Source organism: Chryseobacterium koreense CCUG 49689, assembly GCF_001045435.1.
In the GTDB taxonomy this organism is placed as follows: domain Bacteria; phylum Bacteroidota; class Bacteroidia; order Flavobacteriales; family Weeksellaceae; genus Kaistella; species Kaistella koreensis.
The window spans coordinates 1-115,343 of record NZ_LFNG01000010.1; the positions used below are offsets into that span (position 1 = coordinate 1).

The window sequence follows — 115,343 nt, forward strand, 5'->3', positions numbered from 1 at the left end:
TTCGGAGCGGACGACTCCTTTTCGTCGGGCAGTTCGCACGAGCTGTGCAGCATCAGCGATGGCTGGCGTGTCGGCATCAACGGCAGGAGCCCTTTCGCGGCGAGCGACAAGGTTCCGCTGGGAAGCAGGCACTACGTTTCGGGCAGCTACACCATCGCGCTGGACCACGCCGAGGGCATCTTCGCCGGCGGACAGGACATCTACCTGAAAGATAACCAGACCGGCGCGGTGACGAACCTCAGCGAGGGCGGCTACAGCTTCACGGCCAATGCGGGAGAGACCTCCTCGGGAAGGTTTGAAATCATCTACGAGCCGCAGACGGTGCTGGCAACCGGCGGCGGCGCCAAGGAAACCCTGCTGGTATATAGAGACGGGACCGATTTCGTGGTGAAGGCGCAAAGCCAAGAAATCACCGGCCTGGAAGTGTATGACGGAACCGGAAGGTTGATTCTGAAAACCGCGCCAAACGCCACCAAGGCCACCATCGATTCATCGGTAATGGTAAACGGGGTCTATATGCTGAAGATCGACCAGCGTGGAAAAGTCACGACCAGGAAAGTGATCAAATAAATGGTTGACACCATATCCAGTAAAGACCCGGAAATTTTTCACCGGGTCTTTTTTTTCTGTGCAGAACATTATTCCATTAATAACATTAGGAATCCGTGTGTTCGTAACCTTATTTCCTTATTTTGATATGCGGCAATGTGCCATAACATAAGGGAATACCGCCCCAATTCGGAGGCGTTTTTCCGAACTTTGCATATTTTGCCTCCTTCCGGATGCGCCCACCATCAAAACCGCCCAAATTCCCCAATCATTTAGAATTTCATTTTAGAAAACGAAAGTCCGTCCGGCTTACCGCTGATTTTTAGAAAATCTTGAAATGCTGCCATGTCAAAGAAGGTTAAAGCGTTGACTAAAAATAGTCCATTAGAGGATATAGGATTTATATAGTAAGATATAGTATGGATATAGTATGCGAAATGGTCAAAATCGAACTGTTTTATTAAGACCAAACCCAAGTGAACCGCCTGATCATTGAAAATCAGGGAAACCATGTAAAGAATTAGTTGAAAGGGAAAACAAACCGGAAAAATGGAGGACTGACCACATGCAAATTACGCAAAACAGTAGTACATCTTGCCTCACAGCTGAAACCGGAAGCAGGATGTATTGAACCCGGATAACGGGAGAGGGATTTTCCGGGCCTGGTCAAATGGGGAACCCCAAACTCCCGCAAACCATTTTCGGCGTTTTTTAGTAATGCCGATTTTCAGTTTTAATCGGTCATTGGATTTTTCAAAATACGCCTTCATTGCAAATGTCCTTTAGCACAGGTTTGATCAGTTTTTTTTTTTTTTTGGTCTCCTTATCGGTAAAGGACAACTCGAATTTCATTCCTCGATTCGCATTAGCATTTTAAGCACAATAAATACTGATTTTTTCTAACAGGTAATTAGGGTTAAAAGTCATGATCCTTTAGCAATTCCTGTACTTCCACTGGGATGTATTCCTTACCCATTCAAAAACGCCAATCTATTTTAAGGTCCCAGGTACGCCACGAAGGTTTGTTGAGCGCTTTTTTATCGGAAATCATCAAGAAGAATTCTTTTTTCACAGCAGGTTTTGCCGATCTATGCAGTGAGAGAAGCTAATATTTTTCATCAATGCGATATGTTCGGCACAAAAAATTTTTTGATTTTTGGAAAAGGTGTTTTCACCCTTTTTGCAATATCGGTAGAAATATTTAACGTGATATGCTGATAATTGGCGTAAATTTGTCTTGATACAAATGAAATAAAGTTATTTTAATTTTAAATAAAATAGCTTATGAAGAAAAATATACATCAGGCTCCCCATGAATTTGCGGGATCAACAGAGGGTGAAATGGAATCTTCCATCTTCCTGTACAAAATTCAATCCGGTAATTTTAAGTTTCCTAATCAATACCAAAGTGGGGATATGAATCCACTTTGATATTCCTTATCGTTGTGGTGGAGATTTTCCACCAATAATTAGCTATCACGAATATTCTTCTAAAAACACAAAATAATGAAAAAAATGCTGCTTTTTATATCGATTTTGATCGGTATCAGTTGTTTCGCGACAGTTCCCGTTTATACCATTGCCAAATTTACTTCCAGCGGTTCTGGGAATTGGGAAAATCCTGCGAGCTGGATGGTGAGTTACGATGCCGGTTTACCGCAGGTGGCCACCGAAATTCCCGGTGCGTCCGGTCACAGTGGTGTTTCTGTGGAAATACAGTGTGGGCATACGGTCGAGATTAAATCTGCCCTCAATAAGGAAACAAAATTTTTCACCATTGAAAACTTAACGGTGAAAGGAGTTTTGAATTTGACCAACCAGGGGAATCTGCCGATTACGGAATTTAGATCGGCAGGAAATTTTTTGCTGTTAATTGATGGGGGTGCAGTATTTATTGCAGATAAATTGACCTTGAAGCTGCCCACCAATACCATTATTTCAATTGTTGAGAGTGCAGGCGGCAGTTCCTGCCGAGGAACATATAATCTTGGGTTCAATGGAAATTGCCAGGGAAACGGAAATACCACCTTATTAATAGGTGATATTGTGTATAAGTGTAAAGATTTTAACACGATCAACTCCAATGGTGGTACTGCCATCGGTGCACTGGGAGGTGCGGTTCCGCCCATTGTGTGTTATTATGACAATGAAACAGTACCTGAAATTGTTGTGAGCTACATGAATTACCAAGGAGGGTTCGCCAATGTGAAATATAATTTGCAATTAACGAGCAAACCTCCTTTCAGCAATGTAACGCTAGGCACTGGTGATGTGAAATTTTCGTCACAGCAACAGACGATTTATTTAACCCAGATTCTGGACCAGCCTGGCGATTATATTTTCACCCTGAAAGTAACGGTGATCAATGATCCTTCAAAAACCAATACGGGCTTTGTCACCATCAAAAAAGGGGACGAAAGTGTATTTTCGGCCGGTTCATGGGATATGGATAAAGGAGTGCCCAGCTTATTCAACGGACTCTCAGCGATCATCAATGACAACTATAATACCAGTGTTTATGGTTCCATTGATGCATGCGCCTGTACGGTGAATGCCGGAAAAACCCTTACCGTGGCTCCGGGTACTCATATGAAATTGCTGGGTCGATTAGACAACAACAATGGTGGAACGGTGATCGTGAAAGACAGTGCAAACCTCATTCAGGTTTATGAAAAAGTAATCAATATCGGAAATGTAACGGTAGAGAAGGAATTTACTTTCTCCGATGGAAGACAGCAATTCAACTTGGTTTCCTCGCCGGTGATCGGGGGTAATCTGAAAAGCATATATCCCGGAAACCCGCTTGCGGCTTATCACAATGAAGCCACGGATTTTTTCTATACCTCAAGTGGGGTAAATATCCAGGGAAGGGGATTGGCGCTAAAAGAACCTTTTGCTTCTGCAGTGCCTGCCGGAACAGTAGCTGCTTCATTTGTGGGAGTGCCTTTTAACGGGACTTTAAATTTTCCTATATCGTACAGCAATGCACAGCGCGGTTATAATTTAATAGGTAATCCGTACCCTTCCAACATAGATCTGGTCGCATTCTACAAAACCAATTTTGATATGATCAGTTCCACCTTCAGTTTTTGGGATAACAGAGGAAATACCCTTTTTGAACAACAGGGTTCCAATTACAACGGTGAACACTATGCCCTTTACAATGCCAGTAACGGGACTTCCACAGCGGCTCATACGCAGGGATATCCTTCAAGGCTGCCATCACGATATGTAAGGCCTGCACAGGGATTTATGGTAAAAGCTTTGGGCACGGGCACCGTGATATTTCGTAATGAATCCATGCGGGTGGATAATCCTGCCACTCCTCAATACTTCGGAAAAGGCGGAAAAATTGTAAATGGCGCCATGGATCGCTATTGGCTTGGATTAACGACTCCTTCGGGCGTGCAATATTCGGCGGCGGTGGTTTATTATCAGGGCGGTTCACTGCAGGTAGGTCAGGACGATTCCAAAGCGGCTGACTCTTCCGAGAATGTTTACACGATGGCCGGAGTGGAAAAAATCGCCATCCATGGACGTCCGTTATTTGACAGTAAGGATGTTCTTCCATTGGGGTACGGCGCATCTGCTGCCGGACACTATACCCTCTCACTGCAGGATTCTGAAGGGGTTTTTGCCAGCGGACAAAACATCTATCTCAACGATAAGCAAACCGGAATTCAGACCAACCTTTCACAGGGTAGCTATATTTTTTCAAGCACACCAGGAGAATTTACCAACCGTTTCGATATTGTATATGTTCCAAAAACGATATTTGCAACCCATGCCGTCCAGCAGAGTGATGTGATGGTGTACCGCGAAGGAAATTATTTTGTGGTACAGGCTCCGGAACAAAAAATAACCGAGTTGGAATTGTATGATGGTGTGGGAAGAATGGTCTTCAGGACTGTGCCCAACGGTATGAAGGCTACGATCGATGCCTCATTAATGGTCGACGGAGTCTATTTTTTAAAAATCGTCCAGGGTGGTACGGTAACCACCAGGAAGGTGGTGAAATAAACTGGTAATTTATGAACATAAGCGGAGGTTGTCTGAAAAAGGCGGCCTCTTTTTTTGGGGAGATCCAGGAGGCGAGAGAAGAAAATGGGCAAAAAAAATGGGTTTTTCGGGTTTATTTTTCTGATCATCATCATCCATAAAGGCCTTTTTTAAAATTTTTTTACAAATTACAAATAGATAACTTTTTATATGTAAAAATTTATGGTGAAATATTTTTTAATATAATTATATTATTTTTATTAAAAATTTATTTATTGCGTAATATTTTTTTTATTTTAATAAAATATCCTGTAGTGACCTTTTTTATTAAATACAGAAAATATTTGCACAGTATTTGTGGATGGGTTACTTTTGCATCCGAAAAAAAAAATTCCGAAACACAAATGGAAAAAAATATTTTCTGCCATAGGCCCTATATGCGGCTGTGTTTAAGCTGCATGCCGTCCGCACAAATTCCTTCTCTCTTTACCTTATCACCATTTTCCTTCATGCGGCTGGCTAAACTGCAGCATGATTTTCATGTTTTTTACGGACTGAAACGGCTTTAAGATTCTTTTTGATAAAAATACTTTCCCTAACAGATGATAGGGAAGGTAAGTAATGGTATGACCACTGCAAAACCCACATTATTTCTTTTAAAAAATACATATATGAAAAGTAATTACACTGGACTTAAGAAGTACTGCCTTCTGCTGCTTGTTTTGTTTTCTTCTTTTGGCTTCGGGAAAAACATCTGGAAAGGTTCTTCCAGCACAGATTGGAACAATGCGTCCCATTGGTCTTTAAAGCGAGTGCCATTAAGTACAGATGCTGTTGAGGTACCTGTTCTTTCTGGAAAGTCCGCTTTCTATCCCACTATAGTTGGAGCTAACCGCTTTTTTGTTTTTGGCGGAAAGAAACAGAAAATTGTAGCGGGAAAGGTAGTATCGCCCATTTTTGCTGGCTCAACGGTTTCAGTGCCTTTCACGACTGCTGGAACTTTCGACAATGGAAATGTTTTTACTGCACCATTATCTGATTCCGCAGGAAGTTTTGCTTCGCCAACCAATATAGGTTCGTTGACTCAGACCACCGCAGGAACAATTTCAGGCACTATTCCCGCAGGAACTTCATCTGGAACGGGATACAGAATTCGGGTAGTGAGCAATGCTCCTAGCATTGTGGGAAGTGATAATGGGGCTAATCTAACCATCAATAATACTCCGGCACCGACAGGACAGACCTCGCAGAACTTTTGCTCAAATCCAATTCCGACCGTAAACAATCTGTCTGCCACCGGAACTGCTGTCAAATGGTATGCAGCCTCTACAGGCGGTAAGGCTTTAGGGACATCAACAGCTTTGACAAACGGTACAAAATATTATGCCTCCCAAACACTGAATGGATTCGAAAGTATCTCAAGATTGGAGGTAACTGCCTATATTACCAATACAATTTCAAACGTAACCGCATCAGATGCCTGTGAACTTACCAAACAGTCTATCGTAACAGTTACAGGACTGGCTGCAAACTTACCGGTTGGTGAGTACCAGGTGAAATACAAAATATACAATTCCAATCCGGAACTGTCTGCAATAATGACCGTAAACACTGCGGGAACTGGGGTCTTCACTGCAGATGTATCTAAGGTTGGATATGAAGCAACTGCAACTTTAAATGTGACACAAATAGCAAACATTGATGGAAGTTGCCCATTGGCCATGTCTATTCAATCAAATTCATTTCGAGTAGTGGGTGTACGCAAGCCATCGGTTCAGGCTGGGTATTATCAGTGTGACAGAAAATGGGTTGCGCAATGGACACCCGTAAACTACGCAAATGGTTACGTTTTAGAAGTCTCTACTTCCGGGGATTTTAGTCAGAATGTTACAAGCTACACCATTACTGGTCAAGGATCACAAAATTATACCATCAATAACTTAGCTTTTGGCGGGACCTATTATTACCGGGTGCGTGCAGAAAGCAATTTGTGTGGCTTTAGTCCTTATTCAGACACCATTAAATTTGTCATAGTAGGCAACAATTCCAGTACTCCAGGAAAAATTAATGGATCATCAGTTATTTGCCCGAACATCCCCTATCAATTCAGCGTAGCTGGAAGTTATCCAACTTCGGGAGAGTGGTCTGTTTTTAATGAGACAGGTTCCGCCACCATCACTCCAACCGGTATTGTGACAGGAAAAAATTCGGGAACGGTTAAAATAGTCTTTACGACCTATAACGGTACATGTGGAACTTCGACATCATTCCCATTAACTATTTCTGCGGGTGGTGCTGCTGTAAGTCCAGCATCCGCTACTCCAACAGTTTGTAATAATGCGCTTATTATCCCTATTACACATGACACTACCGGTGCAACTGGAATTGGTGCCGCTACAGGTTTGCCGGCAGGTGTTTCCGCATCTTGGGCGGGCAACAAAATTACGATTTCGGGAACTCCAACCGAGTCCGGAACCTTCAATTACAGTATTCCTTTAACCGGAGGTTGTGGTACCGTATATGCGACGGGAACGATTACGGTAACGTCTCCTAGCAGCGCAGGATCGCCTAGCGCGTCTCCGAAAGTATGTGCCAATACCGAAATGCCAACGGTTTCCATTGCAACGACCGGTGCAACCGGAATTGGTGCCGCTACAGGTTTGCCGGCAGGGGTTTCCGCGTCATGGGCAGGTAACACGATCACGATTTCGGGGACTCCGACCGAGTCTGGAACGTTTAATTACAGCATTCCTTTAACCGGAGGTTGTGGTAACGTGAGCGCTAAGGGAACTATATATGTAAACCTTACTTCCGTATTTGATGGCGCAAATTGGTCTAACGGTATTCCTTCTGATAATGGATTGGCAGCGGAAATTGCTTCCGATTACAGTACATCAAACGGAAGTTTCACCGCCTGTTCATGCACAGTCAACCCAGGAAAAACTTTAACCATTTCACCGAATACTTTTGTTAAAATTGAAAATGGGATTGTAAATAACGGAACCATTATCGTGGAAAGCGATGGTAACCTGATCCAGGTGAATGACAATGCGGTGAACCAGGGCAATATAGTGGTGAAAAGGGCGTTTAATTTTTCGACGGAAAGAAAGCAGTACAATTACGTTTCATCCCCGGTTGCAGGCGGTAATCTAAGAGATATTTATCCCGGATTACCACAGGCTGTTTACCACTCGGAAGCGACCAATATGTTTTATACCTCAAGCGGAGCCAATATTCAGGGACGTGCGCTTGCGATAAAAGAACCTTCTACCGGAGTGGTTTCTGATCCGACGGTGACTGCCAGTTTTGTGGGCGTACCGTTCAACGGAATCCTCAAATATCCACTTTCCTACACTACCACAAATCCCGCGGTAAGTCACGGTTATAACCTGGTGGGGAATCCCTATCCTTCCAACCTGGATATTGAAGCGCTTTATGACGACAACGACGTCAAGATAGACCCTACGTTTTCTTTCTGGGACAACAGGGGGAATACCGTATTTGTCCAGCAGGGATCAGCCTATAACGGGGTCAGTTATGCGAAATATAATGCGGTGAGCGGTACCGGAGTTGGAGCAGGAACGTCAACCGCCTATAGCCCAACACGCACCCCTAATCAGTTTGTGAAAGTGGGGGCCGGATTTATGGTCCGTGCAAAAAGTACTGCCAACGGGGCGACTTTGGATTTCAAAAATGCCTACCGTTCGGATAACAATACAGGTCCCGGATTTTTTGGAAAGAGCAGCGACAAAGACCGCTACTGGGTGAAAATCAATACTCCTGGCGGAATAGAACTGATGACGGCAGTGGTCTATTTTCCAAATGGCAATAATGGTTTTTCCCTGGATGACAGCGTAACTTCCAACAGTTCCGATGATATTTACACCTTCGCGGCCCAAACCGCAGTGGCTATTAACGGCCGGGCGCCATTTTCGCAGTCAGACCGTGTAATGGTGGGGGTGAACTCTTTTACATCCGGAAATTATACCATTTCACTGGGTGATCAGGAAGGAGTTTTTGCAAGCGGTCAAAATGTTTACCTGAAAGACCACCTCACCGGCATCGTCACCAATCTGAGTGAGGGCAGCTATACCTTTTCCATCACTGCAGGTCAGAGCACGGGCAGGTTTGAGTTGATGTATGAACCGGGAGCGGTCTTGGCAGCTGAAGGCGCTGTCAAAGATGAACTGATGGTGTACAAAGACGGACAGGACTTTGTGGTGGCAGCAAAAGCCAGTAAGATCACAGGTCTGGAAGTGTATGACCTTCTGGGAAGGATGATTTATAAGGATGCCCCTCAGAAAACCAAGGCAACCATTGATTCCTCAGTGATGACCACAGGAGTCTATATTTTTAGAATTGACCAGGGTGGTAAGGTTACCACCAGGAAGGTAATCAAGTAACAGTGCACAATCAAAGGGCGTCTCCATGATTTTTGCCGGAATAGGACAGGCAAAGATTTTGGGGGCGCTTTTTCTTTGACTTTTTACAGTGAATCTGGAGTGATTTGTATCTGCCGGTACCGTTCAAAGTCCTGTTTTTTTTACCAAATTGATAAGTATCCCGGCCTTTTTCAGATATTTATTTCGGATATCACAATCTTGCTTAAGGCTTTATTAATTCGAGCGTGCGTTTGAGCAAACCGTTTTTATTCCCTGAATTTCATGGGTTGCTAAAAATTATTTAACAATAAATAATTTTCTAAACCGTTTGTTTTAACATATATTTGTAAAAATTTTTTTTTGAATGAAAAGAATGCTTTTATTAATTTGCTTAGTTTTCGGGCTGAGTGCTTTTGCACAATTGGATGCCGACAATCCCTTTAAGCAATCAGAAAACGGCTCCACCGGTGTAGCCGGGAAAGCGGGGACAGGCAACGAAAATGAATATACCGGACCGGAAACTGCAAATAACGAGGGGAATCCGGGAGGTCCACAGCCGATTGATGATTATGTTCCGCTTCTTGTTTTGGCTGGCGTTGGAATCATTGCCTATGTTTCTTATAACAAGCGTTTAAAAGCGACTCATTTAAAATAAATCAGCTTTTCTTTAGATGTACGAACAGTTTACCAAACCGATACTGGATTACAGCATTGCATTAGTAATGTTTCTTTTGCTTAGCCCGGTGATCCTGCTGGTTAGTATTTTGTTGGCAATAAGTCATAGAGGCAACCCTTTTTTCCTGCAGGAAAGACCTGGAAAAGACGGCAAAATATTTCAGATCATCAAGTTCAAAACCATGCGGGATCTGACTGATGTCAACGGCAAACAGCTCTCTGATTATGAAAGACTGACCCTTATGGGAAAGATAGTAAGAAAAACATCACTGGATGAAATACCGCAGTTGCTCAATGTGCTGAAGGGTGAAATGAGCCTGGTAGGACCCAGACCACTGCTGCCGGAATATTGGACGCTGTACAGCGAAGAGCAGCGCAGAAGACATGATGTGAAACCCGGCATTACCGGATGGGCACAGATCAATGGCCGGAATGCCCTTTCCTGGGAAGAAAAATTCCGGTATGACCTGGAATATGTGGATAAAATTTCACCCCGAATGGATGCGAAAATTGTGTTGGTGACTTTGGAAAAAGTAGTGAAAAGACATGGAGTAAACGCCAATAATTATATGACGATGGAAGCGTTTAAAGGAAATGTAGCATGATACTATATGGAGCAAGAGGTCAGGCAAAAGTAATCTATGACCTCATCTTATCAAACAATCATCTGTTGGAATATTTGGTAGATGACCATCCGCCTGAAGATTTCCCTCACCATCTTCCGGTGTATCAACCCACCAGAGAGCTGCTCCAGAATCAGGATGTGATTATTGCCATTGGCGATAATAAGATCAGGGAAAGAATCTACCGTCAGATCAGCGGACTTTGCCGTTTCAAGACCCTGCGACACCACAGTGCCTATGTATCGAGGTTCACGGAACTGGGCGAAGGAACGGTCATCATGCCGATGGTGTGCATCAATGCGGAAGTGAAGATTGGGAAACACTGCATCATCAATACGGCATCGGTGATTGAACATGAATGTGTTATTGAAGATTTTGTTCATATTTCTCCAAAAGCATCGCTTGCGGGGAATATTTTGGTCAAAAAAGGGGCACACGTAGGTTTGGGAGCGAATATTATCCAAGGTGTCACGATCGGGGAACATGCAGTGATAGGAGCAGGTGCAGTGGTCCTGGGTGATGTGCCGGATCATGCAGTAGTAGTGGGTAATCCCGCAAAAATTATTAGAATTAATGATGCTGAACAACGATAAAAAAATCTGGCTTTCGTCCCCGCATATGGGTGGATCGGAGTTAAAATACATTCAGCAGGCGTTTGACGAAAACTGGATCGCACCCCTGGGACCCAATGTCCATGGATTTGAACAGGATCTGGAGGATTTTTTACAGTCAGACTGTCATGTGGCCGTACTGAGTTCCGGTACTGCAGCGCTTCATCTCGCACTGATTATGATGGGCGTGGAGAAAGGCGATTATGTGGTCTGCCAGTCCCTTACCTTCTCGGCATCCGCCAATCCCATTATCTACACGGGGGCTATCCCGCTTTTTGTGGACAGTGAAAGAGAGACCTGGAATCTTTGTCCTGTTGCTGTGGAAGAAGCTATTGAATTTGGAATCTCCCAAGGTAAAAAACCCAAAGCCATCATCGCAGTTTCGCTCTATGGGATGCCTTATAAAGTGGAAGAGATCAGAGCAATTTCCAAAAAATACGATATTCCCATCATTGAAGACAGCGCCGAATCGTTGGGAAGTGCATACAAGGATCAGAAATGCGGAACTTTCGGAGATATGGCAGTGATCAGTTTTAACGGAAATAAAATCATCACCACCTCCGGTGGAGGCGCCCTCATCACAAAAGATATAGCATTTAAGAAGAAGGCGGTATTTCTTTCCACGCAGGCAAAAGATGATGCCCCACATTACGAACATACCCATATTGGCTACAACTACCGCATGAGCAATGTGTGTGCAGGAATCGGCAGAGGACAGATGGAAGTCTTGGAAGACCGCATTGCAAAAAGGAGGGCAAACCACCGGTTTTACGTGGATATTTTCAGTGAACTGCCGGAAATCGAAGTACATACCGAACCCCATTCCGATTACTTTTCAAACCACTGGCTCACTGCTATTTGCTTAAAACCCAATTCAAAAGTGAGCACCGAAACAATCCGTATGAATTTTTTGGAACAGAATATCGAAACAAGACCCATCTGGAAACCCATGCATCTACAACCCGTTTTCAGAGATTTGCCCTACTTCGGGGGCAAAGTGGCGCAGGAGTTATTTGAGCAAGGGCTTTGTCTTCCTTCCGGATCCAATTTGACTGAAGAAGACCGTGCCGAAATCGGAAAGGTAATTCACAAACTTTTCCAGATTTCATAAATTATTGAACTTCGTTGTTAATAATTTGTATTTTTGTCATCCTTCGAAATTCACAAAGCGCATGATTAAATTTTATTACCTGGCAGATCTGAACCTAAAAATTAAACTGAAATGAGTCTCCGCAGAAGTATCAGAAAAAAAATGTATGGCGGCGATAATTTCATGAATATATCAGACATCCGCTACCTTCCGAGATGGGTCATTCTGTTGATCGACATCTTGTTTGTCTGTGCAGCAATCACTTTTGGCAAATACCTCATTGAAAAGCTCAGTTTTGGGACTGAAAAGATTTTCTATGACGATACACAGATGTACCTGATTATTGCTTCAGTGAGTGTTTTTTTTATGTTTGTTTTCAAAACCTATGCGGGAATCATCAGACATTCCACATTCATTGACCTTTTCAAGCTTTTCCTTTCCACGTTTTGCACCACTGTGGTTTTGGGCGCAGTCAGCTTTTCTTACTATCTGCTCACCGGGAAAAGGATGATTTACATGTCCATACCGTTTTTGGCCATTTTCTTTGCCACCTCATTTATGATGCTTTTCCTTTTCCGGCTTTTTGTGAAAGAATTTTTTCAGATTGTGAGGGAATTCCGAAGGAGCACATTGAGGAAAAGGATTTTGGTACTTGGAATTGATGAGCAGTCTGTTGCGGTGGCCCGTGCCATAGTGGAGAATCCGACACTGCCATATCATGTGGTGGGATTTCTCACGCAGCGCCATGACTCCCGGCGTGCCAATTTGCTTGGTAAACCTATTTACAGCAAAGAAAAAATCGAGAATAATACCAAGGAAGATCTGATCATAGATGGCGTCTTGTTGGTTAAAGAAATCATGACCAAAGAGGAAATGAACTCCTGGGTCAATTTGTTTCTGGAAAAGGATCTTCAGGTTTTTAAAGCGCCCTTACTCCAAAAAGTCCGCAGTGCTGACATGGGGGGCAGTATTCAGAATCTGCAGATCGAGGACCTGCTGAACCGCAAACCGATCCGGATTGAAAATGAAGAGGTGAGAAAACGCCATTACGGCAAGAATATTCTGATCACTGGGGGAGCAGGCTCTATCGGGAGCGAAATCATGAGACAGGTGGCACAGTTTTCACCCACTTTGATCGTGGTTGTGGACCAGGCGGAAACTCCGCTGTATGAAGTGGAACTGGAAATGAGAAACAAATTTCCCGGAATTCCGTTCAAATTTATTCTGGGCGACATCAGCAACAAACACGCCATTGAACCCATCTTTAAAAAATACGAGTTCTCCATGGTATACCACGCTGCTGCCTACAAGCACGTGCCTCTCATTGAGGAAAATCCGCGTGAAGCAGTATTGGTGAACATTTTGGGGACCAAGATTCTGGCGACCCTTTCCAGCAAATACGGAGTCAACCGGTTTGTGATGATCTCTACCGACAAGGCGGTGAACCCTACCAATGTGATGGGCGCATCTAAGCGGGTCGCAGAACTTTTCGTGCAAGCATTACAAAATACAGAGGGCAACACAACAAAATTCATAACTACACGTTTTGGAAATGTGCTGGGTTCAAACGGTTCGGTCATTCCCCATTTCAAAAAGCAAATTGAGGCGGGAGGACCAATCACCATTACACATCCGGACATCGTTAGGTACTTCATGACGATTCCCGAGGCATGCGATTTGGTGCTGCAGGCAGGAACCATGGGAAATGGAGGTGAGATTTTCGTTTTTGACATGGGAGAGCCGGTGAAGATTCAGGATTTAGCAACCAGAATGATCAAGCTTTCGGGGCTGGAACCCCATAGCGATATCAAAATCATTTATACAGGTCTTCGACCGGGTGAAAAACTCTATGAAGAGCTCCTGAGTGATGACGCCAAGACAATGCCTACGCCGAATGAGAAGATCATGGTCTCCAAAGACCCGATCATGGATTTTGAAGAAATAGACCATTATACGAGAGGGATCACCAGAGCCTCCCTAAGGAGGGAAAAAATCGAGGTGGTGCAGCTTTTGAAAAACATCGTCCCTGAATTTAAAAGCAATAATTCCATCTATGAAGTTTTGGACTAGAAGGGTAGAATTGTATATTTGCAAGAATTATTTTTTAAAGGTAAAAAATGAATAAAAACTTACTATTAATCGCAGTTTGCTCACTCTTTTTATTGGCTGCCTGCAAAACGAAGGAGAAAGCAAGCAATCTGAATTACATGCAGAATGCGGAGCAAATTGCCACAGAAGTTTCCACTCAAAACCAAGTTTCTACGATTCAGGTGGGTGACCAGTTGGTCATTCTGGTTACTGCAAAAGATATGAATGTAGTGAAACCATTTAACCAAAATTTTTCTTCTGGTGATCAGGCTAATTATTCTGTCGGTAATAACAATACCCCTCAACAAGGAATAACCCAAGTTTCTGGGCCAACCTATATAGTGGACGCATCTGGCGATATTGACTTTCCGGTTTTAGGTAAATTGAATACTACAGGAAAGACCCTCTCGGTATTCAAAGAAGAATTGAGCGATCAATTGAAAAGCTACATTATTAATCCCACGGTGAGCGTGCGTCTTACCAATTATAAAGTAACCGTTCTAGGTGAAGTGAACAAGCCCGGCCAATATATTATTCCTGATGGAAAGGCTACTTTGCTCAATGCGCTCGGATTGGCTGGTGATTTGACAATGTATGGAAAAAGAGATGATATTCTTTTGGTCAGAAATGTCAATGGAGAAACGACTAAGGCCAGAATTAATTTGCTTGACGCTAATTTTTTCAACTCTCCTTACTATGAATTGAAGCAAAACGATGTGATTTATATTTCATCCAATCAAACCAAAGAAAAGACTGCAAAACTTGACCCAAATACAAGTACCTATATTGCGATTGCAGGAACGGTTATCGGTTTAGCCGGTATTTTTATTACGATTTTCAAAAAATAAGCGACTATATAAATGGATAAGAGTTTCTCGAAAAAAGAAGACAACAGGAATGATGTTGATATCAATGAAATAATAAAGCCTTATTTGAAAAAATGGTGGTGGTTCATTCTAAGTGTTTTGCTTTGTGTTGCTTATGGTTATTACATCCTTAAGAAATCTCCGGAGATCTATAATGTGCAATCCACTATTTTGATCAAAGATGCCAGAAAGGCACCGTCCGTAGAAATGGGCGCACTATCTCAGCTAGGTGGATTCGGGAATTCTGGCGCGAATAGCGTTGAAAATGAAATTGAAATCCTGAAGTCAAAAAAATTAATGGCGGATGTGGTAGACGAGCTTGGATTGCAAGCAAACCTCGTAGAGAAAGTGGGGCTGCGGAAATATATTCTGTACGGAAATAGTTCGCCAGTAGTAATAAAGGTCATCAACGAAAAAATCGCCCCAAGAACCTTCAAAGGCCCGATCAATGTGAAAATTTCTGGTGATAAACTGGAGTTTACAGGAGAAGGTCTTACAAATCCTATCAGCTCAACTTTCGGCAAGACAATAAGCTTACCTTATGCAAACTTGATCTTTTTGAAGAACCCGGAGTTTGACCCACCCAAAGACAGGGAAATCGGCGAGTTGGAAATAGAGTATATGTCAAAATCTGATGCCATCAATACATTTCAATTTGGCACCAATGTAAGTTTGGTGGATAAAGACGGAACCGTGGTGGCCTTATCAATGAACTACCCCAATGTAGCAAAAGCGAAGGACATTATCAATAAATTAGTAGAAGTTTATAATAGCGATGCTATCACAGATAAAAACGCCGAATCCAAGAAAACACGAGATTTTATTGAAGAAAGAGTGGGAATCATTGCAAATGAGCTTGGCGCGGTGGAAGATCAAAAAGAGCAATTCAAAAAAGCAAATAAGATTACTGATATTCCAACTGAGGCACAGGTAAGCATTACTGGTTCCGAGCAAACAAGAGCCAGGTTGCTGGAAACAGAAACTCAAATTGCTTTGACAGAAGATTTGCTTAATTATGTGAACAAATTGGCAAATAACCAAACTATGCCTGTTTCTGTGGGATTAGGAAATCCTCTTGCAGCGGCCAGCATAAATGGTTATAACGAACTTGTACTTCAAAGAAATCGATTGCTTGAAAGTGCTACTCCACAAAACCCGGTTGTCAGCGATCTCAATAAACAGATTCAAGTGATGCGGGCTTCAGTGGCAGATGCAATCCAAAAGCAGCGCGTCTCTCTTCAAGCTATCGCAAATCAAATTGAAGGACAGCAAGATGTTTTTACCACTCGGGTGAGCAAAATTCCGGCGCAGGAAAAATTATTTCGAAGTATTGAGAGACAGCAGCAAATCAAAGAAAGCTTATATCTTTTATTATTGCAAAAAAGGGAAGAGGCTGCCATCTCATTGGCGATCACCTCACCGAAAGCTAGAATTATTGATTATGCGTTTTCATCACCCACTCCGGTTGCCCCAAAAAAATCGCTTATTATGGGGGTAGCATTTTTGATTGGACTTATGATCCCTATGGGCTTGGTTTATATCAAAGAATTATTTAATAATAAAGTTAGATCTAAAGATGACCTGCAAAAATATACCCATGCCCCAATCTTAGGAGAAATTCCCTCATTGCAAAGAGGAGCAAATGAAGTGGTGGAATTGAATGATCTGTCGCCAATGGCTGAAGCTTTTAGAATTCTCAACACCAATATAGCTTATATGTTGCCGAAAAAGAACGGAGGAAGAGTGATTTTCGTGACTTCTACCACAAAAGGTGAAGGGAAAACTTTCGTTTCGGTAAACCTTGCTTTGACAATGGCCACCAGTAAAATAAAAGTCATTATTATTGGTGCTGATATTAGAAATCCACAGCTTCAAAGATTCAATCCAGCCCGAAAAGGTATTGCCGGTCTTTCTGAATACCTGCATGATGAAAGTTCCAAAGTAGAGCAATACATTCATCCTTCCATCTTTAACCCACATCTTGATGTGCTTTATTCGGGAAGTATCCCACCCAATCCAACAGAATTGCTATCCAACGGAAGGTACGAGTTGCTCATTAATACACTAAGGGAAAAATATGACTATATTGTGGTGGATACAGCTCCTTTGATGTTAGTTACCGATACGTTCCTCACTTCAGAGTTAGCGGATGCAACCGTGTATGTGGTAAGGTCTGGCTACACTGAAAATTCTTTAATCGAGTTTGCAAACCACCAAATGGAAGAAGAGAAGATCAATAACGCTGGCTTTGTTTTGAATGATGTGGGAAAAGAAGATTTTGGTTATGGCAATAAATACGGGTATGGTTATGCAGCAGATGACCGTAACTTTTTCCAGAAAATGCGTGACAAATTTTTATTTAGGGCATAAATCCGAGGGAGAAAATTGAAGTAGTAAACGAAGAATGCTTTTTGTGTAGGAGGGTCAGTGATGGCTTTAGACATAGAGAAAACCACCTTGATATGTCCGGACAAAAAGCATTCCAATCGGGAAAGGTACAGGCTTGTATTATTTTTCAAATACTTGCAGATTATGGTGAGAAATAGGTGTTGAGGATGTATTATGATTTAACCGAAGCTAATTTTGAGAAAAAAAGCGAGCATATTATTTCTTTTGAAAGCGCTCAAAATACCTGTTTATATAATAAATCTATCCTTAACCGCGAAGTATTTCGGGGTTTCTATTGAACGGGATGCATGGATTTTGGCTTTTAGTGCTATGATATTGATTGACACTGCGTTATGGGGGCCAATCAATGAAACCTTTCGTGCAAAATTTATCTTCATCAAGGAAAAAGAGGGTGAACAAATTGCACTGCGGAAAACAAGGTCAATGCTTTTCTTCGTCATTGTTTTTTCATTACTGATTTCTGCTGTCATTATGAAATTTCCACAGCTTCTTTCTGTGGTGATTGCCCCAAAATATTCAGGAAATGAACTGTCAGTTCTCAATGAAATTATCGTTTATTCCACCAGTGTTTTGCTGGTAAACCAATTGATGCAAATCGGAATCAGTGTGCTCAATGCTTATGATTCATTCTATATTCCAGAAATTTCAGGTTTTATCAGTTCGCTACTCACCTTGGTGCTGATTGTTTGGCTGGCTCCAATTATCGGTATCTACGCGCTGTTAATTGGTTATCTGGTTGGATCTATCATTTTGATTTTGTTTTTAGTGCTGCATTTAAGAAAACGAGGAGTTGCCATTTTTGCTGATTTCTTTAATTTCAGATTCAAAGATTTTGGGGAGTTTTTTCTTTTTTCTTTACCAATGTTTGCCCCTTTATTTCTATACCAGATCAATACATTTATCGAAAAGGCCCTTTCATCGACTTTAGGTGTTGGGCTCGTCTCTGTTTTGGACTATGGGAGAAAGATACCAGAGTTGCTTCTTACTGTTTTTGTGAGTATAATTACCGCGCTGCTTTTGCCTGTGCTTTCCAGGCACTACATCCGTGGTGAGATGGAGAAATTCCAGATCTCTTTTACCCAGATTTTTAATATAGGAATTTTATTCATGACCTTGCTAATGGGAATGATGTTTGTGGGGGGTGAGGTGATCATTCGTTTTTTGTATGATAAAGGGCAAATTTCTGATCAAATGCTTGCACAGATACTGAATTTGTCGCAGTTTTATGTCATATCTTTATTGGGTTCTTTCGTTCAGATTATTTTCGGAATCTCCCTGATCGCCACTGATCAAAACAAGTTAATGGGAATTGTTGTCGCAGGAGGTCAAGTCTTGATGATTGTGGTGAATTTTGTTTTTTTGAACCATCTGAAGATCTACGTGTTTCCCGCTTCGCTTTTTGTCATCAATTTGATCATCGGGATAGTGATTTATAGCCTAATAAAATTTGATAAGATATTGATTGGGAAATCATTCCTGAAATACTCCTTATTTTTTCTGCTTAATGTGGTGGTGGCATACTTTATCGGAAGCAAGATGTTTTTTTTAGAAAATAAATTGCTTAATGCAATTTTGCTATATTTAATCTTTATTACGGTTTTGATCGGGGAATTATTTATATTTAAAATCGAAGAAAGAAAAGTTCTCGTTCAAGGGATGTCAATTATAAAAAAAATTAAAAACCAGAAAATTAAACGATTTTAAATATGGAAAACACTTTCGAAATTTTCAGTAAGAATTATGTGGATAAACCGGATGTTTACTATGGTAACACACGGCCCGAAGTGGAGGAGCTTATTCCCGTCCACTGTAAAACTTTTCTCGATGTAGGCTGTAGCGATGGCTCATTTGGGGCATATTTGAAATCAAAGCGACAAGATGCGGTGGTTTGGGGAATTGAACCGCATGAGCGATTTGCAAAAAAAGCGGAATCTGTTCTTGACAGGTCAATTAACAGTTTCTACACTGCGGAATTGCAGGAAATCCAGAATAAGACCTTCGACTGCATTTCGTTCAATGATGTGCTGGAGCACCTTTTTGATCCTAAACAAGCATTGGAGATATCTAAAAATTTTCTCTCCGACGAGGGCGTTGTGGTTGCATCCATCCCTAGTGTTTTGTTTTTCCATGTTTTTTTTGAACAGATTATCCTGAAAAAGGAATGGAAATATACCGACGGAGGAACTTTGGATGAAACCCATGTGCGGTTTTTCACCAGGAAAAGTATCCAAAGATTGTTTGAAGAAACAGGTTATGAAATCATTAAACTGGTTGGTATCAACAAAACACGCAGTAAGAAATTCCTGCTGCTGAATCTGGCCACATTCGGTTATTTTAATGACTGGAAATTCATGCAGTTTGCAGTGGTGGCAAAAAAGAAAAAATAGATGGAAGTTTCAATTATTATCGTTAATTACAAAACTCCACAGCTCGCAAAGAATTGTATTGATTCCATAAAGAAGTACACCAGTGGAATTGATTATGAGATTATTTTGGTAGATAATAATTCGGGAGATGGCTCTGAAGAAATTTTAAGGAAAATCGAAGAGATCAACTATCTCCAGTCGCCTGAAAATGTAGGTTTTGGCAGAGCAAATAATTTGGGACTGAAATCAGCCGCCGGCGAGTGGATATTGTTCCTGAATTCGGATACATTGCTCTTGGAGAATTCTGTAAAAAAAATGTTGGATTTTTTTAAACAAAACGAAGACAAGTTGGCAATTGGGAGTTTAGGAGTAACGCTCATTAACCATAATAACGAAATGATCCATTCCGCAGGAGACTTGCCAACTGTAGTAAATTTGCTAAGTTCGTACGTACAAAATTTTTTTAGAAAAGATTTTCACAGGAGAAAAAACGGAAAAGAAGTGTCTAAATATCGGTCGGAAATAGCTGAAGTTGGTTATGTGACCGGAGCTGATTTAATGGTGCGCAAAGAGGTCTTTGAGTCCATTGAAAATTTTGATCCAGATTTTTTCATGTATTACGAAGATGCTTTGGTCGGTCAACGATTAAGGCAAATTGGCAAAAAGAATTATATCTGCAATTGCTCGCAAATTGTACATCTTGAAGGTGAAAGCTTTAAGACGCCAAATCTTCTGAAAAGGATTATGGTTGAAAAAAGTATGTTTATTTATGTAAAGAAGACCTCCGGAAAATTGAGTTATTTTCTCTTTAGAATTATTTTTATGTTGATCAATTTCCCCGTTTTGATCTTGAAATTTAGGAGAACAGGTTCATGGCGATATTTGAAGCATTTGATTAGTTTTTGAAGAAATCTGTTTTAGTTGTATACGTTGAAAAATGAAATTTAAATTAGGAAGAAAATCATATCTGGCACTGACTATAGGTGGTTGGTTCCTATTTATAGGATTCGCGATTTTTAAGATTGACGAAGTGAAAACCCGTCCCATTATTTCGGAATTAATCGTCAGTGCATTTCTGGTTCAGTTATCCGTGATGAACTTCATCTGGAATTGGTATAAGAGGCAGCGGCCAACTTTGCTGGATTGGTTTAGGCTATCCACGTTCTTGGCGGTGGTTTATTCCTATTTTAAATTAATTGACAAGTTTGATGGCAAGATTGACTGGGTATATGGAAGCCAATATTTCGACAGATTTTACATTTTGCCTTCACTATTGGTGGTTTTGTGCGGTTTGTCAACTCTATTTATTTCCGAAAACCTCCTCCGATATATCATAAAAAAGCGAGAAAGTATTAGAAATTTTTCCAATACATCATACGAAATTAGGAGCAAAGCAGTTTTTTACCCGATCGTATTTATCGTTCTTGGGATTCAGGCTTACTTATTAATTAGCGGAAAGGTCGGCTATGGTGCAAAAGCAGAAGATGCTACCGGAGCTTTTTCATTTGTACAGCAGATATTCTTGAGTTTGTCAACGTTCATTTTCTCTGCATTGGCAATTTTTAAATATTCCCTGAATGAAAAAAGTCGAACGCTGAACTTTACTTTTTATTTCTATTTTGCATGTCAGATTTTGCTTGGTTTGCTGTCAGGAATGAAAGGAAATGTCATTTATACATTCGTCATCGTACTTATTCCTTTTCTCTTTAGCGGACGAATTGTTCCCAAAAAGTATATTATCATGGCGGTTATTCCCGCGCTTCTACTTTATCCTTTGATGGATAATTACCGGGACACCTTGAGGGATTTTCCGAAGCTGTCCAAAGAAAAATCATTTGGATTGGCACTGGGAAAAACTTTTGGGACGGAGCTTACAAGTAATATTTCTGCCGGCGGAGATAAATACACCAGCAGAATGGAAATGTTTCCCGCATTGCTGACCTCCGTTGAACTGGAGCCGCAATGGAAGGAATATAAAGATATGACAAGATATATCTACATTCCAGTATCTTTTTTCCCTAGGGTCATCATCCCTGGAAAACCCATAGCAGATACTGGAGAGAAGTTAAATTATATGATTTCAGGATTAACGGGAAGCTCTCAAACGCCAACAACTTTTGGATGGGCTTATCTGGAAGGCGGGTACACGTATGTGGTGCTCTCTTTTCTTATTTTCGCTATCTTCATCTGCTTTCTTGAATTCAAAATTGGTGCAGATAGCCTTTTAGGACTATTAATATATATTAGCTTGATTGTTACGTTGTTTGTCGTGGAACATGATATTTATTTTATACTAAGCAAAATTTTGCAGAACCTGGTCGTTTATTATTTTTTTTATAAATTGCTCTTCCGCGAAAAGCAAAAAGTGAAAACCTAAAATTATGAAATCAATACTCCTATTGTTCATTGCCATACCTTTTTTAGGACTAGCGCAAAATTCAGATGTAATAAGCGTCGCAGATCGAAACTCAAAAGAGTCTGTCAGTTTTCGAAGGATTAGCACTTCTGATGAGGGCAAAAAGATTGATGATCAGCAGGTGGACGATGTAATTTACAAAAAAATTAACGGCAATTTTTATAAGCGGGTTATTCCACAAAACATTGTTGACGTGACTTGGTTCGGCAATACTTCAGACGCCATTCAAAAAGCAGTAGATTTTGCTTCAGTTAATCTTGGGCCATGGAAAAGGGCAAAATATTCAATTTACCTTCCCGAAGGAACTTATGTCATTGATAAACCCATTAAAATCACAAATGTAGAAGGAATACATATCTATGGTGGAGGAATTGGCACTTTGTTGGAAATCAAAGAAAATACAAAGATCTCGTCGATTTTTGAGTTAAATGGTACAGCATATGGGGTTTACGAAAATTTCTATTTCGGTGGCGCACCAGGTTCTTCCTGTGATAATTTTATCTACATGTATTGGGGAGATAAAAAAAGCGACGTGCAACCGGTAGGTTATCCCAAAAGAAGTTCAACGCAAAATTCCTTTACCAACATTCGGAATATTTCCGGCAAATTTAAAGATGCAGTTCGCATTGATGGACATAATCAGAACGATATGTCTATGTGGTACAACTGCTCTTTTAACGGTAACTGGACTCCTAAAGAAAAGGATTTTTTTCAGTCAGCATTTAATATTGGAGATGGAACAGCTGGAAACAACCTGATTCACAATTTTCAAAATTCCTATATTGTGGGGGTAAAGAACGCGTTTATTTTTGGTGGAGTAGGCGGCTCGATTACAGGAGGTGGCGCATCAAATGTAGATACATATATTGTTCGAAATAATCCCAACGAAACATTGCTCGTTTCCGGGGTCAGGCTGGAAGGAACTAGCAGGATTTACAGAAATGAGGGGTATCTCAATGGAATTCATGAATATCCAGACAATGTGACCTTCCAAAACCTATGGTATTCTGCGTCTGGTTCCCCGCATGACTATTTCGATTCAGCGGCAGACGGAATATTGATTTTTCATGGAGGCGGTACTTTAAACATCATGGGAAGTACCTTTACCTATTTTCCTAAAGATAAGAAAATTCGGATTAAGCTTTCTGGTGCCATGAACAATAATTTTCATAATGCCATAAATATTATCGGAAGCAATATTCCTGAGAAATTTGAAAATCTCTTTATTGTAGATTCATGGGCACATGCATCTGCGAACGTAATCGGTAGCAATGAGACAGCAGAAGGTGGAATGAAGATGGGAAACCATGTACACCAGTGGATGAAGGACTTTAATTATAAATCTACATCTCTGCCAAACAAGTAATGATTATTCTCCTTTTTGCTTTACTGGCATTATCGTTCCTTGCAGAAGCATTTAACTTTAAGTACAAAAATTGGTGCACCGCACTGATGCTTATTTTACTCATTGCAGCTGAGGCGATTAAAAACCATAGTGGAATTGATTACACAAACGGCTACAATCATTATTACGCCGCAATGCAGGGCAATACCCAAAGCACTTATGAGTATTTGTATAGGTTATTGGTGAATTTTTTCTCCTCACTTAAACTGCCTTATCACGGATTCCTACTCATTTATTTTTCGGTGGTTTATTTGCTGTATTATTTTGCGCTGTCCAAATTCACGGAATACAGAAATACGGCATTGATATTTTTGTATTGCATCACCATTGGATTGATGGGCAGCAATCGGCAAATTCTGGCACTTGCGATCGGGATTTTCGCCTCAGCCTATTTTCTTCCGCGGCAAAAAATCAATTTCGCTCTATGTATTCTGGTGGCCATTTTCATTCATCAGTCTGCATTTTTTCTCTTACCATTTATATTATGGAACAAGCGAGTCGGAATCAGAATTTATTGTTATTTCTTAGTTTTTGCAGTTTTCATGCAAATTTTCCATCTCAGCAAACCACTGCTCAATTTTCTGATGCTCAATTTTGCCCCCAATATCACCACTCAGAAAGCGATCATCTACGATGCAATGCCGAGCAGCGAATTTTCAGCTGTTGGGTTTTCTCTGGGGGTGGTCAGAAGGTTGATTCCGCTCATCTTGATGCTGGTTTTTGAAAAAGAATTGAGGTCAAATCTAAAGTTTGATTTCGTGTTCAATGTGCTTTTTTTGTCGCTGTTCACCTACATTCTGATGTATCAGGACTTGGAGTACATCGCCTCCCGGATTGGTGTCTATTATCTCGTGTTTGAGGCAGTGCTGTATTCCTGGTTTGTTCCGATCATCGTGCGCCACCAAAAGAAATACCTATGGATTGCTCTCTATTTATTTTTTTGCGGTTTTCTCATTTATAAAAACACCCATTATTTCCCTGAACTTTTCTTTCCATTTAGAACACTTTATTTTACTTTTTAATGAAGATTCACTATTTTTTCAGACAGTTTCATGCACATCAAATCAGTATCGAAAAAGTTTTCGATACTATTTCGCAGCAGATGAAAACAGAGGGAATAGAGGTCCGGAAAATAACAAATCCGTACCCATTTACAATTTTCGGACTCATCAATGCGCTCCTTTTTTTTAGGAAAAATCAAGCCGATATCAATCATATCACTGGTGATATTCATTGGTCAGTGTTGGGTCTTGATGCTAAAAAAACCATACTGACTATCCACGATTTGGTTGGATTGTGCGATTTGACCGGTATAAGAAAGAAAATTTATTATTTCCTATGGTTTTATTTCCCTGTCAAAAAAGCAAGGTATATCACCGTGGTTTCTGAAAAAACCAAAAATGAAATTATTGGATTGCTTCCGGGTGCCGCGAAGAAGATCACGGTGATTCCCAATCCGCTGACCACCGAAGTAGCCCCTTTAATTCTTGATAAAGAGAACCTTAAGCCACATGTATTGGTTGTGGGAACTAGGGCAAACAAGAATGTTGACAGAATTATTGAGGCGATCGCCAACCTAGATATTTTATTAACCATTGTGGGCGAACTTACAGAAAATCAAAAGAACGAACTGGAGAGAAGAAACATAAGATTCAACCAACGATTTCAAATTTCTGATCAAGAGCTGAATGAATGTTATGACCAAGCGGACATTTTGTGCTTCCCATCGCTATATGAAGGATTTGGATTGCCAATCCTTGAAGCTCAAGCACGCAATTGCGCAGTAATCACCTCCAATATTTCCCCAATGAAGGAAATTGCGTCTGATTCTGCAATTTTAGTAAATCCGGAATCTTCCGCACAAATCAAGGAAGCTGTTGAAAAAATTGTGAAAAATCCAGAACTGAAAAAAAAATTGATTTTGCAGGGCAGAGAGAACGTTAAAAAATACAGTTTGGAAAATATCACTAAACAATATATCCAATTATACCATAAAATTGTGAAAGAAAATGATATTAATTGACGCCCTTTACATCAATGGTGGCGGCGGAAAAGTGCTGCTAGATAATCTAGTTTCTGAGTTGGAAAGTCGGGATGTGGAGGTACTGATTCTTATTGACAAAAGAATTGAGAACAACCCATTTTATGCCGGGTTGAAAAATAGAGTGATCTTCATGGAGGCGGGTTTGAGAAATAGAAAAGAATTTTATAAAGCCAATGAAAGTAAATTTAATGCTGTTCTTTGTTTCGGCAATTTGCCGCCTTCACGGAGGTTGAGTGCTAAAGTTTATACTTATTTTCATCAGCCGCTCTATTTGAAAATACCGGAAAATTTTTCACTCAAAAATAAATTCCTATATAATTTAAAAGTTTTCATATTAAGGCGTTTGATGAAGAATACAGATTTCTGGCTTGTTCAGTCTGATTTGATCAAGAGCCAGTTTCAAAAGAAATATAAAGTTTCTAATGTGAAGGTGTTGCCATTTTATCCACCATTAAAAAATGAGGGGGAAACCATGAGAATTGAAAACACATATCTCTACGTAAGCAATGCAACACCTCACAAAAACCATAAATATCTGATCGATGCATTCTGCCAATTTTTCGACCAAAAACAAACAGGAACGCTGATCTTGACGGTTTCTGAAGATTATCCTGAAACCATGCAGCTCATTGACCAGAAAATCGCACAGGGATATCCCATCGAAAATATTGGTTTTGTCAATAGAGATCAACTGGCAAAAGTTTATGCAGGTGCTGAATTTTTGATCTTTCCTTCCTTGACAGAAAGCTTCGGCTTGGGTTTAGTAGAAGCAATAGACCTTGGCTGTAAGGTGATCGCGGCCGATCTTCCTTATACCTATGCAGTTTGTGAACCAAGCTTAACCTTTAATCCGCACCAAGTGCAATCCATCGTTGATGCATTATCATTATCTTTGCAAAAAGACGTAAAACCTTCCGTAAACAAGGTCCCAAATCAAATAGATGAATTAATAGCGTTATTACAATAGTATGCAAATAAAAGATAAAACCCTCCTCATCACCGGTGGAACCGGATCTTTCGGTACTGCGGTGCTCAACCGTTTCTTACATACAGACCATTTCAGGGAAATCCGAATCTTTTCCCGGGACGAAAAGAAACAGGATGACATGAGAAACCTCTACAAAAACGATAAAATAAAATACTATATCGGCGATGTGAGGGATTACTACGGCGTGGAACCCGCTACAAGAGGAGTGGACTACATTTTTCACGCAGCAGCCTTAAAACAAGTTCCATCATGTGAATTTTTTCCAATGCAGGCCGTGAAAACCAATGTGGAGGGGACCTCAAACGTGATCCGCGCAGCAGGAGCCAACAAAGTGAAAAAAGTGATTTGCCTCAGCACAGATAAAGCCGCTTATCCTATCAACGCCATGGGAATCTCTAAAGCAATGATGGAAAAAGTAGCGGTGGCAGAATCCCGAAACCTGACTGATACCGTGGTTTGTTTAACTCGTTACGGAAACGTTATGGCATCCCGCGGTTCTGTAATTCCTTTGTTTTTAAATCAAATTCAAAAAGGAGAACCGATTACCATCACCGATCCTCAGATGTCCCGATTCTTTATGTCTTTGGAAGACGCGGTAGATTTGGTTTTATTTGCATTTGAAAACGGTAATCCGGGGGATTTATTCGTGAACAAAGCTCCTGCGGGAAGTATCGGTGATTTGGCGCAGGCTTTAATTGAGCTGACCGGCAAAGAAGTTCCCATCAAAATTATCGGAACACGCCATGGTGAAAAATTATATGAAACACTCTGTACAAGGGAAGAAATGCTGAATGCTGAAGATATGGGGGAATTCTACAGAATTCCGGCAGATAACCGTGATTTGAACTATGCCAAATATTTTTCAGAAGGAACCGAGGATATCTCCAAAGTGGAAGATTATCACTCACACAACACCCATCAGCAGGGAGTGGAAGGATTGAAAAAACTGATTTCCAAACTGCCTTTGATCAGAAAAGAAATTTTCGGGGAAGACGTGCAGCAATATCCTTACTAATAAAGACGATCATAAAAAGTGTCGGTATGTTGTTGAAAGGAAGTTTCCACCAAGACGAAAGAGGCGTCATCACTTTTAATAATGATTTTGATGCTGCGGAAATCAAAAGGATTTATACGATGGAAAACCGTTCACCAGATTTCGTCCGCGGTTGGCAAGGACATAAAATTGAGCAGCGGTGGTTTGCATGTGTTGCCGGTGAATTTGAGATTTCTGTGATTGAGATCGATGATTTTGAAAATCCTTCAAAAGATTTAATGATCTCGAAATATATTTTGCAAGATAAAGCACTAACTTTCCTGCATGCTCCTGCGGGTTGCGTCACCGCAATTCAGGCAAAGAAAGAAGGCAGCAAACTTTTGGTTTTAGCGGACTATGGTTTGGGAGAAATTCAGGATGAATACCGTTTTCCATTGGATTACTTTAAAAATAACTTATGATAAAAATAGGAATTACCGGGCAGAATGGATTTGTTGGCTCAAGTTTGTATAACACCTTGGGTTTGTATCCAGATGAATTTCAAAGAATTGATTTCCATAAAGAGTTTTTTGAAAATTCCGGTCAATTGGATGATTTCGTAAGGCAGTGCGATGTGATTGTACACCTGGCCGCGATGAACCGTCATCCGGATCCGGAAGTGATTTATGAAAACAATATTGGTCTGGTTAAAAAATTAACCGAATCATTGGAAAGAACCGCTTCAACAGCACATGTTCTTTTTTCATCTTCTTCGCAAGAAGAACGGGACAACCTTTATGGAAAGTCCAAAAAAGAAGGTCGGGAATTCTTGGCATACTGGGCAAAAAACAATGGCGGAAAATTTACCGGAATGATTATTCCCAATGTTTTCGGACCTTTCGGACAACCCAATTATAATTCCTTCATTGCTACTTTTTGCCATAAACTGACTCACGGAGAAAATCCCGTGATCGATAACGATGGCGAAGTGAAACTGATTTATGTCGGAGATTTGGTTCAGGAAATGATCGGGCAAATCAGATCTGGTGAAACCAACGAAGAGTATTCGGTTCCCCACAGAACTACCATAAAAGTGTCGGAAGTCCTTTCAAAACTGGAGAACTTCAAAAAACGCTATTTCGATGGGGGAGAAATTCCCGAACTGAAAACTGATTTTGATTATCAGCTGTTCAATACTTTCAGATGTTATTTCGATTTAAAAAATCATTATCCGGTTAAATTCACCCAGCATACCGATCCACGTGGAGCTTTTGTGGAAGTGATCCGTTTGGGAATTGGCGGGCAATGTTCTTTCTCGACCACCGTTCCGGGAATTACCCGGGGAAATCATTTCCATACCAGAAAAATTGAAAGATTTGCAGTAATTAAAGGAAAAGCTTTGATTCAGCTCAGAAAAATAGGTACCGATGAAGTTCTTGATTTTTATCTGGACGGAGCCGAACCGGCTTATGTGGATATGCCGATTTGGTACACCCACAATATCAAAAATATAGGCGAAGATGATCTGTACACCATTTTTTGGATCAATGAGCCATATAATCCTGAAGATGCAGATACTTATTTTGTAGAAGTTTAAATCTTAGAGAAAAAAATGAAAAAACTTAAAGTGATGACGGTCGTCGGAACCCGTCCGGAAATTATCCGACTGGCCAGAGTTCTTACCGCGCTCGATCATTCCGAAGCCGTGGAACATGTCATCGTTCACACCGGCCAAAATTACGATTACGAACTCAACCAAATATTTTTTGAGGATTTAGGACTCAGAAAACCAGATTATTTTCTGGAAGCTGCCGGAAAAACCGCCACAGAAACAGTCGGAAATATTTTAATTAAAATCGATCCGCTTTTGAAAGAATTAAAACCGGATGCATTTTTGGTTTTAGGCGATACCAATTCCTGCCTTTGCGCAATTCCTGCCAAGAAAAGACAAATTCCGATTTTCCACATGGAGGCCGGAAACCGCTGCTTCGATCAAAGAGTTCCGGAAGAGACCAACCGTAAAATCGTAGATCACACCGCAGATATCAATTTGACTTACAGCGATATCGCCAGAGAATATCTTTTAAGGGAAGGACTTCCGGCTGACAGAATCATCAAAACCGGTTCGCCGATGTTTGAAGTATTGAACCATTATCTTCCGGAAATTGAAAAATCCGATGTCCTTGCAAGATTGAATCTAGAAGAAGGAAAATATTTCGTGATCAGTTCACATCGTGAAGAAAACATCAATTCCGATAAAAATTTCATTGGTTTGATGGAAAGTTTAAATACGATTGCCGAAAAATATGGATACCCGATCATCGTTTCCACGCATCCGCGAACACGCAATATGATCGACAAAAAGCAAATCCAGATGCGGCCTGAAATCCAGTTTCTGAAACCGCTTGGGTTTTTGGATTACAACGCGCTTCAAATGAGGAGCTTCGCAGTTCTTTCAGATTCCGGAACGATTTCAGAGGAGTCATCGATCCTCAACTTCAGAGCCTTGAATATTCGGGAAGCCCACGAAAGACCCGAAGCCATGGAAGAAGCAAGCGTGATGATGGCGGGACTTTCACCCGAAAGAATCTTGCAGGGACTTGCACAGCTTCAGCAACAAAAAACCGGAGCTGAAAGAAACTACAGAAGAGTTTCTGATTATTCCATGCCGAATGTTTCGGAAAAAGTAGTGCGGATCATTTTGAGTTATACGGATTATGTGAACCGGGTGGTTTGGAGTAAAAATTAATGAGCAATAATTTTTTCTATATCGCCCAGTTTTTTACGCCGGAACCTTACTTAAAAGATATCAAATTTATCAAAAAAATTAAGGACAAAGGTTGGAATCCTATCGTCATCACCGGTTTTCCCAATTATCCGAAAGGTAAAATCTATGACGGATATCAAAACCGGCTTTTTTCCGAAGAAACGATGGATGGCATTAAAGTGATTCGGGTTTTCACTTATGCAGATCATAGTTTGAGCAGCATCAAGAGGACTTTGAATTATTTAGTGTTTGGAATTTTCGCTGCATTCGCAATTCTAAAATATGGGCGAAGAGACAGCTTTTATTATATTTTGCAGTCTTCACCTTTTGTGGTTTTTTGTGCTTGGATGGTGAAATTATTCAAGCCAAACTCCAAAACGCTATTGGATATTCAGGACGTTTTTCCTGAAAACATAAGGATTTCCGGATTCATCAAGTCGAAAAGGATCATCAGTATCCTGGATTTTTTGCTGGATCGGTTTTATTACAGCGCATTTGATCTGTTTGTCACGGTTTCAGAGAGTTTTAGAAAAATCGTCGCCCTTAAGAATATTTCGCTCGACCGAATACTGACCCTTTATAATTGGTCAATGGTGGAAAAAGCTCCAAATCAGCAAAAAGAAGAGTACCAATTTCAAACCGATGGTTTTAATATTGTCTATGCCGGAAATATTGGCGTGCATCAAGGGTTGTCAAAATTAGCAGCCGGAATCAGCTCTATTGTACAGAAAAGACCCAATGTCTTCTTTCATTTTTTTGGCGATGGGACTGATTTTGAAAAATTGAAAGCTGCGACGGCTGGAAACTCAAATGTGATTTTGCATGGCCGGGTTTCCAGTACAGAAATTTGCAAATACTTGGACGGTGCGGATGTTTTGTTTTTGCACCTCATCAAAGATCCCATTTATGAATGCATTATTCCGTCAAAACTCCAGACCTATATTGAAGTTGGAAAACCAATTTTGGCGGGCATTGAAGGGGAACCGAGAGCTTTCATCACCGATCACCAAATAGGTGAAGCATTTAACTCGGAAGACCAGGAGGATTTCCAAAAAGCCGTACTCAGAATAATTGGCTATTCACAGGAGGAAATTGTAGAAATTTGCAAAAGAAGTTTAATTTTGTATCAGAATCAGTTTTCACGCCAAGCGGGTGCTGACCGAGTTGATCAATTCATCAGAAAGCATAGGTAATGAACGTTCGTGTGGCCACTAAAAAAGATATCGATTCCATCGTTGAAGTGCACATGGAAAGGTTCTCCTCTTTTTTTCTGACGAGTTTGGGGAAACCGTTTTTAAAGGCCTTTTACAAGGCATTTCTAAAGAATCCGGCACTATTGCTGGTATTGGAAGATGAAGGCATCGTTAAAGGTTTCGCGGCGGGAAGCAGAGACAGCCGTTCATTCTTCCGGAAACTTTTGAAAAATAATTTATTGGGGTTCGCGCTGGCCGGAATAAAAATATTGTTCACCAATCCGGCAGCTTTGAAAAGAATGGCGTCAAATGCAGGTAAATCTGAAAAAAATAATCATATTTTTGCAGAGTTGCTGAGTATAGCCACCTTAAGAAATAAAAAAGGGTACGGTAAGATCCTTTTGGATGAATTCGAAAAAGAAATCGAAAAAGAAAACAGGGAGAATTTGCCGATTTCATTGACAACCGATTTTGATGAGAATGAAAAGACGGTCCAGTTTTATAGAGATTGCGGATATGAAGTCAATGAAATTTTCGAAAGTTACCATGGCAGAAAAATGTACAGATTTATAAAACGCAAATAATATAAAAATTATGAAAATCCCTTTCTCACCTCCTTACATTGACGATGATGTGATCACCGAAGTGGTGGATACGCTCCAATCTGGATGGATCACAACCGGCCCGAAAGTAAAGGCGCTGGAAGAGGAAGTATGCGAACTGACCGGTGTTTCCAATGCATTGTGCGTCAACTCGTGGACTTCCGGAGCGATCCTGATCATGAAGTGGTTCGGAATCAAGGAAGGGGATGAGGTGATTATTCCGGCATATACCTACAGCGCAACCGCTTTGGCAGTTCTTCACTGTGGCGGTACTCCCGTGATGGTAGATGTGAAAGAAGACTTCACCATAGATCCGGAAAAAATAAGGGCCGCAATCACCGATCGAACGAAAGTGATCATGCCAGTAGATATTGCGGGACTTCCTTGCGATTACGACCCAATCAATGAAATTGTCCATTCGGAAGAGATCAAGAAATTATTTAAACCAACTTCTGAAAACCAGAAAAAACTGGGAAGGATTTTGGTGCTTTCAGATGCGGCACACTCCATCGGTGCAACTTATAATGGAAAGCCAACAGGAGTTTTGACCGATATTACCATTTTCTCTTTCCACGCCGTAAAAAACATCACTTCTGCGGAAGGAGGAGCGATTTGCATCAATCTTCCTGCCCCTTTTGACAATGCGGAAGAATATAAAACGATGCGTCTTTGGACATTAAACGGACAAACTAAGGATGCTTTCACCAAATCCCAAGGTGGAGGAAGCAGCTGGAAATACGATATTGTCTTCCAAGGCCTAAAGGTAAATATGCCCGATGTTTGTGCGGCAATTGCTTTAGCCCAAATTAGAAATTATAATACGGAATTGCTTCCTGAAAGAAAAAGGGTTGCCGAACGATATCACGAATTTTTTAGCTCAAAAAAATGGGCCCAATTGCCTGTAATAGAAGATGCTAAAAGAAAAGCCTGTGACCATCTTTATGCACTGAGAATCAATGGAATTACCGAAGAGCAAAGAGATGCGATGATGGTTTCTATAGCGGATGATGAAGTGTCTGTGAACGTGCATTTTATCCCAATGCCTATGTTGACCCTGTTTAAAGACTTAGGGTATAAGATTGCAGATTATCCGGTGGCGTATGATAATTTTTCCCGGGAAATTTCCCTGCCGATCTATCCGCAACTATCTGACGAGGAAATTGATTTCATCTGTCAAAGCATTGAGAAAGCTTATGAGAAAATTTTGGTAAATGAAGCGGCTGTTTGATATTGTTTTTTCTTTTTTTGGTATCCTGCTTCTGTCGCCGGTTTTCCTCGTTATTTCCATCTTGATCTTACTGGACAGCAAAGGAGGGGTTCTGTACAAACAGGAACGTACCGGAAAAGGAGATAGGATTTTCAAGGTCTTGAAATTCCGGACTATGCGGCCAGATTCTTTTGCCAAAGGAGCACTCACCGTTGGGAGTCGGGATCCCAGAATTACCAACGTTGGATATTACTTAAGGAAATATAAGCTTGATGAACTTCCACAACTTTTCAACGTTTTTATCGGTGAAATGTCTTTTGTAGGTCCAAGACCCGAAGTAAAGAAGTATACAGATTTGTACAATGAAGAGCAGAAAAAAGTTTTGACCGTAGTTCCCGGTATCACAGATTATGCATCCATCAAATTTAGGAACGAGAATGATTTGCTCTCAGCAAGTGATAATCCGGAAAAATTATACATCGAAGAAATCATGCCGGAAAAACTGAACTTAAACCTGAAATATATTGCCGATAATAATGTATTTAAAGACATCAAGATTATTTTCGATACTTTTTATACGATAATCAATCACTGATCATGAAAATTAAACCCACCCCCCTCAAAGACTGCTACGTTATAGAACCTGCAATTGTTGCTGATGAACGTGGTTATTTTTACGAAAAGTTCAACGAAAAAAAATTTGAAGAACTCACAGGATTAAACGGACATTTCGTGCAGGATAATATTTCAAAATCCTCCTATGGGGTATTGCGTGGAATACATTTGCAGAAAGGGGAACATGCCCAAGCAAAACTGGTTTCCTGTTTGGAGGGAAGAGTTTTCGATGTCGCAGTAGATTTACGGGAAGATTCGCCAACTTTCGGACAGTGGTTCGGAATAGAATTATCAGATGAGAATAAGCTACAATTATATGTTCCAAGAGGATTTGGTCATGGCTTTTCGGTCTTGTCCGAATCTGCAATTTTCGCTTACAAATGTGACAATTATTACAATAATGGGTCTGAAGGAGGGATTTTATGGAAAGATATAGAGTTAAACATCGATTGGAAGCTGCCTGCAGAAGCAATTATACTTTCTGAAAAAGACAAAAACCTCCCGAAATTCAGCGAAAGAAACTTTTAATGCTATTTTCACTAAACCACTTCGTCACTTCAATATTCAACCACTCAAAATGAACTCAATCATCATAACCGGCGGCGCCGGATTCATCGGTTCGCACGTCGTTCGCGAATTTGTGAAGAACCTTCCGCAAACCAAAATTATCAATTTAGATGCGTTGACTTACGCCGGAAATCTTGAAAACTTGAAAGACATCGAAAACGAGCCAAATTACGTTTTCGAGAAAGCAGATATCACAAAACCGGAAGAGCTCAGAAAGGTCTTTGAAAAATACAACCCTGATGCCATTATCCATTTAGCGGCAGAATCTCATGTGGACCGAAGCATCACCGATCCCAATGCATTTATCAATACCAATGTAAACGGAACCGCCAATTTGTTGAATTTGGCAAAAGAATTCTGGACTTTGAATCCCGATCATCAGCATGGGAATTTCCCAGATGAAAAAAGAAAAAATCTTTTCTACCATGTTTCTACCGACGAAGTTTACGGAGCTTTGGGCGAAACTGGATTCTTTACCGAGGAAACTTCTTATGACCCGAAATCCCCGTATTCTGCCAGCAAAGCCGCTTCCGATCATTTGGTGAGGGCCTATGGAAATACTTACGGAATGCCTTTCATTATTTCAAACTGCTCTAATAACTACGGACCGAATCATTTTCCGGAGAAACTGATTCCGCTTTGCATCCACAATATTCTGAACGAAAAACCGCTCCCAATCTATGGCGATGGGAAATATACGAGGGACTGGCTCTACGTCATCGACCACGCAAAGGCAATTTTCCAGATCTTCCATGAAGCGAAAACGGGAGAAACCTACAACATCGGCGGCTGGAACGAATGGCAGAACATCAACTTGGTGAAAGAACTCATCAAACAGGTAGATGAAAAAACCGGAAAACCAGCAGGATATTCAGAAAAACTGATCACTTTTGTAAAAGACAGACCGGGACACGACAAACGCTACGCCATCGACGCCACAAAATTGGCAAACGATTTAGGCTGGAAACCTTCAGTCACTTTTGAGGAAGGTTTAAGTAAAACAATCGACTGGTTTTTGGAAAACAAGGATTGGCTGGACCATGTTACTTCGGGTGCTTATAAAAAATATTATGCTTCGCAATATACGGATGACTCGAATTAAATCGAATTTCACTAATTGATGGAAGAGAAAATTTTATATAAAGAAGAAAGTTACAAGATTATTGGAATTTGTATGAATGTTCATTCCACGATGGGAAATGGGTTTTTGGAAGCGGTTTACTGTGAGGTTTTAGAAAAAGAATTTATTAAAAATGGTATTCCGCATCAAAGAGAAGTTAAATTAGATTTGTTTTTCAACGGAGAGAAATTAGATAAAAAGTACAAAGCAGATTTTGTCTGTTTTGATAACATTATATTGGAAGTAAAATCAGTGTCATTTTTGCATGAAAACTTTACAAAGCAGACGTTAAATTATCTGAAAGCTACCAACAAAAAATTAGGATTGCTCATTAATTTTGGTGAAAAATCTCTAAAATATAAACGCATAATTAATTTGTAACCAGAACGAAAATTCGAGTAATTCGCATTAATTCGTGTAATTTGTTTTAAAATGAAAGGAATTATTTTAGCCGGAGGCTCCGGAACCAGACTTTACCCATTAACCATCGCGGTAAGTAAACAGCTCATGCCGGTTTATGATAAGCCCATGATTTATTATCCACTTTCCACGCTTCTTTTGGCTGGAATTAAAGAAATTTTGATCATTACCACGCCGCACGATCAGGAAGCGTTCCGGAAACTTTTGGGAGACGGTTCGCAAATTGGCTGCAGATTCGAATATAAAGTGCAGCCAAGTCCGGATGGATTGGCGCAAGCTTTTATTTTGGGAGAAGAATTCATCGGTGATGATTCGGTGGCTTTGGTTCTGGGTGACAATATTTTTTATGGAACCGGACTTGCAAAATTGCTGGAAAGTAAAACCAGTGTGGAAGGAGGATGCGTTTTTGCCTATTCCGTAACTGATCCGGAACGATATGGAGTGGTGGAATTCGATGAAAACAACAAAGCAATTTCTATTGAGGAAAAACCGGAGCATCCGAAATCAAATTACGCGGTTCCCGGACTTTATTTCTATGATAATTCCGTAGTGGAAATAGCGAAAAATCTTAAACCTTCGCCAAGAGGAGAACTGGAGATTACCGATGTCAATAGAATTTATTTGGAAAATGGAAAGTTGGAAGTTGGCGTCATGTCCCGCGGAACAGCTTGGCTCGACACCGGAACTTTCGATTCTTTACACGAAGCCTCGGAATTTGTGAAAGTTCTGGAAAAAAGACAGGGCTTCAAAATTTCTTGCATCGAAGAAATTGCCTTTAAAAAAGGATTCATCAACAAAGAACAATTACTGAAATCCGCTGAAAAATACGGGAAATCCGGTTACGGCGAATACCTGAAATCAATAATCTAAACATTTCTTCTCCAATCAAAAGACTTCAATCAAAATAGGAAGTCTTTTTTTATTCTTAAATTTGCACCCTTAAAAAATATGGGTTATTTGTCTTAACCTCAACCTCAACCTCAACCTTAACCTCAACCTCAACATGCGCACAAAATCCACCGGAAGAAAAAAAATAAACATCGTCACTTTGGGATGCTCCAAAAATGTAGTCGATTCAGAAGTATTGATGGGACAATTGAAAGCCAACGGCAAAGAAGTCGTGCACGAAGAACGTGGCGACGTAGTGGTGATCAATACCTGCGGATTTATCGACAACGCAAAACAGGAGAGTATTGATACGATTCTGGATTTTGTGGAAGCAAAAAATCGTGGCGAAGTGGAAAAAGTCTTCGTCACCGGATGTCTATCCGAAAGATATAAACCAGATTTGGAAAGGGAAATCCCAGATGTGGACCAATATTTCGGAACACGGGATTTGCCGCTTTTATTGAAGCAGCTCGGTGCCGATTACAAACACGAGTTGGTGGGAGAAAGATTGACAACGACTCCGCGACATTATGCCTATTTGAAAATCTCGGAAGGTTGTGACCGGCCTTGTTCTTTTTGCGCAATTCCTTTAATGAGGGGAAAGAACATTTCGGTTCCCATTGAAAATCTTGTGATTGAAGCCCAGAAATTGGCGAAAACAGGAGTGAAAGAACTGATTCTGATCGCTCAAGATTTGACTTATTACGGACTGGATCTCTACAAAAAGAGAGCACTTGCCGATTTGCTGAGGGAGTTGGTGAAAGTGGACGGAATCGAATGGATCCGATTGCATTATGCTTTCCCGACCGGTTTCCCGGAAGATGTCCTGGAAATCATTAAGAACGAAAAGAAAGTCTGCAACTACATTGATATTCCATTGCAGCACATCAATTCTGATATCTTAAAGGCGATGAAACGTGGGACTTCGCATGAAAAAACCAATGCGCTTCTCAATAAGTTTCGGGAAAAAGTTCCGGACATGGCGATCAGAACAACTCTGATCTGTGGTTTTCCGGGCGAATCTGAAGAGGATTTCCGGGAAATGAAGGACTGGGTCCGCGAGCAGAGATTTGACAGATTGGGCTGTTTCACCTATTCCCATGAAGAAAACACCACCGCCTATGAATTGCAAGACGATGTTCCGCAAGAAGTAAAGGAAAGAAGGGTAGAGGAAATCATGGAATTGCAGTCGCAGATTTCCTGGGAGAAAAACCAAGAAAAGATCGGCAAGGTTTTCCGCTGCATCTTCGACCGAAAAGAGGGGAACTATTTTGTCGGCAGAACAGAATTTGATTCGCCGGATGTGGATAACACCGTTTTGGTTTCTGCTGAAAACACCTATGTTTCTGTGGGAGATTTCGCTGATGTGAGAATTACTTCTGCTGAAGAATTTGATTTGTACGGAGAATTGGTTTAGCAAATTTTCAAAATTCGGCTTTATTTTTATTGAAATTCTATTTCTAAACACCATAAAAACCTTCAAGATTTTTGAAGGTTTTATTATTTGGTTATGTTTTGATATTCAGCGAATTAAGTTTGATTATAGAGCGATACTATGCAATATTTAGTTAAAATCATTAACGTTTACAACTGGTTTTTAACACTTTTTAACAAGCCTTGTGAATTCCCATGAATAAAGGAACGAGAATGATTGTTAACAAAATTTTAAGAATTCGTTAAGAGACTTTAACTGATGAACTGTTGCAGGTTTTAATTTCAGGATAAATTTGCAGAGTCAAAACCAATAAAATAATTCAAAATGGTGAAAAGAGTAACTCTCGTAATCATAATGATGATTTCAACACTTGGTTTATTCTCTTTCAAGAATAATGCCACAGATGCCAAAAAAACAAGTTTTGCATCGTACTACCACGATAAGTTTAATGGTAGAAAAACAGCAAGCGGAGAGATTTTCAGTAACTCGAAACTTACCGCGGCCCACCGAACGCTTCCATTTGGTACTGAGATCAAAGTGACCAACTTGAGAAACGGAAAAAGTGTAATAGTAGAAATAAATGACCGAGGTCCTTTCCATTCTTCCAGAGCACTAGACCTTTCGAAAGCAGCGTTCAATTCAATTGGAAACCACGTCCGTGGAGTAATGCCGGTTGAGTATGAAATTGTCGAAATCGATTAACTTTTACGAACTTAAATGACAAAGCCGATTCTTTTGAGTCGGCTTTTTTATTATTGGTTGGTTTTTACTTTCTTAGGAACCAAACTCTTTTTTCCATTCCTCGGCGGCATTGCACAAATCGTTGTAGAATTCTTCGCCGTATTTGCGGATTAGTGGTGTTTTCAGGAATTTATAGACCGGAACTTCCAATTCTTTTCCCAGGGCACAAGCATCGCTGCAAATGGACCATTCGTGGTAATTCAATGCAGTGAATGTGGAGTATTCATTGACCCTGATCGGGTAGAGATGGCAGGAAATAGGTTTTTGCCAATCCACTGCGCCGTCTTCGTATGCTTTTTCAATACCGCATTTGGTAATTCCTTTTTCATCGAAAACTACATAGGCGCACTCATTTCCGTTAACCATGGGAGTCACATAATCACCATCGAGCGGATCAGTCGTCCATGTTCCCTGTTCTTCAATGGCTTTCACGCCTTCTGGTCTAAGATAAGGTTTCACTTTATCGAAAATCTGATCGAGGATTTCAGTTTCCGATTTGTCCAAAGGAGCACCCACGTCACCTTCCACGCAACACGCTCCTTTGCATTTGCTGAGGTTGCACACGAACTCTTCTGAAAAAATATCTTCTGAAATTAATTTATTATCAAGTTGAATCATCGTCTTTTAAAATTTAAAGTTAGAAATAATTGTTGAGCTTAAAAATCACCAGAATAAAAATAATTACCCAAAGTCCCAATTCACGCATCCAGTATTTTGGCAAGAATCTCAACATGCGGCTTAAAATAATGGAAGCTGGAAGTGCCAATAAAAGCAGGTATTCATAGTGGTACCCCATGTATAAAACAATCGTGGTCAGTTGTGCCACAGCGAAGACCAAAAGAAATGAGTATTTGAACCTGCTGACCGGGCTTTTCAGATTAAAATGGTTGAAATGGTCCACCACTGCATAGATAATCATCAAAGCAATGGGTGAAAGCCAAATAAGCTTAGAGAAATCTTTGGTCGGTTTGAAGCCGCTGAAAGGAAAATAGGCCGGGTTCCACGAGTTTAACCCCATAAAATAGGCGACTGAAAAGTAGGAGCTTGCAATAAGGAGCATCCCAAAAACCAGTCTGAAAAAATGCAGTCCGATCCGGTCCGAAGTTCCGATAATATGCAAAATCACAAAAATTACCATCGGCCAGGTTGTCGGAAGGAAAATGAAATTGATCGCTAGGAATGCACCCACCAATAAATAAGCATTTTTGCGGACAGCCATTTCGGTGTTCGTCAAAAGCAAAAGAATAATCGAGTTGGTAAAAAGTGCCACAGAAATCCCAATATCCAGATCTCCCGGATAAAACGAGAAAACAAAAGCTGTATATAGAAAAAGTGGGAGATGGCTTTGGTGATTCAGCGCAATCGCATTAAAACAAAAATATCCCAATGCAATCCCCGCAAAAGTAATCACGGCGGAAATAAAATATAATGTATTGAAGTTCAGTATATTGAAGCTGATTACAATCAAAAGTAGGATGCCAATGTAAACAGGAACCGAAAAAATATTGCTTTCCTTTGAAAGTAATCGGAACATTTTTTATAAATTTGTGCAAAGTTAATTTAAAAAACGAAAATAATGACGTCGATCTGGCTATTATTGAGCGACCTGTTTAAATGGTCTTTTGGGTTTTTCGATTTTGCGGGGAACATTTTAAACTGGATTCTGTTCATCGCAGCCTGCGTGCTGTTTGTTTACTGGTGTTATGTTTTGGTGTCCACGCTGGGTGGCGACAAAGACAAAACCTATTATTCGCCAACGGAGGGGAAGCACCCGTATTACGACCCAAAAATTATGAAAAAAGGAGAATAAATAATTGATACCTATATTTATTATAAAAATCCCGAAACGGCTGAAGTTTCGGGATTTTGTATGTTTTTATTTAATGGCTTTTCTAAGCTTAATTTAGTCAATCTTCCTGTCTGAAATTTCTTTTTTTTCCTTTCCAAAAACTTACCGGTCGGCAGAAAGGGTTAGTAAAATAAGGCAGATTTCTGAAGCTTAATCTGCAAACTGTGCTAGAAAATCGGAATTACCAGTACCGGAATTGGGGATCTTTTGGTCAATTCCTTGGTCAGACTTCCCACGAAAACATCATACATATTGCTTCTTCCGTGCGAACCCATCACGATGTAACCGGCATTTTTCGTCTTGGCGTATTCCAGGATAATGTCGCTTGCCACTCCCTGTTTCAGGATGTGTTCGCAATCCACACCATGTGCGATGATTTTTTGTTCCGTGCTGTTCAAACGAAGAAGTTCTTCCTTGATTTCGTTTTGTTCCACTTCCGGAAAATACTGGAAACCCATATCACCGATTGCAAAACCGATATCGGCTGGAGCCACGTGAATCAGGCAGATTTTCCCATTGGTTTCCTTGGCAAATTTCAAAGCACCTTCAACTAGTTTGTCTGTGGCGTCTGAAAAATCTATTGGCAAAATAATATTGAGCATGACCTTAATTTTTGTTGTTTAAAGTTACAAATATTTTGGGATATGAGGAAATATTTGCAGATTACTGAATCCTTAAATCCAAAACTTTTTGGTCCTCCAAATAAGCTTCCAAGATGTCGTTTTCTGAAATTTTTCCCACGCCTTTCGGAGTTCCGGTGAAAATCAAGTCGCCTGTTCTCAAGGTAAAATACTGTGAAACGAAAGCTATGATATTTTCCGGTCGAAAGAGCATCAACGAGGTGTTTCCCTCCTGGACTTTCTCTTTATTTTTAATTAAGGAGAAGTTGAGGTTTTGCAGGTCAAAATCTTCTTTTTTGAAGAATTCTGAAATCACGGCGGAGCCATCGAACCCTTTTGCCAGTTCCCACGGAAGTCCCTTTTCTTTCAACTTCGACTGCAAATCTCTAGCGGTGAAATCAATTCCCAAACCGATTTCGTCAAAGTGTTTTCCGGCATTTTCTTCCCGGATGTATTTTCCGCCTTTTGAAATCTTTAAGACTACCTCCAATTCGTAGTGGATGTCGTCAGAAAATTCAGGAATATAAAAATCGGAACCCTTCTTCAAAACTGCGGTGTCTGGTTTCATGAAGATCACGGGATTATCAGGAACTTCGTTTCCGAGTTCTTTGGCGTGTTCGGCGTAGTTGCGGCCGATGCAGATGATTTTCATTTTTCTTTAATGTAATAATTTGTCAATGTAACAATATGGCAATTTGTTGAAATGTTGCGGAAGCAAATTAAAATCTGCGACTATTTGGACCAGTTGCAACTACGTTAGAATTTGCTTCTCAGTTGAATTCCCGTCAAAACCTTCTTGGTATAAAGCGGAAATTCCGCAGCCTGAATCCAGCCGTAATATCCCAAATCTTTTTGGAAGACCTCTTTTACCCTTTGTCCCTTGTATTTTCCAAAAGTGAAGGTTTCCATGCCATCTGCATCAAAACCAATGAAGCCTGCCAAATCCGCGAATTTATTCTGGTGCGAAATCTCACTCAATCCTGCGATTTCATTTGGTAGATCTTCATAATGAGCTACTTGTGCGTCCAAAACTTCAAAGGTAGCCATCACGTCTGCTTCTGCGGAATGGGCGTTCTCCAAATCTTTTCCGCAATAAAAGCGATAGGCTGCACTGAGGTTTCTAGGTTCCATTTTGTGGAAAATCGTCTGTGCATCGACCAGTTTGAATTTAGTCAAATCAAAATCAATTCCCGCACGCAAAAGTTCTTCCGCCAAAAGTGGGACGTCAAAACGGTTGGAATTGAATCCGCCTAAATCCGTTCCGGAAATCAACTCCATGATTTTCGGTGCTATTTCCTTGAACTTCGGTGCATCTTTCACATCCTCGTCATAGATTCCGTGGATGGCGCTCGCTTCCTGGGGAATAGGCATTTCGGGATTCACGAGCCAGGTTTTGCTTTCACGCGACGCATCTGGATTTACTTTTAAGATGCAGATTTCCACGATCCGGTCTTTGCCCACATTGATCCCGGTAGTTTCCAAATCGAAGATGCAGAGCGGTTTATATAGTTTTAGATTCATAATCAGATTTAAAGTTGCTGGAACGAGCGATTGTGCTGTGCGAATTTTGCTAAATCAATTGTTTCTGAAAAATCAGCGATATTAAAATATAATACATGATGGCCAGCGGGATTCCAGCGATTCCAAAGAAGCTCAAAAGCAGTACGATGCCGATTACCAAAGCAATTTTCGGATGGTTGTCTTCCAATTTCATGGACTTGAACTTCATGGAGATCATCTTTATCGGGGAAATGAGTAACCAAGATAAAAGGATGGTGAGAATGAGTAAAAATCCGGGACTTTCAAACAAAATGGAAAAACTTTTATGCTCTAAATATGCATAATACAATCCAAACATTAAAATGGTATTCGAAGGGGTATTCAGTCCTTTAAAATAGTATTTCTGTTCTTCGTCTAAATTAAAAATCGCCAACCTCAGACAGGAAAAAAGAGTGATGAACAATCCCAGATATTTAAGTTCAAAAGGCAGGTTGATCCCTAAAAGTTCGCTTCCGAAAGGTTCGAGCGCCTTAAACATGGCGATTCCTGGAAGCAGACCGAAACTTACCATATCGGCAAGGGAATCCAGCTGCACGCCAAGTTCGGAATTGGATTTCATCGCTCGTGCTACAAATCCGTCAAAAAAGTCCAAGATGAGGGAAAGGATGATGCAAATCGCGGTCACTTGATAATCACCGTGAATCAAGTGGATGACACCAATACTTCCCGAAAAAAGATTCGCCAGGGTAAAGGCGTTTGCCAAATTGTTCTTCATGAAGTTCATGAAGGCAAAAGTAGTGATTTTTTAATTGCTATCGGTTTTCAGAAGTGGGCATTCAGCGATGAACGAGGTGGTAAATCAGCAATTATTCAAACAATTGTAACCTGCGCTAAATGCATCAATACGAACGAAATGTGAAAATAATGTAAATTTGCAAAATTATTTTTTGAAAAAATATTAATGAAGGATATCAGATTACAGGAAATTGCCACACTCGCTTACCGGATTTTTTTGGCGTTCTTTTTTTACCAGATTGTGCGTTTTTTATTTTGGTTCTTTAATAAGGATTTGATAAAAATCGATTCGGTTTCAGATTATTTCAGTTTGGCATATCACGGAACGGCATTTGATTCCACCGGAATTCTTTATGTAAATGCATTATTTATTTTGCTAAGTTTGGTGCCGATTGTCATCAACACGAAAAAATATTACCAAAAGTTTCTCTTCTGGGTGTATTTCGTGATGAACGGAATCGCATACGGGATGAATTTTGGCGATTTTGTGTATTACAAATTTTCGCAGGCTCGGCTGACCACCGCTGCGCTGCATGTCGCAAAGCATGAGAATAATTTAGGAAAAGTCTTTATCACTTCTGTTTTTGAGCATCCTTTCGTGATTTTTTGGTTCTTGGTTTTAATGTTTTTTTGGGCTTACCTTTATAAAAAAGTGAAGATCAACGAGATGAAACCCAAAAACAAGTGGATTTATTTCAGTTCTTCCATCGTTACTTTATGCATTACCGCAATTTTGGTGGTGGGTGGTATTCGTGGTGATTTCAAACATTCAACACGTCCGATCAATCTGGTGGATGCCAACAAATTTGTGAAAAATCCTACACAGGCCAATGTGGTTTTGAATAGTACATTCTCTTTTTTCAGAACCATTGACACCAATAATTTCGAGGAAGTTCATTTTGTGGATGAGCAATTTATCCATGAAAACATTCATCCATACAAAATTTATCTAAGGGAAAATGTAGAGCCGAAACCAAATATTGTGATTTTCATTCTTGAAAGTTTCGCAAAAGAATATTCCGGTGCTTTCAATAAAAACACCAAAATTAAGGACTTCGTTTCCTATACTCCGTTTTTCGACAGTTTGGCGACCAAAAGTCTGATCGCGACCAACGCTTTTGCCAACGGAAGACAGTCGATTCACGGCATGAGTTCTGTTTTGGCGGGAATACCAAGTTTGACGGATGCCTTTACTGGTTCGCCTTATGCAAACCAGAAAATTCAGTCCATTGTTTCTGTGACCAACGAACTGGGTTACGACACTTCTTTTTTTCATGGCGCGCCGAATGGCTCGATGGGATTTTTAGGATTTGGAAATATTTTGGGATTCCAACACTATTACGGAAAAACAGAATATAATAATGACGCAGATTTCGACGGGATGTGGGGAATTTGGGACGAGCCTTTTTTCCAGTTTTTTGCCAAAACTTTAGACCGGAAAAAGTCACCCTTCATGGCGACGATGTTCTCTGTCTCCTCTCACCATCCCTTTAAAGTGCCTGAAAAATACAAAGGAAAATTCAAGAAAGGACCACTCGAAATCCACGAACCGGTTGGTTATACGGATTATTCATTGAAGAAATTCTTCGAAACAGCTGAGAAAATGCCGTGGTACAGCAATACGATTTTCGTTTTTGTGGCGGACCACACGAATCAAATAGCCTATCCCGAATACGAAAAAGCGATGAATCGTTTCGCGGTTCCAATTATGTTTTTTTCGCCAAACCCGAAATACAACCTGCATGGCGAAATCACCGAACCTGCACAGCAAATGGATATTTATCCCACATTGGCAGATTTAATCGGATACAACAAACCCATCCGGAGTTGGGGCAGAAGTTTGGTTTCAGCAGACAAAAATTACATGGTGGTGAATTCGGATTCCATTCAGAATCAGTTTATCATCGGGAATTATATTTATCGTTTTGATGGCAAAGAGGTGACTGGGGTTTTCGATATTGCCGACAAAAATCTGGAGAAAAATATTTTAGGAAAAATAAAAAGTCCTGAAATTGAAAAGGGAATTCTGCTCTGCAAAGCTTGGTATCAGGATTATATGAATCGGGTAATCAACAGGAAATTGGATTAAATTAATGATATTTTTAATCTAATGCTTAATTCTCATAAAATTCCGCAACTTATTGATAAGTTATGATGCGAATAACGAAAAATTTGCCGTTTAACTTTTTTTATTTACTTTTATCCAATCAAAGAATTAAAATAATTTTAAAATGAAAAAAATAATTTTCGCTTTTGTTGCCTTGTTTTTTGCAACATTATCTTATGCACAAATTGAAGGGAAATGGAAAACCATAGACGATGAAACCGGACAGGCAAAATCAATCGTGGAAATCCAGAAAAGAGCCAATGGTCAGTATTATGGAAAAGTGGTGCAGCTGCTCATCAAACCGGCTGATCCAAACTGTTCTGGTTGCAAAGACGACAGAAAAGGAAAGCCTGTACTGGGAATGGAAGTTATCCGTGACCTGAAAAAAGATGGCAACGAATTCAGCGGCGGAACAATCACCGATCCTAAAACAGGTAAAACCTACAAATGCATCATCAAAAGAGAGGGCGATAAACTGGACGTTAGAGGCTATATTGGTTTCGCTCTTATCGGCAGAAGCCAGACTTGGCACAAAGTGGATTAATATTTTAATGAAAATATGACAAAAAGCAACTCGAAAGGGTTGCTTTTTTGTGGGGTCAAACTTAAATAATCCCGAAAAAAGCCGTACTTTTGTACTTTAATTTTTCAAAAGATTATGGCAGAACATACTTTTCGCGAAGTGATTGCACAGGCAATGAGCGAGGAAATGCGTAAAGACGGATCAATTTATCTAATAGGTGAGGAAGTTGCAGAATACAACGGCGCCTACAAAGCCTCCAAAGGAATGCTCGATGAGTTTGGTCCAAAAAGGGTCATCGATACTCCAATTGCAGAACTTGGTTTTTCCGGAATCGCGGTGGGTTCCGCAATGAATGGTAACAGACCCATTGTGGAATTCATGACTTTCAACTTTTCATTGGTGGGAATCGACCAGATCATCAACAATGCTGCGAAAATCCGGCAAATGAGCGGCGGTCAGTGGAATTGCCCGATCGTTTTCCGTGGTCCAACTGCTTCTGCAGGCCAGCTGGGAGCAACGCACTCGCAAGCTTTGGAATCTTGGTACGCCAACTGTCCGGGATTGAAAGTAGTGGTTCCATCAAATCCTTATGATGCAAAAGGATTGCTGAAAACTGCTATTCAAGATAATGATCCTGTAATTTTCATGGAGTCTGAGCAGATGTATGGCGACAAAATGGAAATCCCTGAGGAAGAATATTATATCCCAATCGGAAAGGCCGACATTAAGAAAGAAGGAAAAGATGTGACTTTGGTTTCTTTCGGAAAAATCATGAAACTGGCGATTCAGGCAGCAGAAGATCTAGAGAAAGAAGGAATCTCCGTAGAAGTGATTGACTTAAGAACCGTTCGTCCTTTGGATTACGACATGATTTTGAACTCCGTGAAAAAAACAAACCGTTTGGTGATTTTGGAAGAAGCGTGGCCGTTTGCAAGTGTGGCTTCGGAAATTACCTACATGGTTCAGCAAAAAGCGTTTGATTACCTGGATGCGCCGATTAAGAGAATTACCACTCCTGATGCGCCAGCACCTTATTCCGCGGCACTTTTTGCGGAATGGTTCCCAAAACTTGAAAAAGTAAAAGAGGAAATTAAAAAAGCCATGTACATCAAAGCATAAATCGAAAACTCCTGAAAAGGAGTTTTTTTGTTTCCCACATGAAATTTTCCGGATCTAAAAATCACCCACAATTATTTTTTAGTCTAAATTTGCACCTTTAAACAAACTGTCAATGACTGAAGTTGTAGAAGGTGGTCATCATTTTGATACCAAGAAACTCACTGCAATAGGTGTGTTGGTTTCTCTTGGAGTTGTGTTCGGGGATATTGGAACATCGCCACTCTACGTGATGAAGGCGATTGTGAACGCATTCAAAGGCGGGACAGCAATGCCTTTCGACGAATATATCGAAGGAGCACTCTCTTGCATCATCTGGACTTTGACCATGCAAACCACTATCAAGTACGTGATTATCGCTTTAAGGGCCGATAACAAAGGGGAAGGTGGAATCCTTTCGCTTTACTCCCTAGTAAAAAGGCTGAAACGGAGATGGCTTTACTTAATTGCGATTCTTGGTGCGGCCACCTTGGTTGCGGACAGTGTGATCACGCCTTCTCTTACCGTGATGTCCGCGGTGGAAGGACTTAAGATTTTCAGTCCCAAGACTCCGGTGGTGGCGATTACTTTGGTGATTTTAGCGATTATCTTCATTGTTCAACAATTCGGAACATCCTCTATCGGGAAGTTTTTCGGACCGGTGATGGTGGTCTGGTTTATGGTTATCGGTGGTTTTGGAGCGATGCATATCTTTGACCATGTAGAGATTTTCAAGGCCTTCAATCCTTATTATGCTTACAACCTAATTATCCATTCGCCAAGTGCGATAGTGATTATGGGTGCAGTTTTTCTTTGCGTGACGGGAGCTGAAGCGCTGTATTCAGATTTGGGTCACTGCGGAAAGAAAAACATCCGCGTGAGTTGGATTTATGTCAAGGTAATGTTGATTCTCAATTATTTGGGACAGGGAGCGTGGCTCTTGGATAATCCAAACAAAGTGGCGGAAGGAATCAACCCAATTTTTGGAATTATGCCGGAATGGGCAATTTTACCGGGAGTAATTCTGGCCACCGCGGCTGCAATTATTGCCAGTCAATCTGTGATTACAGGTGCTTTCACCATGTTTTCTGAAGCCATGTCGGTTACTTTCTGGCCGAACCAGCAAATCGATTATCCATCCGGAATCAAAGGTCAAATGTATATTCCCAGAATCAACTGGGGATTGATGTTGATGTGCTTTATGGTGGTGATTTTCTTTAAAAAATCAGAGGCAATGGAAGCCGCATATGGTTTGACGATTACCATAACGATGTTAATGACCACAATTTTGTTGTTTTATTGGTTGGGAAGAATCAAGCGGTTCAAATACTTTGCGGTCCTCTTCATCATGATTCATTTTTCCATCGAACTGGGATTTTTCTATGCCAATGTGCAGAAAATTTTCGATGGAGGTTGGCTGACTTTGGTTCTCGGCGGATTTATCGCAGTCTGCATGTACGCTTGGTACAACGGCAGATTGATTAAGGCCAAGTTCATCAAGTTTGCAAAACTTGACGATTATGTTTCCATCATCAAGGAATTGAAACTGGATGAGACCATTCCAAAATATGCGACGAATCTTGCGTTTTTGAGCCGCGCCAAGAAAGAAAACGAAATAGAAACCAAGATCATCTATTCCATCTTGCGGAAACAGCCAAAAAGGGCGGATCACTATTTCATCCTAAACATCATCAACCAAGAAGATCCATATACCTTTAAATATAATATTGACGAAATTATGCCCGGAACAATTTATCGGGTGAATTTCCTATTAGGTTTTAAGGTGGACCGGCGAATCAACGATTATTTCGACCAGGTTTTGCAAGATATGATGGAAGAAGGCACTATTCCGTCCAGAAGTCCGCATCCGTCTTTGAGGGCGCACAATGTTCCGCCGGACCTCAAATATGTCATTATTGACAATACTTACATCAACGATACTTTGCTGACGGTGAAGGAAAAAATCACCCTCAATATTTATAATTTCGTGAAGTATATCGGAAGTGACGATTTCAAGGCGTGGGGAGTTTCGCCGCATAACGTGGTGGTGGAATCTGCACCGCTTCTGGACCAAAAACTGGTTACCAAAAAAATCCAGCAGGTGGAGTTCAAGCCTTATCAAAACTAAATTTTCATTGGTTGCAATCAGAGGTAGCCTCCACAGTTTCAGGTTTTGCCAAACTTCATACCACATAAGGGAATGCCGCCGGAATTCCTGATTCAGACTTTTTTGATAAATTTGCCTATATTTAACCTCATGGATCCTAAACAAAAAGAACTTAATCTCACTACGATTAAGGAAGTTTTAAGACAGTATCTTCACGATAAAAATTTCAGGAATACCCCCGAAAGATATACCATTTTGGAGGAAATCTACAATATGGACCACCACTTCAATGTGGATGATCTCTACCTTTTGATGATGCAGAAGAAATACCACGTTTCTAAAGCGACGATTTATAATACTATTGAAATTTTCTTGGACGCCGGCTTGATCAGAAAACACCAGTTCGGTGAAAAAACACTGACTTCCTCCTCCTACGAAAAATCATATTTTGACAAACAACATGACCATTTGGTGATTTACAAAAAGGATTCAGACAAAGAAATCCAGGAAATCATCGAGTTTTGTGATCCCAGAATCCAGGGAATCAAAGATGCGATTGAGGATGCCTTTGGCGTAAATATTGATTCCCACTCACTTTATTTCTACGGAACCAAAAAGGATTAATGAAGAATTTTTTCGCCTTATTTCTGTTTATCGGTTTTCATGTTTTTGCGCAGATTACCACGCAGCCGAAAGATGTTCTGGTAAAAGATCCGTATTTTACTCCTACTCAGAATCAGCCACAAGGTGAAAAAGTGCGGCTCATTCACTCGGATTTTTTCCAAAAAACTGCAGAAAAATACAATGGAAACCCGTTCTTTTCGGGGAATGTGCAGTTTGAGCACCAAGGTTCACTGCTTTCTGCAGATGAAGTGATTTTTTATGAGGAACAAAACTTCGTGAAAGCTATCGGAAACGTAAAGCTTCAAAATGCAGACGGCTCCGTAATCACTTCCGGTGAAATGGAATACGACGGAAATACCCAAAAGGGAATTGCACGAAAAAATGTGGTTTTGACCGATCCAACCCAAACCATAAAAACGGAAACCATGTATTACGACAGGGTTTCAAATAAGGCTTACTTCAATACCGGTGGTACAATTTCAGATGCAACCAATACCATGTACACCAAATCGGCGACCTATGATTTGGGCACGAAAATGATCGATTTCACCGGCAATGTGAAAATCAATAACCCGGAATATACCGTGGAAGGAAACAACATTAAACAAAATCAAAATACCAATACCGCAGATTTTTTTGGACCTACCACGATTACCAACAAAAAAAATCCCTCCATTTTGGTTTATACCGAAAGGGGTTCCTACAATATGAATTCCAAGGAAGTTTATTTAAAGAAAAATTCCAGGATTCACTACAACGGAAAAATACTCACTGGTGATGACATGTATTTCAATCAGATCACCGGTTTTGGTAAAGCGAAAGGAAACGTGACACTTCGTGACCCGAAAGAACAGCGCTATATGAAAGGCGGTTACGGCGAAATTTATGAAAAGAAAGACTCCGCAATGATGACCGAAAAACCTTACGCCGTAAAAATTCTGGAAAAGGACTCCATGTATTTTTCGGCTGAAAAACTCATTAGTTATCGCAAAATTGATGACAAAGATCCACTAAAGAAAAAGAGTTTTCTGCGCGCCTACCGAAAAGCCAGAATGTTCAAATCTAATATCCAGGTTCGCGCAGATTCTTTGAGCTTTAATGAAACTGATGGAATTATGCATCTTTTCGGCAGTCCAATTGCTTGGAGTGGCGAAAAACAAGTGACCGGAGATAAAATTGAAGCCTATTTTGACACCGAAAAAGAATTCATCGATTCATTGAAAGTGATTGGAAACGCTTTTGCGATAAGTAAAGCTGATTCGCTGAATTTGAAAGATGAGTTCAACCAGGTCAAAGGAAAACTGATGACCGTTTATTACGACAAAAACGAAATCAAACTCGCGAAAGTCATCGGAAATGCGCAAGCCATTACCTATGCCGATGATCAAAATGAGAAAACGAAAGAAGTGGAAAGAATTGGGGTCGCTTTATCCACCTGCGGAACAATTGAAGCGGAGTTTGAAGACCGGAAAGTACAGATTATTTCTTGCAATATCGGTGCGAATACAGACGTTTTTCCGATGAGCAAGATTTCCCGCGAAAAAAGATTTTTCCCCGATTTCAACTGGAATACCAAAGACCGGCTCCGGAAATGGCAAGACATCTTCATGGATACCCCGGAATATGAAGAAATAAAATACGAGTCCGACGACAAACTCTACGACGCCGCCCAGAAAGCAATCAACGACGCGAAAGCAAAGGAAGAGGCGAAGAAACCGAAACGGATTCGGAAATAGGGACAGATTGCCCCATTAAGATTGATAGTAATAATTTGGAGCAACAACTGCTGTAATTTTTGTGATTATTACTCCCTGATGATTTTTTTTGTGAAACCTCAAACCTCAAACCTCAAACAATGTTAAAGTCAGATTTCTTCAAATACCAAGCTCAAACCACCCAATTCGCAGCCGGATTTGAGGTGGAAAAAGCAGAAGGAAGTTATATCTACGGAACCGATGGCAGGAAATACCTCGACTTTGTGGCGGGAGTTTCTGCCAATACTTTGGGACATTCTCACCCCAAAATTGTGGAAGCCATCAAAACGCAGGCTGAAAAATACTTGCACGTGATGGTTTATGGCGAGTATGCACAGGAAATGCCTGTGAAACTCTGTAAACTTTTGGCAGCCGCAACTCCTGATCCTTTGGAGGTCACTTATTTGGTGAACTCCGGTGCAGAAGCAATCGACGGCGCTTTGAAACTGGCAAAAAGGTTTACCGGCAGAGAGGAAATTATTTCTTTCAAAAATTCTTATCACGGAAATACGCACGGCGCTTTGTCGGTTTCCGGAAATGAATACCACAAACGGGAATTTCGGCCACTTTTGCCTTTGGTGGATTTTATTGAATTTAACGACGAAAACGATTTGGCTAAAATCACCGAAAAAACAGCTTGTGTTCTGATGGAAACCATACAGGGAGCAGCAGGATTTCTGGTTCCGAATGAGGATTATCTGGAAAAATTAAAAAATCGGTGTGAACAAGTGGGAGCTTTATTGATTTTAGATGAAATTCAGCCGGGTTTTGGAAGGACTGGAAAATTATTCGCATTTGAACATTTCGGAATCGTTCCCGATATCTTGGTGATGGGAAAAGGAATGGGAGGCGGAGTTCCTGTGGGAGCGTTTATGAGTTCCAAAAAAATGATGGATTCCCTTTCACATTCGCCGAAACTTGGACATATCACTACTTTTGGCGGAAATCCTTTGATTGCTGCTGCAAGTTATGCCACTTTGAAAGAAGTTTTGGAAAGCGGCTTGATGAACGAAGTTGATGAAAAAGAAAAACTGTTCCGCGAACTTTTGGTTCACCCGAAAATTCAGAACATTAACGGAAGAGGTTTGATGTTGGCCGTGAATCTCGGAAGTCCGGAATTTACTTTAAATGTTGCGAAACGCTGCATGGAAAAAGGACTGATTGTTTTTTGGCAACTGTATCGAAATGAATACCTCCGAATTTCACCGCCATTAAATTTATCTTTAGACGAAATCAGGGAGGGCTGCGCTATTATTTTGGAAGTGCTAAACGAAAGTGAAATATGAAAAAAGTATTCTACCTGAAAACCTGCGACACTTGTCAAAAAATCCTGAAGCAATTTGATTTAAAGGATTGGCAACTTCGGGAAATCAAAACTGAACCGATCACGAAAGAAGAACTTGAAGGAATGTTTAAAATTTCGAAAACCTACGAAGCACTTTTCAGCCGGCGATCCACCCAGATCAAATCCCGAGGAATTGATGTGAAAACCTTGCAGGAAAAAGATTTTAGGGAACTGCTTCTGGATCATTATACTTTTTTGAAAAGGCCGGTTTTCTTGACTGATCAGGAGATTTTTATCGGCAATGACAAAAAGAATGTTGAAGCATTGAAGAATTTTTTCGGAATTTCGGAATGAGACTGCTTTCGGTTTTTCTATTTTTTTTATCTTTAAATATTTGGGCTCAAACGGTTTACAAAACACCGTCTGGTGCCAAATACCATTTGGAGCAATGCAGAATGGTGAAAAATGTTTCCACCGCAATCTCCGTAAATCAGGCGGCAGAACAGGGTTTGACGCCGTGCAAAATATGCAGACCACCTTATTCCGGTACTTTGGGATTGGTCAGCAAGCCAAAGAAAGTTCCGGGAACGTCTTCTGGAACGCAATGTCTGGGAATTACACAAAAGGGAACACGATGCAAAAGAAACACTAAGATAGGGAACAGTTACTGCTTTCAACATCTTCCCTAATAATTGAAAAACGTTAAAGCAATCTCCCGGTAAGGAAAAGTCCGGCAACGGTGAAATAGATGATCAATCCGGTCACATCCACCAAAGTGGCAACAAACGGCGCGGAAGATGTAGCGGGATCGAGTTTCATTCTTTTTAAGATGAACGGAATCATGGAGCCGGTTAAAGTTCCCCACAAAACAATTGCGACCAGGGAAACGCCCACGCTCAATCCGATGAATACCCAATGGTCGCCATAATGGAAGAATCCGGCTTTTTGCCAAAGCATGATCCTGAAAAAACCGATGAGGCCTAAGATTCCGCCGAGACAAAGTCCAGAGATAATCTCTTTTCGCATGACATACCACCAGTCTTTCAGGGTGATTTCCTGTAGCGCCATTGCACGAATGATCAACGTGGCCGCCTGGGAACCGGAGTTTCCGCCGCTTGAAATAATTAGCGGTACGAAAAGTGCTAGTACCACTGCTTTTTCAATTTCATGTTCGAAATAGCCCATCGCGGAAGCGGTCAACATTTCGGAAATAAAAAGGATAATGAGCCAGGTTGCTCTTTTTCGGATCATCTCCGTCCAAGAAGTTTGGGTATATGGTAAATCGAGTGCTTCCAAACCCCCGAATTTCTGGATGTCTTCGGTGTTTTGCTCTTCGATTTGGTCGATGATGTCGTCCACGGTTACAATGCCTACCAAAACCCCGTTTTCTGTAACGATGGGCAAAGCGGCACGGTCATATTTCTCAAAGTAAGGTACCGCATCTTCTTTGGAAGTAGTGGTGGTAATCGCCACAAAATGGTTGTCGGTAATCTCGGAAACCAGCGTGTCTTCTTCTGCCAAAAGCAGTGAACCTATGGCAATGTCGTCTATCAAGCGGTTTCTTTCATCCACCACATAAAGATGGTTCATGGTTTCCACCTTTTTCCCAACTCTTTTTATTTGCTCGAAACATCTTTTCACCGTCCATTCCTTTCGGATTTGAATGTAGTATGGCGTCATCAGACGGGCAATGGAATCTTCGCGGTAACCCAGAAGTTTCAGTGCGATTCTTCTTTCCTGTGGATTCAGGTGGTTGATGGAATATTTGATCAGTTCATCGGGGAAATCTTCGAACAGCGCGGTTCGGTCATCCGGAGTCATGGCGTTCAGGATTTCAGAAACCTCTTCACTGCCGATACTTCGGATGGTTTCTTCCTGGAAATCTGGATCCAGATGAGAAAAAACTTCGGCTTTATATTGTTTCGGAACTTTCAGGAATGCCAAAAGCCTTTCGTCAGCGTGGAGTTCGCTGAGTGTTTCGGCAATATCGGCGGGATTAAAAATGAGTTCCTGGCTTTCCACAATTCCATTTTTTCAGAATTGCAAAATTAAGCCAAAAACTTAAATTTTCCGCATAAATCGATATAAGATTGAATGTAAAGTTTAGTTAATTTTCAACGGGAGCTTGCCAGTCTTTTTTTGCGGTACGCAAGTTTTTGCCAAGCTTTTTCATGGCTCCCACCGTTCCGATTTTGATGAAGTTTTCTGCGGAACCGAGCAGTCTCGCGTTCTTTTTGTAGGTGTCGTAATCGGTTTCGCTGATGAAATTGCCATCGGCATCGTAAATCTTGAGGCTCACCACGACTTGGTTGGAAAAAACGTATTTTCCCAATCCGACCTTGAAATATTTCACTTTTGGAATGACTGCAAACTGTGCATTATTGTTTTCGCAAAACTCTTTGATCAACTTTGAATCTGCAGAGTCAAATGGAAGGTAGGAATCCACGCGCAGCATTTTGTAATTTCGGAAATGGGCGATCCTGTCTGAAACCGCGGAATAAAAAGCCGAGTAGGTTGGTTCCATGATTTCTTCGATTTCCGGGAAAACTTCGGGATTGAAATAGAGGATTTTTTGGATTTTTAGGTCACGGGAAGATTCGGCGGTTTGAGTTTTCCCCGATGCACAACTTTTCAAGGCGATAATAGCGGCTAATGAAAAGGCCAGAAAATAGATTTTTTTCATTGCAAATGTTGGTGCAAAATTAAAGCCAATTAACGAATTCACAAAGAAAATTTTAAGAAATATTTAACATTTTTTTTGGGGGATGTGTCGCGCATTCAAAAAATGGACTTTGCGCTCTGAAGATATTTCACAGAATAGCATTGTTTATCCACCTTTGTGATTATTAAAAAAAGTTAATTAAGGGAAATTAGGATAAAATTTTGTAATTTTGCATTGCAGTATATACTGTGTATTAATCAAGAAGAAAGAATTTATGCCGAACCAAAAGATTTTATATGTCACCACCGAAATGTTTCCGTATCAGGAAGACAGCAACATGGCGACAACGGTAAGTAAGATGGCGCTAAGAATGCATCAGGAGGGAAATGACGTGCGGGTTTTTATGCCGAGATTTGGTCAAATAAGCGAAAGGAAGTTTCAGCTGCACGAAGTGATTCGGCTCTCTGGAATGAACATTATCATCAATGATCTTGATCAGCCACTAATCATAAAAGTGGCATCACTTCCCGGCGAGCGGCTTCAGGTTTATTTCATTGATAATGAGGAGTATTTTAAAAGGAAACAGTACTACGTAGATGAACATGGAGTACCTTTCGATGATAATGACGAACGTGCCATTTTCTTTGCAAGGGGAGTGATAGAGACGATTAAGAAGCTGAACTGGGTTCCGGATGTGATTCACCTCAATGGTTGGATGGCATCGTTTATTCCGATTTACCTTAAAACATTTTATAAGACCGATTCCTACTTCAATGATTCGAAAATAGTGCTTTCCGTATATAACGAACCAGACGAGGCTTTGCCCGAAACTACGGAGGAGATCATGAAGTTTGACAATATTACTTCTCTTAAAGCGTTTAAGAAACCAAGTTTCCAGAGTTTTGTGATCGAAAGCATGGATTTGGTAGATTTGGTGCTTAAAGGTGACGAATTCCTGCAAGAGGATCTTGACAAGGCCTTCGCTAAGACCAAAACGAAGAAATCTGAGTATTTGGACGCTGATACTATCGATAAATTATACTAAAATCAACCTCACTTTAATGATAAGAAATCTTAAGAATTTATTCAATATTACTGCAAGTCTGGTAATAGGGAGTTTAATTTTGTGGAATTGTGAACCAGATGCAGACAAACTCGGTTCGCAATTTTTTCAGAATGGTGCAGAAGGAGTCCAAACTTCCTATTCGGTAATCGCATACACCATCAATCACAACGATACTATAAGGACAGATGCCATCAGATTGCAGCGTGCTTCCATCGGTGCTTTTACAGAGCCGCAGTTTGGTCTTCAGAAAGCTGCTTTTGTGACGCAGGCGCGTTTGTCGCAATATGCACCCGATTTCGGAACTAATCCTGTGTTGGATTCTGCAGTACTGGTCATCAAACCGGATTTTGCTTCAGATTCTGTAACCACCACCAGCAAAGAAGACTATATTTATCCGGATGGTGCAGTGCCTGCAAAGCTGGAACAGAATACCTATCCTATCACTAAGTATGGAAAAACTAAAATTAATGGCAAGACCGTCTTTCATTTAAAGGTGCACCGTGTAACGGATTACCTGGGAGGAAATAGTGACAAAGTTTTTTCCAACAGAAATGCTGCCACCAGTACCCTTTTGGGATCAACTACGTTCGATGGCGATATTTCCTCTGTGAAAATCACCAAAGATTCAGATAAAAGTACCATCTTCGAAAGAGGAGCAGGAATTGCAGTGAAATTAGACAGCACCTTTTTTCAAGACAATATTATCAAGAAAGGGAATGCCCCAGAACTGGCAGACGCAGCATCTTTCATCAGGTATTTCCGCGGAATGAAAATTTCTGTTGATGAAAATGATGGATATCTTTTCAAAATAGATCCAAACGCACTCGAACTTACCTTGTATTACAAAAAAGATAAGGATGGAAGCAGCACTCCGCCTACCCGCGAGAGTGATACTTTCACCTTTGATTTGGGTACCAGCAATGCCCATTTTAGCGAGATCATCAATAATAAAGTGGGAAGCGCCTTGGAGACCTATCCTGCAGTAGACACCATTGTGGGGTCACCACGGGTTTATGCGCAAGGTATGGGTGGACCAGGAATTGGACTTAAGATTCCACAAGAAACTATCGCGGGCATTAAAGAGCTTTATAAGAATGAAAAAGTAGGAATTATTTCCGCGAAAATTAGAATTTATACCGATCCGGCGGTTTGGAATAACAATTTTCAAAAACCTGATTATTTTACTGTAAATCTTAGAAAGATCAATACTGATCATACTTTTACCGACTTACTTACGTTTTTAGAAGATATGAATACCTTGGCATACAGTGCGAATTACAGCCTTGTGAAAGGGTTTAACCTGGATCAGGAACAGGCTTATTATGATATAGGCATTACCCAGACTTTAAAAAATATTATTGAAAAAGAAGAAAAATCAAGACATTATGCACTAAATGTAGGAAAATATAACCTGGATGCAAATGGTCAATTGATTGGATGGCAATATAAGGATTATGCCCAATATTTTAACACGAGATCGCATACCCCGTATCGTGCTGTATTTATTGGAACTGACGCTCAAAATCCGAAAGGGGTGCAGTTATTGGTCAGCTACGGAAAAAAATAAATAAGATAACTTTTTATTATAAATAAATATGTGTGGAATTGTAGGATACACCGGTTTTCAGGATGCTTATGAAATAGTCATCAACGGACTGCGCAGATTGGAATATAGAGGATATGACAGTGCGGGAATCGTGCTGGAAAATAAAGATAAGAAATTCGAAGTCGTCAAAACTAAAGGAAAAGTAGATGATTTGGTGGCAATTTCCAAAAAACTGGAAGGTACCGCTACTGTGGGGATGGGGCATACCAGATGGGCAACACACGGGGTCCCGAGTGACAGGAACTCCCACCCGCATATTTCAAACAATGGAAAAATTGCGCTTGTTCACAATGGAATTATCGAAAATTACGATACCATTAAGACAATGCTGATTGAAAAAGGATTTACTTTTCATTCGGAAACGGATACCGAAGTATTGGTGAATTTGATTCAATATTTTATGGATACCGATCCGGAGCTGGACTTCCCAACTGCAATCAGGCTCGCTCTAAATGAGGTTTATGGCGCTTATGCCATCACCGTGATGCACGAAGATTATCCGGGTGTATTGGTCGTAGCAAGATTAGGGTCACCTCTTGCGATCGGTTTGGGAAATCAGGAGTATTTTATCGCTTCAGATGCCTCACCATTTGTGGAATTTACCAAGGAGGCAGTCTATCTGGAAGAAGGACATATGGCGACCATCTCCCTCAAAAAAGGGATTGATATCCGCACCATTAAGGGAAATGAGAAAATCACCCCTCAAATTCAGGAATTAAAACTCAGCCTTGAACAAATTGAAAAAGGAGGTTACGAACATTTTATGCTTAAAGAAATCTTCGAACAGCCTAAATCTATTCATGATACCCTGCGTGGAAGATTACTGGTAAATGAAGGCATCATCAAAATGGCAGGAATCTGGGATCACCTGGAAAGAATCAACCAGGCTCAGAAAATCACCATTATCGCTTGTGGTACTTCGTGGCACGCTGGGTTGATCGGGGAATACCTGATTGAAGAATTTGCCAGAATCCCGGTGGAAGTAGAATACGCTTCTGAGTTCAGGTACCGAAATCCAATCATCACAGATAAGGATATCGTAATCGCGATTTCCCAATCCGGTGAAACTGCAGATACTATGGCGGCGATTAAGATGGCCAAAGAAAAAGGTGCGTTTATTTACGGGATTTGCAATGTGGTGGATTCCTCGATTGCGAGAATTACAGATGCAGGATCCTATACCCATGCCGGTCCGGAAATTGGGGTTGCCTCTACAAAAGCATTTACTTCCCAGCTTACCATACTTTCATTGATTGCATTAAAATTAGGTAAGCATAACGGAAATCTCAGCAATCAGGAATTTATGAGGTTGATTACCGAACTCGATGCACTTCCGAAAAAAGTGGAAGAAGTTTTGGAAAGCACCCACGAAATCACCAAGGAGATTGCAAAGCATTTTGTAGATGCACAAAACTTCCTGTATTTAGGCCGTGGTTATAATTTCCCGGCTGCATTGGAGGGTGCCTTGAAATTGAAAGAGATTTCATACATTCACGCAGAAGGTTATCCTGCTGCTGAAATGAAACACGGTCCGATTGCACTGATCGATGAAAATATGCCGATCGTGATCATTGCGCCTCGACAGGGACATTATGACAAGATTGTAAGCAATGTACAGGAAATCAAGGCGAGAAAAGGAAAAATTATCGCTGTAGTGAACAGCGGTGACACGCAGGTGGCCTCTATGGCTGATTATGTGATTGAATTCCCTGAAACTTCGGAATGTTTTTCACCAATCCTCGCATCAGTGCCACTTCAGCTTCTTGCATATTATGTAGCGGTATATCGTGGAGCGAACGTAGATCAGCCACGAAACCTCGCAAAATCGGTTACTGTGGAATAAAAAACGAATCAGAATAAAATAATCTAAACTTTTTTGCGTTTTCCAAAAAAAATCGCAATTGTTTTTTTAAAAAATTATATATTTACCGCTTAATTTTTAAATGTAGCATGAAAAGAATATTTCTTGTAGTATTATCAGCGTCTGTAATTATTTCCTGTTCCAAGCGTGGAAGTGCCTCCACAGGGAAACCTGGGATAAAGGGAGAGTTGGTTCCTAGAACTAAAGCAAAATCCTTTACCGCAGAAAGACCTTATGGCATGGTTGCAATTCCTGCCGGATCCTATGTTATGGGTATGGCAGATCAGGATTTCACCAACAATCCGGAAAAGGCAAACTTGAAGACCGTTACTGTTTCTTCATTCTTCATGGATGAAACAGAAATCACCAATGCGGAGTATAGGGTTTTCATTAATTATGTTCGTGATTCCATTGCGCGTTCGCTTTTGGCTGAAGCTGCAGGAGAAGGTGGTTCTACCGGAAATGGCACTACAATAGGTGATTATGCATATGCATCTAAAAAAGCCGGAGATCAAAAGAATGCCTACCAGGAATTCATGGAGTCGCAAGGTGGTAGAGACGGTTACGATGCTTCCAAGAAATTGGACTGGTCTGTTCCTTTGCGTTGGAAAACCTCTGATTATCCTGATGTTCAGTACGCAGAAGTATTGGAATCCATGTACCTTCCGGCCAATGAGAGAATCAACAACGAAAGGATTTTGGACACCAGAAAGTTAATGTATGCATACCAGTGGGAGAATATTGAGTCTGCGGTGAAGGACAAATCAAGAGGATCCAAATACCTAAAGAAAGAAAGTATAGCGGTTTATCCTGATACCACAGTTTGGATCAAGGATTTCAATTATGCTTACAACGAACCGCTTTATGATGGCTATTTCTGGCATAGTGCTTACAAAAATTACCCGATTGTTGGAGTCACTTGGGATCAGGCGAGAGCGTACTGTAACTTTAAGTCTAAATTGAAGTCAGACTACAACGAATCACTTAAAAAGAAGAAACAAAAAGCGATGGCATTTCGTCTTCCAACTGAAGCGGAATGGGAATATGCGGCAAGAGGCGGGAAAGCAAACGCTACTTATCCGTGGGGTGGACCATATTTGCAGGATGATAGAGGATGCTATTTGGCCAATTTCAAACCAAAACGAGGTAACTATATTGAGGACGAGAAAAAAGGGACCTATACCTATACCGCACCAGTGAAACAGTTCCCGAAAAACGGTTTCGGACTTTTTGATATGGCGGGGAACGCAGCAGAATGGACAGAATCGCCTTATAATAATTCTACCTATCAGTTTGCGTCAACCTTGAATCCTTACCTTTCCAACCAGGCCTATAGGGAACCGAGAAAAACAGTTCGTGGAGGATCTTGGAAAGACGTAGGTTACCTTTTGATGACCGGAGCCAGAGATTTTGAATACAAGGATTCTGCAAGAAGCTACATTGGATTCAGAACTGTTCAGGATATCCCGGAAAACACAGCTAAATACAGGAGAAGAACAAAATAATATTAGAAAAAAAACAACAACAAAAATTAACTATTAAAAAATTCAACGAACATGTTTAAGACAAAAGAAGCAATCTACAATTTCGTGTACTCAATCGGTGCGGCAATCGTAATTATCGGTGCATTATTCAAAATGACTCACTGGCATTTAGGACCTTTATCCGGAAACGTAATGCTTGCAGCAGGTTTGATCACAGAGGCTATCATCTTTACCATTTTCGCATTTGACGCGCCGAAAACTGAGGAGTCTTATGCATGGGAAAACGTTTATCCGGAACTATTGGATAAAGATGCAAAACCAAATCCAAAACATTCTACTTTAGGACTCCAATCCGCAGAAGCGAAAGAACTGGAGGTTTCTCTCTCAGATAAGTTAGACAAAATGCTTGCTGAAGCTAAATTGGATGTGAACCTTTTCGAAAGACTAAGAACCGGAATTGATAAGTTTTCAAGCTCTGTGGACCAAATTAATCAGACCGTAGATATTTCTGCATCTACCAATAAATACACCGACCAGCTTGAACTTGCAGCGAGTCACCTTGAGAGTATGAACGCACTTTATGCACTGCAATTGGAGCACGGTAAAACTCAAAATGAATACAGCAAAAAATATGTGGAAGATATCCAAAAATCTATCACACATTCACAGCAATTCAACGAAGAACTTACAGGATTAACTTCTAACCTCAATAATCTTAACAGAGTTTACGGCGGAATGCTTAGCGCAATGAAATCATAGTTTTCTAACCATTTTAATTAATTATTATTAACAAAATTTACTAAAAAGAAATGGCACAAGGAAAACAGACCCCTCGTCAGAAGATGATTAACCTGATGTATTTGGTCTTCATCGCTATGCTTGCGATGCAGATTGACCAGGAAATCATCCGTTCATACAGAGATACTACGGATTCACTTGAGGAAACCAGAACACTTACTCAAACGAACAACGATATTTTTGAAAGAACTTTACAAGAAAAACAAAAATTAACGCCGGACACCTTTACTAAACCATTGCAGGATTATGAAGGGCTAAAAGCTAAAGCTGAAGATTTAGTGAGCTTCATTGACGGAATCAAAGCGAAATTGAGCAAAGAATCTGATTACGATAAAAATCTGGATATTGCGGAAAGCTTTCCGTCTTTGAATAACACGGAACCTTCTACCGTAAATTTCTTCGCTGAAGGAGATGAAACAAAACCTTCAAAAACAGCTAAAGATTTAATAGCGAAAATTGAAGCTTTCAAAACTTACATCAATCAAACTTTTGGTGCCAATAAGGACATGAAAGAGGTTGTTGACAGAACGAACAAGCAGATGATCACTGAATTTGCAAAAAAACAAAACGGGAAAAGTTGGCTTCAGTATAAATTTTACAATCAACCTTTAATCGCGGCATTGTCAAACCTTGAGGTAATTCAGTCCTCTGTGAGAGGTATTCAGGGAGATGCAATATCCAGAATGCTTCAGGAAAAAATTGATGCCAACATCAAGTTTGATAAATATGAAGCAATTGTCTCTGCGCCATCTACTGTAATTCTGGGTGAACCTGCTCAGGCAAAGGTGGCAATCGGAAACTATTCAAGCTCAGTTCCCGGACTTTCTATGCCAGGTTTGACCATTCAGAATGGACAGGGAGTAACCAATTTAAATACTAGCGCAATAGGTGATCACAAATTTGCAGGAACCATCTCTTTCACGGATGTGAATGGAAAAGTATGGTCTTTACCTTACGACCATACCTATAAAGTAATCGCAGGAGCTCAGGAGTTGAAAGCCCAGAAAGGAGCAATCCTGACTGCAGACAAAATGAACGTGCTTTACAGAGGATTGCCAAACCCGGTTTCCGGATCAATTCTTGGAGCTGACATGTCCGGAATTTCACTTTCGGCTGTTGGAGCTACGGTAAGTGGAAGTGGAGGAAAATGGACGGTAACTCCTGGAAGTGGAAATACAGTGAAATTAACGATTTCTGGTAAGGATCCAAAAGGAACAGTTATTTCTCAGCCATTTGAGTTTAGAATTAAGAACGTTCCACCACCGGTAGGACAAATCCAGGGTCAAACTGTGGTTTCTATGCCAGCAAGTTCCATCCCGAACCAACACGTTTCTGTAGCAATGCCGGATTTCGATTTCCCTGTCAGCTTCACCGTAAACAGCTTTATGTTTAAGGTTCAAGGCAAAGCAGGTATGATGATCACCGGAAACTCAATGAGCAATACCGCTGCATTAACCAAAAATCTAAGAAATGGCGATATCGCATACATTTACAACATTCAGGCAACAGCTACCGGTCTTGGCGGACAAACATTAAAGCAAATTCCGCCTGTTGTAATAAATGTACAATAATTTCGTTATTGATTTTAAAATATCATTAGTATAATCATTCAAAATGAAAAAACTCATATTAGTAATTCTTGCGTTAGGATTTGTTTCTGTAGGGGCACAAACGAAGAAGAAACCCGTCAAGAAGAAAGCTAAAGCAAAAACCACCAAAGTTGCCGCGAAACCGGCGCAGGAGGCCGCTCCAGTTGTGGATACTTCGGTTGCAGACACTTCCGCAGGAGCTGTGGTGTATGATGATACACCAATTAATTCAATGTCCATCCTTAATGCGAAATCTCCGGAATCTTTCAGGAAATATCGTGAAATGGGAATGATCAAAAGAGGGGACTCCATGGTTTCCACCAAGGTAACTCCGTTGAAATATGGTTTCATTGAAGATCATGACATCCTGAAAAGTATGGTGGTTTGGGAAATTATTGATATGAATGACAAGATCAACCAGCCGTACTACCATAATGAGGATGGAATCGTTTCCCAAAACAAATCACTTTACCAGGTTCTTTTTGATGCCATTAACTCTGGGAAGATCAAAGAGGTTTACGATGATGAACTTTTCACCACGCGTCTTACTCCGGAAGCGATCCAATCTAGAATCAAAAACGTGGTGATGAGCAACGCGGGTATCGACAGATTGAATGAGACCGGAAAATTGACAGAGGAAGAGAAGAAGGAATTTACCAACGTTTACGAAACCAAAACTGAAAATGTAAAAGTTTTGAAAATCAAGGGAATGTGGTACATCGACAAGAGAGACAGCCAAATGAAATACCGTTTGCTCGGAATCGCGGCAATGGGTCAGGATCCTTCCACGATGGGACAATTCGGTCCAGACGGACAGCCACTTGCTTCGAAAGACGAATTGATCGATTTATTCTGGGTATATTATCCGGATGCCAGAGAAGTTTTGGCCAACTCAATCGCTTTCAACAGCAAGAACCTGTCATCTGATATTTCCTTTGATGACTTGCTTAATGCTAGAAGATTTTCCACCGTCATCTATAAATCAGATAACGGTTTAGGAAACGGAGTCATCAAGGATTATATTCCGAAAGATGCTGATGAGCAATTAGAGGAAAGTGAAAGAATCAAAGCACAGATTCTTCAAATGGAAAATGATATGTGGAATTACTAATGAAATTTTACGCGAAATAAAGAAAACCTGAGTAAATTTGCTCAGGTTTTTTCATTATGGAAAATGTAGATTATATTATTGTTGGGGACGGATATGCAGCGTTGTTTTTCGCACACCAGCTTCACAAACATCAAAAGAGTTTTAGGATTTTTTCAGAAGGCAGGAAAAGTGCTTCCCAAGTTTCTGCGGGAATCATCAATCCGGTTGTGCTAAAGAAATTCACCACATTTTGGAAAGCGCAGGAACAAATTGATTTTCTGCGAAATACGCTCTCTGAAATAGAACGCTACACAGGGTCAAATTATTTTGTGAATGAAAACGTGCACCGGATTTTCCACGATGAAAGGGAGCGAGAACTTTGGTTAAAGAAATCTGAAAATGAGGACTTAAGGCTGTTTCTTTCGCAGGAGTTCGAATCCGTAGAAGGAGTGAAAAATCCTTTTCAAACCGGAGTAGTGATGCAGTCCGGAAGGCTGAACGTAAAAAGTTTTTTTGATAATTTATTGAGCTATTTTAAGAAGCAGGGAAATTTAATTCAGGAAAAATTCAATCATTCCAGTTTGAAAAATGAAAGCTACAATGATTTTACATTTCAAAATATTGTTTTCTGTGAAGGAATGGGCGTCCTGGAAAACCCATTTTTCTCCTTTATTCCGATTCAGCCCAATAAGGGACATCATTTGACAGTCAAATTGTCGAAGCCGCTTTCCCAAAAGTTTACTTTAAAGAAAAAGCATTTCCTATTCCCTTTAGAAAACGGAAGCTATTACTATGGCGGAACTTATGACCGCGAACAACACCACCATAAAATTGACGAGTCCGCAAAAGAACAGCTGATCCGTGGACTTTCGGAGTTCTATCCCGATGATTTTGAGATCGAGCAGATAGAGTTCGGTTTTCGACCGACTGTGAAAGATCGACGCCCGATTATTGGCAATCATCCGAGTTTTCCAAATTACTATGTCTTTAATGGTTTGGGCGCACGCGGAATTTTAAATGGATGTTTTTTTTCGAAAGAGCTCTTCGAACACATCGAAAATGGCAAGTCCCTAGATCCGGAAGTTGATTTGAAAAGATTTCTCTGATGTTTTTGAAATTCCAAATTTTTAAGCTATTTTTGCAATCTTCAATTTAGAGAGGTGTCCGAGTGGTTGAAGGAGCCAGCCTGGAAAGTTGGTATACGGGTAACTGTATCGAGGGTTCGAATCCCTTCCTCTCTGCAAAAAATCTTCGGTTGATGCTGAAGATTTTTTTTGTTTATTCATGATCTGATCACCAGATATTGGGAATTGAGGAAGATTACAATCGATCATTATTGAAAACATCTTCAAATAACCGCTATCTTTACTAAAAATTTCACCGTGTCCCATTTAATTCACTCCAAAGAAATCCCGGTTTCAGATGAGCATTTAGACCAAATCCATCATGTAAACAATGTGCAGTACGTTCACTGGGTAGAAGAAATTGCAGTTGAACACTGGGAATTATTGAAAAACAAAACCAAATTCGCAAAGGATTACTGGGTTTTGGTGGATCACCACATATAGTACAAAAAACAGGTTTTCAAAGGCGAAACGCTGCAGGTGAAAACTTATCCCGAAAAGCCGGAAGGAATTCGCCAGCCCAGAAAAGTGGAATTTTACCGAAATGGTGAACTGGTGGTAGATTCCAGAACATTATGGGTATTATTTGACGGCCAAACCCACCGAATAAAACGCATAGAAAGCGAGTGGCTAAACTTCTAAATCTCGAACTTCTCCGTAATCTCGCCACACAAATCCCTCACAAGCAACTCAGGAAATGATTCCTTATATTTGGGGTTGTCCAACAGGTGCATCGCTTTGGTGATCGCGCTTTCCGCAGTAATGTCGTGTCCGCTGATGGCACCAATTTCCCGGAAAATATTGGAATTCGAATATTTCCCAAAACTAATTCCACCTGAAATACATTGCGACACCACCACGATTTCCGTTCCACGCTTGCGAAGAAGTTCTAATGTTTTTCTGGTCTTTTCTGTGCTGAAAATGGTTCCCGAACCAAAAACCTGCAGAATCAGAACCTTCATATCTGGGATTTCTGCGATATGTTCCAGATGCATTCCTGGAAAAATACGCCAAAACAAAACATTCTGGGAAACGTGGTCATCCACCTCAAATTTCGCCCCCGACTTTGGCCGGTGCAAAAAATCCTTCTCAATATTCAAATGAACTCCAGATTGCCCCAAAACCGGATAATTTGGCGAACGGTACGCATCAAAAAACTCTGCAGAATACTTCAGGGTCCGGTTTCCGCGAAGCAGTTTGTATTCAAAATAAATGGCCACTTCCTGAATCACCGCCTCATCATTTTCATACAAACTGGCATAGTACAGACTCGTCAGCAGATTTTCCTTCGCATCGGTACGCAAATCCCCGATCGGAAGCTGCGATCCCGTCAAGATGACGGGCTTCCGCAGATTTTTCAACATGAAACTCAATGCAGAAGCGGTGTAAGACATGGTGTCCGTTCCATGCAGAATCAGAAACCCATCATAATGATCATAATTTTCCCCGATATGGTTTGCGATGATCTTCCACTCATTCGGTCCCATATCTGATGAATCCAGCGGATTCTTGAAAGGATAAACCGAAACCTCGCACTCGATCAGCTTCATTTCCGGAATCTTACTAAAAATATTTTCGAAATCAAACGCTTGCAGACTTCCGGTTTCGTAATTCTTTTCCATCCCGATGGTTCCGCCGGTATAGATGACTAGCACTTTTCGTTTCATAAACCCAAATTTAAACCTTTTAAAAGAATTGTAAAAATGATTTTTATTTGGGCGCCTTTATCCGTCTTCCGCTCCCACTTTTTTGCGTGGCCGAAAGCCACACAAAAAGAGTTCCGCTCAAGCCGGGGCGCAGATCGGGAATTCTTTTGGGATCGGTTCATCAAAATCAAAAATTACGCTATTTTTGAAAAATGAAAGACCACGAAACCTTCCAATACCTGAAACAATTCCTCACTGCCGAAAGATTACAGAAAATAGAACATTTCGCCCAGGAAAGCTCGGATTTTGTGCTGCCGGTGATGGAAGATGTTTACCAGTTCCGAAACGCCGCTGCAATCGTGCGTTCCGTAGAAGCTTGCGGTTTTCACAAGATTATCGCGATGGAGAGCCAAAACGTTTTCAATCCGAATTTAAGGGTGACCAAAGGTGCCGAAACCTGGGTGGAAATAGAAAAAATTCCACATCACGTGGATAATCTGAAAGAAATCAGAAATCGCGGCTACAAAATGGTGGCGGTTTCTCCCGAAAAAAATGCCAAATTGCTCCCCGAATATCAAATTACAGAACCGGTGGCATTGGTTTTCGGAACAGAATTGGAGGGAGTGACCCAGGAAATCCTGGATTTTGCAGACGAGACCTTGGCAATTCCGATGTATGGTTTTACCAAAAGTTTCAATGTTTCGGTTGCTGCGGCAATCTGCGTTTATGAACTCAAGCAAAAGCTCCTGAAGTCGAATATCGACTACAAACTTTCCGAAGAAAAACTCCTGAAGCTGAAAATCAGATGGGCGGTGAACTCCATCAGAAGTGGCGAGGAAATCTTAAAAAAATACCTGCAGGAAAACTGACGGGTTTCCGGAAAATTTTTTGAAAAATAGGTTGGGAATCCAAAAATAAGACTCTGAAAAAACGATTCAGATGGAATGCCGGTTGATCGGAAGGCTGCTTTTCTGTACAAATGGGTGAAACTGATTAAAGCCAAAATCAAAATGCGGATAATGCCTAGAAATAGCTACAGCAAATAATCACAACTTTTTCTCCATAAACTCTTTCAAAATTGGTAGCGCACTTACCTCAATCTCTTTTGCGGAAGTCAAAATAGTCACTGTTTGATGTGGTTCAGTTTCCTTTAAAAATGCTGTGAAATCGGGATTCTCTTTCAATTCTGCACCATATTTCTTGCTGAATTCCTTAAAGTCAATTTCGTTGCCGTGATAGGATTTCCGCAAATCGGTGGAAGGTGAAATTTCCTTTGCCCACAAATCGATATGTGCATCTTCCTTCCGAATTCCTCTTGGCCAAAGCCGGTCTGCCAAAACGCGGAAACCATCGGATTGTTCGGGAACTTCGTAGGTTCTTTTCATTAATATTTTCATCGGGTTTAATTTTTACTAAAGTTATTAAAAAATCGAGATCCATGAAATTGGAAATTAGAAATGCCTTTTCAATTGATATCGGGTCGTAACTAGCCCTAATTGGAGCGGCATCCTTTTTTGGTGGCTGAGGTTACGAAGCCACCAAAAAAGATACAGCGGAAAGCAGGTTCCCGGCTCCAAATTGCGGATTTGGAATTTACTCATTCTTACCATAAATCAATGCTTTAGGAACGCGTTAACCGTATATTTGCACTATAAAGTAGATTTTTAATCTAATCAATGAGAAATGAAAACAATTTTGCATAAAGCAGCGACGAGGGGATTTGCTGACCACGGCTGGCTGAAATCCCACCACACTTTCAGTTTTGCCAACTATTATAATCCGGAAAGGATGAATTTCGGGGTGCTTCGGGTGCTGAATGATGATATGGTGGAATCCGGAATGGGTTTCGGAACGCATCCGCACCGAGACATGGAAATTATTTCGATCCCGCTGGAAGGCGATCTGGAACATAAAGATTCTATGGGAACCACCGCCGTGATCAGGAAGGGCGAAATACAGGTGATGAGTGCGGGAACCGGCGTGATGCACAGTGAATACAATAAAAATTCCGACGAAAAAGTGAAATTTCTGCAGATTTGGGTGATTCCTAATAAGATGAATGTGACGCCTAGATACGACCAAATCAGCATTAAGGAAAATGCGAAGCCCAACGACTTTCAACAAATATTGTCGCCAAACGAGGATGACGAAGGAGTGTGGATTCATCAGGATGCGTGGTTTAATTTGGCGAATTTCGACCAGGGTGTTTCCAAAGAATACCGAATTCATAAAAAAGGAAACGGCGTGTATGTCTTCGTTTTGAAAGGCGGCGCAAAAATTGGGAACCAAATCCTGGAAACCAGAGACGGTTTCGGAATTTGGGAGACAGACTCCTTCATACTGGAAGCAACCGAGGATGCTGAAATCCTGTTGATGGAAGTTCCCATGGAAATGTAAATAATTAGTAAATTTGCTGCCTTTGTCAATCCCGGATTTTTGTGGGTTGACAAAGTTTTACGCCACTTTCAACATCTCTTAAATTACTTATTAAATGAAGATTATTGCCTTTGCCGGAAGTAATTCCGATGTTTCTATCAACAGACAACTTGTAACTTTTGCATCAGGTTTTTTTAGTGGTCACCTGATTGAAATTCTGGATTTGAACGATTACGAAATGCCTATTTATAAGAACGAAAGAGAAATCGAGAACGGAATTCCCCAACTTGCGCACGATTTTGCTGCCAAAATAGATTCTTCGGATTTGATTTTATTGTCATTGGCTGAAAATAATGGTGCTTATTCTGCCGCTTTTAAAAATGTTTTCGACTGGGTTTCCCGAATCAGTGGGCGAAAAGTTTTTGCTGAAAAACCGATGTTTTTGATGGCGACATCGCCTGGAAAAAGAGGCGGATCAAGCGTCTTGGAAATCGCCTCAAAGCGTTTTCCATTTGATGGTGCCAAGGTTTTGGAAACGTTTTCACTTCCTTCCTTCAATGAGAATTTTGATTCCGAACAGGGAATTGTCCATGAGGAAAAATTGCAGGAAATGGAGGAGAAAATAGAGCAGATCAAAGCATTTTTCAAGAAATAAAACCGGATTGCATTTCAGTCCGGTTTTTATGCGCTTACTTTTTTTTCAAGTTTCATTTCAAAGCAGCGGCAATTTTCTTGATGCCGAAAAATACCGGAACCATCACCAAACCGCCTGCAATTCCCAGAAGTGCCTGTTTCAGCATCGATGGGAAATTGGGCAATAGTTCATGTATAAACGCTATATTATGGTCGAAAATTCCGCCTGCCACCAAAATCAGGGCAATCGTTCCAATGATTCCCAACGCTTTGATCACCATTGGCAAAGCCTTTATCAAAAGTTTACCAAGCGATGCGATAATCCCCCTGTTTTTTGATTTCCGAATCAGTCCATAACCGGCATCATCCATTCTTACAATCATCGCCACGATTCCGTAAACACCCACTGTTGCAATCACCGCAACAATAGAAACGGTGATGATTTGAATCCCTAAACTTTTATTTAAAACGGAACCTAAGGCAATGATTACAATTTCAATCGATAGAATAAAATCGGTCATGATTGCGGATTTTATTTTTGATTTTTCTTCGTCTTCGTCTGCTGTTCCTGATTTTTCAATTTTTGGGAGGTCTTTTGGTGTGGATTCTTCATCCTTTTTTTTATGGAAAAAGTATTCGATGATTTTTTCTGTGCCTTCATACGCAAGGTAAAGTCCACCAAAAACCAAAATCACTTTGATCGCTGGTGGATAAAGCCATTGAAGCAAAAAAGCGATCGGTAGAATAATCAATTTGTTGATAAAGGAACCTTTCATAATCGCCATCAAAACGGGAATTTCCCGGGAAGATAAAAAACCGGTAGCTTTCTCTGCATTTACGGCAAGATCGTCGCCCAAAATTCCCGCCGTTTGTTTGGTCGCCACTTTGGAAGTAACGGCGATATCGTCCATCAACGCTGCAATATCATCAAGTACAGCAAAAAATCCTGAAGCCATAATTTGTTTTTATCTGGGCAAAAATAATTATTTGGAATGACAAAATCTTTCTATTTTGTTGAAAAGGATTTCCTAGACTCATTAAAAAATCTTAATTTCGCACAACCGAATTTTAAGAAAAATGAAAGCGCAGAAATCATTTTCGAAAAAAGAGATATTCCAAAATTTTGGAAACGGAATCTGCGCCACCAAAAAATAATTGTGAGCCGACGTCTTTAAGATGGTCGGCTTTTTTATTTAAAAGTCTGAAGTATCTGAAACCTGAAACCTTAAGCAAAATGAACACCTACAAATCCGCCGGAGTTGACAAAGAAGAAGGCTATAAAACCGTAGAAAAAATTAAAACTGCCGTTGCAGAAACCCACAATAAAAATGTACTGAACAACCTTGGAAGTTTTGGTGCATTTTATGAAATCGGAGGGTACAAGAATCCGGTTTTGGTTTCCGGAACAGATGGGGTGGGAACCAAACTGAAAGTCGCGTTAGATTCAAAAAAATATGATTCTATCGGGATTGACTGCTTTGCCATGTGTGCGAACGATATCGTTTGTCATGGTGCAAAACCGTTGTTTTTCCTGGATTATTTGGCTTGTGGAAAACTGGATTCAGAGATTGCCGCAGAAGTCGTGATGGGAATGGTGAAAGCCTGCAAAGACAACGAGTGTGCGCTCATCGGTGGTGAAACTGCAGAAATGCCGGGAATGTATAATCCCGGAGATTATGATGTTGCGGGATTTTGCGTGGGAATCGTGGAAAAAGAGCAAATCATTGACGGTTCCAAAATCAGGAAAGGAGACAAAATCATCGCATTGCCGAGTTCCGGTTTTCACAGCAACGGATTTTCTTTGGTAAGGAAAATTTTTCCGGATTTCAATGAAGAATTTGAAGGAAAACCAATCCACGAAACACTTTTGATCCCAACAAAACTCTATTATCAAGACATCAAAAAATTGATGAGCAATATAGAAATCCATGGAATTGCCCACATCACTGGAGGCGGACTGATTGAAAATGTTCCCAGGATTATTCCAAACGGACTTTGTGCCAAAATCGAGGAATCAAAAATAAAAGTTCCATCGATCATGCTCGAACTGGAAAAACGTGGAAATATTGATCGGATGGAAATGCATGGAACCTTCAATATGGGAGTAGGAATGGTTGTAATTGTAGCTGCTGAAAACTCCCAAAAAGCTTTAGAATCAGTGGATGGAGCTTACGAAATTGGAGAAATCGTGCAGGATTCAGAGAAGATCATCTTAATGTAACCATCTATTAAATCTGCCAATAATCCCTAAATTGAAAAACCTGTTTTTGTCCTCATCAACACATTTTCATGCAAAGGATCAATTGGTAAATAACAAATGAAAAATATCGTCATCTTAGTCAGCGGTTCGGGAACCAATCTTCAGCGTATCATAGACTGCATCGCGAGTGGAGAAATTCCGGATGCGAAAATTTCATTGGTTGTCGCTGATCGTGAATGTTTCGGTTTGCAGCGAGCGGTGCATGCCGGAATTCCCTACCATTTAATCAGTAGAGGAAAAGCTTTTTCAGAAAATTTAGAAAAAATTATTCCGGAAAACACCGATTTGATCGTACTTGCAGGATTTCTTTCAATTTTGGATAAAGAATTCTGTGAAAATTTTAATGGAAAAATCATCAATATTCATCCTGCGCTTTTACCGAAATTTGGCGGTAAAGGAATGTGGGGAATGAATGTCCACAAAGCTGTTTTGGAAGCCGGAGAAAAAGAAAGTGGAGCAACGGTTCATTTCGTGACTTCGGGAATTGACGAGGGTGAAATTATTTTGCAGGGAAAAACCGAAATCTCGGACAACGAAACCCCCGAATCTTTAGCGGAAAAAGTCCATCAAATCGAATACGATATTTTCCCGAAAGCAATTAATATGGTTTTACACCACTCTCAGAGTGCAAAATGAATAACCGTAATTGGAATTTAAGCAAGCTTAAAATGGCGAATGAATGGATTCGCCGAGTCCGGTGCGATGAACCCTGAATGGAATTTGGGGGGAAATGAAAGTAATCAAAAAGTAAAAATAAAATGTCAAAGAAAAGAGCATTAATCAGTGTTTCCGATAAATCGGGACTCGTGGAATTTGCAAAATTTTTAGAACAGAACAATTACGAACTTATTTCCACGGGCGGAACTTTCAAACATTTGAAAGACGCGGGATTAACCCCAGTCCAAATCGATGAAGTCACCGGTTTTCCGGAAATGTTAGATGGAAGAGTGAAAACCCTTCACCCAAAAGTTCACGGGGGTTTATTGGCGGTCCGAGACAATGACCAACACATGAAAACCGTTCAGGAACACGGAATCGGTTTAATCGATATGGTCATCGTAAATCTTTATCCGTTTTTTGAAAATGCAAATTCCGGCATTTCTTTGGACGAAAAAGTGGAATTTATAGATATTGGCGGACCATCAATGTTGCGTTCGGGAGCGAAGAATTTCAAATCGGTTACCGTGGTCACGAATGTGGAAGATTACGAAAAAATTATGCAGGAAATTGCTGAAACCGGAAATACCACTTTAGAAACAAGAAAACAACTCGCCGGAAAAGTCTTTAACCTCACTTCAGCTTATGACGCGGCAATTTCTAAAATGTTGCTGGATGAGGATTATCCCCAATATTTAAACGCTTCCTACAAAAAAGTATCGGATTTGAGATATGGTGAAAATCCACATCAAACCGCGGCTTACTATGTTTCCACTACTGAAAGTGGTGCCATGAAAGATTTTGAAATTTTGGGCGGGAAAGAACTTTCTTTCAATAATCTGCGGGATATGGATCTGTGCTGGAAAGTGGTGAATGAGTTCAAAAACGAATTGGCTTGCTGTGCAGTGAAACATTCCACACCGTGCGGAGTTGCAATCGGGAACTCACCTTTGGAAACCTATCAGAAAACTTTCGATTGTGATCCGGTTTCAATTTTTGGTGGAATTGTCGGCATGAATTTTAAGGTGGACGCTGCAACCGCGGAAGAACTTCACAAAACTTTCCTGGAAATCGTGATGGCAACCGATTTCGATGATAATGCGCTGGAAATTTTGCGTCAAAAGAAAAACCTTAGAATCATCAAAATCAAAAATCCGGTTTCCGACCCGCAAACTTGGGTGAAAATCGATGGTGGAATTTTGGTTCAGGACAATGACCATGGCTTCTCAAATGACATCAAAGTGGTGACCGAAATCCAACCAACCGAAGAAAAAAAGAAAGCACTTTTGTTTGCGCAAAGAGTCGTGAAATACGTGAAATCTAATGCAATCGTAGTTTCCAACGGAATTCAGGCATTGGGAATCGGTGGCGGACAGGTCAACAGAATTTGGGCAACACAACACGCAGTAGAAAGGGCAAAAGAGAAATTCAAGGGCGATTTGGTTCTGGCTTCAGATGCATTTTTTCCTTTCCGGGATGTTGTTGATTTTTGTGCGAAAGAAGGCATAAAAGCCATCATTCAACCAGGAGGAAGCGTGAAAGACCAGGACTCGATCGATGCGGCAAATGAGCACCAAATTCCAATGATGTTCACCGGAATGAGACACTTTTTGCATTAAATTGCTGCGGCAGTGGAATGAAATGCAGCGCTGCATTTGGTACGATAGCGGTCATTCAATGATTTCCTTTGCTGATACGGGAAATTTCTTCCCTAGGAGTTTCAAAGGCGAAATAGCAAAATTAAATTTTTGTCCGGATCCGATGACCATTGCCAAAAAAAGATTGTCCCGATTTCAAACCGAAGAATCAGGCCCAATTTAAAAGCCGGCGCGGTCACTCCAACCGGCAGAAATCACGGAACACTGGAAATAATTTTGTTGATGATGATTCAAAAAATACATTTTGGCAAAAATGAAAATAAAATGGACTCATTCCATGAATGGCACGGAAACAATCGAAGTCGCTGCACCAAAAACCGTTTGCACTTTCTAGTTCAAAACATTAAATTTGTATAAATAATAAAATAAACTTTTATGAGAGTTTTAATTGTAGGAAATGGTGGAAGGGAATCTGCACTTGCTGTAAAGCTGAAAGAAGACGGCAGAATTTCGAAACTTTATTTTGCGAAAGGAAACGCAACCACAGATAAATTGGGGCAAAATGTTTATGAAGATGATGTAGTGGAGTTGCGGAAATTCGCCCTAAAAGAAAGAATTGACTTAACCATCGTGGGTCCGGAAGCACCATTGGTTGACGGAATCGTGGACGAATTCCACAGACACGGCCTTACCATATTTGGGGCAAAAAAACGTGCGGCAGAACTGGAGGGAAGCAAAGCCTTCTCCAAGAAATTCATGCAGATGCACCACATTAAAACCGGGAAAGCTGTTATTTTTGACGCTTACCAAGATGCCATCGACTATGTGAGGACTCAGCAATTCCCTTTGGTCATCAAAGCGAGCGGACTTGCCGGCGGAAAGGGAGTGGTGATCGCCAATAATTTGGGAGAGGCAGAATCCACCATACACAGTTTCATGATCGGTCGCCTTTATGGTGATGCAGGAATCCAGGTGGTTGTGGAAGAATATCTAGACGGTTTTGAAGCATCAATCATCGCTTTCTCAAACGGTAAAAAACTTTTTCCATGCATTCCCGTAAAGGATTACAAAAAAGTTGGAACCGGGGACAAAGGTCCAAATACCGGTGGAATGGGAAGTGTGGCGCCAAGTCCGGAATTTACCGAAGTGCATTATAAAGACTTTGAAGAAAATATATTAAACCCAACTTTGGCGGGACTTCATGCATCAAACATCCATTTCAAAGGATTTATCTTTTTTGGACTCATGGTGACACAAAATGGGGTTTACCTTTTGGAATACAACATGCGGCTCGGCGATCCCGAAACTCAGGTCATTTTGCCACTCATGGAAAACAAACTGCTCGATGTGATCAATGATTGCCTAGATGGAAAGGACGTGGAACTGAAATTCAGCGGCAAAAAAGCGGTCTGTCTCGTGATGGCTTCCGGCGGTTATCCCGGAAATATCGAAACCGGATTCGAGATCAGAAATGTGGAAAAAGCGCACAGTCAGGTGCTTTTCTCAGGAGCCAGAAATGTAGGTGACAAAGTCATCACTTCCGGAGGTAGGGTTTTGAGCCTCGTTGCAACCGCTGATTCCTATGAAGAAGCAAGAAATGCGGTCTATGCAGATGCCAAAACCATCAACTTCGATTATGAATATTACAGAGAAGATATCGGCAAATTCTAAATAAATTGGGAGATTCGTCTCCCATTTTTTATCGTTTTTTTGGAGCTGTTTCCCGCTTTCCACTGTATCTTTTTTGGTGAAATCGGTGCCTTCGCGAAACTCAGTCACCGCTTCCACCAAAAAAGGATGCCGTTCCAATCGGGGCTAGTTACGATTCCGCTTCCAAAAAAAGTACCCGCAAGTTCCAATGGAGCCAGCCGACAAAATGAATCTTGAAACCTGAAATCTACCTGTCGGCAGACAGGCCTGAAACTTGAAACCCCAAAACATCAAACCTTAAACTTTAAAAAAACCTCATGAACAACGGTATCATCATCCTAGACTTTGGTTCACAATATAATCAGCTCATTGCCAGAAGAATCCGCGACTTGGGAGTTTACTCCGAAGTTCTGCCATTCCATACCCCATTAAAAGAAATCCTGGACAAAAATCCTTTGGGAATCATTCTTTCCGGCGGACCAAGTTCAGTGAATGCAGAAAACGCTCATCTGGTCGAACAGGAACTCTTTGAGCAAAACATCCCGATTCTGGGGATTTGCTATGGAATGCAGCTCACCACGCATCTTCTGGGCGGAAAAGTGAAAAAGGGCGAAAAAGGCGAGTACGGAAAAGCAAAATTCCAGATCGAAAAAACCAATGAACTGCTTTTGGGAATCAGCAGATTCTCCACCGTTTGGATGAGTCATTTTGATGAGGTAGAAAAGGTCCCGGAAGGCTTCACCGTGAATGGAAATACAGATGTCATCTCCGCAATCTCTGATGAATCCAGAAAAATTTACTGTGTCCAGTTTCACCCAGAAGTTTCACATACCGAGGAAGGTGCCAAAATGCTGGAAAACTTCGTGTTCAAAATATGCAATGCCGAAGTCAATTGGCGTCTGACCAACTATATTGACCAAACCGTGGAAGAAATCCGTGAAAAAGTCGGCGACCAAAAAGTCATTCTCGGACTTTCCGGAGGAGTGGATTCCTCTGTTGCAGCGGTTTTAATCCATAAAGCAATCGGTGACCAACTCACCTGCATCTTCGTAGATACCGGGCTTTTGCGAAAAGATGAGGCCCGAAAAGTGATGGAAAATTACGGCGAACATTTCCACCTGAATATCAAACTGATTGATGCTTCCGAAAGATTCCTGAACAGGTTAAAAGGAACATCTGACCCGGAAGAAAAACGAAAAATCATCGGAAACGAGTTCGTTGCGGTTTTCGATGAGGAATCCCATAAAATTGAAGGCGCAAAATTTCTCGCACAGGGAACCATTTATCCCGACGTTATCGAATCCCAATCGGTGAAAGGACCTTCTGCGGTCATCAAATCCCACCACAATGTGGGTGGACTTCCGGAAGAAATGGATTTCCAACTCCTGGAACCATTACGTGAACTCTTCAAAGACGAAGTGAGAAAAGTAGGAGAGGAGTTGGGTATTCCACATCATTTGGTGTACCGTCATCCGTTTCCGGGTCCCGGTTTGGGAATCAGAATTTTGGGCGAAGTTTCTGAAGAAAAAGTGAAAATCCTTCAGGAAGCCGACGATATTTTCATCCAGGAACTGTACAAAAACAATCTTTACGAAAAGGTTTCGCAGGCATTTGTGGTTCTGCTTCCTGTAAAATCTGTCGGAGTAATGGGCGATGAACGGACTTATGAATACACCGCAGTAGTGCGTTCTGCAAACACCGTCGATTTTATGACAGCAGAGTTCAGCAAACTTCCGTGGGATTTCCTGGAAAAGGTTTCCAACCGAATCATCAATGAAGTGCGCGGAATCAATCGTGTTGCTTATGACATTTCCAGCAAACCGCCTGCTACGATTGAGTGGGAGTGATTTTTCAGTGGTTTAGGGAATGACGACAAAAGAATGAAGAGCGAATAAGTCAAATTTGTTCCCTTAGTAATGGAAGAGATCGGATAAATTTTGAAATAAATCCTTTTCCAAAACTACTTGTGATCAGTTTTTAACCCAGCCTTTGCAAATATTTCTTGAATGTCTTTTTCGATTGGGAACGGTTTTAAAGGTGGAACATTTGCACCACCTGGATTTCCTGTGGGAATTTTTCCTACAAAAGATTTTACACCACCAAAAATAAGTCTTGGAATTTGCCCAATAATTTCTTTGGTGTTTTCATTTACCTTCTGGTTTCCAAATCTTTTAACCAAAGTAAAAGAAACGCCGTACATTTGCAAAATGGAAAAAACCACTTTTGCCGATTTCGGGTTGTCTGAGAGAATTCTGGATGTGCTCGCTGATTCCAACCTTTTTGAACCCACACCGATTCAGGAGAAAGCCTTTAAGCCGATTCTTTCGGGAAGAGATGTGATGGGAATTGCACAAACCGGAACCGGGAAAACTTTGGCGTACCTTCTTCCGGTCCTGAAAAACTGGAAGTACAGCAAAAGTGGAAATCCGACTGTTTTGATTTTGGTTCCGACAAGAGAATTGGTCGTTCAGGTTGCAGAAATTCTGGAAAATTTAACGCAAAACCTGACGGCGCGTGTCATTGGAATATATGGAGGAAAAAACATTAATACCCAAAAATTACTGTTCAACGATGGTTGCGATATTTTGGTCGGAACTCCGGGAAGAGTGATGGATTTGGCCATTGACAACGCGGTTTCGCTGAAGGAAGTTCAAAGACTCATCATTGACGAGTTTGATGAAATGCTGAATTTGGGATTTCGTCCGCAACTGACTCACATTTTCGAAATGATGCGCGAAAAAAGACAAAACATCCTTTTCTCAGCCACGATGACAGAAGCGGTAGATGCGATGTTGGACGAATATTTCGCAAATCCAGTCGAGATTTCTTTGGCAAAATCAGGAACACCGCTGGAAAAAATTGAACAAATCGGTTACAAGGTTGAAAACTTTAACACCAAAATCAATCTTCTTGAAAATCTTTTGAAAACAGATCCGGATTTTTCCAAAGTACTGATTTTCTGCAACAATAAAAAACACGCCGATTATCTTTTCACGAAAATCGATGAACTTTTCCCGGAAGAATTTGACGTGATCCATTCTAATAAATCCCAAAATTACCGTTTGAACGCAATGCGGAAATTTGAACTTGAGGAAATCCGGGGTTTGATCACGACCGATATTATGGCCAGAGGACTCGATATTTCGAATATCACCCACGTCATCAATTTTGAAATCCCGGAAGTGCCGGAACAATATATCCACAGAATCGGAAGAACCGGAAGAGCCGATAAAGATGGAATTGCCATTTCTTTGATCACCAAAAAAGAGGAACCCCAACTTTTGGAAATTGAGGTTTTGATGGATAAAGAACTTTCGATGAAGGATTTTCCTTCTGAAGTGAAAATCAATCCGGTCAAAATTGCCTCCGAAAAAGAGGAAGTGCAGATGAAAAATGCGCACACTGTGAAGCTGGAAGAAGGTGGCGGCGCTTTCCACGAGAAAAAGGAAAAAAATCAGAAGGAAAACTGGGGCGGTCCACACAAAAGAAAACCGCCGAAAAAAGTGGGTGCCAATCGTGCCCAACAAAAGGCGAAGTCAAAGGCAAAGCGGAAAAAATAGTCTTAACTGGAGAGTGAATTTACTGTTCTTTTGGAGGTATGTTTTCCAAATTTCCGTCATTTTGGTCCGTTGAAACCTTATGTTTTGGCAGATAATTCAAAAGATTTTGGTCATTGTGCTCTTCACGTTTCGGAGATCGGTAAACGGATTTATTTTTTCGGGCCAGCTTTTTTTCTTCACTGGCGGTCAAACTGGTAATTTCGCCCACCGTCAAAATTCTAACTCCTTTAGAACGTTTGGATTTCGATTTACGGACGTCAAAATCTTTCAATTCATAATAAATCTGGTTTCCGGTAGTGGTTTCTGTTGTCACCAGTTGATACTCATTTGAACTGTTCTTGGACAATTCATAGTAAAGTGTTCTGGGAATGAGCGGTAATTGAAATAAGTATGCGTAATCTTCCTGAAACCAGTCGAATTGGTTGTCGGGAGTCAAGATTGCGACTTCTTCCACCATGTTGAATACTGCGGTTGAATCTTGATCTGTATTGGCTCTAATGAAATCACGTAAATCTGATTGCATTTCGGTGGGAGCAAAATAAACCACATTCACCACATCACTTTCGGCTGCGTCAAAATATTCATAGAAAACCCCGTCATATTTTATTTTTTGAACTTCCCAGGATTTGCCAGACATTTTGTTTTTTTGCGAAAAAAATTGGACAGCAAGGAGTAAGCTGAAAATCAGGTAGATTTTTTTCATCAATTGTGTTTTTACAAAATTAAGAAAAAAAAATGTTTTAAAATGCTGTAATGTAATAATTTATAGGGTTTAAAGAGGTGGGTTTCTAAATCTTTTGCTGCGGGACAAGTAACTTTGTATTTTCAAATCGGAGTAGAATGCAACATTTTATTACGAAAAATTAGGCATCGTAAAAGAGTGGCTGAACTTGTCCGGTTCAGCCTGCAATAGGGAATTCCAAACTTTTTAGAGCGGGTAAATCGAAAAAATTATGGTTTGATCGGCTCGATCTTATTTTCGATCAGGATTTCGTTGAATTTATCCAGTTTGTTCTGTTCCTTCATTTTTCGGTAAATATAGATGATGATGGTTTCCGCATCTGCTCTGTATGGAGATTTCAAGGTGGTGTAGGCGTTAAATGCCTTGCACATATAACCCAGGCTTTTTTCGTATTCTTGCAGATGTTGATAGTAAATCTGCCCAATTCCGTAGTAAACTTCGGGATCACCCGGATAGTATTTCTCAAAATTTTCAAATGCGGCGATTGCTTTTTGAAATTCTTTACTGTAACTGTAGGCAATCGGAAGGTTTTGCAACGGCATTTTTCCCGAAGGATTAATGGCGAGTGATTTTTGATAAGCCTCGATTGATTTGTCATAAAGTTTTAGCCTTCTATAGGTGAGTCCCAAATTATCCCATGCATAAGCAAATCCCGGATCTTCCTTTACCGCCTTTTCAAATTTTTTCCGTGCATTTTCCCAGTTTTCTTTTCGGTTTTCAGCCAAACCATCATTGTATGCTGTGCTTGCCGCTTTATTTTTGGGAACGTAGGCTTCTGCTTCACGTTCCACAGTGGAAATTGCACTTTTCACCGATTCACAATGGTCTAAAAGATAGTTCTGGATTTCATAAAAATATTTTTTATAGTCTTCGGATTCTTTGTTGCTATTGACTTCAATATTAACATTTTTGGCTTCCGTTGGATTTTCTGCCACCATTGCCATTTTGGCTCCCAGTTGATAAATGAGGACCTGTTTGTCTATGCATTGGCTGATTTCTTCGTTGATCTCAAACTTTTCTTTGTGGACTATATTGATGGAATCAGTGCATTTGCAGGCATCTTTCGAAACATTCTGGAGCAGTTCTTTTTTCGTGGGGAGTGCTTTGGTTTTTTGGGAGTGCAGGAAAATTCCGCAAAAAAGATAAAAGATTAGTAAGTTTTTTTTCATGGCGAATTTATTTGTGGGGTCTTTTTGCTTTTAGAAAATGAAAGTTAAAGAAATAAGTTCAAATAATCGTGAATATCAATTCTAAAATCCTGATATAAACAGATAATCAGCTATTTATTTTTTTATCTAAGACGAATGTGAAAGTAATTTATTAATCAGATCTATTAAAAAGGGTGATTTCACTATGCGTTAAATAAAAAAGTTGCTGTAATTTTATCGCACAAAACACACATTATGAAAAAAATCTTTCTTTTGGGAAGTGCATTCTTTGCATTTCTAGTAATCCGCGCGCAAGTAGGTATCAATACGCAAACTCCTACTACTACATTTCAAATCGAAGGTAAGTCACCTGCAACACAAGTCGAGGGAGCAATTGTGCCACGATACACAGGGGACCAAGTCTATGCAATGCCAATTTACCCGGGAGCTCCTAACCAGGTAACTACGGTCTCACAAGACAATGAAGCAAATCTGGTTTATGTGACCAGTGCCGCATCTGCAGCCAATAATATCAAAGGTGAGCGGGGAGAATTTCTGACCACTTCAGGCTTCTTTTTTTGGGATCCTAACAGTGGGAATGTTGATGCAACCAGTCCCACCGGTAAAAAAGGTCAGTGGAGAAGACTTTTTGTTGCTTCCCGAACTGCATCCGGAAATGATGGGGTGGTGAAAGTGAATTCAGGAGTGGGAGGGGCTAAACCGACCCTGAGTTTGGGTCCAGCCGGAAATACTTACGGTCCTCGGCAGCAAATACTTTATACCACTCCGCTGGTTTTTGCCGATTTCCCCACAACAAGTTGGCCCGAGAATACGATTCCATATCCTGGCGTTACCGCAAATATCTATACGGGGACCACAGCGGGAACACAACGCTGGAGAGAAAACCCGATTGAAGGGCAGGTGCATATTTGGAGGTTATTGGTCACGATTACTGCAGGTAACAATAGTAACGGCTCTGTGAAAGCGACGTTTTTGAACCCGGATTCTGGCTTTGAAATCAATTCCATTGCATTAATTCCGTCGGGAACTTCAGGATTGGCTAAGCCACTTACTTTCTACTTCTACACCATTGCGGATCCACAAAGTATTCCAGTTGGAAAAGGTTATCAGCTTTTCTTGGAGAGTGACATTTCTTCAACAATAGTAGTGGACTCATTCACCAGGATATCTTTGTTTAAAGACTAAATTCGAAAATCAGCTTTTGAATTTTGCAGATGCAGAACGCAATGCAAACCACGACAGATTCTAAAAATACCAAATGATGAAAAGGGCAGCTCAATTTTGAGCTGTTCTTTTTTTGAACTTTAAATTGGCAAAAATTAAAAATAAATTCTATCATGGGTGTGATTTTTACCAAAAATAGCATCTACCTATTTTTTCAATATTTTGCTGGGATTTTCGTTATTCACCCGAACGAAATAGATTCCCGCTGGGAAAGATTGCAGGCTGATTTCGATCGAATTTTTGTCTTTGACAAATGTATGGTAGAATGATTTTCCTGTTGAATCCGTAATACTTATTGACGCGTTCTTTTGAAGGTTTTCGATTTTTAAGATATCTGAAACTGGATTGGGATAGATAAAGATTTTACTTTTAATGGATTCGCTTGAAGCCAGAATGTGGGTAAGAAAGTAGATTTGGTTGCCATTTTCCACGTCGGTTAGAACAAGATGCACATTATAAGGTGGACTTGTTGTGATCTCGTAGTTAAAGGTTCGCGGAAGTTGGGGCAGAAGAAAAATATTGGCAAAATTGGATTCAAACAGATCGAAATTGGGATCAGGAGATTGCATCAAGGTACCCCCAAAGCTGCTGATGGTAATTTGAGTATCGGTCAGTGATGAGATGTTTCCTTGAAAACTATTGAAAAGATAAGTTTCCATTGTTTTGGAAGAAAAGGTAGTTTCATTATTGTAGGCAGAAGGATCCGGAATCGTCGGGGTGAAATATTGGTAAAAATTTCCCTGATATTTAATTTTTTGAATCGCCCAAATTCCGGGAATCTCACCAAATAAATTGCTTCCTACCAAAAACAGGAAACAGATTAATGCTTTTTTCATGGTTATTGTGTTTTCTATATTGGATAAAGTTAAGAAGAAATATGGCTCAAAAATTCATTTCTTCCATAAAAAAAGCACCGCAATAAATGCGGTGCCTAATTTGTTAGTCGGAATTTTCTTCAGACTTCCCTTCTTAATATCTGTAATATTCCGGTTTGAAAGGTCCTTCCACTTCCACACCGATATATTTTGCCTGTTCCGGGGAAAGTGTTTCCAGTTCCACGCCTATTTTTTTCAGGTGAAGGTTTGCGACTTTCTCGTCCAATTTTTTAGGCAAAGTATAAACTTCGTTTTGATAAGCTGCAGAGTTGGTCCAAAGTTCGATCTGTGCTAAAGTCTGGTTGGAGAAGGAGTTGCTCATTACAAAACTTGGGTGGCCAGTTGCGCAACCAAGGTTTACCAAACGACCTTCGGCCAGAATGATGATGTCTTTTCCGTCCACATTATAAATGTCAACCTGTGGTTTTACTTCAGATTTTGTGGAACCGTAATTTTCGTTTAGCCAAGCCATGTCGATTTCATTGTCGAAGTGACCGATATTACAAACGATGGTTTTATCCTTCATTTTTTTGAAATGTTCGGCTCTCACAATATTGAAGTTTCCGGTAGTGGTAATGATGATATCCGCGTTTTCGATCACAGTATCCAGTTTTTTCACCTCAAAACCTTCCATTGCAGCTTGCAACGCACAGATGGGGTCAATTTCTGTAACGGTCACGATAGAACCTGCTCCTCTGAAGGAAGCTGCAGTTCCTTTTCCTACATCGCCGTAGCCACAAACGATGACTCTTTTTCCGGCCAGCATCACATCGGTCGCTCTTCTGATCGCATCTACCGCAGATTCTCTACAACCGTATTTGTTGTCGAATTTTGATTTGGTTACGGAATCATTCACATTGATTGCAGGCATCACCAAAGTTCCGTTTTGCATTCTTTCATAAAGTCTGTGAACTCCGGTTGTGGTTTCTTCTGAAAGACCTTTGATGTCTTTGGTCAATTCCGGGTAGCGGTCGAAAACCATATTGGTCAAGTCTCCACCATCATCCAAAATCATGTTTAAAGGTTTTCTGTCTTCACCAAAGAACAATGTCTGCTCAATGCACCAATCGAACTCTTCTTCATTCATCCCCTTCCAAGCATAAACCGGTATTCCTGCTGCTGCGATTGCTGCTGCTGCGTGATCTTGGGTTGAAAAAATATTACAAGAAGACCAGGTAACATCTGCACCCAAAGCAACCAAGGTTTCAATCAAAACAGCGGTTTGGATGGTCATGTGAAGGCAGCCGGCGATCCTTGCACCTTTCAAAGGTTGGGATGGACCATATTCTTCACGGATTGCCATCAAGCCCGGCATTTCTGCTTCCGCAAGCTGAATTTCTTTTCGTCCCCATTCAGCCAGGGAAATATCCTTAACTTTGTAAGGAATGTATTGTGTTGTAGTTTCCATCTAATATAAAAAATTTTTGCAAATTTACGAACTATAATTTGCTCCACAAAATATGCCTTTATACCGAGATTATTCTGATGAAAAAGCCACGATTCTGCTCTGGAAATACGATGAGAAAGAAGAGCTGAATCAGGATACTTTAGTGGAAGAAGAAAATGGTGACAAGATCAAAGACTATCATCCCACCAAACTGAAGGAACTCTTGCTGATTCGGAAAATATTGAAAACGGTATTGCCGGGACACAAGATTCTTTATGATGGCAGGACTCCTTACTTGGAGCCGAAAGATTTCGAAATTTCAATTACCCATTCCTTTCCATTTGCGGCATTGGCTTTTTCTAAAAACAAAATCGGAATCGATATTGAACCTTTTAACTCAAAAATTTTAAAGGTTCAAAATAAATTTCTTTATCCCGACCAAGCGGAATTTATTGAAAAAGGGAAGGAAGTGGCGTATCTCACCGTGATTTGGTCACTGAAAGAAAGTCTTTACAAAATCCATCATTCCAATTACTGGTCGCTGAAAAAACATTACGAAGTAAAACCCTTTGATCTGGATTTTCCTTTCAACATCATGTGCAGGGTGCATGACGAAAGGGTTTCGGATCTTTTCAAAGCACGGGTAGAGTTTTTTGACAATTATTGTTTTACCATCGTGGATTAAACAAAAAAGCAGAATACCGAAGTTTTCTGCTTTAACAATTCTTTTTTTTAACTCTTCAAATTGAAACGTTTTTTTCCGTTTCTCAATCTTCTAAGTATCCAAATCTTCCGTTATTGTAATCGTCGAAAGCCTGAATGATTTCTTCGCGGGTGTTCATCACAAACGGTCCGTGAGGAAAAATTGGTTCGTTTAAAGGTGCTCCGCTCATTACTAAGACGATGGAGTCTTCTGTGGCTTCAATCGTGAAATCTTCTCCATCATTTTCGAACAAAACCAAATGATCTGTCGGAACTTTTTCTACTCCATTCACGGTGATTTTTCCTTCGATGACTAATGCGGCAGTCGCGAAACTGGCAGGAAAACTGAAATCTGCTTTTCCACCCGATTTCAATTTGGCATTCATTAGATTTACCGGACTGAAAGTAGTTGCAGGTCCTTTCTCACCATTGTATTCTCCGGCAATAATTTCTATGAAGCCATTTTCACCCAAATCAACATTGGTCATCTCAGAATTCTTGAGGGCTTGATATTTTGGGCGAGTCATCTTGTCTTTTGCCGGAAGATTCACCCAAAGTTGCACCATCTGGAAAATCCCGCCTTCTTTTGCCCACTCGGTTTCATGGAACTCTTTGTGCAAAACTCCTGATGCGGCGGTCATCCATTGCACGTCTCCCTGTTCTATAATCCCACCTCCTCCTGAGCTGTCGCTGTGTTCCACCTTGCCTTGATAGGCGATCGTCACAGTTTCAAAACCCCGGTGCGGATGGACTCCAACTCCTCGGGGATGGTCTGTTCCTGAAAAATGGAATTTCGAATTGTAATCCAGCATAAGGAACGGGTCCATTCTCTTCATGTCCAAATGATAACCGCTTGGAATGAAGTTGTGCACTCTGAAACCATCACCCACAAAATGTGCTGGTTTTGGTGCAGCGATTAACTCGATTTTTTTGGTTGACATTTTAAATCTCATTTTTTATGGTACAAAAATACGAGAGATGTTGTGGACAAACATTGATGTAGGGTAAGAACTGCAATTGATTGATAATCTTTGTGTTTAGATTAGCATTCGCTCCTGAATCGCCGCTGGTCAATGTTCGGTCTTCATGTTTTCGCCATCACGGGAATGAAGCCTTCTGAAAACAAACCCTGAAAGAATAGTTAAAACTCCCACTGCTAAGAAGGTGTATCGAAACGCCAAATGCATATTTCCTTTAATTAAAGCGTGATTGTTTTCAAAAAGTTTTAAAATGATCAATCCCAATGCAATCCCAAAACCTATCGCCAACTGCTGATTCACGGCGAGGAGGGAGTTTCCACTGGAAGTGTGGGAAAATCGCAAATCGGCAATCGCAATCGTATTCATAGAAGTGAACTGTATGGAGTTGAAAAATCCCAAAATCGCAATCAGCGGAATAAACCAGTAAATCGAAGTATGAACTCCCGGAATTCCAAGGCTGCAGATCAATATCCCGATGATAAAAGTGTTGACCATGAGTGTTTTCCTGTATCCATATTTATCCAAGATTCTGATTACAGCAGCTTTGCCGAACATGGCAGTCAATGCCATTGGTGCAATGATCCAGCCCGAAACCACGGCTGTTTTTCCATATGCGATCTGAATCATCAAAGGCAAAAGCAAAGGTATCGCGCTGATTCCCAATCTGGTTGCGAGGTTTCCTAAAATTCCAACCCTGAAAGTGCGCACCTGAAAAAGATTGAGCGGAAAAATGGCATCGCTGGTTTTCTTTGCATGGCGGTAGTAAAAATAGATCACCAGAAATCCAAAAATAAATATCATCAAAACCGGGGTGATATTCTGTAGGGTACCAAAACTTTCCAGTGCGATTGAAAGCAGTAAAGATGCTGAAGCAAAAATCAAAAATCCCTTTAAATCAAATTTAATTTTCTTTGAAATATAGTTGGGCATATTCTTGATACTGAGCAAAATACCCAATAATCCAATCGGAATATTGATCAGAAAAATCCAGTGCCATGAAAGGTAATCCACCAGATAACCACCCACCAAAGGTCCTAGAACCGGACCAATTAATGCGGGAATAATTGCATAATTCATGGCTTTCACCAATTCGCTTTTGTCAAATGTTTTGATCAGTGCCAATCTTCCGACCGGGGTCATCAAACTTCCGCCAATTCCCTGAATGACTCGTGAAATTACCAAATGGGTCAGGTTCTGTGAAAGTGCGCAAAAAAGTGATCCCAGACTGAAAATAACCAATGAAAAGATAAAGACGACTTTTGTCCCGAATTTATCTGCCAAAAATCCCGAAACCGGCATAAACAAAGCCAATGTGAGCACATAACTGACAATCGCATTCTGCATATTCAATGGCGATTCCCGCAAATCTTTCGCGATGGATGGAAGTGCCGTATTCAAAACCGTGGTATCCAGCAACTGCATAAAAATCGCCGTCGCTAAAATCAACGGCAGGATATTTTTGACAGAGGAGTCGAATGTTTTAAAAGTATCCGGCATGAATAATGGGAAGCAAAAAATGAACCTAATTTCTTCCCACAAAATACAAAAAATAAATGAACCTGATTCTGAAAAATAATCAATTTAAAAGTGGGGGTATGAAATCAATTTTTGATTTAATAGAGCTGGTTTTCACCATTTGGCGAAACCCGCACTAAAACTTTGGGAACAAAAAAATCCTGCAGAATTTTTTGCAGGATTTCTTGAAAAGTACAATTTAGTACGAATCCTCGTGAACCGAGACTACCGCTCTTCCGCTGGGATCGTTCATTTTTTTGAAGGCTTCATCCCATTCCAAGGCGATTGGTGTGGAACAGGCTACAGATGGAACAGATGGAACTGTGGCTGCAGCGGTTTCACTGGGGAACAATTCTTCGAAGATAGCTCTATAGCGGTATTCCTCTTTATTTTGAGGCGTGTTCAGCGGGAAGCGGAATCTGGCGTTTTCCATCATTTCATCAGAAACTTCTTCTTCGGCTTTCGCTTTTAAGGAATCAATCCAGGAATAACCAACCCCGTCGGAGAATTGCTCTTTCTGTCGCCACACAATGGATTCCGGCAGCAAATCCTCAAAAGCTTTCCTCAAAACCCATTTTTCCATTTTCCCTTTAGCTTGGTCAATCATTTTATCTTTAGGATTGATGGTCATTGCCACATCGATAAATTCTTTGTCCAGGAACGGAACCCGGCCTTCAACTCCCCAACTCATCAGCGCCTTATTGGCCCTCAAACAATCGTAAAGATGGAGTTTTTCAAGTTTTCTTACGGTTTCTTCGTGAAATTCTTTGGCGTTCGGTGCTTTGTGGAAATAGAGGTAACCGCCGAAAAGCTCGTCGCTTCCTTCGCCTGAAAGCACCATTTTGATTCCCATTGATTTAATGACTCTTGCCAATAAATACATCGGAGTGGAAGCGCGAACCGTGGTCACATCATAAGTTTCCAAATGATAAATCACGTCTTTCACCGCATCCAAACCTTCCTGCACAGTGAAATGAACTTCATGGTGGATGGATCCGATATGTTCCGCCGCTTTCTGTGCCGCTAATAAATCCGGGGATCCTGCCAAACCCACTGCAAAACTGTGCAATCTTGGGTACCACGCTTCCTGGGTGTCACCGCTTTCGATTCTGTTTCGGGCATATTTAGCGGTGACGGCTGCAATAATCGATGAATCCAAACCTCCGGAAAGCAAAACACCATACGGAACATCACTCATCAATTGACGGTGAACAGCGTCTTCTAATCCTTTTCGGATGGCTGAAATCTGCGTTTCGCTGTCTTTCACTTGCTCATAATCATCCCAATCTCTGTGGTGCCATTTTTGCATTTCGTGGCCGTCTTTGCTGTAAAGAAAATGTCCGGGAAGAAAGCACTCGATGGTTTTGCAAACTCCCTCCAAGGCTTTTAATTCAGAAGCTACATAATAGTTTCCATTTTTGTCCCAACCTTGATAAAGCGGACAAATTCCCATATGGTCGCGGCCGATCAAATAAATGTCGTTTTCAATGTCATAAAGGGCAAAAGCGAAAATTCCATTGAGTTTTTCAAGGAAGTCTTTTCCGTATTTTCGGTAAAGGGCTAGAATCACCTCGCAATCGGAATTTGTCAAAAACTCCTCGTCCGCAAATTCTTTTCTCAGTTCCTGATGGTTATAAATCTCACCATTTACTGCCAATACCACTTTCCCATCTCTGGAGAATAAAGGTTGTTTGCCAGAAGCTGGATCCACAATCGCCAATCTTTCGTGGGAGAAAATTACTTTTTCATTCTGGAAAATTCCACTCCAGTCGGGACCTCGATGCCGAATTTTCTTGGACATTTCCAGTATTTGAGGCCTTAGAGTCTCCGTTTTTTGTTTTGCGTCAAAAAGACATACAATTCCGCACATATTTTTTGTGAAAATCAAGTTTAATAATAAATAGTCTGCCGGAAGTTTTAATCATTCAAGGTTGTTTTTCACCTCTTTTTTTAGGTTTATGATTAAAATTCTGATGCAAACTTAAAGAGTTGGTTTAAAAAACAAAAACAAATCTTTTATTTAAAGAAAATATATGCTATAATTAAACAAAATACTGAAAAAATTTAACTATTATGGTTGTTAAATTGATTGATATTGAAAAAATTAAACTTGTGAAGGTTGTCTTTTATATGTCGGAGTGAAGGAACGATCCGGAATGATTGTTTTTAAAGCCGAAGTGGGGAAGTAAAAAATAATTAATTGGATCGTTCAAAAATTGAGATTTATTGGTTCAGTAAAATCGCCGCCTCTTTCGCTGCATAAGTGAAAATCATATCCGCTCCCGCTCTTTTGATGCAGGTCAAACTCTCGATGATCGCTTTGTCGTTGTCTAACCAACCGTTTTGTGCGGCGGCTTTCAGCATGGCATATTCACCGCTCACATTGTAAACTGCGATTGGCAAATCGATGGTTTCGCGAACTTTGGAAACGATGTCCAGATACGGAAGCCCCGGTTTGATCATGATGATGTCCGCACCTTCGGCAACGTCTTTCAATACCTCGTCAATCGCTTCCCTGGAATTGTGGAAATCCATCTGATAGGTTTTCTTGTCCTTTGGAATTTCCTGATTATCAACCGGTGCAGAATCTAATGCACTTCTGAAAGGTCCATAATATGAACTGGCATATTTTGCGGCATAACTTAGAATTCCCACATCGGTGAAACCATTTTCCTCTAATCCGGTCCGGATTGCGGCAACTCTTCCATCCATCATGTCACTTGGCGCCACAATATCTGCTCCGGCTTCTGCGTGAGAAACTGACATTTTGACCAGTGCGTCATTGGTGGCGTCGTTGTCAATTTTTCCATTAGTGATGATTCCGTCATGTCCATAAATGGAATAAGGATCAAGCGCTACATCCGGCATGATTACCATGTTGGGAACCGCATCTTTGATGGCTTTAATGGTATTTTGCATCAAGCCGTTTTTATTCCAGGCTTCTTTTCCCGTGTTGTCTTTCAGGTCTTCGGAAACCTTCATGTATAGGTTAACCGCCTTGATGCCGAGAGAGAAAAGCTCCCTGCATTCCTTCACCGTGAGATCAAGCGATCTGCGAAAAATCCCAGGCATAGACGGGATGGCTTCCTGCCGGTTTTCACCTTCCATGACAAACATTGGCATTACGAAATCATTGGTGGTCAACACAGTTTCCTGCACCAGTGCTCTGACCGAAGCGTTGGTTCTTAATCTTCGGTTTCTTGAATATATAATCATTATGGAATGGTTTTTGAAATAACTTTTGCAAATTTAGAGATAGTTTTTTTAAAATTCTATTGTAGATTAAATTGAATTTGTTACTTTTGTAATGATATTTATAAATAAAAAATATTTATCGGTGAAAAAATTATTAGTTTCTTTACTATTTATCGGTGGTTTAACAGTTTTTTCGGGAAATCTTTCCGCTCAATCTGTTTCAAGGGAACCGGTTTCAACATCTCAAAAATCTGATGATGGAGTGTTGGTTGCGTACCCAAATCCAGCCCGAGATTTCATAGTTATTAAATCTAAAGATGCGAATTTGCGAATTAAAGATGTTACTTTCTATTCTATTTTAGGAATGGAAGTTGCTCAATATGCGGTCAATATGAATTCTGGTGAAATCCGCTTGGATAAACTGAGACCCGGCAAGTATTTGATGAGGTATACCTTAAGTGATAATACTCAAAAAGTTACCCAAATCGTAAAACAATAAATTAAGTTCCTGAAATTCTTCGGGAATTTTTTTTGTTCCCCTCAAAATTTCAGAAAACCTTCAACTCTGAAAATTTCCGTATTTTTGTCTGATGGAAATGCGGGAAAAAATTGTGATTATTGGCGGGGGTTTTGCAGGACTGCAGCTGGCCAAGAAACTCAACAATAAGAATAAGAAAATCATCGTCATCGATAAGGTGAACCACCACATGTTTCAACCGCTTTTTTATCAGGTAGCATGTGGCAGGATAGAGCCGTCTAATATTTCATTTCCTTTTCGCAAGATTTTTCAAAACTCTAAAAATATCCGGTACCGAATGACCGAGGTGGTGAAGATCATTCCAGAGGAAAATAAAATCCTAACCAACACAGATGATGCCGAATTCACTTATGACAAACTGATCATCGCCACCGGTTGCAAAACCAATTTTTTTGGAAATCAAACCATGGAGCAGCTCACTTTTGGGATGAAAAATACCCAGGAAGCGATTGCAATCAGAAATCACGTGTTGATGACTTTTGAGAAACTGATCATCGAAAGAAAGCGTAGCGATGATGGGAACTGGAATATCGTGATCGTGGGAAGTGGTCCAACGGGAGTGGAATTGGCGGGAGCTTTTGCGGAAATGAAAAAGGACATCCTTCCTCGTGATTATCCCAATATGAATTTTGATGATTTGAATGTGATCTTAGTGAGCTCAACTGAGAAACCTTTAAGTATAATGAGTGCCGAGTCGCAAAAAATGTCAGAGAAATATTTAAAGGATTTAGGGGTGAAATTCATGAGTGATGAGTTCGTCACGGGTTATGATGGTGATCTAGTAATGATGAAGAGTGGAAAGTCAATTCCGTCTAACAATGTCATTTGGGCGGCAGGAGTTACCGGAAATATCATCGAAGGTCTGCATCCCGAAACATTGATGAAGAACAGATATCGAACAGACCGTTTCAACAGAGTTCTGGGTTACACCAATATTTTCGCGATTGGCGACATCGCCTATATGGAAACTCCGAAATATCCACTTGCACATCCACAGGTAGCGAACGTGGCCATTAATCAAGGGAAAAATCTGGCAAAAAACCTGCTGAAAAAGTCGGAAGAGGAATGGACTGAATATGAATATGAGGATCAGGGAAGCATGGCGACCATAGGGAAACACAGAGCGGTAGTTGATTTGCCGAAGTTCAAGTTTCAGGGTTTTTTCGCCTGGTATTTTTGGATGTTCCTTCACCTGATGCTGATTTTGAGCGTCAGGAACAAAATCGCCATTTTCTTCAACTGGATGTGGAGTTATTTCAACAAAGACTCGTCATTAAGACTCATCATCGTACCAAATAAACAGAACGGAACCCAGCAATGAGAATAGATATTATAAGCGTTTTACCGGAATTGATGGAAAGTCCATTTAAAACCTCTATTTTGAAAAGAGCCATGGACAAAGGTATAGCGGAGGTGCACTTTCATCAGCTTAGGGATTTCGGGTTGGGAAAATACCGGCAGATTGATGATGAACCTTATGGGGGCGGAGCGGGAATGGTGATGATGTGTGAACCATTGGATAATTTGATCTCTAAATTGAAGTCAGAGCGAAATTATGATGAGATCATCTACCTCACTCCAGACGGCGAAACGCTAAACCAAAAAATAGCGAACACGCTCTCTATTAAAGATAATCTGATTTTTCTTTGCGGCCATTATAAAGGGATTGACCAGCGAATTCGCGAGCTGCACATCACCCGTGAAATATCGATCGGCGATTATGTTTTGACTGGTGGTGAATTGGCGGCATGTGTATTGGCGGATTCGGTGATCAGGTTGATTCCAGGGGTCTTGAATGATGAGCAATCAGCTCTGACAGATAGTTTTCAGGATGATTTACTTTCGCCGCCAATTTATACGAGGCCCGCGGAATACAAAGGATTAAAAGTTCCGGAAATCCTGCTGAGTGGTAACTTCAAAAAGATTGAAGAATGGCGTAGTGAGCAGGCCTTAAAAATTACGCAGAAAAAAAGACCAGACCTTTTGCATTAAAAGTAAAGATAATTAATTATTTTTGTGGAGTTTGAAATCCATAGAATAACGAGTGCAACTAGACAATGATAAATGACGAAACCAAAGAACTGATAGCATTTTATAATGTTGAAAACCTGTTCTTGCCGGATCCGCCCCCAATGCACAAACTCGATCCCACATTGTCTGGGCTTCCAAACTGGGATCCAAGAAAATATAAGAATAAACTTTTCAAAATTTCCCATGTTTTTCAATTGATAGAAGAATCGGAGGAGGTATTGCCCATGCTCATCGGACTTGCAGAAATCCAGGGAAGAAAACCACTGGAAGATTTGGTTCACCTGGAGCCTTTCCATTCCAATTATGGCATCGTGCACTATGATTCGATGGACGAAAGGGGGGTAGATGTCGCGCTTCTTTACGACAAGTCAAAGATTGAAGTGGTCTCGTCTGAACCAATCTCGTATTTCTTTGAAATTGAAGATGATAATCCTGCAAACTATGACACCACCCGTGACATTTTATTTTGCAAATTGAAATTCAGAGAAAAAATCATCAATATTTTTGTTGTGCATCTTCCTTCCAAAAGAGAAAAAGATGTCAATAAACCAAAACGTGACTACATCTTGAGCGATTTGAGGAATCACGTGGTACAGTCATTATCCAAAAAGGAACCAGTGATCGTTTTAGGGGACTTTAATGAAAATCCAGATGATGAAAATTTAAAGAAATTGCTTTATGGCGAAAATTTTGATAAAATTTTGAACAATCCATATGTCGATTTGTTTAAGGAGCGTAAATTTTCAACCTTTCATTTCAAGGATGGCTTGCTTTTTGACCAAATATTGCTTTCAGCTGAATTTTTTAATGAAGATGCTTACCTGCATTTTAAAAATGCAAAGGTTTTTAATTCCGAAAAATTAAGTACTTGGGACAGAAAAGTTACAGGCAGACCTTTTCGCACTTTTGCCGGCAAAAGGTATCTAGGGGGATACAGCGACCATTTCCCGGTATTCATAACATGTTCGATTAATCCATCGAACCCTTAACAGAAAAGAGTATAGAAAAATAATATAGATAAAATGAGAAACCTAGTAAACAGCGGATACCATTTGGATTCTGTTGACAAAGAGATTATTGATCAGCTGATGAGCAACTCGAAGACTTCCTTGGCGAAGATATCCAAAGAAGTTGGGATTTCAACTACCGCAGTTCATCAAAGAATCAAGAAATTAGAGAATGCTGGAGTTATAGAAAATTCGATTTCGCTTCTAAATCCGAGAAAAATTGGTTATAAGGTAGTTTCCTACATCGGGGTTTACTTGGAACAACCCAGTCATTATTCAGAGGCCATCAAAGCACTTAAGAGCGTAAATGAAGTTGTGGAGGCACATTACACCACAGGGAATTATACCGTTTTTTTAAAAGTTTTGTGTCGTGATAATGATCATCTAATGCACATCCTAAACAAGATCCAAAAACTAAAAGGAGTGACCAGAACAGAAACCTTTATCTCCCTGGAACAAAGTATCAGCAGACAGTTGAAGGTGGAGTAATTCTTAAGTTAAATGCTAAATATACAAGACATTGGCGTAAAGCTGATGTCTTTTATTTTGGCATTGCCGGTCTTTTCAATAAACATCGGAAAAGAATTTCCTATTTGCCAAGAAATGGTTAATTTTACCTCTCCCAAATTATTGGGGGAGCTTTCATTTTTTAACTTAAAAAAATTATGGAAAAAATTTTAGAAAAAAAATATACCGATCGTCCTCAAAATATTAGCGAAGAGAGAAACCAAGGCTTGTCTTTCAACACAAAATATTTTGAGGGGATCAATATCAACCGAAGCGCTATCGAAAGACGAGTTGCAACACTTACCGCAAGACGCAGCGTAAAGAAGGAATTCCAGGCAGCATGGTTGCTGAAGGCAATTTCTATGATTGATCTCACCACTCTTGCAGGTGATGATACCCGCGGAAATGTATTGCGACTTTGTGAAAAGGCTAAACATCCGGTTCGGGAAGATCTTCTGGTAAAACTCGGGATGCAGGACGAAAATTTGACAACTGGTGCGGTTTGCGTGTACCACAACCTGATTCCCTTTGCAAAAGAAGCGCTGCAGGGAACCAATATCCCAATAGCGGCAGTTTCCACTGGATTTCCGGCAGGCAAGATTTCACTAGAAGAGAAATTAACCGAAATCAAAAAATCCGTCGCAGCCGGTGCAACAGAAATCGATATCGTGATTTCGAGGGATCTGGTTCTGGAATCTAGATGGAAAGAATTGTATGAAGAAATCAAACTTTGCAGACAAGCTTGCGGAGAAGCACACATGAAAACAATTCTCGCAACCGGCGAAATTCCTACGTACACAAAAGTGGCCAAAGCAAGTTGGGTGGCAATGATGGCAGGTTCCGATTTCATCAAAACTTCTACGGGTAAAGAATCCGTAAATGCCACTTTGGAGGTGAGTTTGGTGATGATTCGCTGCATCCGAGACTATTATGAATTGACCGGTGTGAAAGTTGGCTACAAACCGGCAGGAGGAATCCAAAAAGCAAAACAGGCACTCGATTATTTGATTCTGATTAAAGAAGAATTAGGAAATGATTGGCTCAATCCACATCTATTCCGTTTCGGCGCAAGTTCGCTTTTGGGCGATATCGAAAGACAACTCGAACATTACGTGACCGGAAGATACAGCGCAGGATTCAGACATCCGATGGCGTAAAATCTTCTTCGAGTGTTGGCTTGTTTTGAAAGTCGATTCAAGTAAAACCTCAAATCTACCTGTCGGCAGACAGGCTTTAAACTTCAAATAATAAAATCTGATGGAAATCAAAGAAATATACGACACTATGGTTTACGGTCCCGCTCCTGAAACTGCAGCACCTGCAGTGGAATTTTTAGAAAACCACAAAAGAAGTTTCGACCTCTTTATCGGTGGAGAATGGGTGAAACCCAATTCGAAAAAATACATGGATTCCATAAATCCAAGCAATAAAGAATTTTTGGCAAAATTTGCGGAAGCAGATGAAACCGATGTCAACAAAGCCGTGAAAGCTGCAAAAGATGCAATTCCGGAATGGGTGAAAATCGGCGGCTTCGGAAGGGCGAAATATCTTTACGCATTGGCAAGACAAATCCAGAAAAATTCCAGATTGTTCGCAGTTCTGGAAACTTTGGACAATGGAAAACCGATTCGTGAAACCCGCGATATCGATATTCCAATTGTGGTAAGACATTTTTACAATCACGCAGGTTGGGCAAAATTAATGGACACCGAGTTCAAAGACTACAAAGAAGTCGGAGTAATCGGACAAATCATCCCATGGAATTTTCCTTTGATGATGTTGGCCTGGAAAATCGCTCCCGCTTTGGCAATGGGAAATACCGTGGTTTTAAAACCTGCTGAATACACTTCATTGACTGCTCTGCTTTTCGCAGAAATCTGTGAAAAAATCGGACTTCCAAAAGGGGTGGTAAATATCGTCACCGGAAGAGGACCGGTGGTGGGAAACGCTCTGGTCAACAATAAAGACGTCAATAAAATTGCATTTACCGGTTCCACCAGAGTGGGTAAAATTTTAAGAACTGAAATCGCGGGAAGTGGCAAAAAGATATCTTTGGAATTAGGCGGAAAATCGCCATTTATCGTTTTTGAAGATGCGGATTTGGATTCGGCGGTGGAAGGAATTGTGGATGCCATCTGGTTTAATCAAGGCCAAGTTTGCTGCGCAGGTTCCAGACTTTTGGTCCAGGAAAGTATTGCGGAGAAATTCTATAAAAAATTGCGGACAAGAATGGAGACGCTGCGAATTGGCGATCCTTTAGACAAAGCTGTAGATATGGGCGCAATCGTGGATAAAGTTCAGTTGAAAACCATTACCGAATTGGTGAAACTAGGAGTTGACGAAGGCTGCAAAATTTATCAGCCGAAAAACGGACTTCCAAAAGAGGGCTGGTTTTTCCCGCCGACTCTGTTTACCGATGTTCCCACAAGTTCGGTGATCGCACAGGAAGAAATCTTCGGGCCGGTTTTGGTCGCAATGACTTTCCGTTCGCATAATGAAGCTGTTGCTTTGGCAAACAACACCAGGTATGGTCTGGCTGCAAGTGTTTGGACAGAAAATATCAACCTTGCATTAGATATCGCTCCGAAAATTAAAGCGGGTGCGGTTTGGATCAATTGTACCAACCAGTTTGATGCAAATGCTGGTTTCGGTGGTTACAGAGAATCTGGATTTGGAAGAGAAGGTGGAAAGGAAGGGCTTTACGAGTATATAAAACCGAGAATCGAAGATGAATTTGCCTTAAAGCCTGCAGTGCCAAAAGCGGTGAAACCGAAGGAATCCAAAAAATCAAATTTACTGGCAGAAATCGATAGAACTACCAAAATGTACATTGGTGGAAAACAGGCGCGTCCGGATGGAGGTTACAGCATGGAAATCAAAAATGCATTTGGTGATTATATTGGCGAAGTTTCCGAAGGAAATAGAAAAGATATCCGAAACGCGGTAGAAGCAGCGCATGCGAACAAAACCTGGAGTGGAATGACCGGTCACGGCAGAGCGCAGGTTCTTTACTATATTGCGGAAAACTTGTCGATTCGTGCGGAAGAATTTGCGGAGAGAATTTCGGAGATGACCAACCAAAGTCTGGAATCCTCGAGAGATGAGGTGGAGAAGTCCATCGAAAGAATTTATACCTACGCCGCTTTTGCCGATAAGTACGATGGTGCAGCGCATTCCACCGTTCAGCGAATGGTGACTTTGGCAATGCCGGAACCGGTGGGAGTGATGGCAGTAATTTGTCCGGACGAAAATCCTCTGCTCGGATTTATTTCCACGGTGATTCCTGCAATTGCCATGGGAAATCACGTGGTGGTGGTTCCTTCTGAGAAGCATCCGTTCTCTGCGACCGATTTCTATCAAATTTTAGAAACTTCCGATGTTCCTGCAGGAACCGTAAATATTGTGACCGGACCAAAAGATGAATTAGCGAAAGAATTGGCGAAACATTACAATGTTGACGGAATCTGGTATTTCGGCAGCAAAGAAGGAAGTAAAGATATCGAATTGCTTTCTACCGATTCCATGAAACGTTCTTGGGTGAATTTCGGGAAATACAGAAACTGGCTCGATGCCGCGCAAGGCGAAGGTCAGGAATTTTTGAGACACGCTACGGAAATTAAGAATATTTGGATTCCTTACGGAGCATAGCAGATTCCAAATTGAAATATGAAAAACCCGGGAAAATTTCTCGGGTTTTTCATTTACAAAACTTTATTTTTGCACCTGATGGCGAAACGTAACGTAAAAAGAAAAACGACTCGGAAAATCCATAAGAAACGAAGGAAGAACTGGCTTTTCCGGCGGTGGACATTGTTTCTGGTCTTGGCGGTCGCTTTGCTCGGAACCGGATTTTATCTGAAGGAAAAAATCGCGTTTTATTACGCCATGTATTTCAACAGATTCCAGCACCGAAATTTGTCCAATTCTGAAGCTGAAGAAAACCGGATTAACCGGATCATTGGCGATTATGCCGGGAAAACCTTTGGCATCGATATGTCTCATTATCAAAAAAAGGAAGACGTGGAATGGGACAGTTTAAGTATCGGAAACCGCTCTATTCCGATAGAGTTTGTGATTCTTCGCGGAACGATGGGGAACAAATCTGCGGACAAACATTTTGACGAATTCTGGGCACTCGCCAAAAAACACGAACTCATTCGCGGAGCGTACCATTTTTACCGTGCCGATGAAGATCCTGTGATGCAGGCAAATAATTTCCTGGAAAATGTGAAACTGGAATCTGGAGATTTGCCACCGATTCTAGATATTGAAAAAATTCCCCGCCGGAAATCCAACCAAAAGCTGCTGGAAGACTTGAAAATCTGGTGCAAAATCGTGGAAGATGCCTATGGAAAAAAACCAATCATCTACACCTATTACCATTACTACAAAGATTTTCTAAGAGGAAATTTCGATGGGTACACGCTTTGGCTCGCCAATTACAATGATGTTCCGCAACCGTCACCAGACGACGAATGGAATTTTTGGCAGTTCACTGAAAACGGTATTGTTTACGGAATCAACACGAAAGTGGACGTGAATGTTTTCAATGGAAATACCTGGAGTTTGAAGCGGCTGACTTTGGATTGAAACCCACCCTTGAAGGATTCAAGCAGGAATTCCGTATTTTCGCACACTCAACCTCAACCTCAACCTCAACCTCAACCTTAACCTTAACCTCAACCTCAAAGTGAACTACATTTCCACCGAAAACCTCACCAAATCCTACGGGCTCAAAGTATTGTTTAAAGATATTTCCTTCCATATCAATGAAGGAGACAAAATCGCCATTGTCGCAAAAAATGGCAGCGGCAAATCTACTTTGCTTAAAATTTTGATGGGAAAGGAAATCGCGGATTCGGGAACAGTGACCATCAACAAAGACATTCAGGTGGTTCTGTTTGACCAGGAAATTGATTTCGAAGGCGAACTGAATGTGGAGGAGTTTATGATGACTTTGGATTCCGCACCGATTTTGGCCTTGAAGAATTACCACCACGCATTGCACACCGAAAATGCGGATGACATGGAAAAAGCCCTCGCCGAAATGGAAATCCACAAAGCATGGGATCTGGAAAACGAAATGAAGCAGATTCTCTCGCAACTGAAAATCACCGATTTGGAGGCGAAAATGAAAACCCTTTCGGGGGGACAAATCAAAAGGGTCGCATTGGCAAAACTGCTTTTGGAAACGCGTGCCGAACACCGTCATACGCTTTTGATTATGGACGAACCGACGAACCACCTCGATGTGGATATGGTGGAATGGCTCGAAAATTACCTGTCAAAAGCAATGGTGACTTTGCTTCTGGTGACTCACGACCGGTATTTTCTGGATGCGGTTTGCGACATCATTTGGGAAATGGAGGATTTCAACCTCTATGTCCACAACGGAAGTTACGCGACTTACCTTGAAAACAGGATGATTCGGGAAGATAATTTGAACTCGACCATCGACAAAGCCAACAATCTTTACCGAAAGGAATTGGAATGGATGCGCAGACAGCCAAAAGCAAGAACCACCAAATCAAAATCGCGCATTGACGCATTTTACGAAACTGAAAAAGTGGCGAAAACCGATACCAGAAAGCAAAAACTGGAACTGGATTTCGAAATGAAGCGTTTGGGGAAAAAGATTCTCGAACTTAAAAATATTGATAAAAGTTTTGGCGAAAAGCTTTTGCTTAAAGATTTTTCTTACCAGTTTCAAAGGGGCGAAAAAGTGGGAATCGTTGGAAAAAACGGCGCGGGAAAATCCACTTTGCTGAATATCATCCAAGGTTTGGAACCTTGTGACAAAGGCGAGATCGAAACCGGTGAAACCATCAAATTTGGGTATTTTTCGCAAAAAGGACTGACTTATAAAGAAGATGAGCGGGTGATTGATTTCATCAAAGAAGTGGGTGAAAACTTCCCTTTGGCAAACGGAAGAACCATTTCTGCATCACAGTTTTTGCGACTGTTTTTGTTTGATGACCAAACGCAATATTCTCCAATCTCCAAACTTTCCGGAGGCGAAAAAAGGCGTCTGCATTTGATGTATGTCCTTTATCAAAATCCAAACTTCCTGATTTTTGACGAACCCACGAATGATTTGGATTTGCCGACTTTAACTGTTTTGGAAAACTTCCTTTTGAATTTTCAGGGCAGTGTTATTATCGTTTCCCACGACAGGTATTTTATGGACCGGATTGTGGACCATGTTTTGGCGTTTGAAGGTGATGGAAAAATCAAGGATTTTGTGGGGAATTTTTCTGAATATCGAGAATTTAAAAAGACACAAGATGCGGGTAAAAAGAATCAAGTGGAGGAAGAAACACAGCAAACTCCAATCAATTCAGACGATTCCAAACGTCCCCAAACCAAAAACAAGTTAACCTTCAAAGAGCAACGCGAACTCGAAACCCTCGAAAAAGAAATGCCCGAACTCGAAAAGAGAAGGAATAAAATTATGGACCAACTCAATAACGAAACCGATTACGAAAAGATTTCCGTTTTGTCTAAAGATCTGGAAACCGTTTCCGAAAAATTAGAAGAAATGGAAATGCGTTGGCTGGAATTGCAGATTGAGTAGGGGAAATTAGTAATTAAGAATTAACAAATAATAATGAAATTTTGCTTTGACACCTGGCTTTTTCAGATAGCGATCCAATAGTAATTAGATGGTGTTGTTATTAGTTGGCGAAAAAGTTTTAGACCTGAAATCTACCTGTCGGCAGACAGGCCTGAAATCTACCTGTCGGCAGACAGGCTTGAAACTTGAAACCCCAAAACATCAAACCTTAAACCTTAAACCTAAAACTTTAAACTCCCATGTCTTCCCGCCTCGAACCCAAATACGGCCTTTTTACCGCAATCTCTTTAGTCATCGGACAAGTCATCGGTTCGGGGATTTTCTTTAAAGTTGATGATGTGCTTTTTGCGACTCAGGGCAATGCTTTGGCTGGATTGCTCGGTTTTATCATCGTCGGAGTGAGCGTGGTTTTTGCGGCAGTTTCAATGTCGAACTATGCAGAAATTCTTCCGAAAGATGGAGGTATTCTGAATTATGTGGAATACCGTTTTGGCAAAAAATCGGCGGCATTTGTGGGTTGGATGTATCTGAGTTTGTTTTATCCGTTGCTCACAGCGGTGCTTTTCACGGTTTCGGGGATTTATATTGCTCACCTGATTGCCGAGTTTGTCGCCTTTAAGCCAATTTTCCTGCATTATTCACTGATCGGAATTTTGAACTTGTGCCTGTTTTTGGGAATGAATATTTTCCGGCCGAAAAGCAGCGGGATTTTCCAGCAGTTGACCACGGTCATTAAATTGATCCCCTTGATTTTTATTGCATCCTTGGGAATTTTAAGCCTTGTGAAAGGAGATGTGGAAGAAGCCAATACTTTTAGCCACGCGGCAAAAACCGTTGGTGAGAACCAGAACTTTTGGTTGCTGGTTGCAGCGAGTTTTATCCCGATTTCATTCGCTTTTGACGGATGGTATATTGCGACCCAACTTTCCGGCGAAATCAAAAATTCTTCAAAGAACCTCCCTAAAGCACTGATTATCGGTACTTCCGTCGTTTTGTTCGTTTATGTATTATATTATTGTGGAATTGTTCTGCGGATGAACAGTGCGGCAATTTTGACTTTAAAGGATACCTATATCACGGAATTTTCCAGAAATATCGCGGAGAAAAGTGGTGCGGTCCTGATTCAGCTTTTTGTCATTATTTCAGTTTTGGGAACATCTAATGGCTTGCTCCTGGCTTCAACCAGAGTTCCTTATCAGTTTTACAATCTGGAGAAATCCAGGAAGTTCCTCAATTTAGGGAAAGTGAGTGAAAAGACCAATACCCCGATCAATAGTGCAATTCTGGCGTTTGTGATCATTTTCGGGTACATTGTTTTTTATTATTTCACCAATACTTTGGATTTCTTTACCAACATCAATTATGACCTTTCCGCCATTCCCATTGCTTTCATCTATATGGTAAATGGCGCATTATTCTTGGGTTTGTTGTCCTTGATTAGGAAGAATGTTTTTAAGGGAAACCGTTTCGTGAAATATTTGATGGCCATTATTGCAATTCTGGGAGTTGTTTTGGTTTTGGTTGGAACGGCTACCGCGCAAAACGGAATTTCCTATATTTTAATCAGCGGATTTTATGTTTTAGCGGGTCTTTTCTTTGTTAAACTGCGCTCATGACGAAAATCATCACTAATTTTTCTGATTCATTGCCAGCATTTTAAACGGTCGTTTTAATTTTTATTTAGAATAGTTCAAAACAAATTTTGTGAAAACAAAGTTCTTGTTTACATTTGCACCATTATTTTAATTAATTCTAAATAAAGGTTATGACGAAGAAGGTGTTATCTGTGGGATTAGTGGCATGTGCAATTTGCGGACAAGCACAGTTGATGTATAAAGCGGAAAACGATACATTGAGGATTCAGGAAATTGAAGACATCTACATGCACCGAACCGGAAATCCAAACCAAGCGCGGATTTCTTCTGCCAAATCCAATATCCCTTCCATTGAAAATCCACAGCCGATCGCGGTAGTTGCCCACGAAATTATTGAGCAGCAACAATCGAAACAGCTGAGCGACGTCATTAAAAACGTAAACGGAATCTATCTGACTTCGTCAAGGGGAGGTTCTCAGGACAGTTTTGGAGGACGTGGATTTACCTTCGGAAATGAAAATATGTTCAAGAATGGAGCGAAAGTAAACAGCGGAATTTTTCCGGAAGTTTCTTCGTTGGAACGGGTGGAAGTTTTGAAAGGAGCCAATGCAATGCTTTACGGAAATGTTGGGCCGGGAGGAATCATCAACTTAATTACCAAAAAGCCGCGTTTCAATTTTGGTGGAAGTGTTGCCCTGAACGCCGGAAGCTGGAATACTTACAAACCGACCGTCGATATTTTTGGACCGCTATCAAAAAAGGTCGCTTTCAGAATCAATGGGACTTACGAATATGCGGATAGTTTCAGAGATGTGGTGAATTCGCAAAAACAGTATTTCAATCCATCCTTCGCATTCAATATCGGTGAAAATACCCAGATTATTGTGGAAGGAGATTATCTGAAACACCACTTCACTCCGGATTTTGGGGTGGGTTCTCTATCTGATTTTCAAACCGGAATTTCTACCTTAGAGACGGGCTTGAGCAGAAATCAGTTTTTAGGTGCGGATTGGCAATATCAAACCAATCAAATGGCGACAACCGATCTCATTATCAACCATCAGTTTAATGACAACTGGACTTTGAATTCGGTAATCGCCTATCAAAATTACACGAAAGATTATTTTTCAACTGAAAGAGTCCAATGGTATTACAATTCCACTAAGCAACCGGACAGAAGTTGGCTGCGACCACTGAACCGAACTTATAACGAACAAAATTATGCTTCCGCGCAAATCAATTTAAACGGCGAATTTAAAACTGGCAAATTAACCCATAAAGTTTTGTTCGGAACAGATGGAGACTTCGGAAATACCGATGCCTACACTTATTTTAATCCGGCCAACGGCAAACCTTATGGTACTTCTTACCTGTATGGAACCCTTGGAAATTCCAATGGAATTCTTTTGCTCGATGATCCTTCAACCTGGGTTTCGGGAGCAATGCCCGATTCTGAAAGGAAAAACAGAAGCAGAATCATCACTCAGAGATTCGGGGTTTACGCGCAGGATTTCGTAGAAATCACTCGGCAGTTCAAGATTTTGGCAGGAATCAGATATTCAAATCTTGAAAATAAAGATACCGAAGTGAAAGACTTCGCAACTGGAACGGAAACCACAAACCTAAAAACCGGAACCAGGGATTTTGCATTTTCGCCGAAAGCAGGTTTGGTTTTCACGCCTACTGAAAATATGACGGTTTATGGAACTTACACCAATTCTTTTGTGCCAAATTCCGGGTTTTCGATTGATGATCAGGCATTGAAACCAACGGTTGTAGACCAATATGAAATTGGCTTGAAAAAGAACATGTGGAACAACACCATTGCAGTGAACTTCAGCGCCTATCAAATCGACAGCAGAAATAATTACGCCACTGCAAGATTCAAGGCAGATGGAACGCCAAATTCCGATTCCACCATTAAAGAGTTCGCCGGAAAAGTGAGAAGCAGAGGATTGGAACTTGACATTACCGGAAATCCGACTCCCCAACTTTCGCTGATCGGAGGGATTTCTTACAACCACGCCGTGTATTTGGAAACTCCCGCAGATTATGGATTTGTGGAGAATCAAAGGATCGCAAGAACTCCTGCGGTTACCGCTAATGCATCGGTTTTCTACAAATTCCGCAAACAACTCGACGGACTGATTTTGGGTGCGACCACTTTCTATACCGGCGACCGAAAAGCAGGTTGGAACGATACCAAAAATCAATCGCAAGTGACCAGGATGATTGATGTGAAAGGATTTGCCACAGTTGATTTTTCCGTGGGTTATGAGTTCCAAAAATTCCTGATTCAGGGAAAAATCGGAAATGCCTTTGATGCCGAGAGTTTCAATGTTCACGAAAACTATTCGGTAAATCCGATTACACCGAGAAACTTTTATTTGACGCTTACTTATAAACTTTAATCAATAGAACGATTCAAACTTCAGATTGCTGGAAACAAAAATTTAATTCATATCAGATCAAGTGGAGATCCCGGTTTCTACTTTTTAAATAAAAAAAAAACAAAAAACAGAAAACGAATGGACAGAATTAACAACACGAGATCTTTCATGAGGATCGTTCACCGGTATCTCGGGTATTTTATGGCGGGAATCATGGCGGTTTATGCGGTTAGCGGAGTTTTAATGATTTATCGCGACACCGATTTCTTAAAGCAGGAAAAGAAGTATGAGAAGGTTTTTGAAAAAAATCTGGACGAAAAGCAACTCGGAAAAGAAATTAAAATGAAAGGATTTGAAGTGCAAAAGACAGAAAACGGAATCCTCTATTTCAAAAACGGAACCTATAATTCCTCGACCGGTGAAGCGAAATATACCAAAATGGAACTTCCCTACGTTCTGGATAAAATGACCAAACTCCACAAGTCCCAGTCAAAAGACCGACTTTCGCCTCTGAACGCATTTTTTGGAATCTCACTTTTCTTTTTCGTGATCTCCAGTTTTTGGATGTTCAATGTAAAGTCGAAAGCATTTAGAAGAGGAATGATTTACACCGGAGCAGGATTGATTTTGGCGATAATTTTGGTCTTTATCTGATACTTTCTTCAGACTTTGTTTAAAAGTTTAGACAATTATCACATTGACACATTGTGAGGTTAGTAAATTTTCATAACTTTGCACCCTTAAATAATTAATCGGGACGAGTTCCCACAAAATCAAACATTTATGTCAGTAAAAATTAGATTACAAAGACACGGGAAAAAAGGAAAACCTTTCTTCCACATCGTAGTTGCCGATGCAAGAGCAAAAAGAGACGGTAAATTCATCGAGAAATTGGGAACTTACAATCCGGTTGCAAATCCTGCAATTATCGACCTGAACGTGGATTCAGCGGTAAAATGGTTGAACAACGGTGCACAGCCAACCGACACAGCTAGAGCGATCCTTTCTTACAAAGGAGCACTTTACAAAAAACACCTTCAAGGTGGTGTTGCTAAAGGTGCTTTTGACCAAGCTGAAGCTGAAAAGAGATTCAACGCTTGGTTGGAAAACAAAGAAAAACAAGTGGAGGACAAAAAATCTTCATTGTCAAAATCTAAAGCAGATGCTAAAAAAGCAGCTTTAGAAGCTGAAGCTAAAGTAAACCAAGCGAGATTAGATGCAGTAGCGCAGGCAGAAGCAGATGCTAAAGCAGCTGAAGAAGCGAAATTGGCAGAAGAAAAAGCTGCTGAAGAAGCTGCAAACGCTCCAGTCGCAGAAGTTGCAGAAACTTCTGAAGAAGTGGCAACAGAAACTCCTGCTGCAGAAGCAGAAGGAACTGAAGAAGCTCAAGCTTAATTCTTTAGAATTAAAACATACACAAAGACGCCATTTTCGGCGTCTTTGTTATTTGGAAAGGGTTTATCTTTGTGGAAAATTAGCTCAGCAAAGGTTAACACATTCATCAAAGTTAATATTTGTCGGTTTTGGCCGAAACCAATAATTGAAATAATGAAAAAAGAAGACAGCTACTTTTTGGGAAAAATCACCCGAAGACACGGATTACAGGGAAATGTATTCCTGAAATTGGATACCGACCAACCGGAAATGTACCGCAAACTCGATTCCATTTTTATTGAAATCAACGGTCTGCTCGTGCCGTTCTTCATCGCAAAACAATCCTGGAGCAAGAACGACACGCTCATCATTTCCTTTAAAAACGCCACCGAACCATTGGTGGACCAAACCATCGGACGAGACGTTTATCTTCCGCTTTCCACATTGCCCAAACTCTCCGGAAATAAGTTCTACTACCACGAAGTCGTTGGTTTTGAGATCCGTGAAGAAGACGGCAAATCCTGCGGAACCATTGTTTCCGTGAATGACCAAACCGCACAGCACTACTTCATCCTCGATTTGGCAGGAAAAGAAATCATCATTCCTCTGATCAAAGACTGGATTCTGGAAGTGAACCGGGAGGAGAAATTCATCAAAATGGCTTTGCCGGAAGGATTGATGGACGTATTTTTGGTTCCTTCAAAAAAAGACGAATAAAAACATTCGGTTTTTGGGCGACTATTTCCGCGCTCCGTTCCCGCTTTTTTTGCTCCATTTCATTCCACAAAAAAGAGCTCCACTCAGCTCGGGTCGCGAATTTCCGCAAGTTGAAAGGATCCGCTAGAGATTAAAGTAAAAATTCCGTAATTTTGCAGCTATTGATTTTGAATAAATGAGAACGACGATTAAAGAATTACTTTCCGATTACAAAAAACTTTTACACCACGATATTACTGTGCAGGGCTGGGTTCGCGCCTTCCGTTCGAACAGATTTATTGCATTGAACGATGGTTCCACCATCAACAATTTGCAGATTGTGGTAGATTTTGAAAACTTTGATGAGGAAATCATTAAAAATATTTCCACCGCGTCTTCATTAAAAGTGGTGGGTGAAGTGATTGAAAGCCAGGGAAGCGGACAAACCATAGAAATCATCGCCAAAAAAATCCAGATTCTGGGCGATAACTTCACTGAAGAAAGGGATAAAACCATCCTTCAACCTAAAAAACATTCCCTTGAAGTGCTTCGTGAGCAGGCGCATCTGCGATTCAGAACCAATCTTTTCGGGGCGATTTTCCGGGTGAGAAGTGCGGTGAGTTTTGCAATCCACCAATTCTTTAACCAGAATCAGTTCTTCTATATGAATACGCCGCTGATTACCGGTGCTGATGCGGAAGGAGCAGGCGAAATGTTTGGCGTTACTGCATTTGACCTGAACGAAATTCCCCGGGATGAAAACGGCGATATCGATTATTCGCAGGACTTTTTCGGCAAGAAAACCAATCTTACCGTTTCCGGCCAGTTAAACGTGGAAACCGCGATGATGGGATTGGGAAGAGTCTATACTTTTGGACCGACTTTCCGTGCAGAGAATTCCAATACGACACGTCACCTCGCCGAGTTTTGGATGGTGGAACCGGAAGTTGCCTTCAGTAATTTGGAAGACAATATCGATCTGGCTGAAGATTTCCTGAAATACATTATCAATTATGTGTTGCAAAACTGCAAAGATGACCTGGAATTTTTAGACAAAAGATTCGCTGAAGAACAAAAGCAAAAACCGGAAAAAGAGCGCGCATCTGAAGGTTTGATAGAGAAGCTGGAAAATGTGATTAAGAAACGTTTCAAGAGGGTTTCTTACACCGAAGCAATCGATATTCTAAAAAACTCAAAAGAAAATAAAAAAGGAAAATTCCAGTTCCCGATCGAAGAATGGGGAGCGGATTTGCAATCAGAACACGAAAGATTCTTGGTGGAAAAACATTTTGAATGTCCCGTGGTTTTATTTGACTATCCTAAGGAAATCAAGGCGTTCTACATGAAATTGAATGAAGACGGTAAAACGGTTGCCGCAATGGATGTGCTTTTCCCGGGAATCGGCGAAATTATAGGCGGTTCGCAAAGGGAGGATAAATTCCAGGTGCTTATAGATAAAATGAAAGCGATGAATGTTGATGAACACGAACTTTGGTGGTATCTCGATACGCGCAAATTTGGTTCGGTTCCACATGCAGGTTTTGGACTTGGTCTGGAAAGACTGATTCTTTTTGTGACAGGAATGACGAATATTAGAGATGTGATTCCTTTTCCGAGAACACCGCACAACGCAGAGTTCTAAACTGATTTTTAAAGAAAAAGCTTTAAATAAAGAAAAAACTTTCAGAATTCCTGAAAGTTTTTTTGTTGAAAACTTTAATAGCAAAAATCATGCAAATTTATCTTCATTTAAAAATATTTCTTTAAATTCGTAGAGAAAAACTAAAAAACCAGCTGCAATTTGACCATTTAGAAGATCAGTCATCGATGCAGAAAAGCGGTGAAATCTTTTCCGTTATTTTGCGAGAAAAAATGAAACTTCGGATACAGAAAATGCTGTGGAGCTGAACTTCGCAGTCTTAAAACTGAAACACCTGATAAAAAGTAAAACGGATAAACCAATCATCCAATGCTGAAACAAAATCTACAATTAAAACTAGGGCAGAAACTTGCGCCACAACAGATTCAACTGATGAAACTCATCCAGCTTCACACCTTGGAATTCGAGGAGGAATTGGAGCGCGAACTGGAAGAAAATCCTGCACTTGAAAAAGTTCAGGACAAGGAAAAAGAAGAGGACCACACCTCGCTGGACGAAGGTTTTGAAGAAGAAGGAACCGAAAGCATCGATACCGATTTTGATGTGGATGAATATATTTTTGATGACGAACCTTCTTACAAAACTTCTACAAGCAACTATTCTGCAGATGACGAAGAGTTTGATAATCAGTCGCTTTTAACCGAAGGACAATCGCTTTACGATTATCTTTTGGAGCAAATTCACCTGGCAAATATCGAAGAACAGGATCTGAAAATTGCCGAATATATCATCGGAAACCTTGACAATGATGGATATCTTCGCAGAGAAATTAAGCAGATTGTGGATGATTTGGCGTTTTCGCAAGGAATTTATACCACTAAAGAAAAAGTGGCCGATATCCTGGAAAACTACGTGCAGAAACTAGATCCGGCGGGTGTGGCCGCAAGGGATTTGCAGGAATGTCTCCTCCTTCAAATTGAGAAAAAAATAAGTTCGGACAAAGCCGTCAGTCTCGCTGCAAATATTTTGAAAAACCAGTTCGATGCACTTACCAACAAGCATTACAACAAAATTATCCAGAAATATGACATCGAGGAAGAAGATCTGAAAGATGCGCTGGAAGTGATTTCCAGGCTTTCACCGAAAGTTGGAGGAAACTTCGATACCCAAACCATTACCATCAATAATGAAATTATTCCGGATTTTTCAATTCATGTTAAAGACAACGGCAAAAATGGCGTGGAAGTGATTCCTATGCTGAACAGCAAAAATGCGCCAACTCTTCGGGTTTCAGACGAGTACAAAGATATTTTGACCACTTATTCCCATGATAAAACCTCGCCGGAACATAAGCAGGCAGCGCTTTTTATCAAACAAAAACTGGATGCGGCAAAATGGTATATAGACGCCATTAACCAAAGACAAAACACATTGCTTCAGACGATTTCGGCGATCGTAAAACTTCAAAAGGAATACTTTATAACCGGTGACGACAAGTCTTTGAAACCAATGATCTTAAAGGATGTTGCGGACATTACAGGTTTCGATATTTCCACGATTTCCCGTGTCGTGAAGAGCAAATATGCCGATACGCCAAACGGAATTGTCTATCTGAAAGATCTTTTCTCAGACTCGCTGACCAATGATGATGGTGAAGAAGTTTCTACCAAAGAGATCAAAACCCATCTTCAGGAAGTGATCGATAAAGAGAACAAAAGAAAACCATACACAGACGATGCGTTGGTCGGTTTGCTCAAAGAAAAGGGCTACAATATCGCAAGAAGAACCATTGCGAAATACCGTGAACAGCTGAATATCCCGGTGGCAAGATTGAGGAAGGAGCTTTAGGAAAGACCATCCACGGAATTTATGGACCACTAAATGACAAAATTTCTTGGAAATAGTTGAATTTTGCAAAGTGGATTTTGATCCTTTCTTTTTTGTTGGGGAGCGGTTTCAGAAAAAGTAAAAATGATTTTGATTAACTGAGGGACCATTAGCGTTTGTGGGTTTTATCAACATGAATAACAAAAGAAAAAAGGATTTGAGAAATGACTATTGAAAGATCATTCCTCTGTTTCCTCAATTTTCTTTAATTCAGCCAAGTTTTTCCCCAATCGCTTCAGAATAATGCCATACGCAATCCGGTAATAAACCCAAATCAAGACAACAGACAAAATCAAGGTGACCATAAATCCGGTAATAAATCCGATCAAAGTGGGGTGGTTCAGATGAATATTTTGACCCGACAAAGTTGCAAAAGTGAACGCGGCCAATATTCCCAATACCAAAATAATCAACAAGATATTCGCAAAAATAAAATAGTTGACCGTTTTTTTGAATTGGATGATCTGCAGGATCAGTTTTTTAAGGTTTGATTCTATGTTGATGCGTCTGTAATTTCGGTAAAATAAGACCACGAAAACCCCCGTAATCAGCATGCTCACAATTTTTAGTGCAAAATACAGATGGGTGAAATCTTCTTCCAGTTTTGCTGTGTTTTGCACCCCGAGTTTTCCGAGAATATTCAGGAAACTTTCCGTGTCATCGCCCAAAAAAGTGTAGTAAATATTCATGGCAAGAATCACGATAAACTCTGCGATACTGATCCAAAGGATATATTTCACATAATTTCGTGACGATTTGTTCAGCATCTCCTCAATTTGAGTGCCGTCATATTTTGGCTTCACTTCTTGTTGCTGCCAAGTTTTCTTTAAATGATCTAAATCAAAATCAGGCATGTTTTTCCATGAGTTCTTTTAGCGTTTTTTTCAATCGGTTCATTTTCACACGCGCGTTCACTTCGGTAATCCCTAAGTTTTCGGCGATATCGCGGTACGGCAAATCGTCCAGATACATTGTCACGATTGCGCGTTCCACATTGGGAAGCATTTTGATCACTTTGTATAAAGTGGAAATCTGCTGCTGTCTTTCCTCGTCGTCTTCCATGAAATCTTTGTAGTGGAAATCCTGCAGCTCATCCGTTTGCGGTGATTTTGTTTTCTTTCGGAAAAGCGTAATTGCGGTGTTCAAAGCAACCCTGTACATCCATGTCGAAATTTTCGATTGCCCTTTGAATGTGTCGTAGGATCGCCAAAGTTGTAACACGATTTCCTGGAAAAGGTCCTCCTCATCTTCCAGCGAATTTGTATAAAGCCGCGAAACCTTGATAATCAAACCCTGATTATCCTTGATTAATTTGGCAAACTCTTTCTCTTTCGTATTCAAAACTCTTCCGAAAATTTTCGGGAACGAAGATAGAGAAATTTGACGGAAGATGGGATATTGGTGTAGATTTTGGAGGTTCTATGGTCAATTTAGCCTGAAACTTGAAACCACATTTAAACCTCAGACAATTTGTTTTATATTTGCCCAATGATTCTACGCGGAGAAAATTTAATCAAGGAATACGGCCCCAAAAAAGTGGTGAAAGGCGTTTCAGTGGAGGTTTCACAAGGAGAGATTGTGGGTTTGCTGGGTCCGAATGGCGCCGGAAAAACCACCTCTTTTTATATGATTGTAGGTTTGGTGAAACCCACTTCGGGCAAAATTTTCCTGGACAACAAGGAAATAACCTCAGATGCAATGTACCGTCGCGCACAAAAAGGGATCGGTTATTTGGCGCAGGAAGCCTCTGTTTTTCGCAAACTTTCCGTGGAAGATAATATTCTGGGAGTTCTGCAACTCACTAAACTGTCGAAGCGAGAACAGCAAATGAAATGCGACGAACTCATAGAGGAATTTTCTTTGCAGCACGTGCGCAAAAACCGCGGAGACCTGCTTTCGGGAGGCGAAAGAAGAAGAACCGAAATTGCACGTTGTCTGGCAACAAGCCCGAACTTTATTTTGCTGGATGAACCTTTCGCCGGAGTGGACCCGATCGCGGTAGAAGACATTCAAAAAATCGTGCGAAGTTTGGTGGATAAAAACATCGGGATTCTGATCACCGACCACAATGTGCAGCAAACTTTGGCCATCACCCACAAAACTTACATCATGTTTGAAGGGCGGATTTTAAAGGAAGGACTTCCCGCAGATTTGGCGGCAGATCCGCAAGTTCGTGAAGCATATCTGGGCGAAAACTTCGTTTATCAGGATATCCTCAATAAGCCGAAAAAGAAGTCCTACGTTTACAATATTTGGGCAGGAAATTTCGATTCCAAAAACCAATTCCAACATTTCGTGGACGAGAACTTTTCCGCTATTGACAATCTTCGGTTGATTCACGGTTTCGAGGAAATGGGTTTCGCATCACTTTCCAATTCCGAAATCGAGCATATTTTC

The 115,343-nt window shown here is 40.7% G+C and carries 101 protein-coding genes, 1 tRNA gene and 1 pseudogene; 81 read left to right on the top strand and 22 right to left on the bottom strand.

Translation table 11 applies throughout. The features are described from left to right. From ACM44_RS07995 to ACM44_RS08160, 32 genes are all read left to right on the top strand, one after another. The coding region (locus ACM44_RS07995; protein ID WP_048499515.1) for a T9SS type A sorting domain-containing protein at positions 1–570 on the top strand (570 nt) is incomplete at its 5' end. Positions 571–2,055: 1,485 nt separating this feature from the next. Next, positions 2,056–4,569: a T9SS type A sorting domain-containing protein gene (locus tag ACM44_RS08005; RefSeq protein ID WP_048499517.1), complete on the top strand. Its 2,514-nt coding sequence runs from the start codon at positions 2,056–2,058 to the stop codon at positions 4,567–4,569. A 650-nt stretch (positions 4,570–5,219) separates the two neighbouring features. Beyond that, complete coding sequence (locus tag ACM44_RS08015) at positions 5,220–8,951, top strand: T9SS type A sorting domain-containing protein (RefSeq protein WP_160303988.1); 3,732 nt, start codon at positions 5,220–5,222, stop codon at positions 8,949–8,951. Positions 8,952–9,303: 352 nt separating this feature from the next. After that, the gene (locus ACM44_RS08020; RefSeq protein ID WP_152669324.1) at positions 9,304–9,585 is read left to right on the top strand and encodes a hypothetical protein; all 282 of its coding nucleotides are present in this window, start codon (positions 9,304–9,306) and stop codon (positions 9,583–9,585) included. A gap of 16 nt (positions 9,586–9,601) precedes the next feature. Beyond that, positions 9,602–10,210, top strand: coding sequence for a sugar transferase (locus tag ACM44_RS08025; RefSeq protein WP_048499521.1), 609 nt, complete (start codon positions 9,602–9,604; stop codon positions 10,208–10,210). Continuing rightward, on the top strand, positions 10,207–10,821 hold the full coding sequence (locus ACM44_RS08030) for an acetyltransferase (protein ID WP_152669325.1): 615 nt from the start codon (positions 10,207–10,209) through the stop codon (positions 10,819–10,821). Before ACM44_RS08025 ends, ACM44_RS08030 begins: the two co-directional genes overlap by 4 nt. Beyond that, positions 10,802–11,950 (top strand): DegT/DnrJ/EryC1/StrS family aminotransferase, encoded by a 1,149-nt coding sequence (locus ACM44_RS08035; RefSeq protein ID WP_407637849.1) that lies wholly within the window; start codon positions 10,802–10,804, stop codon positions 11,948–11,950. The genes ACM44_RS08030 and ACM44_RS08035 overlap by 20 nt, the downstream gene beginning before the upstream one ends. A 111-nt stretch (positions 11,951–12,061) precedes the next feature. Beyond that, positions 12,062–13,999: a polysaccharide biosynthesis protein gene (locus ACM44_RS08040; RefSeq protein ID WP_048499522.1), complete on the top strand. Its 1,938-nt coding sequence runs from the start codon at positions 12,062–12,064 to the stop codon at positions 13,997–13,999. A 47-nt stretch (positions 14,000–14,046) separates the two neighbouring features. Then, positions 14,047–14,865: a polysaccharide biosynthesis/export family protein gene (locus tag ACM44_RS08045; RefSeq protein ID WP_048499523.1), complete on the top strand. Its 819-nt coding sequence runs from the start codon at positions 14,047–14,049 to the stop codon at positions 14,863–14,865. 12 nt (positions 14,866–14,877) lie between these two features. Then, entirely contained in the window at positions 14,878–17,253 is a 2,376-nt protein-coding gene (locus tag ACM44_RS08050) for a GumC family protein (protein WP_048499524.1), read from the top strand. 243 nt (positions 17,254–17,496) lie between these two features. Next, positions 17,497–18,996, top strand: a complete 1,500-nt coding sequence (locus ACM44_RS08055; protein ID WP_160303990.1) for a lipid II flippase MurJ — start codon at positions 17,497–17,499, stop codon at positions 18,994–18,996. Between the two features lie 2 nt (positions 18,997–18,998). Continuing rightward, positions 18,999–19,679 carry a class I SAM-dependent methyltransferase gene (locus tag ACM44_RS08060; RefSeq protein WP_048499526.1) on the top strand — a complete coding sequence of 227 codons (681 nt, stop codon included), beginning with the start codon at positions 18,999–19,001 and terminating at the stop codon, positions 19,677–19,679. Then, entirely contained in the window at positions 19,680–20,564 is an 885-nt protein-coding gene (locus tag ACM44_RS08065; RefSeq protein WP_048499527.1) for a glycosyltransferase family 2 protein, read from the top strand. A 31-nt stretch (positions 20,565–20,595) separates the two neighbouring features. After that, positions 20,596–22,035, top strand: a complete 1,440-nt coding sequence (locus ACM44_RS08070) for a hypothetical protein (protein ID WP_048499528.1) — start codon at positions 20,596–20,598, stop codon at positions 22,033–22,035. Positions 22,036–22,039: 4 nt separating this feature from the next. After that, the gene (locus ACM44_RS08075) at positions 22,040–23,440 is read left to right on the top strand and encodes a hypothetical protein (RefSeq protein WP_048499529.1); all 1,401 of its coding nucleotides are present in this window, start codon (positions 22,040–22,042) and stop codon (positions 23,438–23,440) included. Then, positions 23,440–24,501: an EpsG family protein gene (locus tag ACM44_RS08080; protein ID WP_048499530.1), complete on the top strand. Its 1,062-nt coding sequence runs from the start codon at positions 23,440–23,442 to the stop codon at positions 24,499–24,501. The genes ACM44_RS08075 and ACM44_RS08080 overlap by 1 nt, the downstream gene beginning before the upstream one ends. Beyond that, positions 24,501–25,502: a glycosyltransferase family 4 protein gene (locus ACM44_RS08085; protein ID WP_048499531.1), complete on the top strand. Its 1,002-nt coding sequence runs from the start codon at positions 24,501–24,503 to the stop codon at positions 25,500–25,502. Before ACM44_RS08080 ends, ACM44_RS08085 begins: the two co-directional genes overlap by 1 nt. Continuing rightward, on the top strand, positions 25,489–26,490 hold the full coding sequence (locus ACM44_RS08090) for a glycosyltransferase (protein ID WP_048499532.1): 1,002 nt from the start codon (positions 25,489–25,491) through the stop codon (positions 26,488–26,490). Before ACM44_RS08085 ends, ACM44_RS08090 begins: the two co-directional genes overlap by 14 nt. A gap of 1 nt (position 26,491) precedes the next feature. Next, complete coding sequence (locus ACM44_RS08095; RefSeq protein WP_048499533.1) at positions 26,492–27,526, top strand: polysaccharide biosynthesis protein; 1,035 nt, start codon at positions 26,492–26,494, stop codon at positions 27,524–27,526. A gap of 26 nt (positions 27,527–27,552) precedes the next feature. Beyond that, positions 27,553–27,966: a WxcM-like domain-containing protein gene (locus ACM44_RS08100; RefSeq protein ID WP_053215451.1), complete on the top strand. Its 414-nt coding sequence runs from the start codon at positions 27,553–27,555 to the stop codon at positions 27,964–27,966. Further along, on the top strand, positions 27,963–29,081 hold the full coding sequence (locus ACM44_RS08105; RefSeq protein WP_048499535.1) for a polysaccharide biosynthesis C-terminal domain-containing protein: 1,119 nt from the start codon (positions 27,963–27,965) through the stop codon (positions 29,079–29,081). Before ACM44_RS08100 ends, ACM44_RS08105 begins: the two co-directional genes overlap by 4 nt. A 15-nt stretch (positions 29,082–29,096) precedes the next feature. Further along, entirely contained in the window at positions 29,097–30,233 is a 1,137-nt protein-coding gene (gene wecB / locus ACM44_RS08110; RefSeq protein WP_048499536.1) for a non-hydrolyzing UDP-N-acetylglucosamine 2-epimerase, read from the top strand. After that, entirely contained in the window at positions 30,233–31,444 is a 1,212-nt protein-coding gene (locus tag ACM44_RS08115) for a glycosyltransferase family 4 protein (protein WP_048499537.1), read from the top strand. The genes wecB and ACM44_RS08115 overlap by 1 nt, the downstream gene beginning before the upstream one ends. After that, positions 31,444–32,028, top strand: coding sequence for a GNAT family N-acetyltransferase (locus ACM44_RS08120; protein ID WP_048499538.1), 585 nt, complete (start codon positions 31,444–31,446; stop codon positions 32,026–32,028). Before ACM44_RS08115 ends, ACM44_RS08120 begins: the two co-directional genes overlap by 1 nt. Positions 32,029–32,038: 10 nt before the next feature. After that, a complete protein-coding gene (locus tag ACM44_RS08125) occupies positions 32,039–33,274 on the top strand; it encodes a DegT/DnrJ/EryC1/StrS family aminotransferase (RefSeq protein ID WP_048499539.1) in 1,236 nt (411 codons plus the stop codon). Beyond that, the gene (locus tag ACM44_RS08130; RefSeq protein WP_048499540.1) at positions 33,258–33,848 is read left to right on the top strand and encodes a sugar transferase; all 591 of its coding nucleotides are present in this window, start codon (positions 33,258–33,260) and stop codon (positions 33,846–33,848) included. The genes ACM44_RS08125 and ACM44_RS08130 overlap by 17 nt, the downstream gene beginning before the upstream one ends. Positions 33,849–33,850: 2 nt before the next feature. Next, positions 33,851–34,396 (top strand): dTDP-4-dehydrorhamnose 3,5-epimerase, encoded by a 546-nt coding sequence (gene rfbC / locus ACM44_RS08135; RefSeq protein WP_048499541.1) that lies wholly within the window; start codon positions 33,851–33,853, stop codon positions 34,394–34,396. A gap of 49 nt (positions 34,397–34,445) precedes the next feature. Then, positions 34,446–35,537 (top strand): dTDP-glucose 4,6-dehydratase, encoded by a 1,092-nt coding sequence (gene rfbB, locus ACM44_RS08140; RefSeq protein WP_048499542.1) that lies wholly within the window; start codon positions 34,446–34,448, stop codon positions 35,535–35,537. 18 nt (positions 35,538–35,555) lie between these two features. Next, positions 35,556–35,936, top strand: coding sequence for a GxxExxY protein (locus tag ACM44_RS08145; protein ID WP_048499543.1), 381 nt, complete (start codon positions 35,556–35,558; stop codon positions 35,934–35,936). 51 nt (positions 35,937–35,987) lie between these two features. Continuing rightward, positions 35,988–36,845 (top strand): glucose-1-phosphate thymidylyltransferase RfbA, encoded by an 858-nt coding sequence (gene rfbA / locus ACM44_RS08150; protein ID WP_048499544.1) that lies wholly within the window; start codon positions 35,988–35,990, stop codon positions 36,843–36,845. 133 nt (positions 36,846–36,978) lie between these two features. Continuing rightward, on the top strand, positions 36,979–38,280 hold the full coding sequence (gene rimO / locus ACM44_RS08155) for a 30S ribosomal protein S12 methylthiotransferase RimO (protein ID WP_048499545.1): 1,302 nt from the start codon (positions 36,979–36,981) through the stop codon (positions 38,278–38,280). Between the two features lie 342 nt (positions 38,281–38,622). Next, entirely contained in the window at positions 38,623–39,000 is a 378-nt protein-coding gene (locus tag ACM44_RS08160) for a septal ring lytic transglycosylase RlpA family protein (protein ID WP_048499546.1), read from the top strand. A gap of 72 nt (positions 39,001–39,072) precedes the next feature. On the opposite strand, the gene ACM44_RS08165 is transcribed toward ACM44_RS08160, so the two are convergent. Both ACM44_RS08165 and ACM44_RS08170 read right to left on the bottom strand, forming a co-directional pair. Beyond that, positions 39,073–39,657, bottom strand: coding sequence for a DUF3109 family protein (locus tag ACM44_RS08165; protein ID WP_048499547.1), 585 nt, complete (start codon positions 39,655–39,657; stop codon positions 39,073–39,075). A gap of 19 nt (positions 39,658–39,676) precedes the next feature. Then, positions 39,677–40,573: a DUF6427 family protein gene (locus ACM44_RS08170; RefSeq protein ID WP_048499548.1), complete on the bottom strand. Its 897-nt coding sequence runs from the start codon at positions 40,571–40,573 to the stop codon at positions 39,677–39,679. 42 nt (positions 40,574–40,615) lie between these two features. Here ACM44_RS08170 and ACM44_RS08175 point away from each other — a divergent pair, with 42 nt between their 5' ends. Then, positions 40,616–40,849 carry a hypothetical protein gene (locus ACM44_RS08175; protein ID WP_048499549.1) on the top strand — a complete coding sequence of 78 codons (234 nt, stop codon included), beginning with the start codon at positions 40,616–40,618 and terminating at the stop codon, positions 40,847–40,849. A gap of 206 nt (positions 40,850–41,055) precedes the next feature. Here the strand turns inward: ACM44_RS08175 and ACM44_RS08180 are convergent, their stop codons facing one another. The 4 genes from ACM44_RS08180 to ACM44_RS08195 all read right to left on the bottom strand — a co-directional run bounded on the left by ACM44_RS08180 (position 41,056) and on the right by ACM44_RS08195 (position 43,792). Next, positions 41,056–41,490 carry a universal stress protein gene (locus ACM44_RS08180; protein WP_048499550.1) on the bottom strand — a complete coding sequence of 145 codons (435 nt, stop codon included), beginning with the start codon at positions 41,488–41,490 and terminating at the stop codon, positions 41,056–41,058. Between the two features lie 61 nt (positions 41,491–41,551). Then, entirely contained in the window at positions 41,552–42,160 is a 609-nt protein-coding gene (locus tag ACM44_RS08185) for a fumarylacetoacetate hydrolase family protein (protein WP_048499551.1), read from the bottom strand. Between the two features lie 104 nt (positions 42,161–42,264). After that, the gene (locus ACM44_RS08190; protein ID WP_048499552.1) at positions 42,265–43,029 is read right to left on the bottom strand and encodes a 3'-5' exonuclease; all 765 of its coding nucleotides are present in this window, start codon (positions 43,027–43,029) and stop codon (positions 42,265–42,267) included. A 49-nt stretch (positions 43,030–43,078) separates the two neighbouring features. Next, on the bottom strand, positions 43,079–43,792 hold the full coding sequence (locus tag ACM44_RS08195; protein ID WP_048499553.1) for a CDP-alcohol phosphatidyltransferase family protein: 714 nt from the start codon (positions 43,790–43,792) through the stop codon (positions 43,079–43,081). Between the two features lie 177 nt (positions 43,793–43,969). On the opposite strand from ACM44_RS08195, the gene ACM44_RS08200 reads away from it, so the two are divergent. The 9 genes from ACM44_RS08200 (at position 43,970) to ACM44_RS08240 (ending at position 53,987) form a co-directional block, all read left to right on the top strand. Next, the gene (locus tag ACM44_RS08200; protein ID WP_048499554.1) at positions 43,970–45,892 is read left to right on the top strand and encodes an LTA synthase family protein; all 1,923 of its coding nucleotides are present in this window, start codon (positions 43,970–43,972) and stop codon (positions 45,890–45,892) included. A gap of 142 nt (positions 45,893–46,034) precedes the next feature. Continuing rightward, positions 46,035–46,454, top strand: a complete 420-nt coding sequence (locus tag ACM44_RS08205) for a DUF2147 domain-containing protein (RefSeq protein WP_048499555.1) — start codon at positions 46,035–46,037, stop codon at positions 46,452–46,454. 114 nt (positions 46,455–46,568) lie between these two features. Next, entirely contained in the window at positions 46,569–47,552 is a 984-nt protein-coding gene (locus tag ACM44_RS08210) for a pyruvate dehydrogenase complex E1 component subunit beta (protein WP_048499556.1), read from the top strand. Positions 47,553–47,664: 112 nt separating this feature from the next. After that, positions 47,665–49,656, top strand: a complete 1,992-nt coding sequence (locus ACM44_RS08215) for a KUP/HAK/KT family potassium transporter (RefSeq protein ID WP_048499557.1) — start codon at positions 47,665–47,667, stop codon at positions 49,654–49,656. 129 nt (positions 49,657–49,785) lie between these two features. Beyond that, complete coding sequence (locus ACM44_RS08220) at positions 49,786–50,259, top strand: Fur family transcriptional regulator (protein WP_048499635.1); 474 nt, start codon at positions 49,786–49,788, stop codon at positions 50,257–50,259. Further along, positions 50,259–51,995 (top strand): OstA-like protein, encoded by a 1,737-nt coding sequence (locus ACM44_RS08225; protein WP_048499558.1) that lies wholly within the window; start codon positions 50,259–50,261, stop codon positions 51,993–51,995. Before ACM44_RS08220 ends, ACM44_RS08225 begins: the two co-directional genes overlap by 1 nt. Before the next feature lie 119 nt (positions 51,996–52,114). Beyond that, complete coding sequence (locus ACM44_RS08230) at positions 52,115–53,299, top strand: aspartate aminotransferase family protein (protein ID WP_048499559.1); 1,185 nt, start codon at positions 52,115–52,117, stop codon at positions 53,297–53,299. Continuing rightward, the gene (locus ACM44_RS08235; RefSeq protein ID WP_048499560.1) at positions 53,296–53,652 is read left to right on the top strand and encodes an arsenate reductase family protein; all 357 of its coding nucleotides are present in this window, start codon (positions 53,296–53,298) and stop codon (positions 53,650–53,652) included. The genes ACM44_RS08230 and ACM44_RS08235 overlap by 4 nt, the downstream gene beginning before the upstream one ends. Beyond that, entirely contained in the window at positions 53,649–53,987 is a 339-nt protein-coding gene (locus ACM44_RS08240) for a hypothetical protein (RefSeq protein WP_048499561.1), read from the top strand. The genes ACM44_RS08235 and ACM44_RS08240 overlap by 4 nt, the downstream gene beginning before the upstream one ends. Positions 53,988–54,000: 13 nt before the next feature. Here ACM44_RS08240 and mgtE read toward each other — a convergent pair whose 3' ends face one another. After that, positions 54,001–55,320: a magnesium transporter gene (gene mgtE, locus ACM44_RS08245; RefSeq protein WP_206540193.1), complete on the bottom strand. Its 1,320-nt coding sequence runs from the start codon at positions 55,318–55,320 to the stop codon at positions 54,001–54,003. An 85-nt stretch (positions 55,321–55,405) separates the two neighbouring features. Beyond that, a complete protein-coding gene (locus tag ACM44_RS08250) occupies positions 55,406–55,981 on the bottom strand; it encodes a hypothetical protein (RefSeq protein WP_048499563.1) in 576 nt (191 codons plus the stop codon). A gap of 253 nt (positions 55,982–56,234) precedes the next feature. Between ACM44_RS08250 and ACM44_RS08255 the strand changes: the two genes are divergently transcribed. From ACM44_RS08255 to ACM44_RS15740, 11 genes are all read left to right on the top strand, one after another. Continuing rightward, positions 56,235–57,005 carry a glycogen/starch synthase gene (locus ACM44_RS08255; protein WP_048499564.1) on the top strand — a complete coding sequence of 257 codons (771 nt, stop codon included), beginning with the start codon at positions 56,235–56,237 and terminating at the stop codon, positions 57,003–57,005. A gap of 16 nt (positions 57,006–57,021) precedes the next feature. After that, positions 57,022–58,593, top strand: coding sequence for a DUF4270 family protein (locus ACM44_RS08260; RefSeq protein ID WP_048499565.1), 1,572 nt, complete (start codon positions 57,022–57,024; stop codon positions 58,591–58,593). Between the two features lie 28 nt (positions 58,594–58,621). Beyond that, the gene (gene glmS / locus ACM44_RS08265; RefSeq protein WP_048499566.1) at positions 58,622–60,475 is read left to right on the top strand and encodes a glutamine--fructose-6-phosphate transaminase (isomerizing); all 1,854 of its coding nucleotides are present in this window, start codon (positions 58,622–58,624) and stop codon (positions 60,473–60,475) included. A 107-nt stretch (positions 60,476–60,582) separates the two neighbouring features. Next, on the top strand, positions 60,583–61,998 hold the full coding sequence (porK, locus tag ACM44_RS08270; RefSeq protein WP_048499567.1) for a T9SS ring complex lipoprotein PorK/GldK: 1,416 nt from the start codon (positions 60,583–60,585) through the stop codon (positions 61,996–61,998). 51 nt (positions 61,999–62,049) lie between these two features. Next, positions 62,050–62,736 (top strand): type IX secretion system motor protein PorL/GldL, encoded by a 687-nt coding sequence (porL, locus tag ACM44_RS08275; RefSeq protein ID WP_048499568.1) that lies wholly within the window; start codon positions 62,050–62,052, stop codon positions 62,734–62,736. A gap of 50 nt (positions 62,737–62,786) precedes the next feature. After that, on the top strand, positions 62,787–64,346 hold the full coding sequence (porM, locus tag ACM44_RS08280; RefSeq protein WP_048499569.1) for a type IX secretion system motor protein PorM/GldM: 1,560 nt from the start codon (positions 62,787–62,789) through the stop codon (positions 64,344–64,346). 250 nt (positions 64,347–64,596) lie between these two features. After that, on the top strand, positions 64,597–65,475 hold the full coding sequence (porN, locus tag ACM44_RS08285) for a type IX secretion system ring subunit PorN/GldN (protein ID WP_048499636.1): 879 nt from the start codon (positions 64,597–64,599) through the stop codon (positions 65,473–65,475). Positions 65,476–65,531: 56 nt separating this feature from the next. Beyond that, positions 65,532–66,560, top strand: a complete 1,029-nt coding sequence (locus ACM44_RS08290) for an NAD(P)/FAD-dependent oxidoreductase (RefSeq protein ID WP_048499570.1) — start codon at positions 65,532–65,534, stop codon at positions 66,558–66,560. Positions 66,561–66,608: 48 nt separating this feature from the next. After that, positions 66,609–66,695 (top strand) — tRNA-Ser (locus ACM44_RS08295). A 141-nt stretch (positions 66,696–66,836) separates the two neighbouring features. Next, positions 66,837–67,022 (top strand): acyl-CoA thioesterase family protein, encoded by a 186-nt coding sequence (locus ACM44_RS15735; RefSeq protein WP_241477159.1) that lies wholly within the window; start codon positions 66,837–66,839, stop codon positions 67,020–67,022. Between the two features lie 30 nt (positions 67,023–67,052). Next, positions 67,053–67,220 carry a hypothetical protein gene (locus tag ACM44_RS15740; RefSeq protein WP_316932551.1) on the top strand — a complete coding sequence of 56 codons (168 nt, stop codon included), beginning with the start codon at positions 67,053–67,055 and terminating at the stop codon, positions 67,218–67,220. Here the strand turns inward: ACM44_RS15740 and ACM44_RS08305 are convergent. Further along, entirely contained in the window at positions 67,217–68,245 is a 1,029-nt protein-coding gene (locus tag ACM44_RS08305) for an asparaginase (RefSeq protein ID WP_048499571.1), read from the bottom strand. The two genes, ACM44_RS15740 and ACM44_RS08305, sit on opposite strands and share 4 nt — an antisense overlap. 191 nt (positions 68,246–68,436) lie before the next feature. Between ACM44_RS08305 and ACM44_RS08310 the strand changes: the two genes are divergently transcribed. Beyond that, complete coding sequence (locus ACM44_RS08310) at positions 68,437–69,093, top strand: TrmH family RNA methyltransferase (RefSeq protein ID WP_048499572.1); 657 nt, start codon at positions 68,437–68,439, stop codon at positions 69,091–69,093. A 177-nt stretch (positions 69,094–69,270) separates the two neighbouring features. On the opposite strand, the gene ACM44_RS08315 is transcribed toward ACM44_RS08310, so the two are convergent. Beyond that, positions 69,271–69,621 (bottom strand): DUF488 domain-containing protein, encoded by a 351-nt coding sequence (locus ACM44_RS08315; RefSeq protein ID WP_048499573.1) that lies wholly within the window; start codon positions 69,619–69,621, stop codon positions 69,271–69,273. A gap of 286 nt (positions 69,622–69,907) precedes the next feature. On the opposite strand from ACM44_RS08315, the gene ACM44_RS08320 reads away from it, so the two are divergent. Then, positions 69,908–70,621: a pirin family protein gene (locus ACM44_RS08320; RefSeq protein ID WP_048499574.1), complete on the top strand. Its 714-nt coding sequence runs from the start codon at positions 69,908–69,910 to the stop codon at positions 70,619–70,621. A gap of 94 nt (positions 70,622–70,715) precedes the next feature. Next, positions 70,716–71,255 (top strand): NADPH-dependent FMN reductase, encoded by a 540-nt coding sequence (locus ACM44_RS08325; protein ID WP_048499575.1) that lies wholly within the window; start codon positions 70,716–70,718, stop codon positions 71,253–71,255. Positions 71,256–71,307: 52 nt separating this feature from the next. Here ACM44_RS08325 and ACM44_RS08330 read toward each other — a convergent pair whose 3' ends face one another. After that, a complete protein-coding gene (locus ACM44_RS08330) occupies positions 71,308–72,189 on the bottom strand; it encodes a DUF808 family protein (RefSeq protein WP_048499576.1) in 882 nt (293 codons plus the stop codon). Positions 72,190–72,467: 278 nt separating this feature from the next. Here ACM44_RS08330 and purM point away from each other — a divergent pair, with 278 nt between their 5' ends. From purM to guaA, 5 genes are all read left to right on the top strand, one after another. Beyond that, a complete protein-coding gene (purM, locus tag ACM44_RS08340; protein ID WP_048499578.1) occupies positions 72,468–73,454 on the top strand; it encodes a phosphoribosylformylglycinamidine cyclo-ligase in 987 nt (328 codons plus the stop codon). Between the two features lie 96 nt (positions 73,455–73,550). Next, the gene (gene purN / locus ACM44_RS08345) at positions 73,551–74,129 is read left to right on the top strand and encodes a phosphoribosylglycinamide formyltransferase (RefSeq protein WP_048499579.1); all 579 of its coding nucleotides are present in this window, start codon (positions 73,551–73,553) and stop codon (positions 74,127–74,129) included. 122 nt (positions 74,130–74,251) lie between these two features. Then, the gene (gene purH / locus ACM44_RS08350) at positions 74,252–75,769 is read left to right on the top strand and encodes a bifunctional phosphoribosylaminoimidazolecarboxamide formyltransferase/IMP cyclohydrolase (RefSeq protein WP_048499580.1); all 1,518 of its coding nucleotides are present in this window, start codon (positions 74,252–74,254) and stop codon (positions 75,767–75,769) included. A gap of 414 nt (positions 75,770–76,183) precedes the next feature. Beyond that, positions 76,184–77,419, top strand: a complete 1,236-nt coding sequence (gene purD / locus ACM44_RS08360) for a phosphoribosylamine--glycine ligase (RefSeq protein ID WP_048499582.1) — start codon at positions 76,184–76,186, stop codon at positions 77,417–77,419. 296 nt (positions 77,420–77,715) lie between these two features. Then, positions 77,716–79,245 (top strand): glutamine-hydrolyzing GMP synthase, encoded by a 1,530-nt coding sequence (guaA, locus tag ACM44_RS08365; protein ID WP_048499583.1) that lies wholly within the window; start codon positions 77,716–77,718, stop codon positions 79,243–79,245. A 113-nt stretch (positions 79,246–79,358) separates the two neighbouring features. On the opposite strand, the gene ACM44_RS08370 is transcribed toward guaA, so the two are convergent. Then, positions 79,359–79,577, bottom strand: coding sequence for a DUF3703 domain-containing protein (locus ACM44_RS08370; protein ID WP_241477161.1), 219 nt, complete (start codon positions 79,575–79,577; stop codon positions 79,359–79,361). A 28-nt stretch (positions 79,578–79,605) separates the two neighbouring features. On the opposite strand from ACM44_RS08370, the gene ACM44_RS08375 reads away from it, so the two are divergent. After that, entirely contained in the window at positions 79,606–80,958 is a 1,353-nt protein-coding gene (locus tag ACM44_RS08375; protein ID WP_048499584.1) for a DEAD/DEAH box helicase, read from the top strand. Positions 80,959–80,977: 19 nt separating this feature from the next. Here ACM44_RS08375 and ACM44_RS08380 read toward each other — a convergent pair whose 3' ends face one another. Together ACM44_RS08380 and ACM44_RS08385 are read right to left on the bottom strand one after the other, a co-directional pair. Beyond that, the gene (locus ACM44_RS08380) at positions 80,978–81,661 is read right to left on the bottom strand and encodes a hypothetical protein (RefSeq protein ID WP_048499585.1); all 684 of its coding nucleotides are present in this window, start codon (positions 81,659–81,661) and stop codon (positions 80,978–80,980) included. A 248-nt stretch (positions 81,662–81,909) separates the two neighbouring features. Further along, positions 81,910–82,869 (bottom strand): tetratricopeptide repeat protein, encoded by a 960-nt coding sequence (locus ACM44_RS08385; RefSeq protein WP_048499586.1) that lies wholly within the window; start codon positions 82,867–82,869, stop codon positions 81,910–81,912. 234 nt (positions 82,870–83,103) lie between these two features. Between ACM44_RS08385 and ACM44_RS08390 the strand changes: the two genes are divergently transcribed. Next, a complete protein-coding gene (locus tag ACM44_RS08390) occupies positions 83,104–84,054 on the top strand; it encodes a hypothetical protein (protein WP_048499587.1) in 951 nt (316 codons plus the stop codon). A 185-nt stretch (positions 84,055–84,239) separates the two neighbouring features. Here the strand turns inward: ACM44_RS08390 and ACM44_RS08395 are convergent, their stop codons facing one another. Then, positions 84,240–84,929 (bottom strand): T9SS type A sorting domain-containing protein, encoded by a 690-nt coding sequence (locus ACM44_RS08395; RefSeq protein WP_048499588.1) that lies wholly within the window; start codon positions 84,927–84,929, stop codon positions 84,240–84,242. Positions 84,930–85,062: 133 nt separating this feature from the next. Further along, on the bottom strand, positions 85,063–86,376 hold the full coding sequence (gene ahcY / locus ACM44_RS08400) for an adenosylhomocysteinase (RefSeq protein ID WP_048499589.1): 1,314 nt from the start codon (positions 86,374–86,376) through the stop codon (positions 85,063–85,065). Positions 86,377–86,428: 52 nt separating this feature from the next. Between ahcY and ACM44_RS08405 the strand changes: the two genes are divergently transcribed. Then, positions 86,429–87,040 (top strand): 4'-phosphopantetheinyl transferase family protein, encoded by a 612-nt coding sequence (locus ACM44_RS08405; RefSeq protein ID WP_048499590.1) that lies wholly within the window; start codon positions 86,429–86,431, stop codon positions 87,038–87,040. 82 nt (positions 87,041–87,122) lie between these two features. Here ACM44_RS08405 and ACM44_RS08410 read toward each other — a convergent pair whose 3' ends face one another. From ACM44_RS08410 to hemB, 4 genes are all read right to left on the bottom strand, one after another. Further along, positions 87,123–87,998 carry a pirin family protein gene (locus tag ACM44_RS08410; RefSeq protein ID WP_048499591.1) on the bottom strand — a complete coding sequence of 292 codons (876 nt, stop codon included), beginning with the start codon at positions 87,996–87,998 and terminating at the stop codon, positions 87,123–87,125. A 129-nt stretch (positions 87,999–88,127) separates the two neighbouring features. Continuing rightward, positions 88,128–89,483 (bottom strand): MFS transporter, encoded by a 1,356-nt coding sequence (locus ACM44_RS08415; RefSeq protein ID WP_241477162.1) that lies wholly within the window; start codon positions 89,481–89,483, stop codon positions 88,128–88,130. A gap of 268 nt (positions 89,484–89,751) precedes the next feature. Then, positions 89,752–91,422, bottom strand: coding sequence for an asparagine synthase B (asnB, locus tag ACM44_RS08420; RefSeq protein ID WP_048499593.1), 1,671 nt, complete (start codon positions 91,420–91,422; stop codon positions 89,752–89,754). Between the two features lie 353 nt (positions 91,423–91,775). Then, entirely contained in the window at positions 91,776–92,768 is a 993-nt protein-coding gene (hemB, locus tag ACM44_RS08425) for a porphobilinogen synthase (protein ID WP_048499594.1), read from the bottom strand. A gap of 121 nt (positions 92,769–92,889) precedes the next feature. On the opposite strand from hemB, the gene ACM44_RS08430 reads away from it, so the two are divergent. The 16 genes from ACM44_RS08430 (at position 92,890) to rpoN (ending at position 112,907) form a co-directional block, all read left to right on the top strand. Next, positions 92,890–93,246 carry a T9SS type A sorting domain-containing protein gene (locus ACM44_RS08430; protein ID WP_048499638.1) on the top strand — a complete coding sequence of 119 codons (357 nt, stop codon included), beginning with the start codon at positions 92,890–92,892 and terminating at the stop codon, positions 93,244–93,246. A 91-nt stretch (positions 93,247–93,337) separates the two neighbouring features. Next, entirely contained in the window at positions 93,338–94,606 is a 1,269-nt protein-coding gene (locus ACM44_RS08435; RefSeq protein ID WP_048499595.1) for an NAD(P)/FAD-dependent oxidoreductase, read from the top strand. Next, the gene (gene trmD / locus ACM44_RS08440) at positions 94,603–95,277 is read left to right on the top strand and encodes a tRNA (guanosine(37)-N1)-methyltransferase TrmD (protein WP_048499596.1); all 675 of its coding nucleotides are present in this window, start codon (positions 94,603–94,605) and stop codon (positions 95,275–95,277) included. The genes ACM44_RS08435 and trmD overlap by 4 nt, the downstream gene beginning before the upstream one ends. Before the next feature lie 65 nt (positions 95,278–95,342). Next, a complete protein-coding gene (locus tag ACM44_RS08445) occupies positions 95,343–96,305 on the top strand; it encodes an endonuclease/exonuclease/phosphatase family protein (RefSeq protein ID WP_048499597.1) in 963 nt (320 codons plus the stop codon). A 33-nt stretch (positions 96,306–96,338) separates the two neighbouring features. Continuing rightward, a complete protein-coding gene (locus tag ACM44_RS08450) occupies positions 96,339–96,812 on the top strand; it encodes an Lrp/AsnC family transcriptional regulator (protein WP_048499598.1) in 474 nt (157 codons plus the stop codon). 176 nt (positions 96,813–96,988) lie between these two features. Beyond that, positions 96,989–97,987 carry a deoxyribose-phosphate aldolase gene (gene deoC / locus ACM44_RS08455; RefSeq protein ID WP_048499599.1) on the top strand — a complete coding sequence of 333 codons (999 nt, stop codon included), beginning with the start codon at positions 96,989–96,991 and terminating at the stop codon, positions 97,985–97,987. 100 nt (positions 97,988–98,087) lie between these two features. Then, positions 98,088–100,478, top strand: coding sequence for an aldehyde dehydrogenase family protein (locus tag ACM44_RS08460; RefSeq protein WP_048499600.1), 2,391 nt, complete (start codon positions 98,088–98,090; stop codon positions 100,476–100,478). Positions 100,479–100,556: 78 nt separating this feature from the next. Beyond that, entirely contained in the window at positions 100,557–101,420 is an 864-nt protein-coding gene (locus tag ACM44_RS08465; RefSeq protein WP_048499639.1) for a glycoside hydrolase family 25 protein, read from the top strand. Positions 101,421–101,520: 100 nt separating this feature from the next. Beyond that, a complete protein-coding gene (locus tag ACM44_RS08470) occupies positions 101,521–103,404 on the top strand; it encodes an ABC-F family ATP-binding cassette domain-containing protein (RefSeq protein WP_048499601.1) in 1,884 nt (627 codons plus the stop codon). A gap of 239 nt (positions 103,405–103,643) precedes the next feature. Then, positions 103,644–105,020, top strand: coding sequence for an APC family permease (locus tag ACM44_RS08475; protein ID WP_048499602.1), 1,377 nt, complete (start codon positions 103,644–103,646; stop codon positions 105,018–105,020). A gap of 149 nt (positions 105,021–105,169) precedes the next feature. Continuing rightward, positions 105,170–107,410: a TonB-dependent siderophore receptor gene (locus ACM44_RS08480; RefSeq protein ID WP_048499603.1), complete on the top strand. Its 2,241-nt coding sequence runs from the start codon at positions 105,170–105,172 to the stop codon at positions 107,408–107,410. 117 nt (positions 107,411–107,527) lie between these two features. Next, positions 107,528–108,043, top strand: a complete 516-nt coding sequence (locus ACM44_RS08485; protein ID WP_048499604.1) for a membrane protein — start codon at positions 107,528–107,530, stop codon at positions 108,041–108,043. Positions 108,044–108,172: 129 nt separating this feature from the next. Further along, positions 108,173–108,784, top strand: coding sequence for a 30S ribosomal protein S16 (locus tag ACM44_RS08490; RefSeq protein WP_048499605.1), 612 nt, complete (start codon positions 108,173–108,175; stop codon positions 108,782–108,784). A gap of 153 nt (positions 108,785–108,937) precedes the next feature. Beyond that, positions 108,938–109,480, top strand: coding sequence for a ribosome maturation factor RimM (gene rimM / locus ACM44_RS08495; protein ID WP_048499606.1), 543 nt, complete (start codon positions 108,938–108,940; stop codon positions 109,478–109,480). Positions 109,481–109,655: 175 nt separating this feature from the next. Then, positions 109,656–111,101, top strand: coding sequence for an asparagine--tRNA ligase (gene asnS, locus ACM44_RS08500; protein WP_048499607.1), 1,446 nt, complete (start codon positions 109,656–109,658; stop codon positions 111,099–111,101). Between the two features lie 327 nt (positions 111,102–111,428). Then, on the top strand, positions 111,429–112,907 hold the full coding sequence (gene rpoN / locus ACM44_RS08505) for an RNA polymerase factor sigma-54 (RefSeq protein ID WP_048499608.1): 1,479 nt from the start codon (positions 111,429–111,431) through the stop codon (positions 112,905–112,907). A 218-nt stretch (positions 112,908–113,125) separates the two neighbouring features. On the opposite strand, the gene ACM44_RS08510 is transcribed toward rpoN, so the two are convergent. Together ACM44_RS08510 and ACM44_RS08515 are read right to left on the bottom strand one after the other, a co-directional pair. Further along, complete coding sequence (locus tag ACM44_RS08510; RefSeq protein ID WP_048499609.1) at positions 113,126–113,800, bottom strand: hypothetical protein; 675 nt, start codon at positions 113,798–113,800, stop codon at positions 113,126–113,128. Further along, on the bottom strand, positions 113,793–114,287 hold the full coding sequence (locus ACM44_RS08515; RefSeq protein ID WP_048499610.1) for an RNA polymerase sigma factor: 495 nt from the start codon (positions 114,285–114,287) through the stop codon (positions 113,793–113,795). The genes ACM44_RS08510 and ACM44_RS08515 overlap by 8 nt, the downstream gene beginning before the upstream one ends. Positions 114,288–114,434: 147 nt before the next feature. Here ACM44_RS08515 and lptB point away from each other — a divergent pair. After that, positions 114,435–115,160: pseudogene (gene lptB, locus ACM44_RS08520) on the top strand (LPS export ABC transporter ATP-binding protein); the annotation flags it as partial. Between the last annotated feature and the right edge of the window lie 183 nt (positions 115,161–115,343).

Coding starts and splice junctions, on each gene's coding strand:
- ACM44_RS08005 (WP_048499517.1), top strand. CDS start 2,056: ATGAAAAAAATGCTGCTTTTTATATCGATTTTGATCGGTATCAGTTGT.
- ACM44_RS08015 (WP_160303988.1), top strand. CDS start 5,220: ATGAAAAGTAATTACACTGGACTTAAGAAGTACTGCCTTCTGCTGCTT.
- ACM44_RS08020 (WP_152669324.1), top strand. CDS start 9,304: ATGCTTTTATTAATTTGCTTAGTTTTCGGGCTGAGTGCTTTTGCACAA.
- ACM44_RS08025 (WP_048499521.1), top strand. CDS start 9,602: ATGTACGAACAGTTTACCAAACCGATACTGGATTACAGCATTGCATTA.
- ACM44_RS08030 (WP_152669325.1), top strand. CDS start 10,207: ATGATACTATATGGAGCAAGAGGTCAGGCAAAAGTAATCTATGACCTC.
- ACM44_RS08035 (WP_407637849.1), top strand. CDS start 10,802: ATGATGCTGAACAACGATAAAAAAATCTGGCTTTCGTCCCCGCATATG.
- ACM44_RS08040 (WP_048499522.1), top strand. CDS start 12,062: ATGAGTCTCCGCAGAAGTATCAGAAAAAAAATGTATGGCGGCGATAAT.
- ACM44_RS08045 (WP_048499523.1), top strand. CDS start 14,047: ATGAATAAAAACTTACTATTAATCGCAGTTTGCTCACTCTTTTTATTG.
- ACM44_RS08050 (WP_048499524.1), top strand. CDS start 14,878: ATGGATAAGAGTTTCTCGAAAAAAGAAGACAACAGGAATGATGTTGAT.
- ACM44_RS08060 (WP_048499526.1), top strand. CDS start 18,999: ATGGAAAACACTTTCGAAATTTTCAGTAAGAATTATGTGGATAAACCG.
- ACM44_RS08065 (WP_048499527.1), top strand. CDS start 19,680: ATGGAAGTTTCAATTATTATCGTTAATTACAAAACTCCACAGCTCGCA.
- ACM44_RS08070 (WP_048499528.1), top strand. CDS start 20,596: ATGAAATTTAAATTAGGAAGAAAATCATATCTGGCACTGACTATAGGT.
- ACM44_RS08075 (WP_048499529.1), top strand. CDS start 22,040: ATGAAATCAATACTCCTATTGTTCATTGCCATACCTTTTTTAGGACTA.
- ACM44_RS08080 (WP_048499530.1), top strand. CDS start 23,440: ATGATTATTCTCCTTTTTGCTTTACTGGCATTATCGTTCCTTGCAGAA.
- ACM44_RS08085 (WP_048499531.1), top strand. CDS start 24,501: ATGAAGATTCACTATTTTTTCAGACAGTTTCATGCACATCAAATCAGT.
- ACM44_RS08090 (WP_048499532.1), top strand. CDS start 25,489: ATGATATTAATTGACGCCCTTTACATCAATGGTGGCGGCGGAAAAGTG.
- ACM44_RS08095 (WP_048499533.1), top strand. CDS start 26,492: ATGCAAATAAAAGATAAAACCCTCCTCATCACCGGTGGAACCGGATCT.
- ACM44_RS08100 (WP_053215451.1), top strand. CDS start 27,553: ATGTTGTTGAAAGGAAGTTTCCACCAAGACGAAAGAGGCGTCATCACT.
- ACM44_RS08105 (WP_048499535.1), top strand. CDS start 27,963: ATGATAAAAATAGGAATTACCGGGCAGAATGGATTTGTTGGCTCAAGT.
- wecB (WP_048499536.1), top strand. CDS start 29,097: ATGAAAAAACTTAAAGTGATGACGGTCGTCGGAACCCGTCCGGAAATT.
- ACM44_RS08115 (WP_048499537.1), top strand. CDS start 30,233: ATGAGCAATAATTTTTTCTATATCGCCCAGTTTTTTACGCCGGAACCT.
- ACM44_RS08120 (WP_048499538.1), top strand. CDS start 31,444: ATGAACGTTCGTGTGGCCACTAAAAAAGATATCGATTCCATCGTTGAA.
- ACM44_RS08125 (WP_048499539.1), top strand. CDS start 32,039: ATGAAAATCCCTTTCTCACCTCCTTACATTGACGATGATGTGATCACC.
- ACM44_RS08130 (WP_048499540.1), top strand. CDS start 33,258: ATGAAGCGGCTGTTTGATATTGTTTTTTCTTTTTTTGGTATCCTGCTT.
- rfbC (WP_048499541.1), top strand. CDS start 33,851: ATGAAAATTAAACCCACCCCCCTCAAAGACTGCTACGTTATAGAACCT.
- rfbB (WP_048499542.1), top strand. CDS start 34,446: ATGAACTCAATCATCATAACCGGCGGCGCCGGATTCATCGGTTCGCAC.
- ACM44_RS08145 (WP_048499543.1), top strand. CDS start 35,556: ATGGAAGAGAAAATTTTATATAAAGAAGAAAGTTACAAGATTATTGGA.
- rfbA (WP_048499544.1), top strand. CDS start 35,988: ATGAAAGGAATTATTTTAGCCGGAGGCTCCGGAACCAGACTTTACCCA.
- rimO (WP_048499545.1), top strand. CDS start 36,979: ATGCGCACAAAATCCACCGGAAGAAAAAAAATAAACATCGTCACTTTG.
- ACM44_RS08160 (WP_048499546.1), top strand. CDS start 38,623: ATGGTGAAAAGAGTAACTCTCGTAATCATAATGATGATTTCAACACTT.
- ACM44_RS08165 (WP_048499547.1), bottom strand. CDS start 39,657: ATGATTCAACTTGATAATAAATTAATTTCAGAAGATATTTTTTCAGAA.
- ACM44_RS08170 (WP_048499548.1), bottom strand. CDS start 40,573: ATGTTCCGATTACTTTCAAAGGAAAGCAATATTTTTTCGGTTCCTGTT.
- ACM44_RS08175 (WP_048499549.1), top strand. CDS start 40,616: ATGACGTCGATCTGGCTATTATTGAGCGACCTGTTTAAATGGTCTTTT.
- ACM44_RS08180 (WP_048499550.1), bottom strand. CDS start 41,490: ATGCTCAATATTATTTTGCCAATAGATTTTTCAGACGCCACAGACAAA.
- ACM44_RS08185 (WP_048499551.1), bottom strand. CDS start 42,160: ATGAAAATCATCTGCATCGGCCGCAACTACGCCGAACACGCCAAAGAA.
- ACM44_RS08190 (WP_048499552.1), bottom strand. CDS start 43,029: ATGAATCTAAAACTATATAAACCGCTCTGCATCTTCGATTTGGAAACT.
- ACM44_RS08195 (WP_048499553.1), bottom strand. CDS start 43,792: ATGAACTTCATGAAGAACAATTTGGCAAACGCCTTTACCCTGGCGAAT.
- ACM44_RS08200 (WP_048499554.1), top strand. CDS start 43,970: ATGAAGGATATCAGATTACAGGAAATTGCCACACTCGCTTACCGGATT.
- ACM44_RS08205 (WP_048499555.1), top strand. CDS start 46,035: ATGAAAAAAATAATTTTCGCTTTTGTTGCCTTGTTTTTTGCAACATTA.
- ACM44_RS08210 (WP_048499556.1), top strand. CDS start 46,569: ATGGCAGAACATACTTTTCGCGAAGTGATTGCACAGGCAATGAGCGAG.
- ACM44_RS08215 (WP_048499557.1), top strand. CDS start 47,665: ATGACTGAAGTTGTAGAAGGTGGTCATCATTTTGATACCAAGAAACTC.
- ACM44_RS08220 (WP_048499635.1), top strand. CDS start 49,786: ATGGATCCTAAACAAAAAGAACTTAATCTCACTACGATTAAGGAAGTT.
- ACM44_RS08225 (WP_048499558.1), top strand. CDS start 50,259: ATGAAGAATTTTTTCGCCTTATTTCTGTTTATCGGTTTTCATGTTTTT.
- ACM44_RS08230 (WP_048499559.1), top strand. CDS start 52,115: ATGTTAAAGTCAGATTTCTTCAAATACCAAGCTCAAACCACCCAATTC.
- ACM44_RS08235 (WP_048499560.1), top strand. CDS start 53,296: ATGAAAAAAGTATTCTACCTGAAAACCTGCGACACTTGTCAAAAAATC.
- ACM44_RS08240 (WP_048499561.1), top strand. CDS start 53,649: ATGAGACTGCTTTCGGTTTTTCTATTTTTTTTATCTTTAAATATTTGG.
- ACM44_RS08250 (WP_048499563.1), bottom strand. CDS start 55,981: ATGAAAAAAATCTATTTTCTGGCCTTTTCATTAGCCGCTATTATCGCC.
- ACM44_RS08255 (WP_048499564.1), top strand. CDS start 56,235: ATGCCGAACCAAAAGATTTTATATGTCACCACCGAAATGTTTCCGTAT.
- ACM44_RS08260 (WP_048499565.1), top strand. CDS start 57,022: ATGATAAGAAATCTTAAGAATTTATTCAATATTACTGCAAGTCTGGTA.
- glmS (WP_048499566.1), top strand. CDS start 58,622: ATGTGTGGAATTGTAGGATACACCGGTTTTCAGGATGCTTATGAAATA.
- porK (WP_048499567.1), top strand. CDS start 60,583: ATGAAAAGAATATTTCTTGTAGTATTATCAGCGTCTGTAATTATTTCC.
- porL (WP_048499568.1), top strand. CDS start 62,050: ATGTTTAAGACAAAAGAAGCAATCTACAATTTCGTGTACTCAATCGGT.
- porM (WP_048499569.1), top strand. CDS start 62,787: ATGGCACAAGGAAAACAGACCCCTCGTCAGAAGATGATTAACCTGATG.
- porN (WP_048499636.1), top strand. CDS start 64,597: ATGTCCATCCTTAATGCGAAATCTCCGGAATCTTTCAGGAAATATCGT.
- ACM44_RS08290 (WP_048499570.1), top strand. CDS start 65,532: ATGGAAAATGTAGATTATATTATTGTTGGGGACGGATATGCAGCGTTG.
- ACM44_RS08305 (WP_048499571.1), bottom strand. CDS start 68,245: ATGAAACGAAAAGTGCTAGTCATCTATACCGGCGGAACCATCGGGATG.
- ACM44_RS08310 (WP_048499572.1), top strand. CDS start 68,437: ATGAAAGACCACGAAACCTTCCAATACCTGAAACAATTCCTCACTGCC.
- ACM44_RS08315 (WP_048499573.1), bottom strand. CDS start 69,621: ATGAAAATATTAATGAAAAGAACCTACGAAGTTCCCGAACAATCCGAT.
- ACM44_RS08320 (WP_048499574.1), top strand. CDS start 69,908: ATGAAAACAATTTTGCATAAAGCAGCGACGAGGGGATTTGCTGACCAC.
- ACM44_RS08325 (WP_048499575.1), top strand. CDS start 70,716: ATGAAGATTATTGCCTTTGCCGGAAGTAATTCCGATGTTTCTATCAAC.
- ACM44_RS08330 (WP_048499576.1), bottom strand. CDS start 72,189: ATGGCTTCAGGATTTTTTGCTGTACTTGATGATATTGCAGCGTTGATG.
- purM (WP_048499578.1), top strand. CDS start 72,468: ATGAACACCTACAAATCCGCCGGAGTTGACAAAGAAGAAGGCTATAAA.
- purN (WP_048499579.1), top strand. CDS start 73,551: ATGAAAAATATCGTCATCTTAGTCAGCGGTTCGGGAACCAATCTTCAG.
- purH (WP_048499580.1), top strand. CDS start 74,252: ATGTCAAAGAAAAGAGCATTAATCAGTGTTTCCGATAAATCGGGACTC.
- purD (WP_048499582.1), top strand. CDS start 76,184: ATGAGAGTTTTAATTGTAGGAAATGGTGGAAGGGAATCTGCACTTGCT.
- guaA (WP_048499583.1), top strand. CDS start 77,716: ATGAACAACGGTATCATCATCCTAGACTTTGGTTCACAATATAATCAG.
- ACM44_RS08375 (WP_048499584.1), top strand. CDS start 79,606: ATGGAAAAAACCACTTTTGCCGATTTCGGGTTGTCTGAGAGAATTCTG.
- ACM44_RS08380 (WP_048499585.1), bottom strand. CDS start 81,661: ATGAAAAAAATCTACCTGATTTTCAGCTTACTCCTTGCTGTCCAATTT.
- ACM44_RS08385 (WP_048499586.1), bottom strand. CDS start 82,869: ATGAAAAAAAACTTACTAATCTTTTATCTTTTTTGCGGAATTTTCCTG.
- ACM44_RS08390 (WP_048499587.1), top strand. CDS start 83,104: ATGAAAAAAATCTTTCTTTTGGGAAGTGCATTCTTTGCATTTCTAGTA.
- ACM44_RS08395 (WP_048499588.1), bottom strand. CDS start 84,929: ATGAAAAAAGCATTAATCTGTTTCCTGTTTTTGGTAGGAAGCAATTTA.
- ahcY (WP_048499589.1), bottom strand. CDS start 86,376: ATGGAAACTACAACACAATACATTCCTTACAAAGTTAAGGATATTTCC.
- ACM44_RS08405 (WP_048499590.1), top strand. CDS start 86,429: ATGCCTTTATACCGAGATTATTCTGATGAAAAAGCCACGATTCTGCTC.
- ACM44_RS08410 (WP_048499591.1), bottom strand. CDS start 87,998: ATGTCAACCAAAAAAATCGAGTTAATCGCTGCACCAAAACCAGCACAT.
- asnB (WP_048499593.1), bottom strand. CDS start 91,422: ATGTGCGGAATTGTATGTCTTTTTGACGCAAAACAAAAAACGGAGACT.
- hemB (WP_048499594.1), bottom strand. CDS start 92,768: ATGATTATATATTCAAGAAACCGAAGATTAAGAACCAACGCTTCGGTC.
- ACM44_RS08435 (WP_048499595.1), top strand. CDS start 93,338: ATGGAAATGCGGGAAAAAATTGTGATTATTGGCGGGGGTTTTGCAGGA.
- trmD (WP_048499596.1), top strand. CDS start 94,603: ATGAGAATAGATATTATAAGCGTTTTACCGGAATTGATGGAAAGTCCA.
- ACM44_RS08445 (WP_048499597.1), top strand. CDS start 95,343: ATGATAAATGACGAAACCAAAGAACTGATAGCATTTTATAATGTTGAA.
- ACM44_RS08450 (WP_048499598.1), top strand. CDS start 96,339: ATGAGAAACCTAGTAAACAGCGGATACCATTTGGATTCTGTTGACAAA.
- deoC (WP_048499599.1), top strand. CDS start 96,989: ATGGAAAAAATTTTAGAAAAAAAATATACCGATCGTCCTCAAAATATT.
- ACM44_RS08460 (WP_048499600.1), top strand. CDS start 98,088: ATGGAAATCAAAGAAATATACGACACTATGGTTTACGGTCCCGCTCCT.
- ACM44_RS08465 (WP_048499639.1), top strand. CDS start 100,557: ATGGCGAAACGTAACGTAAAAAGAAAAACGACTCGGAAAATCCATAAG.
- ACM44_RS08475 (WP_048499602.1), top strand. CDS start 103,644: ATGTCTTCCCGCCTCGAACCCAAATACGGCCTTTTTACCGCAATCTCT.
- ACM44_RS08480 (WP_048499603.1), top strand. CDS start 105,170: ATGACGAAGAAGGTGTTATCTGTGGGATTAGTGGCATGTGCAATTTGC.
- ACM44_RS08485 (WP_048499604.1), top strand. CDS start 107,528: ATGGACAGAATTAACAACACGAGATCTTTCATGAGGATCGTTCACCGG.
- ACM44_RS08490 (WP_048499605.1), top strand. CDS start 108,173: ATGTCAGTAAAAATTAGATTACAAAGACACGGGAAAAAAGGAAAACCT.
- rimM (WP_048499606.1), top strand. CDS start 108,938: ATGAAAAAAGAAGACAGCTACTTTTTGGGAAAAATCACCCGAAGACAC.
- asnS (WP_048499607.1), top strand. CDS start 109,656: ATGAGAACGACGATTAAAGAATTACTTTCCGATTACAAAAAACTTTTA.
- rpoN (WP_048499608.1), top strand. CDS start 111,429: ATGCTGAAACAAAATCTACAATTAAAACTAGGGCAGAAACTTGCGCCA.
- ACM44_RS08510 (WP_048499609.1), bottom strand. CDS start 113,800: ATGCCTGATTTTGATTTAGATCATTTAAAGAAAACTTGGCAGCAACAA.